Annotated in this window: 88 protein-coding genes and 1 pseudogene; 48 read left to right on the top strand and 41 right to left on the bottom strand. The window is 64.4% G+C overall.

Features of this window, described 5'->3' with window-relative positions:
* Positions 1–464 precede the first annotated feature (464 nt).
* Positions 465–737 (top strand): hypothetical protein, encoded by a 273-nt coding sequence (locus I6F21_RS32010; protein ID WP_036013665.1) that lies wholly within the window; start codon positions 465–467, stop codon positions 735–737.
* A gap of 154 nt (positions 738–891) precedes the next feature.
* Here I6F21_RS32010 and I6F21_RS32005 read toward each other — a convergent pair whose 3' ends face one another.
* Entirely contained in the window at positions 892–1,683 is a 792-nt protein-coding gene (locus tag I6F21_RS32005) for a Crp/Fnr family transcriptional regulator (protein WP_036025682.1), read from the bottom strand.
* Between the two features lie 588 nt (positions 1,684–2,271).
* Between I6F21_RS32005 and I6F21_RS32000 the strand changes: the two genes are divergently transcribed.
* Both I6F21_RS32000 and I6F21_RS31995 read left to right on the top strand, forming a co-directional pair.
* A complete protein-coding gene (locus I6F21_RS32000) occupies positions 2,272–6,447 on the top strand; it encodes a LuxR C-terminal-related transcriptional regulator (protein ID WP_346656738.1) in 4,176 nt (1,391 codons plus the stop codon).
* 236 nt (positions 6,448–6,683) lie between these two features.
* The gene (locus I6F21_RS31995) at positions 6,684–7,292 is read left to right on the top strand and encodes a cysteine hydrolase (protein ID WP_036013669.1); all 609 of its coding nucleotides are present in this window, start codon (positions 6,684–6,686) and stop codon (positions 7,290–7,292) included.
* Between the two features lie 48 nt (positions 7,293–7,340).
* Here the strand turns inward: I6F21_RS31995 and I6F21_RS31990 are convergent, their stop codons facing one another.
* The 6 genes from I6F21_RS31990 to I6F21_RS31965 all read right to left on the bottom strand — a co-directional run bounded on the left by I6F21_RS31990 (position 7,341) and on the right by I6F21_RS31965 (position 13,101).
* A complete protein-coding gene (locus I6F21_RS31990) occupies positions 7,341–8,123 on the bottom strand; it encodes a Crp/Fnr family transcriptional regulator (protein WP_036013671.1) in 783 nt (260 codons plus the stop codon).
* A 128-nt stretch (positions 8,124–8,251) separates the two neighbouring features.
* Complete coding sequence (locus I6F21_RS31985; RefSeq protein ID WP_225140149.1) at positions 8,252–9,406, bottom strand: DUF305 domain-containing protein; 1,155 nt, start codon at positions 9,404–9,406, stop codon at positions 8,252–8,254.
* The gene (locus tag I6F21_RS31980) at positions 9,403–9,582 is read right to left on the bottom strand and encodes a hypothetical protein (RefSeq protein ID WP_027575113.1); all 180 of its coding nucleotides are present in this window, start codon (positions 9,580–9,582) and stop codon (positions 9,403–9,405) included. The genes I6F21_RS31985 and I6F21_RS31980 overlap by 4 nt, the downstream gene beginning before the upstream one ends.
* A gap of 162 nt (positions 9,583–9,744) precedes the next feature.
* A complete protein-coding gene (locus I6F21_RS31975) occupies positions 9,745–11,349 on the bottom strand; it encodes an alpha-amylase family glycosyl hydrolase (protein WP_225140148.1) in 1,605 nt (534 codons plus the stop codon).
* Positions 11,330–11,914, bottom strand: a complete 585-nt coding sequence (locus tag I6F21_RS31970; protein ID WP_225140147.1) for a hypothetical protein — start codon at positions 11,912–11,914, stop codon at positions 11,330–11,332. Before I6F21_RS31970 ends, I6F21_RS31975 begins: the two co-directional genes overlap by 20 nt.
* Positions 11,915–11,925: 11 nt before the next feature.
* On the bottom strand, positions 11,926–13,101 hold the full coding sequence (locus I6F21_RS31965) for a zinc-dependent alcohol dehydrogenase (protein ID WP_036045784.1): 1,176 nt from the start codon (positions 13,099–13,101) through the stop codon (positions 11,926–11,928).
* A gap of 164 nt (positions 13,102–13,265) precedes the next feature.
* Between I6F21_RS31965 and I6F21_RS31960 the strand changes: the two genes are divergently transcribed.
* Positions 13,266–14,048 carry an SDR family NAD(P)-dependent oxidoreductase gene (locus I6F21_RS31960; RefSeq protein ID WP_225140146.1) on the top strand — a complete coding sequence of 261 codons (783 nt, stop codon included), beginning with the start codon at positions 13,266–13,268 and terminating at the stop codon, positions 14,046–14,048.
* 365 nt (positions 14,049–14,413) lie between these two features.
* On the opposite strand, the gene I6F21_RS31955 is transcribed toward I6F21_RS31960, so the two are convergent.
* Entirely contained in the window at positions 14,414–14,809 is a 396-nt protein-coding gene (locus tag I6F21_RS31955; protein WP_225140145.1) for a response regulator, read from the bottom strand.
* A gap of 87 nt (positions 14,810–14,896) precedes the next feature.
* Between I6F21_RS31955 and I6F21_RS31950 the strand changes: the two genes are divergently transcribed.
* From I6F21_RS31950 to I6F21_RS31935, 4 genes are all read left to right on the top strand, one after another.
* Positions 14,897–15,904 carry a chemotaxis protein CheB gene (locus tag I6F21_RS31950; protein ID WP_225114951.1) on the top strand — a complete coding sequence of 336 codons (1,008 nt, stop codon included), beginning with the start codon at positions 14,897–14,899 and terminating at the stop codon, positions 15,902–15,904.
* Between the two features lie 10 nt (positions 15,905–15,914).
* Complete coding sequence (locus I6F21_RS31945; protein WP_225114950.1) at positions 15,915–16,184, top strand: hypothetical protein; 270 nt, start codon at positions 15,915–15,917, stop codon at positions 16,182–16,184.
* 209 nt (positions 16,185–16,393) lie between these two features.
* A complete protein-coding gene (locus tag I6F21_RS31940) occupies positions 16,394–19,561 on the top strand; it encodes a CheR family methyltransferase (RefSeq protein ID WP_225183992.1) in 3,168 nt (1,055 codons plus the stop codon).
* The gene (locus I6F21_RS31935) at positions 19,561–20,319 is read left to right on the top strand and encodes a Crp/Fnr family transcriptional regulator (protein WP_074448014.1); all 759 of its coding nucleotides are present in this window, start codon (positions 19,561–19,563) and stop codon (positions 20,317–20,319) included. The genes I6F21_RS31940 and I6F21_RS31935 overlap by 1 nt, the downstream gene beginning before the upstream one ends.
* A gap of 71 nt (positions 20,320–20,390) precedes the next feature.
* Here the strand turns inward: I6F21_RS31935 and I6F21_RS31930 are convergent, their stop codons facing one another.
* Entirely contained in the window at positions 20,391–20,585 is a 195-nt protein-coding gene (locus tag I6F21_RS31930; protein ID WP_074448013.1) for a hypothetical protein, read from the bottom strand.
* A gap of 615 nt (positions 20,586–21,200) precedes the next feature.
* On the opposite strand from I6F21_RS31930, the gene I6F21_RS31925 reads away from it, so the two are divergent.
* Positions 21,201–21,401 (top strand): hypothetical protein, encoded by a 201-nt coding sequence (locus I6F21_RS31925; protein WP_036025636.1) that lies wholly within the window; start codon positions 21,201–21,203, stop codon positions 21,399–21,401.
* A gap of 19 nt (positions 21,402–21,420) precedes the next feature.
* On the opposite strand, the gene I6F21_RS31920 is transcribed toward I6F21_RS31925, so the two are convergent.
* The gene (locus I6F21_RS31920; protein ID WP_036025635.1) at positions 21,421–21,705 is read right to left on the bottom strand and encodes a hypothetical protein; all 285 of its coding nucleotides are present in this window, start codon (positions 21,703–21,705) and stop codon (positions 21,421–21,423) included.
* Positions 21,706–21,991: 286 nt separating this feature from the next.
* Here I6F21_RS31920 and I6F21_RS31915 point away from each other — a divergent pair, with 286 nt between their 5' ends.
* The 6 genes from I6F21_RS31915 to I6F21_RS31890 all read left to right on the top strand — a co-directional run bounded on the left by I6F21_RS31915 (position 21,992) and on the right by I6F21_RS31890 (position 25,069).
* Positions 21,992–22,201 (top strand): hypothetical protein, encoded by a 210-nt coding sequence (locus tag I6F21_RS31915; protein ID WP_036025634.1) that lies wholly within the window; start codon positions 21,992–21,994, stop codon positions 22,199–22,201.
* Entirely contained in the window at positions 22,201–22,401 is a 201-nt protein-coding gene (locus tag I6F21_RS31910) for a hypothetical protein (RefSeq protein WP_036013732.1), read from the top strand. The genes I6F21_RS31915 and I6F21_RS31910 overlap by 1 nt, the downstream gene beginning before the upstream one ends.
* A 65-nt stretch (positions 22,402–22,466) precedes the next feature.
* On the top strand, positions 22,467–23,543 hold the full coding sequence (locus tag I6F21_RS31905) for a flavodoxin family protein (RefSeq protein ID WP_036025633.1): 1,077 nt from the start codon (positions 22,467–22,469) through the stop codon (positions 23,541–23,543).
* On the top strand, positions 23,540–24,442 hold the full coding sequence (locus I6F21_RS31900; protein WP_036025632.1) for an NAD(P)/FAD-dependent oxidoreductase: 903 nt from the start codon (positions 23,540–23,542) through the stop codon (positions 24,440–24,442). The genes I6F21_RS31905 and I6F21_RS31900 overlap by 4 nt, the downstream gene beginning before the upstream one ends.
* Before the next feature lie 98 nt (positions 24,443–24,540).
* A complete protein-coding gene (locus I6F21_RS31895; protein ID WP_036013740.1) occupies positions 24,541–24,870 on the top strand; it encodes a four-helix bundle copper-binding protein in 330 nt (109 codons plus the stop codon).
* Between the two features lie 10 nt (positions 24,871–24,880).
* The gene (locus tag I6F21_RS31890; protein ID WP_036013742.1) at positions 24,881–25,069 is read left to right on the top strand and encodes a hypothetical protein; all 189 of its coding nucleotides are present in this window, start codon (positions 24,881–24,883) and stop codon (positions 25,067–25,069) included.
* A gap of 21 nt (positions 25,070–25,090) precedes the next feature.
* On the opposite strand, the gene I6F21_RS31885 is transcribed toward I6F21_RS31890, so the two are convergent.
* A complete protein-coding gene (locus tag I6F21_RS31885) occupies positions 25,091–25,348 on the bottom strand; it encodes a hypothetical protein (RefSeq protein WP_036013744.1) in 258 nt (85 codons plus the stop codon).
* Between the two features lie 283 nt (positions 25,349–25,631).
* Between I6F21_RS31885 and I6F21_RS31880 the strand changes: the two genes are divergently transcribed.
* On the top strand, positions 25,632–26,006 hold the full coding sequence (locus I6F21_RS31880) for a hypothetical protein (RefSeq protein WP_036025631.1): 375 nt from the start codon (positions 25,632–25,634) through the stop codon (positions 26,004–26,006).
* 4 nt (positions 26,007–26,010) lie between these two features.
* On the opposite strand, the gene I6F21_RS31875 is transcribed toward I6F21_RS31880, so the two are convergent.
* Positions 26,011–27,351 (bottom strand): polysaccharide deacetylase family protein, encoded by a 1,341-nt coding sequence (locus tag I6F21_RS31875; protein WP_036025629.1) that lies wholly within the window; start codon positions 27,349–27,351, stop codon positions 26,011–26,013.
* 157 nt (positions 27,352–27,508) lie between these two features.
* Entirely contained in the window at positions 27,509–28,336 is an 828-nt protein-coding gene (locus tag I6F21_RS31870; RefSeq protein WP_081492949.1) for a polysaccharide deacetylase family protein, read from the bottom strand.
* Between the two features lie 83 nt (positions 28,337–28,419).
* Between I6F21_RS31870 and mgtE the strand changes: the two genes are divergently transcribed.
* The 4 genes from mgtE to I6F21_RS31850 all read left to right on the top strand — a co-directional run bounded on the left by mgtE (position 28,420) and on the right by I6F21_RS31850 (position 32,202).
* Complete coding sequence (gene mgtE / locus I6F21_RS31865) at positions 28,420–29,841, top strand: magnesium transporter (protein ID WP_036025625.1); 1,422 nt, start codon at positions 28,420–28,422, stop codon at positions 29,839–29,841.
* A 176-nt stretch (positions 29,842–30,017) separates the two neighbouring features.
* A complete protein-coding gene (locus I6F21_RS31860) occupies positions 30,018–30,335 on the top strand; it encodes a helix-turn-helix domain-containing protein (protein ID WP_036013755.1) in 318 nt (105 codons plus the stop codon).
* Positions 30,336–30,494: 159 nt separating this feature from the next.
* On the top strand, positions 30,495–31,313 hold the full coding sequence (locus tag I6F21_RS31855; protein WP_036013757.1) for an aldo/keto reductase: 819 nt from the start codon (positions 30,495–30,497) through the stop codon (positions 31,311–31,313).
* A gap of 49 nt (positions 31,314–31,362) precedes the next feature.
* Positions 31,363–32,202, top strand: a complete 840-nt coding sequence (locus I6F21_RS31850) for a hypothetical protein (protein WP_036025624.1) — start codon at positions 31,363–31,365, stop codon at positions 32,200–32,202.
* Positions 32,203–33,147: 945 nt separating this feature from the next.
* Here I6F21_RS31850 and I6F21_RS31845 read toward each other — a convergent pair.
* Positions 33,148–33,558, bottom strand: a pseudogene (locus I6F21_RS31845) (DUF599 domain-containing protein); the annotation flags it as partial.
* A gap of 59 nt (positions 33,559–33,617) precedes the next feature.
* Here I6F21_RS31845 and I6F21_RS31840 point away from each other — a divergent pair.
* From I6F21_RS31840 to I6F21_RS31825, 4 genes are all read left to right on the top strand, one after another.
* Complete coding sequence (locus I6F21_RS31840) at positions 33,618–34,280, top strand: glutathione S-transferase family protein (protein ID WP_036025622.1); 663 nt, start codon at positions 33,618–33,620, stop codon at positions 34,278–34,280.
* Between the two features lie 275 nt (positions 34,281–34,555).
* On the top strand, positions 34,556–34,759 hold the full coding sequence (locus I6F21_RS31835) for a hypothetical protein (RefSeq protein ID WP_085969273.1): 204 nt from the start codon (positions 34,556–34,558) through the stop codon (positions 34,757–34,759).
* A gap of 156 nt (positions 34,760–34,915) precedes the next feature.
* Entirely contained in the window at positions 34,916–35,917 is a 1,002-nt protein-coding gene (locus tag I6F21_RS31830; RefSeq protein WP_036025621.1) for a hypothetical protein, read from the top strand.
* Between the two features lie 42 nt (positions 35,918–35,959).
* The gene (locus I6F21_RS31825; RefSeq protein ID WP_036015220.1) at positions 35,960–36,400 is read left to right on the top strand and encodes a DUF1489 domain-containing protein; all 441 of its coding nucleotides are present in this window, start codon (positions 35,960–35,962) and stop codon (positions 36,398–36,400) included.
* Here the strand turns inward: I6F21_RS31825 and panC are convergent.
* Positions 36,397–37,248 carry a pantoate--beta-alanine ligase gene (panC, locus tag I6F21_RS31820; protein ID WP_225113832.1) on the bottom strand — a complete coding sequence of 284 codons (852 nt, stop codon included), beginning with the start codon at positions 37,246–37,248 and terminating at the stop codon, positions 36,397–36,399. The genes I6F21_RS31825 and panC overlap by 4 nt on opposite strands.
* Before the next feature lie 281 nt (positions 37,249–37,529).
* Between panC and I6F21_RS31815 the strand changes: the two genes are divergently transcribed.
* The 4 genes from I6F21_RS31815 to I6F21_RS31800 all read left to right on the top strand — a co-directional run bounded on the left by I6F21_RS31815 (position 37,530) and on the right by I6F21_RS31800 (position 41,347).
* Positions 37,530–38,453: a division plane positioning ATPase MipZ gene (locus I6F21_RS31815; RefSeq protein ID WP_036015216.1), complete on the top strand. Its 924-nt coding sequence runs from the start codon at positions 37,530–37,532 to the stop codon at positions 38,451–38,453.
* A 343-nt stretch (positions 38,454–38,796) separates the two neighbouring features.
* Positions 38,797–39,657, top strand: a complete 861-nt coding sequence (locus I6F21_RS31810; RefSeq protein ID WP_036015213.1) for an alpha/beta fold hydrolase — start codon at positions 38,797–38,799, stop codon at positions 39,655–39,657.
* A 144-nt stretch (positions 39,658–39,801) separates the two neighbouring features.
* Entirely contained in the window at positions 39,802–40,551 is a 750-nt protein-coding gene (locus I6F21_RS31805; protein ID WP_036015211.1) for a hypothetical protein, read from the top strand.
* Positions 40,552–40,621: 70 nt separating this feature from the next.
* Positions 40,622–41,347 (top strand): DnaJ domain-containing protein, encoded by a 726-nt coding sequence (locus I6F21_RS31800; protein ID WP_036015208.1) that lies wholly within the window; start codon positions 40,622–40,624, stop codon positions 41,345–41,347.
* Between the two features lie 232 nt (positions 41,348–41,579).
* Here I6F21_RS31800 and I6F21_RS31795 read toward each other — a convergent pair whose 3' ends face one another.
* Positions 41,580–43,430, bottom strand: a complete 1,851-nt coding sequence (locus tag I6F21_RS31795; protein WP_225140141.1) for a D-alanyl-D-alanine carboxypeptidase — start codon at positions 43,428–43,430, stop codon at positions 41,580–41,582.
* Between the two features lie 386 nt (positions 43,431–43,816).
* Here I6F21_RS31795 and I6F21_RS31790 point away from each other — a divergent pair, with 386 nt between their 5' ends.
* Positions 43,817–44,155, top strand: coding sequence for a phasin family protein (locus I6F21_RS31790; protein WP_011087913.1), 339 nt, complete (start codon positions 43,817–43,819; stop codon positions 44,153–44,155).
* Positions 44,156–44,229: 74 nt separating this feature from the next.
* Here I6F21_RS31790 and I6F21_RS31785 read toward each other — a convergent pair whose 3' ends face one another.
* Complete coding sequence (locus I6F21_RS31785; protein WP_225140140.1) at positions 44,230–46,020, bottom strand: TadE/TadG family type IV pilus assembly protein; 1,791 nt, start codon at positions 46,018–46,020, stop codon at positions 44,230–44,232.
* A gap of 343 nt (positions 46,021–46,363) precedes the next feature.
* Between I6F21_RS31785 and clpS the strand changes: the two genes are divergently transcribed.
* Positions 46,364–46,696, top strand: coding sequence for an ATP-dependent Clp protease adapter ClpS (gene clpS, locus I6F21_RS31780; RefSeq protein WP_036015195.1), 333 nt, complete (start codon positions 46,364–46,366; stop codon positions 46,694–46,696).
* 286 nt (positions 46,697–46,982) lie between these two features.
* Complete coding sequence (gene clpA / locus I6F21_RS31775) at positions 46,983–49,391, top strand: ATP-dependent Clp protease ATP-binding subunit ClpA (protein ID WP_036015184.1); 2,409 nt, start codon at positions 46,983–46,985, stop codon at positions 49,389–49,391.
* 76 nt (positions 49,392–49,467) lie between these two features.
* On the opposite strand, the gene I6F21_RS31770 is transcribed toward clpA, so the two are convergent.
* The 4 genes from I6F21_RS31770 to I6F21_RS31755 form a co-directional block, all read right to left on the bottom strand.
* Entirely contained in the window at positions 49,468–49,917 is a 450-nt protein-coding gene (locus I6F21_RS31770; protein ID WP_036015182.1) for a PEGA domain-containing protein, read from the bottom strand.
* Between the two features lie 123 nt (positions 49,918–50,040).
* Positions 50,041–51,462 (bottom strand): MFS transporter, encoded by a 1,422-nt coding sequence (locus tag I6F21_RS31765; RefSeq protein WP_051057186.1) that lies wholly within the window; start codon positions 51,460–51,462, stop codon positions 50,041–50,043.
* A gap of 132 nt (positions 51,463–51,594) precedes the next feature.
* Positions 51,595–52,620, bottom strand: a complete 1,026-nt coding sequence (locus tag I6F21_RS31760) for an aldo/keto reductase (RefSeq protein ID WP_036039342.1) — start codon at positions 52,618–52,620, stop codon at positions 51,595–51,597.
* Positions 52,621–52,769: 149 nt separating this feature from the next.
* Positions 52,770–53,726, bottom strand: coding sequence for a helix-turn-helix domain-containing protein (locus tag I6F21_RS31755; RefSeq protein ID WP_225140139.1), 957 nt, complete (start codon positions 53,724–53,726; stop codon positions 52,770–52,772).
* A gap of 194 nt (positions 53,727–53,920) precedes the next feature.
* Between I6F21_RS31755 and I6F21_RS31750 the strand changes: the two genes are divergently transcribed.
* Both I6F21_RS31750 and I6F21_RS31745 read left to right on the top strand, forming a co-directional pair.
* Positions 53,921–54,937: a carbon-nitrogen hydrolase family protein gene (locus tag I6F21_RS31750; RefSeq protein WP_225140138.1), complete on the top strand. Its 1,017-nt coding sequence runs from the start codon at positions 53,921–53,923 to the stop codon at positions 54,935–54,937.
* 28 nt (positions 54,938–54,965) lie between these two features.
* Complete coding sequence (locus I6F21_RS31745) at positions 54,966–56,003, top strand: phenylacetaldoxime dehydratase family protein (protein ID WP_225140137.1); 1,038 nt, start codon at positions 54,966–54,968, stop codon at positions 56,001–56,003.
* Here the strand turns inward: I6F21_RS31745 and I6F21_RS31740 are convergent.
* The gene (locus tag I6F21_RS31740) at positions 56,000–56,638 is read right to left on the bottom strand and encodes an HAD family hydrolase (RefSeq protein WP_036015178.1); all 639 of its coding nucleotides are present in this window, start codon (positions 56,636–56,638) and stop codon (positions 56,000–56,002) included. The two genes, I6F21_RS31745 and I6F21_RS31740, sit on opposite strands and share 4 nt — an antisense overlap.
* A gap of 88 nt (positions 56,639–56,726) precedes the next feature.
* Here I6F21_RS31740 and I6F21_RS31735 point away from each other — a divergent pair, with 88 nt between their 5' ends.
* From I6F21_RS31735 to tsaA, 4 genes are all read left to right on the top strand, one after another.
* The gene (locus I6F21_RS31735) at positions 56,727–57,680 is read left to right on the top strand and encodes a lytic transglycosylase domain-containing protein (RefSeq protein WP_225140136.1); all 954 of its coding nucleotides are present in this window, start codon (positions 56,727–56,729) and stop codon (positions 57,678–57,680) included.
* 157 nt (positions 57,681–57,837) lie between these two features.
* A complete protein-coding gene (locus I6F21_RS31730; RefSeq protein ID WP_036039333.1) occupies positions 57,838–58,578 on the top strand; it encodes an AzlC family ABC transporter permease in 741 nt (246 codons plus the stop codon).
* Positions 58,575–58,925, top strand: coding sequence for an AzlD domain-containing protein (locus I6F21_RS31725; protein WP_036015173.1), 351 nt, complete (start codon positions 58,575–58,577; stop codon positions 58,923–58,925). The genes I6F21_RS31730 and I6F21_RS31725 overlap by 4 nt, the downstream gene beginning before the upstream one ends.
* Before the next feature lie 32 nt (positions 58,926–58,957).
* Complete coding sequence (gene tsaA, locus I6F21_RS31720; protein ID WP_036015171.1) at positions 58,958–59,449, top strand: tRNA (N6-threonylcarbamoyladenosine(37)-N6)-methyltransferase TrmO; 492 nt, start codon at positions 58,958–58,960, stop codon at positions 59,447–59,449.
* Between the two features lie 142 nt (positions 59,450–59,591).
* On the opposite strand, the gene I6F21_RS31715 is transcribed toward tsaA, so the two are convergent.
* The 4 genes from I6F21_RS31715 to I6F21_RS31700 form a co-directional block, all read right to left on the bottom strand.
* Complete coding sequence (locus I6F21_RS31715; RefSeq protein WP_225140135.1) at positions 59,592–60,017, bottom strand: HIT family protein; 426 nt, start codon at positions 60,015–60,017, stop codon at positions 59,592–59,594.
* Between the two features lie 53 nt (positions 60,018–60,070).
* Positions 60,071–61,312 carry a GNAT family N-acetyltransferase gene (locus tag I6F21_RS31710; protein ID WP_225140134.1) on the bottom strand — a complete coding sequence of 414 codons (1,242 nt, stop codon included), beginning with the start codon at positions 61,310–61,312 and terminating at the stop codon, positions 60,071–60,073.
* A 198-nt stretch (positions 61,313–61,510) separates the two neighbouring features.
* Positions 61,511–62,257 (bottom strand): glycerophosphodiester phosphodiesterase, encoded by a 747-nt coding sequence (locus tag I6F21_RS31705; RefSeq protein ID WP_225140133.1) that lies wholly within the window; start codon positions 62,255–62,257, stop codon positions 61,511–61,513.
* Positions 62,258–62,263: 6 nt separating this feature from the next.
* On the bottom strand, positions 62,264–62,731 hold the full coding sequence (locus I6F21_RS31700) for a RidA family protein (RefSeq protein WP_225140132.1): 468 nt from the start codon (positions 62,729–62,731) through the stop codon (positions 62,264–62,266).
* Positions 62,732–62,962: 231 nt separating this feature from the next.
* On the opposite strand from I6F21_RS31700, the gene I6F21_RS31695 reads away from it, so the two are divergent.
* Complete coding sequence (locus tag I6F21_RS31695; RefSeq protein ID WP_225140131.1) at positions 62,963–63,808, top strand: cell envelope integrity EipB family protein; 846 nt, start codon at positions 62,963–62,965, stop codon at positions 63,806–63,808.
* A gap of 224 nt (positions 63,809–64,032) precedes the next feature.
* A complete protein-coding gene (locus I6F21_RS31690) occupies positions 64,033–64,434 on the top strand; it encodes a RidA family protein (RefSeq protein ID WP_018646938.1) in 402 nt (133 codons plus the stop codon).
* A 101-nt stretch (positions 64,435–64,535) separates the two neighbouring features.
* On the opposite strand, the gene I6F21_RS31685 is transcribed toward I6F21_RS31690, so the two are convergent.
* From I6F21_RS31685 to I6F21_RS31675, 3 genes are read right to left on the bottom strand one after another with little or no spacing between them, the layout of a single operon-like run.
* Positions 64,536–64,943, bottom strand: a complete 408-nt coding sequence (locus I6F21_RS31685) for an ACT domain-containing protein (protein WP_225140130.1) — start codon at positions 64,941–64,943, stop codon at positions 64,536–64,538.
* Entirely contained in the window at positions 64,943–66,247 is a 1,305-nt protein-coding gene (locus I6F21_RS31680) for a DNA polymerase IV (RefSeq protein ID WP_225140129.1), read from the bottom strand. The genes I6F21_RS31685 and I6F21_RS31680 overlap by 1 nt, the downstream gene beginning before the upstream one ends.
* Positions 66,244–66,555, bottom strand: a complete 312-nt coding sequence (locus I6F21_RS31675; protein ID WP_036015155.1) for a DUF3572 domain-containing protein — start codon at positions 66,553–66,555, stop codon at positions 66,244–66,246. Before I6F21_RS31675 ends, I6F21_RS31680 begins: the two co-directional genes overlap by 4 nt.
* Positions 66,556–66,797: 242 nt before the next feature.
* Between I6F21_RS31675 and I6F21_RS31670 the strand changes: the two genes are divergently transcribed.
* Together I6F21_RS31670 and I6F21_RS31665 are read left to right on the top strand one after the other, a co-directional pair.
* Entirely contained in the window at positions 66,798–67,163 is a 366-nt protein-coding gene (locus tag I6F21_RS31670) for a response regulator (protein WP_008566616.1), read from the top strand.
* Between the two features lie 14 nt (positions 67,164–67,177).
* The gene (locus I6F21_RS31665) at positions 67,178–68,551 is read left to right on the top strand and encodes a PleD family two-component system response regulator (protein WP_036025582.1); all 1,374 of its coding nucleotides are present in this window, start codon (positions 67,178–67,180) and stop codon (positions 68,549–68,551) included.
* A gap of 346 nt (positions 68,552–68,897) precedes the next feature.
* Here I6F21_RS31665 and I6F21_RS31660 read toward each other — a convergent pair whose 3' ends face one another.
* On the bottom strand, positions 68,898–69,506 hold the full coding sequence (locus I6F21_RS31660; RefSeq protein ID WP_346656737.1) for a TetR/AcrR family transcriptional regulator: 609 nt from the start codon (positions 69,504–69,506) through the stop codon (positions 68,898–68,900).
* Positions 69,507–69,636: 130 nt separating this feature from the next.
* Between I6F21_RS31660 and I6F21_RS31655 the strand changes: the two genes are divergently transcribed.
* On the top strand, positions 69,637–70,875 hold the full coding sequence (locus I6F21_RS31655) for an MFS transporter (RefSeq protein ID WP_057029789.1): 1,239 nt from the start codon (positions 69,637–69,639) through the stop codon (positions 70,873–70,875).
* A 435-nt stretch (positions 70,876–71,310) separates the two neighbouring features.
* Positions 71,311–74,703 carry an adenylate/guanylate cyclase domain-containing protein gene (locus I6F21_RS31650; RefSeq protein ID WP_225140127.1) on the top strand — a complete coding sequence of 1,131 codons (3,393 nt, stop codon included), beginning with the start codon at positions 71,311–71,313 and terminating at the stop codon, positions 74,701–74,703.
* 245 nt (positions 74,704–74,948) lie between these two features.
* Here the strand turns inward: I6F21_RS31650 and I6F21_RS31645 are convergent, their stop codons facing one another.
* A complete protein-coding gene (locus I6F21_RS31645) occupies positions 74,949–75,857 on the bottom strand; it encodes a LysR substrate-binding domain-containing protein (RefSeq protein ID WP_057029787.1) in 909 nt (302 codons plus the stop codon).
* 107 nt (positions 75,858–75,964) lie between these two features.
* Between I6F21_RS31645 and I6F21_RS31640 the strand changes: the two genes are divergently transcribed.
* On the top strand, positions 75,965–77,338 hold the full coding sequence (locus tag I6F21_RS31640; protein WP_225140126.1) for an FAD-binding oxidoreductase: 1,374 nt from the start codon (positions 75,965–75,967) through the stop codon (positions 77,336–77,338).
* A 105-nt stretch (positions 77,339–77,443) separates the two neighbouring features.
* A complete protein-coding gene (locus I6F21_RS31635) occupies positions 77,444–78,343 on the top strand; it encodes a GNAT family N-acetyltransferase (protein ID WP_225140125.1) in 900 nt (299 codons plus the stop codon).
* A 96-nt stretch (positions 78,344–78,439) separates the two neighbouring features.
* On the opposite strand, the gene I6F21_RS31630 is transcribed toward I6F21_RS31635, so the two are convergent.
* The 8 genes from I6F21_RS31630 to topA form a co-directional block, all read right to left on the bottom strand.
* The gene (locus I6F21_RS31630) at positions 78,440–78,694 is read right to left on the bottom strand and encodes a DUF3551 domain-containing protein (RefSeq protein WP_081493750.1); all 255 of its coding nucleotides are present in this window, start codon (positions 78,692–78,694) and stop codon (positions 78,440–78,442) included.
* Positions 78,695–78,699: 5 nt separating this feature from the next.
* Entirely contained in the window at positions 78,700–78,930 is a 231-nt protein-coding gene (locus I6F21_RS31625; RefSeq protein WP_074448008.1) for a DUF3551 domain-containing protein, read from the bottom strand.
* A gap of 280 nt (positions 78,931–79,210) precedes the next feature.
* On the bottom strand, positions 79,211–79,378 hold the full coding sequence (gene rpmG, locus I6F21_RS31620; RefSeq protein ID WP_007603295.1) for a 50S ribosomal protein L33: 168 nt from the start codon (positions 79,376–79,378) through the stop codon (positions 79,211–79,213).
* 125 nt (positions 79,379–79,503) lie between these two features.
* On the bottom strand, positions 79,504–80,829 hold the full coding sequence (locus tag I6F21_RS31615) for an LLM class flavin-dependent oxidoreductase (RefSeq protein WP_225140124.1): 1,326 nt from the start codon (positions 80,827–80,829) through the stop codon (positions 79,504–79,506).
* A 247-nt stretch (positions 80,830–81,076) separates the two neighbouring features.
* The gene (locus I6F21_RS31610) at positions 81,077–81,829 is read right to left on the bottom strand and encodes an NUDIX domain-containing protein (RefSeq protein ID WP_036015119.1); all 753 of its coding nucleotides are present in this window, start codon (positions 81,827–81,829) and stop codon (positions 81,077–81,079) included.
* 29 nt (positions 81,830–81,858) lie between these two features.
* Positions 81,859–82,299 (bottom strand): DUF983 domain-containing protein, encoded by a 441-nt coding sequence (locus I6F21_RS31605; protein ID WP_036015117.1) that lies wholly within the window; start codon positions 82,297–82,299, stop codon positions 81,859–81,861.
* Positions 82,293–84,641 (bottom strand): ribonuclease R, encoded by a 2,349-nt coding sequence (gene rnr, locus I6F21_RS31600; protein ID WP_225140123.1) that lies wholly within the window; start codon positions 84,639–84,641, stop codon positions 82,293–82,295. The genes I6F21_RS31605 and rnr overlap by 7 nt, the downstream gene beginning before the upstream one ends.
* A 20-nt stretch (positions 84,642–84,661) precedes the next feature.
* The gene (gene topA / locus I6F21_RS31595) at positions 84,662–87,406 is read right to left on the bottom strand and encodes a type I DNA topoisomerase (protein ID WP_036025557.1); all 2,745 of its coding nucleotides are present in this window, start codon (positions 87,404–87,406) and stop codon (positions 84,662–84,664) included.
* A gap of 228 nt (positions 87,407–87,634) precedes the next feature.
* Between topA and I6F21_RS31590 the strand changes: the two genes are divergently transcribed.
* The gene (locus tag I6F21_RS31590; RefSeq protein ID WP_036039304.1) at positions 87,635–87,874 is read left to right on the top strand and encodes a hypothetical protein; all 240 of its coding nucleotides are present in this window, start codon (positions 87,635–87,637) and stop codon (positions 87,872–87,874) included.
* Between the two features lie 156 nt (positions 87,875–88,030).
* On the opposite strand, the gene I6F21_RS31585 is transcribed toward I6F21_RS31590, so the two are convergent.
* Complete coding sequence (locus I6F21_RS31585) at positions 88,031–88,498, bottom strand: helix-turn-helix domain-containing protein (RefSeq protein ID WP_109143504.1); 468 nt, start codon at positions 88,496–88,498, stop codon at positions 88,031–88,033.
* Positions 88,499–88,617: 119 nt separating this feature from the next.
* On the opposite strand from I6F21_RS31585, the gene I6F21_RS31580 reads away from it, so the two are divergent.
* Entirely contained in the window at positions 88,618–89,391 is a 774-nt protein-coding gene (locus tag I6F21_RS31580; RefSeq protein ID WP_225140122.1) for an SDR family oxidoreductase, read from the top strand.
* 61 nt (positions 89,392–89,452) lie between these two features.
* Here I6F21_RS31580 and I6F21_RS31575 read toward each other — a convergent pair whose 3' ends face one another.
* The gene (locus I6F21_RS31575; RefSeq protein ID WP_225140121.1) at positions 89,453–90,061 is read right to left on the bottom strand and encodes an NAD(P)H-dependent oxidoreductase; all 609 of its coding nucleotides are present in this window, start codon (positions 90,059–90,061) and stop codon (positions 89,453–89,455) included.
* Between the two features lie 83 nt (positions 90,062–90,144).
* Here I6F21_RS31575 and I6F21_RS31570 point away from each other — a divergent pair, with 83 nt between their 5' ends.
* A complete protein-coding gene (locus I6F21_RS31570) occupies positions 90,145–90,585 on the top strand; it encodes a helix-turn-helix domain-containing protein (RefSeq protein ID WP_225140120.1) in 441 nt (146 codons plus the stop codon).
* Positions 90,586–90,656 lie beyond the last annotated feature (71 nt).

Here is a 90,656-nt window from a genome sequence, read left to right as displayed (position 1 = left end):
GGGGAGCCCCTGGCGGGGGCTCTGCTAAATCATCTCGCGCCGGAGGAGGGGCAGCCGGTGGCGGATCCGGCGGTAGCGGCGGGTCTGGCGGTGGCGGAGGCAGTGCGAAAGGGCCTTTCGCAACCGGCGGCAGCTCTGGAATTCCAAACGCAAGTGGTGGGCTCGATTGCGCAGAAGAAGACGAGGAAAAGCGCAAGGCCGAGTGTCCGGGAGCTAACACCAGGATTTCGAGTGCAGCCGAATCCAGCCGATAGCAGTCTTCTCAGCCCATGCGTGAGCCTGCGGCGCCGTACGGTTTGGCAGGGCTGGACCTTTCTTAAACTCCGGCCGAGTCGTCCCTTGTTGCACCGCCGCAGCGCGATTTGCGGTGTAAACACTGCCAAATGTTCATGCGATTGTGGTGAATTACATACTTTTCCTGACCTTATGCGACTTCTTCTCAAGACCTCGATCAGGAGCGTGTCATGAATATCCGCGTTCGAGCGGAGAGTCCTGCGGCGCTGCTTCGAGAACGTCTCGAGGCGCTGGTGGCAGAGCTTGCGGAACTTGAAAAGCTCAGAGAGCGGGTAGGTCGAGAGGAGAATCTTCAGCGCAAGCTGCGCAAGGCAGGCAGCGCCAACAACCCCGCTCGGACCGCGGGTGGGCCTTCCGGCTTCGCACAGGCAAAGCTCATGGCCATACCGCTCATTCGCAAGAAGTCGGGCTGTTGTGACGAGCGTCCCAAGGCGAGTGGATGACAGGAATTTTCGTCCATTGTTCGCTTCGGCCGGGAGCCGGCCGCAAAGTCGAAAGAAATGCCGCGCAGGATCGGACGTTTGCAGCGACCGAGCCTCGCGCGGTTTGCCGAATGGCGCGGGCAAATGCGGGGTGGTTCGCGAAAACGAACTGGTTCTAAGAGCCTGTCCCGGCTATTCGGCCGCCAGGCGAGCGGGAGGCGCTCCGCGCTGGAGGCCTATGAACGAGCCCGACCGTGCTCTGCGAGACGATCCGATCGATTCTGCGGCTCATGACCTTGTAGCATTCGCATGCCATGGCTTCGAGCCGCGGCCGATCGATTTCAAGCTGGCCACGTCGATTGGATCTTAGTGCTCTTGATGTCCGCATTGTGCTCACGACATGTGTGACGGTGGTGCGGCGGACGCCCAGCAATTCCGACAACGTTTCTTGGGTCAGCGGGAGGAGATCGCTGCCATTTGCCCGATCGTGAATGTGAAGCAGCCAGCGCGCCAAGCGGGCTTCGACAGAATGTAATGCGTTGCAGGCAGCCACGTGCTGGAGTTGCGTCAGCAACGATCTCGTGAACACTTGCACCATCGCTGCGACGGCGGGGCTGCAATGTTGCGCTGTCAGGAATTGCGCGGGCGAGATCTGCAGCGCGGTCCCGGCGATGCGAGCAACGGCCGTCACGGGCGAGTGGGAGGCGCCAAGCGCTGACGTCAGACCCACAGCCCCTTCATGGCCCACTATCGTCGTGGCGACCGTCTGCCCGTTCGGCAACTCCATGATAGTGGCTATCGCGCCGCTCAGGGGGAAGAGAAGATGTTCGATCCGATCGCCTGATCGGACGAGCACCGTATCGCGCTCGATCCCGATCTTCCGCAGATGAGGTGCAAGCAAAGCAAAATCCGCCGGCGGCAACGCTGCTAACAACCGATTACCAACCCTGGTCGCGTGGTCCATCATGGGATCAACCCCCCGACGGATGTTCGGCGCGAGAACTCATGCCGGCTCGTCAAGCTGCTGTCCGGCGTGCAGCTCAACAGCAGTCAACTGGCAACCACAGATATGGTTCCTGCGATGAAGGCCAGCACGCGCTGGTCCGCCATTCAAGGGACGGCCTGCGCCCGCGACTCCAGCTTGCGCTTATACGGACCTGTCGCGGACCTGCAATTGATGTCGTCGACTCGCCGACGGCAGCCTGCGCTGCGGCTGAACAGCATCCCAGCCAACGATCAGTCTCCGAACAGCTGATCGGCCTTGAGTTGTGAAGCGCGCCAGGCGCGGATCGCGAGCGCGCTCTGAAAGTCTCGTCTCAGGGGCGGACAATTTCCAAGATGGCGTTCTGGCCGCCGGGACCAATAGCGTTGGAATGACGGCCGTGAGCCGTTCGTGTGCCCCACTCGAAGCCCACCCAACGGCCTGGCGTCGCCGTACTGTTCGGCAAAAGGCTAGGACCTACGGCAAATGGGCACATTTGCACGTCAAATTCGCGATTTTAGATATGGTTAAACCGGATTAAATCTCTTTCTTTATTCTATTCGTTGTATTTTAATGACTTCACTCGGTCTCGGCTATATGCCGAAGGACATAGACGGCCGGGTCGAGGCAGAGTCCATGTTAGACACGTCTGCGAAAGAGCGGATACTCAAGCCCGTCCGGCTTGTGATCGTAGATCGACAGCCGATCGTTCTACGGGGGCTAGAGTCGATACTCGGGGCACAGCCGGACTTCGACGTCATCGCGTCGTGCAGCGACGGGACAAGCTGCATCCAAGCGATGCGGAATTTGACACCCGACGTTGCACTTCTTGCTGACACCCTGCCAGATCTAACGGCATCCGAGATCCTCGTCATTGCGAAAGCTGATCGGCTGCCCACGCGCCTGGTGTTCTTTACAGATTCCGACACGGACCACGATCTAACCTTGGCCATCGCTGCTGGCGCGTGTGATGCAATCGCGAAGCATGTTGCACCGGACGCTGTGCTGCGATCGCTGCGACTGATGACGAAGCGTAGCTTTTTGGAGCAGTCCGATCTCTCGCCAACCGTCGAGAAAACCGACAGCAGCAAAATCGACAACCTACTGGAGCTATTGACGCCGCGCGAACGTCAAATTGTACGACTGGTGTCAGAAGGAATGTCGAACAAGGAGATCGCGCACCAGCTAAACGTTTCAGATGGAACCGTTAAAGTACACCTGCACAACATATTTCAGAAGCTTGAAATAACCAACAGGACGGTGCTCGCCACCCTCGCATTGCTACAACGCCCGTCCGGGTTCGGAATGCTCTCGCTGGCTCTCCTGGCGGTCGCCATTGCGGACGAACTCAAGGCGTCGGAGGCAAACGACATGCTTCCGCATGACGACAGCACCGGCCCCGCGGTGGAGTATGCCGAATATGAGCTCTGGAAGCGAGCTATCCTCCGTCACGCCATCGTCGCGGATTCCGACGAAAAGCCGTCGCTCACTCAGAGAGGCGTTTTTGTCGGGGCGAGCCAAATCTCGACCGCGGCCTCGGCAATGGAAGCGCCTCGCACCGCTGAGCAATCCGCAGGCTCGAAATCGTGGAAGGACTACGGTTCTGTTGGATCAAGCACGCCCGGTTTGGCCACACCTTCCCTGCGAGGAATGAACGACGCGAAGATTGGAGGTGACTCCACCGAGGAACATCTATTCTCGCGGCTGACATCCAATCCGACTTTGATTCACGGAGGGTATGGTACTTTCGCCACCCTCACCGGTGCGTTGATCTACACACTCAGCGATCCCCATTTGGCATTGCCGTCGCATGACCCGGCCAAAGCGCCGCTCGACAGCTTCGTGGACGTTACCGGATACAATGCGGCCACCAAACTGGCTGCGATCACCAATGCCGACGATCATCATGTAGATGATTCAGTCCCGGGTTTCCTTGCGCAGGCTTCTCGCCTGCCTTCCGCGTTTGTGGCCGCTGAAAATGAAAGCGCCGCCGGAGAAGGCACTCGGGGCCACTCGAGTGATGGTACCGTAGGGGAGACTCTCCAGAAACTTGCCGGCCTCGTGCACTTCAGTCACGATGCCGGTAGTAGCGGATATAGCCACGATCAGCTGATGGGCGGCAACGTCACTGAAAACGTTGTTCATCGCGACCCGACCGATTCCAGTTCTACCTCTTCCGACTCTGTCTTCAACTTCGCGTCTGGGCCGAGCAGGATCAATCTTGCGGCTTTCGGAGCCCTTGCCAGGCTTCATATGACAGCAGCAAGCAAGTCCATACCGCCACACACCGTCGCTTGGATCTTCAACTCCACAACCAATGAAACGATCGTCTATGTGAATGCGACCGATCATGTTCTGGAGATCGGAGACCGCGACCTGTTGGAAATCCATCTGCCGGGAATTGTATCCATCGCAGAATCGGATTTTGTCGGCCAGCCGACAGCCGCGGCGGCCGCTCTCACGTTGGAGCAGCTCGAAGAAGCGCTGACATCCGTGATTGCAATCGAAGCTATTCTGAGTACCGACAGTGCCCATGCAAGTATCGGGACGAGAGAGAGCACATTCGGGACCGCTGGAGTTTGGGACAGTCTGGCTGATGCCGGCTTGAGGACTGAATTCGCGCCGGTCCGCACAACGGAAGAGAGCGTGGATGGGACCGAGGGGTCGGCTCGCATATCACCGATCGTGCTTGCTCATGCTGCAGCGGTAACGGAAGTTGAAAGTCTTACATTGAAGAGTCAGGGGAACGATGCAGGCACCGGCCCCAGCATCGCAGCGGCCGGTAGCGCGGGCGGCAGTAACTCACAGCATGTTCTGGAGCCATGGCCTGCAAAGGAAACAGGTGCGGAGCAGACGGACGGTGGCTTCATACCTGGGAGTGATGTCGGTGATGAGAACGAGCATCAATCCCCGGCTTCGGACCCTTCGAGAAGGTCAGGGAAGACGGCAGAAACAGGCAGCGCGGAACATGGCAAGCCGGTGCATTCAACCTCTAAAAGCGCATCGGAAGCAGCCGATTTTGGTGAATCGAGCCTCGCGACAGCGCACAGGGACGACTGCGAAGGGCCGCAGCACGCTCCCGAGCAAATGTCTGCAATGGCCGGCGCCAGAGATACGGCCGACGTGAAGTCCATACCGGGCAATCGCGCTGGCAAGGACAACGCGCATGATTCACCGGCTTCGGACGATTGGTCAGGGCCAGCAAAAGCGGCCGAACCAGGCGGCCGGGACCACAGCAACTCGCACGCGTCGGAGCGAGGGTCGGCAAAGGCAGCCACGGAGACGGCCGAAGCGAAGTCCATGCCGGACAATCGCGCCGGGAAGGACAACGCGCATGATCCACCGGCTTCGGACCGTTCGTCAGGGTCAGCGAGAACGGCCGAACCAGGCGGCCTGGACCACAGCAACTCGCACGCGTCGGAGCAAGGGTCGGCAAAGGCACCCACGGAGACGGCCGAAGCGAAGTCCATGCCGGACAATCGCGCCGGCAAGGACAACGCGCATGATTCACTCGCTTCGGACGATTCGTCCGGGCTAGCGAAAACGGTCGAACCAGGCGGCCTGGGCGCCAGCAACTCGCACGCGTCGGAGCGAGGGTCGGCAAAGGCGGCCACGGAGACGGCCGACGCGAAGTCCGTATCGGGCAATCGCGCCGGCAAGGACAACGCTCATGATTCACTGGCATCGGACGATTGGTCAGGGCCAGCAGCAGCGGCCGAACCAGGCGGTCTGGACGACAGCAACTCGCACGCGTCGGAGCGAGGGTCGGCAAAGGTGGCCACAGAGACGGCCGAAGTGAAGTCCATGCCGGGCAATCGCGCCGGCCAGGACAACGCGCATGATCCACTGGCTTCGGACGATTGGTCAGGGCCATCAAAAGCGGCCGAACCAGGCGGTCTGGACCACAGCAACTCGCGCGCGTCGGAGCGAGGGTCGGCAACGGCGGCCACCGAGACGGCCGAAGCAAAGGCGACACCGGGCAATGGCCTCGGCAATGACAATGAGCATCATTCCTGGACTCCAGCCTATACGCGCGAGTCAGCGAAAATGGCAGAGCCCAGCGGCGTGGAGCAGAGTAACAAATGGGGGCACTCGACCTCTGCTCACGGCCCGAAGGCTGACGAAAGTGTTGCAACGGCCGGTAGCGCGGATCGCGGTAGCACGCAAAACGTCGCGGAGCCGGAGCATGTAAAGGCGACAACCACCGAGTTGGCTGAAACTGTCTTCATGTCCGAGAAGAGTGTCGGTGAGGGCGACAATCATCGTGCACCGAACGCAAGCGCGTCGGCAGCAGTGGCCACGACAAAACTGGCTGACCTGCAGCATAGCAATTCAGGATACAATTCACACTCGGCCTCCGCAAAGGCATCAGCAGCAGCTGAAATTGCCGAATCGAGCGCCACAAAAGGCGATAGTGCAGGGAACGGAAACTCGCAGCACGCTACGCAACCTGCCGCAATCGCATCGGAGGCCGCACAGCCGGCTAAAGCTGCGTTCGAGACCGGCGGCGCCGATCAAGAGCGGGTGTTCCGCTTCGACAGCGACGCAACTCCTTTCACTCCCATCGTCACGATTGAACCTAGAGAGGTCCACATTCCGCTCGATCCACGCGCCAAGCCCGATCAGGCGGCCACCCTCGATATCCTCGTCAAAATCCTACCCAACGCACTGGACGATCCCGCGGCCAACCATGGCAATAACGGACCCCATCACGCCCCTGTAGCTGCGCATCATGACCTGCTGATTTGAAATGTTGCATTGTCTCGCGAGCAGGACGCAGGGCCGATGTTGAACAGCCTGCTCCGTATACTGGTCGGTTGATATGCGCCCCTTATGCATTGATAGTCCTCGATAACTCATTGAAATCGCAGTAAATGCGACCGCCCTCCGAGCGCACCACCTCGCGCTGCACGCCGCGTTTCGGAACCAAAGCCCTCGCCCCGCATTCGCAACTGGTCGCCGAATGCGCTTGAAGGTGGAGGACGATGAGGGACGCTATGTCCGATGTTGCCGAGATCCGCGGCGCCGTTCACCTGTGCATCGACATGCAGAACATTTTCGCCCCCGATGGCCTTTGGGCGACGCCCTGGATGGAGCGGGTGCTGCCGACGGTCGTCTCGGTCGTTGCGCGCCACGCGGAGAGAACGATCTTCACACGCTTCATCACCCCGCAGGATCCGGAGGACCGCCCGGGGCAATGGCAGAGTTATTTCCGCCGCTGGCGCCAGGCGACGCGCAGGCATCTGCCGTCATCGGCTCTGGAGCTCGTGCCGGCCTTGGCACGTTTCGTTCCGCCGGCGGCGATGATCGACAAGCCGGCCTATTCCGCGTTCAGCAATCCCGGTCTTGCGAGCCTGCTGGTCGAGAAGAACGTCGGCACCGTCGTGATATCGGGCGCGGAGACGGACGTCTGCGTGCTCTCGACGGTCCTGAGCGCCGTCGATCTCGGCTTCAGGATCGTCCTTGTCGAGGACGCGCTGTGCAGCTCGTCCGACGTCGGCCACGACGCGCTCATGACGATGTACCGCACCCGCTTCCACGGCCAGGTCGACCTGGTGACAGCGGAAGAGCTGGCCGAGGTCTGGCGGGAGTAGGGTCCGACGTCATTGAGCCGCGCAAGGTCCTCGCGCCCACGAGGCGGATCAAGCGACCGCGACGTCGGCCGCCACCGGTCTCGCATGCGGCGGCCGAGCATCGTCCGCGCCGGACCGCATGCTCAGGTAGGTTGGGTCGAAGCCGGCGAGCCGGACCAGGCCCGGCCAGTCCGTGATGGTCAAGGTCTTGCCCTGCCATTGCAGCAAATGGCAGCGGCGCAGCTCCTGGATGGTGCGGTTGGCATGGACCGGGGAGATGCTGCAGGCTGCGGCGAGGTCGGACTGGGTGAAGGGCGAGGACAACCTGAAATCCCGGGCAAGCCCGACGGTTTGCAGCCGCACCGTGATCTCGCAGAGCAGGTGCGCCACGCGTGTCAACGCGTCCCGGCTGCCGAGGTTCACCGTCCAGTTGCGCTGGATGGCGTGATCGGCAAGCAGCATCAACAGCAAGGCGTGCGACATTGCCGGAGATCGCACCGCGAGCTCGCGAAAGAAGCGGTGCGGCACGAGCGCGACGATTGCGGAACCGAGCGCGGTCAGGTTGCCCTCGATGCGCGGGCGATACAGGCTTTGCAGGTTGGCGATGTCGCCGGGCACGCAGATCGCGGTGATCTGGCCATCTGCGCTTTCGTCATTCTGCCAGGACAGATATCCCTGGAGCACCAGGCAGCATTGCGTTGCCTCATCACCGTGCCGCAGGATGGTCTGATGCGCGCCGAAATGCGCGATGCTGCTCGGCATGTCCGCAAGCAGATCGAGATGTTCCGGGGTCAGTTCGACGAGGCTCGTCAGGCGGTCGGCCAGCCTCGAGAAAGCAAATCCTGCCTGCATTTGATCTCCGACGGCCCCCGTCGGCCCAAGTGTGGCCGATAATGACGGCGGAAAGCATTAACGTTTGATAGGTTCGTCTGGAGTATCGGCGAGGCAGCAGGCCGCTTGCCGATACAAGATCCTCACGTTCAATTGACGTTGTCGCCGAGCATGTTGCGGACGCCTGTGGTCACGGCGGCGAGGCCGCGCGTGCCGTGCATCAGCGCGATCTCGCCCTGCTGCTCGTGGCGGATGGCATGTGCCATGATGCGCAGACGAGGGTCGCCGCGGCTGTGCCACATCTGGTCGGCCATCCTGACCGCACCGCGGTGATGCCGGCTCATCGCCTCGATGAACAGCATGTCGAACTGGTCCGGCGGCGCGGTCTTGACCTGGCGCATCTCGGCTGGCGTCAGGAAGCCCGGCATCGCCGCCCGCTCCTCGGTGCTGCAATCGGGCATCTCCGTGTCGAACCAGCTCAGCCACCAATTCTCGAATATGCGGTTCTCTCCGGTCTGGCTCGCGACCATCAGCATCGCGAGCTTGCGCAGATGCGGATCCTGCGCGCGCTCGGCAGCCGTGCGTGCGAGCTCGATGCCCTGGGCATGATGGGTGGTCATGTGACGGATGTAGGCTTGGTCTTGATCCCTGTCGCGGCCCATCCACGGCGGCTCGTAACCATGACCGCCGAACAATGCGACCGCCCCAAGTAGCGCAATCACGGCCAGCGCGCCGGTGATCCACATATTCGTGAACCGCACGTCGCTGTCAGGCGCAGCCCCGCGCCTCCAGCGCAGGCGCGCGAACAGGGGATACATCACAGCGGAGGAGCCATGCACCAGCAGCCCGATCCAGTAGGGTTGTTGCAGCGTGAACAGCGGCTGCCAGAATGGAAACAGCGGCACCAGCACGAACCATTCCATGCCTGAAGAGAACGCGGCCCAGGGCAGCGCCAGCAGCAGGATCGTCATCGGCCGCAAGTCGGCCGTCCAGCGTCCGAGCACGCCGAAGAAAACCAACGCCCAGGAAAAATCGGCCCATTGGTGAAAGGCGATCCCGGCCAGGATCGCGCTCCAGGATGGCTCGGAGCTGATCGCCCAGTCGCGCGCAGGAATCGCGGCAACCGTCATCCAATCGACCGCCGCATCGCGGCCGATTCGGGCAGCGAAGAGCTGGCTGACGATTGTCGAAAACGTGCTGCTGATCAGGCCGAGTGCGGCCGCGGCAATCCAGCGCGAACGCCGCCGCTCGCCGGTGGTGCGCCGCGCCCCACTCGTGAGTGCTGGTCGCGGCTCGGCGTTCACGTCAGCTGCTTGAGCTTCTTCAGCGGATTGAGTTCGCTCGGCTTGTCCTGTTCGTCGCGCCCGCGCTCGGCCTGCGCCTTGCCGTCATCGTGCAGATCCTGGTCGCCGATGATCTCGCCGACGGCCTGCTTGGTCTTGCCGGCGATCCGCTGCTGCAGACCTTTGGTCTTGCCCATGAGCTGCCTCCGATATGTCCTGCCGTGGCTCACGCCGCTACCCCGGCGCCTGAAGGGGGCGTGGGCGCCGGGGCTGCGGTCTTGCAAATTGCCTCCGGCGGCGGGGGGAGACGCCGGAAGCCTTGATCAGACTCTTCGCGACGCGGATGGTTCCTCCTGACGTCACCGAGGTTCGAGCGCGATGATCACGCCTTCGTTGCCCCGGAGCAGGGTGGACGCATCCGGCACCGGCTCGGGCGGCCGATCCAGATGCGTCGACATCAAGAGACGGCCGCGACCTTGCCAATGGAATTTCCGCGGTTCGGCCGCGAGATTGAGCGCGACCAGAATTTCGTTACGGCCTGCCGTCCGTTTAAAGGCCAGGACATCGTTCTGCGAGCGCAGCGGCTCGTAGCCGCCCCGTTCCAGGCCGGCATGCTCGCGCCGCAGCGCCATCAGCGCGCGAAACAGAGCGAGGATCGAGCGCTCGTCGCGCTGCTGTGCGGCGACATTGGCCGCACCATCGGGCGGCTCGAGCGGCAGCCATGGGCGGCCCGTGGTGAAGCCGCCATCGGGGCTGTCATCCCATCGCATCGGTGCGCGTTCGGGATCGCGGCACAGGCCATAGCCGGGCACGAGCTTCTCGAAGGGATCGCGGACGCGGCCCTGCGGAATCGGCACGCGCTTGCGGCCGATCTCGTCGCCCATGAAGAAGAACGGCGTTCCCCGCAGCGTCATCAGCAGCATCGCAAGCACGCGCATCTGCGCCTCGCCGATCTTGCTCGCGATCCGCTGCTTGTCGTGGCCGCCGATGACCCAGACCGGCCAGCCATCGTCAGGGATGGCGTTGAGATAGGCGTCGACCGTGGCCTGCAGCGAGAGGGCGTCCCATTTGGAATCGAGCAGGGCGAAATTGAGCGGCAGATGCAGGCGCGGCCGGTCGTTGCCGTAGAAGTGGCCGATGCGGTCGGTCTTGCCCTGGACCTCGCCGCACAACATCCGTCCGGGATAGGCGTCGATCACCTCGCGGATGAACTCGATGCAATCCATCGTCTCGGGCCGATCGTCGGTGAACACCGTCGTGTGCCGCTGCGGTGGCGGCTTGCCCTCGGCGTTGGGGTTCGGCGGGTTGTCGCGCAAGAGCTGGTCCTTGATCAGGACCGCGCTGGCGTCGACGCGAAAGCCGTCGACGCCGCGGTCGAGCCAGAACCGCATGGCATCGGCGATCGCGGCGCGCACTTGCGGGTTGCGCCAGTTGAGGTCGGGCTGCTCCACCAGGAAGGAATGATAGTAATATTGCCGGCGCGCCTCGCACCATTCCCAGCCGCTGCCGCCGAACCGGCTCAGCCAGTTGTTGGGCGGCCCGCCGTTCTCGGCCGGATCGGCCCAGACGTACCAATCGGCTTTTGCGCTGTTGCGCGAGCTTGCGCTCTCGACGAACCAAGCGTGATCGTTCGCGGTGTGATTGGGGACGAGGTCGAGGATAAGCCGGATGCCCGCAGCGTGCAGCGCTTCGAGCAGGCGATTGAACTCCTCGAGGCTGCCGAAGGCGGGATCGATCGAACAATAGTCGGAGATATCATAGCCGAGGTCGCGGAAGGGGCTCTTGTAGATCGGCGTCAGCCAGACCGCGCCGACGCCGAGCCACTTCAGATAGTCGATGCGCGACAACAGCCCGGCGAGGTCGCCCTTGCCGTCGCCGTTCGAGTCCTGAAAGGAGATCGGCGCGATCTCGTAGATGACGGCGGATTCCCACCACGCGGCTTCATCACGGGACGCGTCGCTCATCACGTTGCTTCACCTCGTTTGTATTGACATGGTTTGTTTTGGCATGCGCCGCGATCTGCCTTGCCGCAGTTCGGGCGCTCTCGATGCCCTTGGGAAAGCCGCTGCGGTTCGGATAGAGCTTGCGCCGTGCATCGCGCGGCGGACGGCGCGGCTTGGTGTCCTGCGCGGCACGGTAGTCGAGCACGGCGATGCCGCCGACCATCAAGAGCGCCAGCGCGATATTGCCCTTCTTGGGATTGTCCGACGTCAGTCCGGACAGCAGCGCGGCGGCATCGAGGCCGTCGCCGCCGACGCGGGCCCACAGGCCGGCGTTCTTGTCGACCGAGAGCGACATGATTCCGGCGAGGATCTCGCGCACGCCGAAGGCGCGGACCAGCGTCTCATGGCCTTCCATGCCCAGCGTGTGCGTAACGCGCCGCGGCGCGAACAATTCGACCACGCCGAGGCCGATGCTGAACCAGCCGAGTGCGCGCGCGAGCTGGTCCGCCGGCTGCTTCAGGCTCGGTCCGCCCTCGACGATCTTGGGGTCGCCCTTGGTGCGCACGATGTTGGAGAAATGAAACATGGCTGGCTCCTTCAGGGCTTCAGCACGACCTTGACGCAGGAATCGCGCTTGTCGCGAAACACCTGGTACATCTCCGGTCCCTGGGCGAGCGGGACCGTGTGGGTGATGACGAAGGACGGGTCGATCTCGCCCTCTTCGATGCGGCGGAGCAGGTCGTCGGTCCAGCGGTTGACGTGGGTCTGGCCGGTCCGCATCGTCAGGCCCTTGTTCATGAAGGCGCCCATCGGAAGCATGTCGGACAGGCCGCTGTACACGCCTGCGACCGAGATGATGCCGCCGGGACGGCAGACATAGATCATCTCGCGCAGCACGTGGGGCCGGTCGCTCTCGGCCATCACCATCTGCTTGGCGCGGTCGAGCAGGGTGTCGGGCAGCGATGGCATCACATGCGCCTCCATGCCGACGCAATCGATGCACTTTTCCGGGCCCTTGCCGTCGGTCAGCTCCTGGAGCCGCTCCACCACGCTCTCGGTCTCGAAGTTGATCGTGGTGGCGCCGCCGGCTTCCGCCATGCTGAGCCGCTCCGGCAGGCAGTCGATCGCGATCACCTGGTTGGCGCCGAGCAGGATGGCGCTGCGGATCGCCATCTGCCCGACCGGGCCACAGCCCCAGATCGCGACCGTGTCGGTCGGCTCGATGTCGCATTGCACGGCGGCCTGCCAGCCGGTCGGGAAGATGTCGCTAAGGAACAGCAATTGCTCGTCGGGAATGCCCGGGGGCACCTTGATGTGGGTGGCGTCGGCAAAGGGCACGCGAAGGTACTCAGCCTGGCCGCCGGGATAGCCCCCGGTCAGATGCGTGTAGCCGAACAGGCCTGCCGTCGTGTGCCCGAACACCTTGTCGGCCAGGTGACGCTTGCGGTTGGTGGTCTCGCACACCGAGAAATTGCCGCGCTTGCACTGGTCGCATTCGCCGCAAATGATCGTGAACGGCACGACGATGCGGTCGCCCTTCTTCAGCTTGCCGTCGACGCCCGAGCCGACCTCGACCACTTCACCCATGGTCTCGTGACCCATGATGTCGCCGGGCAGCATGCCCGGGATGAAATTGTGAAAGAGGTGCAGGTCGGAGCCGCAGATGGCGCAGCTCGTCACCTTGATGATGGCATCACGCGGATCCTGGATCTCCGGGTCGGTGACGGTGTCGCACCGGATGTCTTCCTTGCCGTGCCAGACCAGCGCCTTCATCGTCCGTCCTCCCGGTTGCACCACGTGCCATCTAAGTCCAGGCACGAACGATGGTTGCTATCGCCGCGCGCAAATTCTTCGCACTGCGCAAATAGGAACGAGAGAGCAGGGCAGCGATTGAGCGTGATCACCTCATTCCAAGGCTCAATCACAAGGATTTGCGCATGTCCGCCAATCAGCTCGCCGTCGTCACAGGCGCCTCAACCGGTATCGGTCTGGAACTCGCAAGGTGCTGCGCGCAGGCCGGATTCAACCTCGTCGTCGCGGCCGACGAGTCCCAGATCGAGCAGGTGGCCGTCGATCTCCGGCGGCTCGGCGGCAGCGTGGAGCCGGTCGAGACCGATCTTGCGACCACCGAGGGCGTCGACAAGCTGTGCGCGGCGGTCGGCGACCGGCCGATTGACGCGTTGCTCGCCAACGCCGGCATCGGCCTCGGCAAGGCGTTCCTCGACCAGGACTTTGCCAGGGTGAAACACCTCATCGACACCAACATCACCGGCACGCTGTATCTGATCCACCGCGTCGGCAATGAGATGCTCCGCCGCAATGCCGGCCGCATCCTGATCACCGGCTCGATCGCCGGCTTCATGCCGGGCAGCTTCCAGGCCGCCTACAACGCCAGCAAGGCGTTCCTGGATTCATTCTCGTTCGCGCTGCGTGAGGAGCTGCGCGACAGCGGTGTCACCGTGACCTGCCTGATGCCGGGCGCGACCGAGACCGAGTTCTTCCGCCGCGCCGACATGATGGACACCAAGGTCGGCACCGACAAGAAGGACGGGGCCTACGATGTTGCGAAGGCCGGCTTCGATGCGATGATGCGCGGGGACGCCGATATCGTCACCGGGCTTAAGAACAAGATCCAGACCACGGTCGCGAACGTCACGCCCAACGAGATGCTGGCCAAGCAGCACCGCAAGATGGCCGAGCCGGGCACGGCAAGGTCGTAGAGCGACGCGCGCGCAATGTTGCGGAGCGCGCGAACCCTTTTGCGAAGAGAAAGCAGACCCCCGATTCACATAGCCTAATGCGCTGCGGCCCTCAAACCGTCAAATTGTACGGGCTGAAACAAGAGGGGGGCCGCTGTGGCGATGGATCGCATCGAACAAGCCTTTATCGCGACTGCCGTTACGGGTTTTCTCGTGATGATGGTCGCAATCGTCTGGATGATGTTGAGCTGAAGGTGGGGAGCTTGCCGTCTTGCGCATCGCGCTACCTTACGCCGCAGTTATCCTGTGCCTGGCGGTGACCGCGTGGCTTGCGTTCGCGCATCTATTTTGATCGTCGCCCGGCTGCGAGCTTTCAACCGCTTTGACTAGACCGGCTGCTCGGCGATGAGTCCGGTGAGCTTCCGTGCCATCGCCGCAAGATCGATCGGCTTTTCCAGGAGCGGTACGTCCTGAAATTCCGGACTGAGCGTGATCTTGTCGTACCCGGTGGTGAAAAGGAAGGGCACGTTGCGCGCTCTCAGCTCGCGGGCGATCGGAAAGATCATTTCGCTGCGGATGTTCACGTCGAGCACGGCAGCGTCCAGGACGCTGCCGTCGTGCAGGATCTTGAGCGCGTCTTCGAGATCGCCGACGGGACCGGCGATCTCGGCGCCCAGCGCGCGGAATGTCTTGCCGATGTCATCGGCGAGAAAATACTCGTCCTCGACCACGAAGATGCGGCGCCCCTTGAGCTCTGCGCGCTGATGCGACGATGTCGCCATGCTGTCTCGGCCTCCAAACGCACAGGAACATAAGCCGACGATCCGCCTTGGTGCAAAGTGCAAACGATGCAATTGGAGGCGGGTTCCATGGGCAACCGCGACATCATTGTCATCGGGGGCTCGGCCGGAGCGACCGCTCCATTGAAGCAGATTCTGGGCCGTCTGCCGGCGGATCTGCCGGCCGCCGTCTTCATCGTGCTGCACATTCCGGCGCAGGGCATCGGCATCCTCTCTACCGTGGCCGGCAGTGCCGGTCCGCTCCCGGTGCGGCAGGCCGAGAACGGCATGAAGATCGAGCCCGGCCAGATCTACCTGGGTGCGCCGGACCATCATCTTCTCGTCACGGAGGACCGCATCTTCCTCGGCCGCGGCCCGCGCGAGAACATGGTGCGGCCGGCGATCGATGCGTTGTTCCGCTCGGCCGCGCTCTATCACGGGCCGCGCGTCATCGGCGTGCTCCTGAGCGGCCTGTTGTCGGACGGCGCTTCCGGCCTCAACGCCATCAAACGCTGCGGCGGGATGGCCGTGGTGCAAGACCCCGCGGACGCGATCTCGGACGAGATGCCGCGGCGCGCCATGGAGGCGACCACGGTCGATCTCTGCGTTCCCGGCGCCACCATGGGCGACGTGCTCTCCGAGCTCGTCAGGGAGCAGGCCGGCGCCGCGCTGCCAATTCCGCCCGAGATCAGGCTCGAGGTCGAGATCGCGGCCGGTGAGCGGATCGGCAGTGACAATCTCGTCGCCATGGCTCACCCTGTCGCCCTGACCTGTCCATCCTGCGGCGGGGTGCTCTCGGAGGTCAAGAATGCCCGCCCGATGCGTTTCCGCTGCCAGGTCGGTCACGGCTTCACTGCCGATGCGCTCGCCAAGGAGCAGGAGGGGCGCGTCGATGAAGCCTTGCGGGTGGCGCTGCGGATCATCGAGGAGCGGGCGGAGCTGGTGCAACGCATGGCCGCCGATGGCCGGCGCTCCGGCCGGGCTGCCGTCGCCGAGATGTACGAGGCTCGGGCGCTCGAATACCGCGAATATGCCGACATGATCCGGCGCGTCGTGCTAAAGTCGCTCCAGCCTTCCGTAGGCAAACGGGAGGCGTGAAGGCGCGGCCATGGCCATCTCCCTTGCCGAACGCACCGCCCAGCTCGATGCCGAGCAACGCCTGCTGGTGAAGGCGGAACAGGATATCGAGAGCGGCTGGCAACGGGTTCGCAATCAGGAGGACCGGGTGCGCGAGCTCATGGCCGGCGGTCATGACACCTGCCAGGCGGAGCGGCTGGTCGACCTGCTCAAGCAGACGCTGGTCGAATGGGAACGCCACCGCACCTTGATCGAGCAGCGCGTGGCCTTTCTCCAGCGCGAGGTCAATCCGGAAGCGTAGGGCGCCCGACGTCGATCTCCCGAACTGCACCGCTCGACGCTGCACAGCAGCAGGCGGCTCTCTCGCGCTTGTCCCCTCAATCGGGCTAGCTGGGGCAAAGAGATGCCCGGGACATTTTTGCCTTTGATGTGTTGGGATAATATTGAATTCTGCTATGTGCAGGGCGGGGCGCCCATCGGGTTCCCGCCAGCCAGTGAGCCACCAGAGCCATGAGCGAAAACGGCGACCAGCCGGTCGATGCAAACCGCCAGAGCAAGACCCCGCTGATCATAGGGGTCGGCGCCTCGCCGGGCGCGCTGGATAGCATCGAGCGCTTCTTCGCCAAGATGTCGGTCGGGGCCGATCAGGCCATCGTGCTGGCGCTCCAGCACCACGAGGCGTTCGACGAGCCGCGGCTGCGCAACCTCGTGCAGAATTCCAACGGCAACAAGATCGCCGAGATCGCCGACGGCCACCCCATCGAAGGCGGCACGATCTATCTGTGTCCGCCCGCCATGATCACCACTATCCAGGGTGATCGCTTCGCAATCCGCAAGGCCGAGCAGGCGCCCGGCGAACGCGCCACGATCGACAGCTTCCTGGTCTCGCTGGCCGAGGAGCGCGCCGAGCAGTCGATCGGTGTCACCCTCGCGGGCACCGGGGGCGACGGCACGCTGGGCACCGCGACGCTGAAGGATCACGGCGGCCTCGCCATCGCAGAGAAGACCGGACATGCGGAGGAGGCCGGGCATCTCGACGGCAACACGCCCGCTGCGATTGCCGACTATGTGCTGCCGCCCGAGGATATCCCCGAGCACATCCAGGTCTATGCCCGTCACCTCAGGCGTCTGGAGGAGAAGCAGGGCTTCGACGAGGTTCTGGCGGCGGCCGCGACTTCGCTGGCGCGCATCGCCGACATCCTGCGCAACAAGACCGGCAACGATTTTCACGGCTACAAGCAGAACACCTTCCTGCGCCGGGTGCAGCGGCGCATGCAGGTAGTCCGGATCGACGACATTGCCGCCTATGTGGATTTCCTTCGCAACGACAAGGACGAAGCCCAGAATCTCTTCAACGACCTCTTGATCGGCGTCACCGAATTCTTCCGCGACAAGCGCGAGTTCGAGGTGCTGGAGACGCAGATCATTCCGAAGATCTTCGATGGCAAGGGAGGGGGCCAGCAGGTCCGCGTCTGGGTGCTCGGCTGCGCCACCGGCGAGGAGGCCTATTCGATCGGAATCCTCCTGCGCGAGCACATGGCGCGGATGGATTCCGTGCCGCAGGTCCAGATCTTCGCCACCGACATCGATGGACGGGCGCTCACGACCGCCCGCGTCGGCCGCTATCGCACCAATATCGAGGCGGATATGACCAGCGAGCGGCTGGCGCGCTGGTTCGTGCGCGAGGGCGATACCTATTGCGTGGTGAAGGAGCTGCGCGAGATGTGCATCTTCTCGCAGCACAACGTCATCAAGGATGCGCCGTTCTCCAAGCTCGATCTCGTCTCCTGCCGCAATCTGCTGATCTATCTCAATGCCGAGCTGCAGAACCGGGTGATTCCGCTGTTTCATTTCGCGCTGTTGCCGGAGCGCTATCTGTTCCTCGGCAATTCCGAGAACGTGACCCGGCATCCGAAGCTGTTCGCCCCGGTCGACCGCCGCGCCCGGATATTCAAGAAGCTCGAGACCGGAACGCGGCTGCCGCCGGAATTTCCGATCACGACCGCGGCGGGCAGGACGCCGGTCGAGGTGCCGCCGGTTCGCTCGTTCGGGCCCGACGTCGGCCTCGAGCGACGCGCGCAGCGCATCGCGGAGCGCTATGCGCCGGCCTATGTCATCACCGACGAGAATTTTCAGGTCCTGCATTTCTCCGGGCGCACCGGCCGCTACATCGAGCCGAACGCAGGCGCCGCCACGCTCGATCTGCTGCAGCTCGTGCACCGCGATCTCCGGCTGGAATTGCGTACCGCACTCAGCCGCGCGGCCGAGACCAACGAGTCCGTCCATGCCGAGCAGGTGCAACTCGGGGTGAACGGTCACCGCGTCCTGGTGGACATTACAGTCGAGCCGATCCAGGAGGGCGCCGGCGGCCACCGCAATTTCGTCGTCCTGTTCAAGGACGGCCCGGCGCGGACCATCGAGGCCGACCTCGCCAATCCCAGCGCCCTGGTGCGCACCGAGCATGTCGAGCGTCTCGAGAACGATCTGCGTGCGACCCGCGAGCGCCTTCAGGCGACCATCGAGGAGCTCGAGAGCACCAACGAGGAGCTGAAATCGTCGAACGAGGAATACCAATCGCTGAACGAGGAGTTGCAGTCGGCCAACGAGGAGCTGGAGACCTCGCGCGAGGAGCTGCAATCGGTCAACGAGGAGCTGACCACCGTCAACGGCGAGCTGGCGCACCGCGTTCAGGAGCTGACGCGCGCCACCAGCGACCTCAAGAATTTCCTCGAGAGCACGCAGATCGCCACGGTGTTCCTCGACAACGATTTGCGCGTGATGAACTTCACGCCCGCCATCACCCAGCTCCTGCATCTGGTCGAGACCGACACGGGCCGCCCGATCAGCCATATCAAGGCGCGCATCCCGATCGAGGAGCTTTACGATGACGTCCGCCGGGTGCTGCGCACGCTCGCCAGCGTCGAGCGCGAGCTGAGCGCGCCGGACAGCGGCACGCGTTATATCGTGCGCATCCTGCCATATCGCAGCATCGACAATTTCATCGCGGGTGTCGTCATGACCTTCATCGACGTCACCGCAATCACCCGCGCCGAGGAGCGGCAGCGCCTGCTGCTGGCCGAGCTCCAGCACCGGGTCCGCAACACGCTCGGCGTGGTGCGCTCGATTGCCCGCCGCTCGGCGGAAACGAGCTCGACCGTGGAGGAATACGCTTCCCATCTCGACGGGCGTCTCAATGCCTTCGCCCGCACCCAGGCGCTGGTGACGCGCGATCCCGAAGGCGGCGTCGATCTGGAATATCTCGTCGTCGAGGAGCTGGTCGCCTACAATGCCAGGGAAGGCGAGCAGATGCGGGTTTCGGGCCCCAAAATCCGTTTCCAGCCCAAGGCCGCCGAAACCTTCGCGCTCTCGATCCACGAACTCGCCACCAATGCGCTCAAGTACGGGGCACTCAGTCAGCCAAGCGGGCGCATCGAGGTCACCTGGCGCGTCGATGAGAGCACCGAGCCGGCGGAGCTGGTGTTCGAGTGGCGGGAGCGCGGCGGGCCTGCTGTCACGACAAGGCCGCGAAAAGGATTCGGAACCGAGCTTCTGGAGCGCACACTGGCGTTCGAGCTGAAGGGGCAGACCACGATGGCATTCAATTCTGCCGGGCTGCAATGCACCATCACCATCCCCTTGACAAAGCGCGCCTTCCACACACCGGTGGTGGCTGCCTGATGCCGCTGTCGACAGCCGATCGCAGCGTTTTGGAGCCGGCCATTCGTCGGCTGAGCGCGCTACGGCCGTTGTCGGCCGAGGCTCGCGCATCGCTGGAATACGCCATGCTCGAGGGCCTCCAGCGCGCCGGATCCGGCGAGGATCTGATCAGCGAGGGTGATTCCGTCGATGCCGTCCGCGTCCTGTTGTCGGGCTGGCTCGGCCGTTACAAGACGCTCGATGACGGCCGGCGCCAGATCGTCAATTTCATCTTCCCGGGCGAAAGCTGCGATGCGCATGCTTACCTGCTGTCGGAGATGGATCATTCGATCGTGGCGCTGACGCCCGTGGTCTATGCCGAGATCAAGCGCATTCGCTTCGAGAGCCTCCTGGCCAACAATCCCACGCTGTCGGAAGCGTTCTGGTGCGAGACGCTGCTCAACAATGCGATCCAGCGGGAATGGGCGATCAATCTCGGCCGTCGCGTCGCGCTGGAGCGCGTGGCGCACCTGTTCTGCGAAATCTTCGAGCGGCTTCGCCCGGTGGGAATGGTCGACGGCAATTCCTGCCTCATGCCCGTCACGCAGACGGATCTCGCCGATGCGACGGGGCTTTCGGTCGTTCACCTCAATCGGACGCTCCAGGAGCTGCGCGCGGCGAAGCTGATCGTGCTGCGCGAGCGGACGCTGACCATCCCGGACCTCGATGCGCTCAAGAACGCGGCGCTGTATTCGCCTAGCTATCTCGGGATCTACCGGGCGACTGAAGCGGTCCGTTGACGCCGTTCCGTCGCGGCCAGACGAGTCATTTCGCTGAGATGGGCCGGAACAGGATGTCGTCCTGCTCGCAATCACGCCGGTTTGGGACGCTGTCCGTCCTGCACACCAACATCGTCTTCACTCGGAAAAGGCTCGTGAGTTTTCCGGCCCAGGAACGTATCCGGTCGAGGAAGCGTCAATACCTCCAGCGATTCACGGATCGCCTTGCGAATCTGCTGCACGTGCTTCTCATCGGACTGCAACGGATAACGAGTTGGCTTCGCCATCAGGCGCTCCCCCGGTCATGCAGGCGGGAGCACCATTGGTCTCTCAGCCACCGGCGCCTACGGCAGAGCCACAGCCGGTGATGACGTGACCGTACACTGGCTGCGGCGCTTCAGCTAAGGAAATCGGGGATCTCCGGGTCAATTTCTTGTTCCAGGCCGCCGCCCGGAGTTGAGGGCGGTCCCCCCGGGGGTTGTAACAGCTTGATCCAGGTTAATCGCCGGCGCTTTTTGAGCCGTTGGCGCGATTTGAGTAACTTATGCAAGGGCGCTCGCGCCAGCTCTGTTGCATGATGCCTGATGCCAGACGCCCTGTTTGCCCGCGCAACACGCGCTATCGAAGAGAGTCGCGCCCTCCGGGAGCAGCATAGACAAGTTGCGGGCCGCTACGGCGACACCGTGAACGATTTACGTTTGGCCATTATGGACAGCGCCATGCTTCGCTCCGAGATCAGGGCGCGCCGGGACAACGAGGAATCGTAACTCCGGTCTTTTTCCCCAAACAGGCAACCGTTCCCTTTCTGGAACGTTAGATCCTTGGCCAGGCTGTGCAGCCTGGCATCAATACCCGTCGGAACGCAACGGCGCGATCGACCTCATGCACCAGGAGGACGCCTGATGAGGACGCGACATCGATTCAAGCAAGTCGACACTCTGGAAGCGCGGCTCGCCGCCGAGGCGGAGCGGCTACGCGAACAGGCCAGCTTGCTTCCGCCCGGCGCGGCGCGCGACGAAGTCCTGCGCAAGGCGCGTCAGGCGGAAACGGGGTCTCAGATGAGCGAGTGGCTGAGGTCGCCGGGCCTGCAGCCGCCAAGCTAGCCCGGCGCGATGCGCGTCGTCAGCGCCGCTTCGCGGCCTTGCTTCGCCGATTGTACGGGGAGCGGTTGACCGGCCGCAGCGATATTCCTTCGCGTTGCGCCTTGCTGCGAATGGCCGTGACGGGGCGCTGCAGCTTGATGCTCATCACGCCGGTCGGCGTGTTGCCTTTCGCAAGCTGCTTCAGCTTGCTTACATCCGCCGCTGTCCACGGCTCGCGCGCGCGGCGCTTGTAGGCGGGATTTGCCTTGCGCGGTCCTTTGCGGCCGATCGGTGAGCCCGGTCGTTTCCATGCTGCTCTTGCCATGATGATCCTCCTTCAAGTCGTCCTTGAACATACGAATCAGCATTTCGGTTCCGGCGCGGTCCAAACCGATCGGTCCTGCGGTTGTGCTTTGCGCAAAATCGCGCAGCGTTAACTTATTGAAATGCCGGAACCGGCTGTTGCGACGGAAGCTACAATCGTTGCCGGGCCGAGCCGCCTCGACCGGCAAGCGACTTGAGTGACAAGAGAACCTGGGCCCCGGCGCCCGATCCCCCGCCGGGGCCGATTTCCTTCCAACCGAATTGTCCACGAAAGTTCAAAAGTACAAATGACCGCCAAACGTAACCGCAGGAAACAGACCCAAACGCTTCAGGAGCGGCTGGCCGCTTTCGCCGAAAGCGCCCGCGAGCGCGCCCGCAACCTGCCGCCCGGCAGGGAACGCGAGATGCTGCTGCGTCGCGCCAAGCAGAACGAAGTGACCTCGAACCTCACGGATTGGCTCAGCGCACCCGTCGCTCCAAGGCGAGGACACCTGTAGTGGCAAGTATCAAGCACTACCGTGCGTTCCAGATCGATCCGGACGGGCACGTGTTCGGATGCATCAACCTCGTCTGCGACGACGACGAGCAGGCCAAGCGCGAAGCCGCCTCGCTCGTCCTGGTGCATCGCATCGAGCTGTGGCGGCTCGATCAACGGATCGCCAAATTCGATGCGCCGCAGGAGCTTGTTCGCCAGTAAGGCTTGGGAACCGCGCGCTGGGCGCCGGGTTGGGTCGGAGGGATTCGACTTCGCCAGGAGCCAGCATGACGGACGCCGACATTCGCAAGGGGATGCCGCCCGTCAAGCTGTCGCGTGAGGAGTTCGAGCGGCGCTACAAGCGTCAGTTCGTCGATCCCGCCTATGCTCCGCTTGGGCGCGAGCTCGATGCCATCATCGCTGCGGCCTGGGACGCCTACAGCCATTCGCGCAAGGCACCGTTGACGCGGAAGGCCGGCGCAGGCTTTTCCGACCCGGACTACGATCTTGCCGTCGACTGGCTCGATGCGCGCTCAAAAATCCTGGAGGCGCAGCGTCGCCACGACGATGCCGACGAGACGCCGCGCATCCTGATCATCAACGGCTCGGCCCGCAGCGAGCACACCTGTCCCGGCGAGATGTCCAAGACCTGGCGGATGGTCAAGCTGGCCGAGCCCGTCTTCATCGAGATGGGATTTGCCGTCGACATCCTCGATCTGTCGCGCCTCGCTTCGGAATTCGGCAAAACCATTCATCCCTGCAAGTCCTGCGTCGGCACCGCCATGCCGCTGTGCCACTGGCCGTGCAGCTGCTATCCGAACTACTCGCTGGGCCAGACCCACGACTGGATGAACGAGATCTATCCGCTCTGGGTTGCCGCCCACGGCATCCTGATCGTGGCGCCCGTGAACTGGTATCACGTGCCCGCCGGTCTCAAGGCGATGATGGACCGCATGGTCTGCGCCGATGGCGGCAATCCCGATCCGACCTCGACCCACGGCAAGAACGCCGCGGAAGCCAAGGCGATCGAGCTGAAGGGCTGGCCCTATCCGCGTCATCTCGCCGGCCGCCATTTCGGCCTCGTCGTTCACGGCGATGCGGTCGGCGCCGAGGGCGTGCGACGGGCCTTGTCCGACTGGCTGACCGACATGCAGCTGATCTCGGCAGGGCGCTACGCCGAGCTCGACGGTTATGTCGGCTACGACGAGCCATACGCCACATCCCATCGTGAGCTCGACGAGGACCGCGAATTCCAGCAGGAAGTGCAGAATGCGGCGCGCGCGCTCGGCAATGCCGTCCGGCTCGCGCGAAGCGGGCGCCTCGATGAGCCCGGCGCCGGTCTTGCGGACCCGAACCCCAAATGACTGGCGCGCCACCCCTTGAATGCCTGATCGTCGGAGGCGGGCCGGCGGGACTGATGGCCGCGATCTATCTAGCGCGCTTCCGCCGCCGCGTCTGCGTCGTGGACGCCGGCGCGAGCCGGGCGGCCCTGATCCCGCGCAGCCACAATGTCCCCGGCTTCGTCCACGGCCTGTCCGGCGCGGAACTGATCGAGCGGATGTCGGCCCAGCTGAACGAGCTCGCCGTCACACGCGTGGAGGCCGAGGTCACGGCGTTGCAGCGTCACGAACACGGTTTTGAAGCGAGCTGGAATGGCCGCGGGCATGCGGCCGCCACAGTCATTCTCGCCTGCGGGATCGTCGATACCCATCCGCCGTTCGCGGAGTGGCGCGCGGCGGTCGCGGACGGACTCCTGCGCTACTGCCCGATCTGCGACGCCTTCGAGGCCACCGGCCGCCGCATTGGCGTCGTCGGGCCGCTGGATCGTGCCGCCGCAAAGGCGCTCTTTCTGCGTGGCTATGCGCGCGACGTGACGCTGCTTGCGACCGGCGCGGACGACGCGAAGGCCGCAACGTCGGAGCTGTCCGAGGCGGGCGTCGGAATCGTGTTCGCGCCCGAGCTGCGCCTGGCGCGGCGAGGCGGCGGCGTTGAAGCGGATTTCGCCGACGGACGTACCGCGCAATTCGACATCGTCTATCCTGCGATGGGCGCGGAGGTCCGCTCCCAGCTCGCGATGGCGCTGGGCGCCGACCACACTGCGGACGGTCATTTGAAGGTCGACGATCACCAGCGCACGTCGATCGCCGGGCTCTACGGAATCGGCGACGTCGTCACCGACCTGCACCAGATCTCGGTCGCGTTCGGCCACGCGGCCATCGCGGCCTGCACGATCCACAACAGCCTGCCGCCGCGATTTGCGTGATGGGGCGGCGGTGAGCCTCACAATCGACTGGAACCGGGAACGAAGCGCGTTGCCCCGCTTTGGTCGAGCGGAGCGGGGCGCGCAACTGGAGACAACCGATGGCTCAATCCGAAGACATGACCCGCTGCATCGCGCTTTGCATGAGCTGCTACCAGACATGTCTCGGCACGGCGATGAACCATTGCCTCGAGACCGGCGGCAAGCATGTTGAGCCGAAACATTTCCGCCTGATGATGGCCTGCGCCGAGATCTGCCGGACCGCCGCGCACTTCATGCTGATCAACACGCCGCATCATAAGCACACCTGCGGTGAGTGCGCCGAAATCTGCACCGAATGTGCCGAGGATTGCGCCCGGATCGGCGGCATGGACGAATGCGTCGCGACGTGCCGCTCCTGCGCCCAATCCTGCCGCGCGATGGCGGCTTGAGGAGGTGCCCATGCTGGAAGAGAAACTCAAGGAAGCGATCGTCGGCGAATTGCAGCGTCAGGCCGCCGACCGGCCGCAATCGCTGAAGGTGCAGGGCGCGGGAGACGCAGCGGCCTCCGAGGAGCTGACCGTCAACGGCAAGATCGACCTCGGCGCGCTTGTCATGGTGATCGCAGGATCGGTCGCCGGCGGGCCTTGAGCTCGATCGTCGACCGCGGCCTCAGCCATACTCCTCGCCGATGCCGTATTCCCGGTAGATCTGCAGCGGGTCGAGCTCGGGAAACAGACGGCATTTGGCCTGCGCAAGATGCAGGCTCACCGCTGCCGGCTCCTTGCCGTTCGCGAGCAGCTTGCGGATGTCCTCCATATGCGCGTTCGGCTGGTGCTTCGGTTCGAGCTGCTCCAGCGCGACCAGGGCGGTCGCGAGTGCCTCGGTCAGAACCCAGTCGTCGTGGCCCGTGATTCCCTTCTTCGACATCGGAAGAACCCCACATCTGGTGGCGGTCACAGTTTACCGCGCCTTCGGCCAAATCGCCATTGAGCCGTTGCGGGCCGTTCGCGCGCGCGAGGCCATGGGCCATGCTCCGGCTTGCCTTATGGCCGCCTCAGGCTAAAAGGCGGCTAGTTGCGGGGGCGGCAGTATCTTTGTTGAAACAAACTTGGCGTAGACGGGCCGTATCCAGGCTCGCCGTTCCGGTCTGGGTCCCGATCCCGCACGTCGCAACACCATAGGGTTGCGACCCCTCAAGGTTCGAGCCAGCATGGTTTTTCTCAGTTTCGTCTACCGCTTCCTCACCAATTTCGCCTTCATGGCGGTGGTCTATTTCAGCTTGAACTTCATGGAAAAGTATCCGAACCGGGCGATCCTGGCGATCCTGGTGCTGGTCTATGCCGCCATGCGCGCGGCCTCGACGCTGCGGGCGTTCTACTTCTTCCAGAAGATCGAGAAGCTGGAGGCCGAGACCAAGCGCCTTCAGGCTCCGATCAACGACGGTTCGGGCAGCACCACCGCGCGCAAGCAGGTGATCACCGACGTCGCGCGGCTGCGGCGGGACGGCGAGCTCAAGTCCTACATGGACCTGTTCTTCCTGGCGCTGATCGTGCTGCTCTGCGTCGCCGCCATCATTCGGCAATAGCAGATCAGGCGCGTTTTTTCAGGCTGGCGACGCGGGTCGGACGGGGCGGCACGCCCTTGGAGGCCGCGCCATTGGCCGCGGCGCTCTTCGCTGCGGTACTCTTGGGTACGATGTCGACGGGCTGCGCGGCGTGATCCGCTGCAGCCGGCGCCGCCTGGGCGGTACGCCGCCCATGCAGCTTGGCCGTCTTGCCCTTCGCGCCTCTGCCCTGTGCTGCCTTGTCCTTGGCCGGATGTGGCCTCTCGGCCGCCATGGCGAGCCGGGTCGCGGCGCGCCGCGATGAGGTCGTCGACATCAGCACCTCGACCGAGCCTTCCGGAATCGCGAACAGATCGCGACCCGGGACGGGCAGGGTGGATGCGAGGTCGATCTGGCCCTTGCTCCGGCGCGGCAGCAGCGACTGATGCTCGCCCTGCACATTGAGGTTCGCGAGCGCAGGCGCCGGCAGCGTCCTGGTCTGCGTGAACACGAAATGCGGCACGCGCGGCCAGCGCGCGATCGGCGTCGTCTCGGATGGCGGATGCATCAGCCATTCGACCGGCGTGGTCGGCGTCGCCGGCCGCTCGGGACTGGCGGGCACCACATGCACGATGCGATAGCCGCGCGCCTTGAGGTCGCGGATGATCTTGGGCAGTGCCGCCACCGTGCGGGCCTGAATGTCGTGCAGCAGCAGGATGCCCTTGCCCTTGGCCTCCAGCCGCTGGATCGCAAGCTGGTAGACGCGGTCGGACGAGACGTGCCGCCAATCGTCGGCCGGGAAGTCGGCGCTCCAGACCTGGAGGCCGCGCGAGATCAGATGGTTCTCGAGGCCCTCGGCGCGCATCAGCCCGGGAATGCGGAAGAAGGGGGCGAGCTGCGACGGATCGGTCATCGCGGCTGCGGTCCATTCGATGCCGCCATTGATCTCCGCCTCGGCCTTCTCGATCGGCATCCGGTCGAAGGTCAGCGGATGGTCCATGCTGTGCGTGCCGACGGTATGGCCCGCCGCGACCAGCTTGCGCACGCCTTCCGGATTGGCCTTGGCCTGGTTGCCGACGATGAAGAAGGTCGCCTTGATGCATTCGTCGGCGAGGATCTTGAGCACCTGGTTCGAATATTTCGGGATCGGACCATCGTCGAAGGTCAGGACGACCTCATGGTCCTTCAGCGGCAGCGTCTCGCGGTACTGCATGGTGCCGATCAGCGGATGTTCGCGCGGATCGACAACGAGGGTGCGGGAGGTGCCGAGGGCGTCGGGGTGGCCGGGACAGTCGGCTGCGAGCGCGGCCGGCGAACCGGCGGTGAGCATTCCCAGACAGAGGACGATCCACGATCGCGTCCGCAAAACAACGCTACTTCCGATCATGAACCTCGTCTGCCCCCATGCAATTTGGCGCCCTAGATAGGTCGGAGATGGCTCAAAACGGTTCAGCCGCAGCCGCTCTCATCTTCACGGGGTAGCATGAACAGAGTGTTAATTGGCCCCAAATCACCCCATTTTGCCCGGGCGTGACATTCCGGCATCAGCGCGTATCGGCGCTCTTCTGTGATGTGCCCGCCGGGACGATGTGGACCACCCGATAGTCGTTCTCCCTCAGATACCGTAGAAACGCCGGCATCATTGCGGCCGTGCGCGCCTTGTTGTCGTGGAAGAGGATGATGCCCTTTCCGCTCGCGGCGAGACGCTCGGTGACGAGCTTCAATTGCTGCTCCGGCGTCATCTCCTCCCAGTCGCTGGCCCATAAATCGGCCCCGAACACAATGATGCCGCGCGTCTGGAGCAGGTCGAGCTGCGCTTGGGTCGACTCGAAATAGGGAAAGCGGAAGAACGGCGTCGAGGGTGTCGTCGTCGAGACTCCGTGTAGCGCCATTTCGTCTGCGGCAATGCCCCGATCGATGTCGGCCATGGCCTTCTCGAACGGAATACGCCCCATGAACGGATGCGAGTAGGAGTGATGCCCGACGGTGTGGCCCTCGCGGGCGATGCGCTTGACCATGTCCGGGTGCTCGGAGGCGTGCTGGCCGATCAGGAAAAAGGTCGCGCGCACGCATTCCTGTGCCAGCGCCGCCAGCACTTTCGACGTCGTCGGCGGGTTCGGCCCGTCGTCGAAGGTCAGCACGACCTCGCGATCGGCCAGCGGCAGCGTCTGCGGAAAGCTCTTCAGGCCCACGCGCGGATAGGTCTTGGGATCGACGCTGAGGACGCGCGAGGTGCCGAGCGCGTCCTTGCGCGGGCACTCGGCGGCCTCCGTCTCGGCGGCGCCGATGACGGTCGCGGCATTGCCGATGACGGTTGCGACAAGCGCGCCCGCCATGGTCGAGGTCCACCTTAGTCGCAGCATCTTTGCCATTGCGCTCGGCTTTGCCTTGTGGGTATTGCCTGAAGCCTCAGCTCACACCACCGGTTCCAACCTGTCAAACGGCGAGGCGCGCCATGGATGAACATCTGGACGTTGCCCCATCGGCTGCGGATTCGGTACTCGACCACGTGCCGATGCGCAATGAAGACGGCGATATCAGGCACGAATTCGTCGAGGAGGTCGCCCGTGCGATCGAGGCCGGGGACAGCGCGGCGCTGCGTGCCTGCGTCGCGGAGCTGCACGAGGCCGATCTCGGCGATCTGATCGGCGCCCTCGAGCCCGACGACCGCGTCCGCCTGGTCGAGCTCACCGGCCGCGATTTCGATTTCTCGGCGCTGAACGAGGTCGATGAGACCGTCCGCGAGGAGATCCTCGAGGAGCTGCCGCCGGAGACGGTCGCCGAGGGCGTCCGCGAGCTCGAATCCGACGATGCGGTCGAGCTCTTGGAAACCCTCGGTGCCGAGGAGCAGGAAGAGATTCTGGAGAAGCTGCCGCTCAAGGAGCGCGTCGCGCTCGAGCGCAGCCTGCTGTACCCGGAGAACTCCGCCGGCCGCCGCATGCAGACCGAGTTCATCGCCGTGCCCCAGGATTTCACGGTCGGCCAGGCGATCGACTACATGCGCGAGACGCCGGATCTGCCCGACCGCTTCTACGAGATCTACGTCGTCGACAAGGAACAGCACTGGCAGGGCGCGGTGCCGCTCGACGTGCTCCTGCGCACGCGCCGGCCGGTGGCGCTGACCGAGCTCACCGACGAGGACCGCCGCCGCGTCTCCGTCCTGGAGGACCAGGAAGAGGTGGCGCGCATGTTCGGCAAATACAATCTCGTCGCCGCGCCCGTGCTCGACACCCAGGATCGCCTCGTCGGCGTCATCACCGTCGACGACGTCGTCGACGTCATCGAGGAGGAGGCGGACGAGGACCTCAAGGCGCTCGGCGGTGTCACCAGCGACGAAGAGCTGTCGGACACGTTCCTCACCATCGCCCGCGGCCGCTTCAACTGGCTGCTGGTGAACCTCGCCACCGCGTTCCTGGCGTCCTCCGTGCTCGGCCTGTTCGAGGGCCAGCTGGAGAAGATGGTCGCGCTCGCGGTGCTGGCGCCGATCGTGGCGAGCCAGGGCGGCAATGCCGCGACCCAGACCATGACGGTGGCGGTGCGGGCGCTGGCGACGCGCGAGCTCGGTTCCTCCAACGCCTGGCGCGTGGTGATGCGCGAGGCCCTGGTGGGCCTCGTCAACGGCCTCGCCTTCGCCGTGATCACCGGCATCGCCGCGGTGGCCTGGTTCAAGATCCCGGGCCTCGGCATCGTCATCGGGCTCGCCATCGTCTGCAACCTCGTGGCCGGCGCGCTCGGCGGCATCCTGATCCCGATGGCGCTGGATCGCGTGCGGGCCGACCCGGCGGTGGCGTCGGGCACGTTCGTGACCACCGTGACCGACGTCGTCGGCTTCTTCTCCTTCCTCGGGATTGCGACGCTCTGGTTTGGGTTGAAGTAGGTCTCACCCCATCGTCATTCCGGGGCGCGCCACTTGGCGCGAACCCGGAATCCATTTGTCCGCGTCGACGCTGCACAATGGATTCCGGGCTCGCGCTTCGCGCGCCCCGGAATGACGACAACCGTCTTTAATCCGACTTTAAGCGACCTGCCGCATCATCGCCTTTGCTTGGGGGAATGGGCATGCGGTTGCGGCTGAAGGCGGACGGACGGATCGTCGAATTGCGGAATGGGCAGGAATTTCCGGTCCAGCCGCTTTCGGTTCAGCCGACGGCCAATGCGGCGCCGTCTGACACCGGCCCGCTCGCGGTGCGCGATCTGCGCCGGCGCGCCTGCCTGACCCAGATGGAGTTCGCCGCCAGGCTCGGCGTACCCGTCGAGACCATCCGCAACTGGGAGCAGGGCAAACGCGCCCCGCGCGGCCCGGCCCGCGCACTGCTCACGGTGATCGCGCATGCCCCCGACACGGTGTTCCAGGCGCTCGCCAAGACCTGACGCCAAGCCTGACGCCAAGCCTGACGCCAAGGCCTGACGCACAACCTCCCGTTAGGCCTGCATCGAATATCCCGCCTGGCTGCCGCGGCTTCCGTTGGCAGTATCATCGACCGGGTCCATAATGACGTCTGGGGCTGTCGCAACGGAAGAGGATTCCTCATGCTGTTCGTCGAGGCCAATGGCGCAAGGATTCCGGCGATCGGTCTCGGGACCTGGGAGCTGAGCGGAAGGCCGGCCGCGCGCGTGGTCGAGCAGGCGCTACGGCTCGGCTATCGCCATATCGACACCGCGCAGGTCTACGACAATGAGCGCGAGGTCGGCGACGGTTTGCGCGCCTCCGGCGTGCGCCGCGACGACGTATTCCTCACCACCAAGGTCTGGACCAACCATTTCGCACCCCATGATCTCGAACGCTCGGTGAAGGAGAGCCTCGCTCGCCTGCGGCTTCCCTCGGTCGATCTGTTGTTGCTGCACTGGCCCAATCCTCATGTGCCGCTCGCGGAGACGCTGGGCGCGCTGTCGCATGCGAAGACGATGGGCCTGACCCGCCACATCGGCGTCTCCAATTTCACCGTGGCACTGATCGAGCAGGCGGTCGCGCTGTCGGCGGAGCCGCTGGTCTGCAACCAGGTCGAGTATCACCCCTATCTCGATCAGGCGAAGGTACGGGCGGCCTGCGACCAGCATGGCCTTGCCCTCGTCGCCTACAGCCCGATCGCCAAGGGCCGCATCAAGTCCGACCAGACGCTGGCCGAGATCGGTCGCGTCCACCGCAAGACGGCGGCGCAGGTCTGCCTGCGCTGGCTGGTGCAGCAGAATGTCGCTGCGATCCCGCGCACCTCGCGCATCGAGCGCCTGTCGGAGAACATCGAGATCTTCGATTTCGAGCTGTCGGAAGACGAGATGGACCGGATCGCCGCGCTCGCCAATCCGAAGGGACGCCTGACCGACTTTGGCTTCGCCCCGAAATGGGATTAAGAGGGACCCGGGGTATGCTAGGACCGCGGCGGCAACCCAAGATCGGTCGATGGAACTGGGGAAGATCATACGGACGGACATTGCCGCCTCGGCAATCGCCCATCTGACGCTGGTGGCGCTGATCATCGTGATCAGCGAGGTCCGTCCGTTTCATAGCCAGCCGCCCGAAACCGTCGCGGTCGACATCGTCACGCCGGAGCAGGTGAAGCAGGAGGAAACCAAGGCCGAGGAGAAGAAGGAAGAGGCGAAGCCGCCAGAGCCGCTCCCCGATCTGAAGCTGCCGAAGCCGGATATCACGGACAAGGCGGAGGCATCGAAGCCTGCGGCCAGGCCGCAGGCGGCAGCACCATCGCCATCACAGCAGGCCTCGCCTGAGCAGCAGCAGAAGCAGCCGCAGGCCTCGAAGCAGCGTGAGGCCAACGCGCAGCCGCCGCCGCCGGCCGCGCCGCCGCCGGCCTATCAGACGCCGCAACCGGACGTCACCATCAAGTACGGGGTCATGCTGGGCTTGCCGCCCGAATTGCCGGTCGAGCCGAAAGGCGCCAAGGACGACGGCGGGGATGCCAACGATTCAATCGCTGCGAAGCTTCCGCCCGAGGTCATCGCGGAGCTTCGCCGTCACTTGCGCGGCTGCGCCAAGCTGCCGCCCGGCGTCGCACCGACCGACAACGTTCATGTCAAGCTGCGCACCGTGTTCGCCACCGACGGCACGCTGGCGCGCGAGCCCATCCTGATCGAGGCGCCGCCGTCCGCCAAGGGCGTGGCCATCGTCAAGTCCGCAACGAGCGCGCTGCAGAACTGCCAACCCTACAAGATGTTGCCGGCCAATCTGTACGGGGAATGGAAGGTGCTGGATCTGCCGTTCAGCCCGAAGGATTTCGGCGGATAGCGCGTCGTCGTGTAGTCGTGTAGCCCGGATGAGCAAAGCGTAATCCGGGGCTGCTCGCCCGGCAGCTCGAATTGTCCCGGATTACGCTCGCGCTCCATCCGGGCTACGAGAGCAGGGTGTTTCGCTTCTCTGTCAACCTGCCCGCTCTAAAATATTCCGCTTTACCGAAATTCGGAAATGACGTATGTGTCGCCCATCCCGGCTCAATCTCGAGGGGCGATCATGAGGTCGTCATTGTCGCGAGCCGGGCTTGCGGTGGACGCGGCAGCGTCGTGTACGAGAGCTGAGGGCAGGGCGGATTGCTCTCCGTGAGCCCGAGGCTTTGTACGGACGAGCGGCGCCGTCAGGTTCGTCGCGCCGGCATTTCGATGGCAACGTGCACAACGCCGTCGAACCCTGCGGCGCCAACGAACCGCGCGTACGGCAAAACCGTGTGGTCCTGGCCGTCGTTGCTACGGTCAAGCTCTGGCGAATGCGGCCCTCGCGTCAACCGGCGCGGTGCCGGTGACTTTCGCGGGAGTGAGGGAGGCCAGAGGGAACTCGGCTCCCGGGAGAGCGCGGCATAAGCCGTCCGACCATCGCGCAGGGAAGGCCGTGTGTTGGGCTTCACCTGTATGCTGCTGTGCGGTTCTTCCTGCGTGTGCTTTTCGCGCAGCGGACCGCGGGTGCCGCCGGCACCCGGCCTTCCCTGCGCCCTCTTGGCTATGAGGGCGGCGAGACGAAGCAAAGCTCGGGCGAAGCAGCCGCGAGATCGCGAAGGCATGTCTGTGATCCGATCTCGTGCCCCGGACGCAGCGCAGCGTCCCCCCGGCGATGCGAAGCATCGTCCGGTTCGACGATGCGCTGCAGAGCAGGGGCCCATGCCTCCGAGCAATCCGTGTGGCGCTGGGTCCCGGCTCTGCGCCGCAACGCTTCACGCGTTGCAGCTTGTCCGGGACACGTGGCTCAATGCCCCCGCTTCATCCCCTCGCCACCATTCACCACCTCCGGCGCCATCGCGGCCCAGGCGCTGGACGCGAACTGCCGCCGCTAGGTCACGACCACGACCGCTGCCGTGGTCACGAACAGCACCCAGGGGCTGACGAACCAGCCGAGATAGCCGAGCGCGAAGAAGAAGGCACGCTGGCCGCGGTTGAAGTGGCGGCCGGCGGATTCGAACAGGCGCGAGGTGCGGATGACGTGGGCTTCGGCCTCGGGGGTGTCGCGCTGTGAGGCCGGCGGCATACCGCCGAACAGGATTGCGACATAGTTGAACAGGCGATAGGCCCAGGCGAATTTGAAGAAGGCGTAGACGCAAATCAGCACGAGGCCGACGCATTTCAGCTCCCACAAAGCGGGCGAGCAAAGATTGATTGGCGGCAGGCGATGGCGCTAAAAGCGGCTGCAACTGCAGGACTAAACGAAGGACCAGTGACATGGCTGCGCTGAAACTCGCGATCGGCAACAAGAACTACTCGTCATGGTCGATGCGGCCCTGGCTCGCGCTCCGCGCCAACGACATCCCGTTCGTGGAGACGCTGATCCCGCTCTACACCGACGATCCCGCCGACAAGGCGCAGATCCTGTCCTTCAGCCGCGCCGGCAAGGTGCCCGTGCTGGTCGACGGCGACGTCACCGTGTGGGATTCGCTTGCCATCATCGAGTACGTCGCCGAGCGCTATCCGGAAGCGAAGCTCTGGCCTGACGACGTCGCCGCGCGCGCGCATGCCAGGTCGGTATGCGCCGAAATGCATTCCGGCTTTGTGGCGCTGCGCAACGAATGCGGCATGAACCTGCATCGGCCGATCCGCGCCGTGGCGCTGTCGGCGGATGCCAAGGCGAACATCGCGCGCATCGAGGAGATCTGGCGCGAGTGCCGCACCCGCTATGGCGCACAGGGACCGTTCCTGTTCGGCCGCTTCGGTGCGGCGGACGCCATGTATGCCCCCGTCGTGCACCGCTTCCGCACCTACGCGATCGAGGTGGCGCCGGACACCAGGGCCTACATGGAGACCATGATGGCGCTGCCGGCGTTCCAGGAATGGACCCGGGATGGACTGGCCGAAACGCTCGTCATCGCCAAGTTCGAGGACGCCTGAGCGGCAGTCCGACCGGCGCCGGCCGGAGGCGGGGACGCCAGCCGATCGGGAGGAGGGTGCGACAGGCCTGCGACATGTCGGCGGAATAAGCAGCTCCGCCGGTATCATCGCCCCACCGGCTGTCCCGTTATCATCCTGAAATAACTGCAAAAATTGTGCGCGGGCCATGCCGGCATGGCGCTGGCCAAAAGCATCGGACGCGTGCTATACAGCCGCCCGGGTTTCCGGCCGGCCCTCGCAGTGGGACACTGGGCGAGGCGGGCGCTGTTTGAGTAATGGAGAGGGTGTTGAAGCACAAATTCCCCGTGGGAACGCGCGTCCTATTCACGGCCAGCAATGTCGCGCGTCCGGCTGCGAGCGGCGCGTATGAGGTCATCCGTCTGCTCCCGACCGAAGGCGACGACTGCCAGTATCGGATCAAAAGCTCGACCGAAGCCTTCGAGCGCGTCGCCAAGGAAAGCCAGCTCGCGCTCTCCTGAAGGCCGACGCCGTCAGTGCATAGGCGCCTCCCGGGAATTGTACTCTGCCGCCGTCAAAAGGCCCGCTTCACCTTCACAAGGGTGGGCGGGGGCAGTTGCCGACTCGCGGTGCTCGCTTGACCATCCGCTCTTTGCTCGCGTGAGGGGACGTCGCGCATGAACTGGGCATGGGCCACTTCGCTCGACCAAATCTGGCTCTCGCCGGCCTTCCCGATTTGGATGACGCTGGCGGCTGCCGGATTCTTCGGATTGATTCTGCTGATCACGCTGTTGCGCGCCGACAGATCGGTCGCGAACGGCGCGCTGACCGTCATTACCCTGCTATCCATCGCGATCGCCGGCGCAGCCACGGTGCGTCTCTATGGACCGGACGCGCCGTCCGCTCCGGCCGAGGCGCGCGCGCAAGCTGTGGTGAGCGCGAGTCTGCCTGCGCTGTCCTGTCTCGACGATCTCGCCGGCGATGCCGTTGGCGCCGGCTGCGAGAAGGCGCTGTTCGGCGCGCCTGACGCTGCGGCCGCGGCGGTCTCCTACACCGCCGCCAGGATCGACCGCCTGACCGCGCTCGGCGATGTCGCCACGGCGGAGAAGAGCCTGACCCTCGACATGAAGGTGCTGCGCAAGTCGCTCGAGCGAGATCGTTACGGTCTCGTTGCACATGTGCTGGTGGCGCGTGACGGCTGCACGCAGTTCGATTGCGCCGCGTTCCGCTCGCTGACCGACCAGCAGCAGGTTGCCGCCAACATGGACTCCCATCTCTACGAGACCCTGGTCGCGCGCTATGCGCCGACCTGGAACGCGCCCGCAGCAGCCGCAGCGGCGATGCCCGCCAACGCCGCGCTCGCCGGGCTGCCGCCGTCAATGCCGACGGGCAGGCCGACCAATGCCGAGTTCCCGAGCGCGTCCTCGACGCCGCCGGTGAGCATCATGAATCCGGAGCCCACGGCGGCGACGCGCCAGGCCGCGCCGGCCGCAAATGCGGCGGCAGCACCGCGTGCGCCGGCCGCGGCCTCCGCACAGGCCGCAGCGCCTCCGGCATCGAGCCCGCCGGCTGCGAAGAAGCCGCCGCCCCAAAAGGCTGCGCGTGCGCCTGCGGCGCCGGTTCCGCTCGCGCCGCCGCCGGCCTCGACCGCCGCTCCCGCGCCTGCGGATAACGAGTAGATCGGCATTCCAAATGCTGGGTTGCCCGGCTAATGCTTGGGCATGCCACTCCATCTGATCAAGCTCGCCGTCGGCTGCGACTCCGTCAAGGAATTGAAGGAGTGGGTGGCCGAACGGATGCAGACCGCCAAGAAGAAGGGTCTGCCGCAACATCACATCCACATCACCCGCATGGTGCCCAAGCGCGACGCCGAGATCCTCGCCGGCGGCTCGCTCTACTGGGTGATCAAGGGCGAGATCGCCGCGCGCGAAAAGATCATCGGCATCGAGCCGTTCCGCGACAAGGACGGCATCGGGCGCTGCCGGATCGTGATGCAGCCGAAAGTGATCTCGGTCTCGCCGCGGCCGATGCGCCCGTTCCAGGGCTGGCGCTATCTGACCGACGATTCCGTGCCGGCCGATCTCGGCAAGTCAGCGGCCGGCTCGATTGCGGCGATGCCGGAGCCGATGCGGCGCGAGCTGCGTGACCTCGGACTGCTCTAAACAGCCATATTGTCGATCAGCCGGGTGGTGCCGAGCTTGGCTGCGACCAGGATCCGCAAGGGGCCGTCCTTGCGCGAGGTGACCGGTGCCAGCGTCTCGGCATGGCGGACCTCGTAATAGTCGAGCACCAAGCCGGCCGCCTTGACCATGTCTGCACCGCCGGCCATCGCCGGCGCGATCGAATCGCCGGCCCGGATGCGCCCGGCGCTCTCTCTCATGGCGCGGTAGAGGACAATGGCGGTCTGGCGCTCCTCGGGCGAGAGGTAGACGTTGCGCGAGGACATCGCGAGTCCGTCGCGCTCGCGCACGGTGCGGGAGCCGATCACCTTGACACCGAGGTCGAGGTCGCGCGCCATCTGCGTCACCACGCGCAATTGCTGGAAATCCTTTTCGCCGAAGATCGCGACATCCGGCCGGACTTGCGTGAACAGCTTGCCGACGACCGTGGCGACACCGCCGAAGAAGTGCGGGCGGAAGCGGTCCTCGAGGCCGGCGAGCGCCGGCCCCTCCGGCGCGATGCGGGTGGCAAACCCCTCCGGATACATGGCCGCGACGCCCGGGTGCCAGACGATATCGACGTCCTCGGCCGCGAGCTTGGCGATGTCGGCCTTCCAGGTGCGCGGATAGGCGCCGAAATCCTCGGTCGGAGCGAACTGGGTCGGGTTGACGAAGATCGACACCACGACGCGGCTGGCGCGCCGCTTGGCGAGGCGAACCAGCGACACATGCCCGTCATGGAGGGCCCCCATGGTCGGGACCAGTGCGATCGTGGCCTTTCGCTTGCGGAGATTGTCGACGGCGCGTCGCAGGGCGGGGACCGTGCGGGCGATCAATGGGCTTGCTGACATTGGGACTCGACGATTGGGAAGCGGCGCAGGTGCGGGCGTCGCGCCCGGCGGCTAACCTTAACAAGCGGAGATCGTGGACGCCATGCATCCGGATGCGGCACAGCATCCCGCGCAAGGCGGCGTAGAACGTCGCGACATTGTGGGCTGGATCACAGACGAAAGACGGCGCCGCGACACATCGTGAGAACGGCGCGTTGCAATTTGCATTTCCTGTCACGCATTTCACTTGACCGCTGACGCGGTCAACTCGAAGATATTCGCAAGGGGTGTTGAGGATCGCCATGCTTGTGCAGGCTAGCCAAGGCCAATCCGGCTCGGCGCACGTGGTCGTGCTCGGCAACGAGAAGGGCGGCTCCGGCAAATCGACCACGGCCTTGCACATCGCCGTTGCACTTCTGAAGGCCGGCCAGCGCGTCGCCACCATCGACCTCGATTGTCGCCAGCAGAGCTTCACGCGCTACATCGGCAACCGGTCCGCCTGGGCGCAACGTACCAAGCTCGACCTCGAGCTGCCGGTGCATCGCTGCATCAAGCTCGGCGAGACCATGCAGATTGCCGAGAACGAGAATTCCGAGTTCCAGCAGTTCATGGAAGCCGTCTCCGCGGTCGAGAGCAGCTTCGACTTCATCGTCATCGATACGCCCGGCACCGACAGCTATCTGATGCGGCTCGCGCATTCGATGGCCGACACCCTGGTCACGCCGATCAACGACAGCTTCCTCGATTTCGACGTGCTCGGCACCGTCGATCCCGCGACTTACGCAGTGACGGGCGAGAGCCACTACGCCGAGATGGTGCGTGACGTCAGGCGCAAGCGACGCCAGCTCGACGGCGCAACCACAGACTGGATCGTCGTGCGCAACCGCCTTTCCATGCTCGGCTCGCGCAACAAGCAGCTCGTCGCCGAGGGCCTGAAGGATCTGTCGCTGCGGCTCGGCTTCCGCTACGTCGACGGCTTCGCCGAGCGGGTCGTGTACCGCGAATTCTTCCCACGCGGCCTGACCGCCCTGGACGATATCGACGAGGCCACGCTCGGCATGCGGCCCAATCTCGGCCATCTCACCGCGCGGGAGGAGGTGACGAGCCTGCTCCGCCAGCTCAAGCTCCCGCTCGACGAGCGCGGCCGCCGCCGCGCGGCCAACCGGGCCGAGTGGTTCAGCCAGGTCGACAAGCCGCTCGAGGTCCACGATATCCTCGGCGCCTGACCTCGCGGTATAGCGCTACTCCCGGCCGATCCGGGCCTTCGGCTGGCGCGGGAACCGGGACTGCGCCGCGCGCGTTTTCACCCTGCATTTACCGCGAGTCGAACCCGATCAAGACCGGTTGCGTCGAATAGGCACCTGCACCCTCACGTAGCGGTATGAGAATGGGGTGCTCACCGAACGAGTGCAACGCACAATGAAAGGGCTGCCGATTCACAACATTTAGCCTTCCTGTCACGCTGCTGTGACATATATTAGGGAATAGGCGACAAGGGGACGAAGAGCCCCGGAGAACACGATTTTCAACAGGGATTCAGGCCGCTTAGGCCTGAGGCTGAGGACGAAAATGAAGCGTGGAATTGCCGTTCTGGTTTCGGTCAGTGCCCTCTGCGGCATCGCCTATTTCACGGCGAGCAAGTGGGCGATCAAGCACGAGACCATCACATTCTACGATGCCTCGCGCGATAACCGTCCGGTGCCTGTTTCCATCGCGGTGCGCCGCGACAAGGAAATGCAGGCCAATGCCGGCATGATCAAGCTGCCCGTCGCGGTGATCAATCACGGCAACACCGTCAAGAACACCGAATACGGCTTCCTCGCCAACATCTTCGCTGCGCGCGGCTACATGGTCATGAGCCCGCAGCACGATCTGCCGACTGATCCTCCGATGGTCACCAAGCCCGGCGAGCTCTATGTCGGCCGGCTGCCGCAGATCCTGCGCGGCGTCGCCAACATCCATCTCGCCGTGCACGAGATGAAGAAGGTTCAGCCCAACGCCGATTACGACAAGGTTACGATGGTCGGCCATTCCATGGGCGGCGACATCACCATGTACTTCGCCAAGCAGTATCCGGATGAGGTCAAGAAGGTCGTCACCCTCGACAATCTGCGCGTGCCCTTCGTTACCGCGGGCAAGTTCAAGATCCTGTCGTTCCGCTCCCAGGATCCGCAGTTCAAGGCCGACGCCGGCGTGATTCCAACCGACGAGGAATGCGAGCAGGCAGGCATTCAGGTCGTGAAGACCGAGTTCCAGCACAACGACATGCGCGATACCGGTCCGGATGTGGCGAAAAGCTCGATCCAGAGCATGCTCGACAAGTTCCTGAGCGCGACCGACAGCGAGATCGCACCGGTCGACACGCAGTCCGCCCCGCCCAAGATCCTGGAGCCGGGCCCGGTCGCCCTGATGGCTCCTGCCAAGAGCTGACGTCCAAGAGCTTACCGAGCTGACGTCGTCGCAAGGCTGCACCAATCGTCGAAGCCTCCGCCGGCGCCCGCCCGCGGAGGCTTTGCGCATTGACCGTGCCGCATGCGCTGACCACATTAGCTTCTGACGCAAGGTGTAGCTGCGATGTCGGGCGAACCCATCAAACCGCGCGGCCGCGATGCCGTCTCGGCGCGAGCAGACGGCGTGCTGCCGCAAGCGCAAACCTCGACCTCGGAAGACATCGCCGCGTTCGTTGCCAAGGCGCGGACCCTCTCGCCGCATGCCCCGGGCGCAAGGGGGCGGCTGATCTTCGCGCTGGATGCGACCATGAGCCGGCAGCCGACCTGGGACTTGGCCTGCGCGCTCCAGGCCGACATGTTTCGCGAGACCGCAGCGCTCGGCAGTCTCGACATCCGGCTGGTCTATTATCGCGGCCTCAACGAGTGCCGAGCCACGGCTTGGATTTCCGACAGCGCCAGGCTGGCGACGCTGATGAGCAAGATCGATTGCCGCGGCGGCGATACCCAGATCGGCAAGGTCCTGAGCGAGGCCAGGCGCGAGGCAGTAGCATCCGGCGTGCGGGCCGTGGTCTTCGTCGGCGATGCCATGGAGGAAGACATCGACGAGCTCTGCGCCAAGGCCGGCGAGCTCGGCATGCTCAAGGTGCCCGTATTCGTCTTTCAGGAGGGCCATGACGCGGTCGCCGAACAGGCCTTCCGCGAGATGGCGCGGCTGACTGGCGGTGCCTGGTGCCGGTTCGATCCCGGTGCGGCAGCGCAGCTGCGCGAGCTGTTGCGGGCAGCTGCGGCCTATGCCGCGGGTGGACGTGAGGCGCTGTTGAAGCTGGCTGGAAGCGTGAGTGGCGCGGCGAAGCTGATCAGCCAGATGAAATAGCAGCCCGGCCCGTGCGGCTTGCGGCGCTGGGCGCCATGCTTTTTGACAACAGCACGACTATATTCCGGCCATGACCCTGATCGCCGGCGCTGTCGCCGTTATCACGCTGTACCTGCTGCTCCAGATGTTCCGGTCCGCCAATCCAGCGGTGCTGGCGCGCACCCTCAAGTTCGGCGGCGGCGTGCTGGCGCTGGTGGTTGCGGCCTTCACCGGCTTGCGCGGCGAGCTGGCGGTTGCGATCCCGCTCGGAATTTTCGGCGCGGGCCTGCTCGGCTGGACACCACTCGCGAATGCCGGCTTCGGCAATGTCGGCGGGCTGTTCGGCGGCGGTGCGACGCGCCCGTCCGGGCAGGCCTCGCGGGTGCGCTCGCAATTCCTGGACATGCGGCTCGACCACGATTCCGGCCAGCTTTCTGGCCAGATCGTTGCGGGGCCTCATGCCGGGCGCAATCTCGACGAATTCGATCTCGCCGGCTTGCTCGCGATGGTCTCGACGTTCGACGCCGAGAGCGTGGCCCTACTTGAAAGCTATCTGGACCGCCGGTTTCCCGCTTGGCGTCAGAACGCGCAGGGCGATACGGCAGGGCGGCAGCGCCGCACGGCGGCGAGCAGCAAAATGACGGCGGAGGAAGCCTATCAGATCCTTGGCTTGCAGCCGGGAGCGGGGCGCGACGACATCAGCCGGGCCCACAAGTCCCTGATGAAGAAACTCCATCCCGACCAGGGGGGCTCGACGTATCTCGCTGCCCGGGTAAACGAGGCCAAGGATACTCTGCTTCGCACGCATAACGGCTAACTCCGGCACCAACGCTACAAACGCCCGTACCGCGTGAGCTCCGTTTGCTCTGTCTGCCGTCGCCCGCCCTTGTCGGCGTGGTCGATCCCCTTGAGCAAAGTTTTAACCGTAAATCCTTGACGAGAGGTTGTCGTGGAACAGCCTTGTCCGGAACAGCCTGCGCATCACTGCCGCATCAAAACGAAAATGCCCGCGCAAGGCGCGGGCATTTGGTCTGGAGCGGAGAAGGAAATCAGTTGCGAACGGTGATGCAGGAGATCTCGGCACGCTTCAAGGTGCGGCAGACGGCTTCGGCCTGATCGCGCTCGAGCCCGGCGAAGCGGGCGCGGTAAAGCTTGCGATTGTCCTTGGCGACGACCGCCTCGGTGAACGGGTCCGCCTTGCTGAGCAGGCCGCGGGCCGAGTTGCGGGCCGCATCGATGCGCTGCTGAGCTTCGTTCTCGCTCTCGAGCGCACCGACCTGGACGATCCAGCCGCTGTGGGTGACGGCGGGCTTGGTGGTGGCGCTCATCTGGATCGGGTGCGGCGCCGGGTCGGCCGAGGCGAGCTTCGGAGCGGCGGGAGCCGGTGCGGCGGCGGTTGCCGCCGGCAGCACGCCGAGAATGCCGTTGCCGGTGCCGAAGCCCGCCGGCTGCCGCGGCAGTTCGGTGCGGGCCATCTCGGCCTTCGGCGCGTCCGGCTGGCTCACCGCCTCCGGCTTGTTGATGAGATCTGCCCTGGCGACGACGGCACCTGAGGTTTCCGCGACCTCGGAACGGGGCGGGACGGTGCTGGTGACCGGCGGCGCAACGACCTGGACACCACCCTGGGCCGGAGCCGCGGAGGCTACCTTCACGGCGCCGGCCTTGACCTGAACGGTCTTGACCCGAACCGGCTTCATCGGCTCGGAAGAGCCGGGGATGATGGAGAGCGGCTGGCTCGAGATCACGCCGTTGGTGAGCGGCGCCGGCTCCACCTTGGACTCCGTCGGCCGAGCTTCGGGTTTGGAGTGAGCGGGCGGCATCGCCGCAGTCGCTGCGGCCAGCGTCGACAGACGCGAGGCAAGGCGCGAAGGGGCGGCTTCGGGAGCAGGGGCCGCCGCGGCCTGGACCGGCAGGGCCGGCCGTGCCGGCGTATCCGAGGCATCGGCGACATCGACGTTGGCTTCAGTGCCGTTGCGCTCCGTGACTGCGGCGACGGTGCGGACGGTCGCGCCCTTTTCGATGTTCTCCGCGAGCAGGTTGCGCATGATGGCGTCGCGCGAGCCACCGCTGCGGCCGCCGAGCACCACGCCGATCAGGTGGCGGTTGCCGCGGCGGATCGAGCTGACGAGGTTGAAGCCGGAAGCGCGGGTGTAGCCCGTCTTGATGCCGTCCACGCCTTCGACACTGCCGAGCAGGCGATTGTGGTTGCGGATCGACTGTCCGCGCCAATTGAACGTCGAGGTTGCGAAATAGCGATAGTAGCGGGGGAAGCGCTCCTGAATGGCGCGACCCAGCGTGGCCTGGTCGCGCGCGGTCGTGACCTGCTCGTCGTTGGGCAGGCCGTTGGCATTGCGGTAGACCGTCCTGGACATGCCGAGCGAACGCGCCTTGCGCGTCATCATCCGGGCGAAGTCGTCCTCGTCACCGGCGATCGCTTCCGCGATCACCACGGCTGCGTCGTTGGCCGAACGGGTGACGAGGCCCTTGATCGCGTCCTCGACGCGAATGGTCTGGCCGGCACGCAGATTCAGCTTGGTCGGATCCTGGTCGGCGGCGTGCTTGGACACCGGCATCTCGGTGTCGAGCTTCATCTTGCCGGATTCGAGGCGCTCGAACAGCAGATAGAGCGTCATGATCTTGGTCAGCGAGGCCGGGTGGCGGATCGCGTCAGGGCTCGTCGCCTGGAGCACTGCGCCGGAATTGCCGTCGATGATGATGGACGCGAATTTCGAGCTGGAGCTCTCGGACACGTCGTGCTGCACCCGGTGGTGCGCGTAATGTCGACGATGGCGCCGTGCCTCGGCTGCATCGACGGTGAAGATGACTGCGGTGGTGACCGTAAGAAGCCCGAAAACGCCAACCCGCGCCCAGCGCGAGGCAGACAAGTTTTTACGAAGCATGGAACCCCGTCCCCGTTTCTGACTTGATCACCGGCTCGTGAGGCGAAATTGTGCCCGACGGACCCGGGATCATTACCTGCTCAGGCTGTCCCTCCGCTGGTGTTGGCCGCGGGGGACGTTGGACCCGAGCCGCTGTTCTGGCTAGGGTGATGTTCTCAAACGGCTTTTGGCCGCTCGCGGAAGTGACCACGTCCAGGGAATCAAGGTAGGGTGGCCCGGTTTCCAAAAGCTTAAGGAACCCTTGCGGGAAACCCCGGGAATCTCTGCGATTTGCGCCGGATTTGTGCGACGCACAAGATTCTTGACTTTTTTGTGCGTTGCACTAATTTTGGGCGGAGTCAGGGAGCCGGGGCTTCCCGACGCGAGCCAGGGAAAAGGATTCCGAAATGTTCAAGGTTGAAGACTTCCAGAGCTACGGGAAAGAGCAGTTCGAGCAGTGCGTTGCCTCCGCGACCTCGGTGCAGCACGGCCTCCAGGCGATCGCCAGCGCCTATGGCGACTACACGAAGAAGTCGTTCGAAGACACCAAGTCCTTCGTCGAGAAGCTTTCCGGCGTGAAGTCGCTGGACAAGGCGATGGAAGCGCAGACCGATTTTGCCCGTTCCGCCTACGAAACCTTTGTCGCGGAATCGCAGAAGATCGCCGGCCTCTACAGCGACCTCGCCAAGCAGGCGTTCAAGCCGGTCGAGACCATCGTGTCGAAGTTCACCCCGGCCGCGAACTGACCCGCTGATACGAGCCTGAAAGCAAAAGCCCGGCCGAGTTGGCCGGGCTTTTCATTTGCGGATGTTTGATCGGACTACTTCGCGACGCGCAGCTTGGAAATCTGCGTCAGGATGTTCTTGAACGCGTCCGAAGTTTGAGAGGAACTCGTGATCATTTGGAAGTTCCCGTCGGTTGCGCATTTCTCCAGTACCTGAGATTTCGCGTCGGCATTGTTGATGTTGACCTGAATTGTAAAGATCGTGATCGGGTTTGCCTTGTCCGCCTTGATATTGTCGCAGAGGATCGCCTGGCGGGCGTCGATCGCGGACTGCGAGGTGCTCCAGCGGTTCTGGGTATTCAAGCCGTCAGACAGCAGCACGATATAATCCTTGTAAACGTAGTTGCTGGCCTTGGCCGGTGCCGCAATCGGCGGGTTGGTCGTGCTGAGGGATTGCCAACCCCAGGCAAGACCAATGGCCTGGTTGGTGTTGCCGCTCGGCGACATCGACGTGATCTGATCCTTGAGCGTCTGCCACTGATTGCTCATCGGGAACACGGTGGCCGGAAGGCAACCCGACCACTGCTCGGCATAGAACTGCGAGGAGGGGCTCCCGCTGCCCGAACCGGGTGCGGAGTTCTTCGTGTCGTAATCCTGATCGCGGTCGTTCACGCAGCCGGTCCAGGTGTTGTGACCCGGTGCTGCCGCAGCCGTTGCTGTGGTCCCGTCGCCGCGCCAGAGATGGCAGATCTTGCCCGAGCCGCTCCCTGTGCAGGTGCAACTCGTGCTCGATCCGCAGCTTGCGCTCGCCCCTGTGGCGGTAGTGTAGCAGCCGTTGTAGTAGATGCCGGACTTGCCTGAGATCTTGCTGCCATTGTCTCTGCTCGGGCAGATGTAACCGGCATAGGTGCCGGTCGACGGTATCTTGCTGGTGGTGTTGGCGCCGCTCAACGTGGCCGGCCGGTCCATACAGACAAAGCCGTGGGTGGAGTACGAAAAGGGGCAGTTCGATCCGCCGATGGCCGAATTGAAGGCGCTGGACTTGTTGTTGACGAGGATCGGAGGCTCGGCCTCCCATTCAGTCCAGTTGATCCATGAGGCATTGACATTGGTCGTGCCGACGTTGACGTCTTTCGAGAATGGAATGATCGAGATGTAAACGTCGCCCGTCTGCTTGTTGTAGTTGGACAAGGTGGTGATCATGTCCTTGGCCGCGGCTTGCATGGCCGTCATTTTGCCGTTCTGGGCCATCGATCCCGTGTTATCCAGGACCATTGCCACCCGCATGCGCGTATTTCCCCACGCCGCAGTCGAACTGCCATTGTATCCAAGCGTCGGAAAGCCCGCGATCTTCATGAAATCGGTCGGCATGGCGCCCGATCCGGTGACCACGACGTTCGAAATTCCATTGGAATCCTTCGGGGTGTAGGTGGCATGGATGTCTGCGGTCGAGACCAAACCGGGGCGACCCGTATAGAGACCGCTAAAATAGGATTTTGCCTTGGCCTCAACTTCGGACTCCGAGATGATGCCGTTGGTGAGGTCTTTGGAGACCATCAATGCTGCGGAATCGAGCGCAGACTGCAGCGAGGTGCGTGCGTGGACGGCCCGGCTGTAGTCCAGCGCGGCGCCGACAAAACCCAGCACTGGAACGAGCGCAATGGCGAAGATCACTGCGATATTGCCTTGCTCGGCCGCTACGAAACGGGCGAGTTGTCGACCAAGGCGGCTGACGAGGGGCAGACCAGACATGACGATCCCGAAATCTGTGTTTTGCCCGATTTCGCGCCATGCCATTGAATGGCAGGTAAATTGGACCGTAGAAAAACGGAGCGTTTTGCGGAAAACCGTCGCGGCCGGGTTAACGGCCGGGTTCCTGGTCAACACGTTCTAAACGTGCCGGGCGGAAATTTTTGTCAAATCGCTCCGGATTGATTAACCTGATCAGGATCGCCCGGACCGGGAATCGGGACTGCTGCGACCGCATGGGCTGAACCCCCGCGTGCTTGCGGCGGGCCGGGGGCAGGGCCATATTGCTGGCGAGCGATCCGGCCTCGACCACATTTGCCGGGAGCGGCGATCCAAGGCGGCGCGCCTGCGCCAGGCTCCGAAGGGCGGGGTCGCGCGGTGACCGCCATTCGCTTCCGTGGGGAATTTGAACGCCTGTGCCATGCTGCAATTGACTTCCAGCCTCGATCTGTCCGCGCCAGCCGCTGCCAACGCGCCTCGCATGAGCAATGACGACAACCGTTCGGGTACTCCCTCGGGTCCGAGCACGTCGGTCATCACCAAGGTCAAGCCCAAGACCAAGCGGCCGAACCTGTATCGCGTGCTGATCCTGAACGACGACTACACGCCGATGGAGTTCGTCGTTCACGTGCTGGAGAAGTTCTTCAACAAGGACATCGAAGCCGCGACCAAGATCATGCTGCACGTCCATCATCACGGGATCGGGGAGTGCGGCGTGTTCACCTATGAGATCGCCGAGACCAAGGTGACGCAGGTGATGGACTTCGCCCGCAAGCACCAGCACCCGCTGCAATGCGTGATGGAAAAGAAGTAAGACGGCTTGCGGCGCGTTTGAAGCCGGCTCTTGTACAAGCCGCAGTGTGATTGTCGCGTAGCGGCTGCGCGCGGTGGGCTGCAGCCGGCAAAACTACGGAATTCTGCGCCGGCGCCGATCCCGCCCAAATCGGAACGGGTTTTGCATCGAAAATGCCGCAAGTGTGTCGCCGCCGAGTCGCGGAACCGGTCTTTCGCCGCGGTCTTGTATAACTATATGTGACAAAGGTTGTTGTTGCCTGACCGGGCGATGACGATCATGATGGTGGGGGCCATAGAGGACGCGAATGCCGACTTTTTCCCAAAGCCTTGAACAATCCCTGCATCGTGCGCTGGCGATCGCAAATGAGCGTCATCACCAATACGCGACGCTCGAGCATCTCTTGCTCTCCTTGATCGACGACTCCGATGCAGCCGCCGTCATGCGCGCCTGTAGCGTCGATCTCGACAAGCTCCGTACGAGCCTCGTCAACTACCTTGAGACCGAATTCGAGAACCTGGTGACGGATGGCGCCGACGACGCCAAGCCGACCGCCGGTTTCCAGCGCGTGATCCAGCGCGCGGTGATCCATGTGCAGTCGTCCGGTCGCGAAGAGGTGACCGGCGCCAACGTGTTGATCGCGATCTTCGCCGAACGCGAGAGCCATGCCGCGTATTTCCTGCAGGAGCAGGACATGACGCGTTACGACGCTGTCAACTACATCAGCCACGGCATTGCCAAGCGGCCGGGCGTCTCCGAGGCGCGGCCGGTGCGCGGCGTCGACGAGGAGACCGAGACCAAGGGCAACGAGGACGCCAAGAAGAAGGGCGAGGCGCTCGAGACCTATTGCGTCAACCTCAACAAGAAGGCGCGCGACGGCAAGATCGATCCGGTGATTGGACGCAATTCCGAAATCAACCGCGCGATCCAGGTGCTGTGCCGCCGGCAGAAGAACAACCCGCTGTTCGTCGGTGAAGCCGGCGTCGGCAAGACCGCGATCGCAGAAGGGCTCGCCAAGCGCATCGTCGACAGCGAAGTGCCGGAGGTGCTGGCGGCGGCCACCGTGTTCTCGCTGGACATGGGCACGCTGCTTGCCGGCACGCGCTATCGGGGCGACTTCGAGGAGCGCCTGAAGCAGGTGCTCAAGGAGCTCGAGGCGCATCCCAACGCCATCCTGTTCATCGACGAGATCCACACCGTGATCGGTGCGGGCGCGACGTCGGGCGGGGCGATGGACGCCTCGAACCTGCTCAAGCCGGCGCTGGCCTCGGGCACGATCCGTTGCATGGGCTCGACCACCTACAAGGAATATCGCCAGCACTTCGAGAAGGACCGCGCGCTGGTGCGGCGCTTCCAGAAGATCGACATCAACGAGCCGACGGTCGAGGATGCCATCGCGATCCTCAAGGGCCTCAAGCCGTACTTCGAGGACTATCACCGGCTGAAGTACACCAATGAGGCGATCGAGGCGGCGGTGCAGCTCTCATCGCGCTACATCCACGACCGCAAGCTGCCCGACAAGGCGATCGACGTGATCGACGAGTCCGGCGCGGCGCAGATGCTGGTCGCCGAGAACAAGCGCAAGAAGACCATCGGCATCAAGGAGATCGAGACCACGATCGCCTCGATGGCTCGGATCCCGCCGAAGAGCGTGTCGAAGGACGACGCCGAGGTGCTCAAGCATCTCGAGCAGACCTTGAAGCGCACCGTGTTCGGGCAGGACAAGGCGATCGAATCGCTCGCCGCCTCGATCAAGCTGGCGCGTGCCGGCCTGCGCGAGCCGGAGAAGCCGATCGGCTGTTATCTGTTCTCTGGCCCCACCGGCGTCGGCAAGACCGAGGTCGCCAAGCAACTCGCGGCGACGCTCGGCGTCGAGCTGCTGCGGTTCGACATGTCCGAGTACATGGAGCGGCACACCGTGTCGCGCCTGATCGGCGCGCCTCCCGGCTATGTCGGCTTCGACCAGGGCGGCCTGCTCACCGACGGCGTCGACCAGCATCCGCATTGCGTGGTGCTGCTCGACGAAATCGAGAAGGCGCATCCCGACCTCTACAACGTGCTCCTCCAGATCATGGACCACGGCCGGCTCACCGACCACAACGGCAAGCAGGTCAACTTCCGCAACGTGATCCTGATCATGACCACGAATGCCGGCGCGGCGGATCTCGCCAAGCAGGCGTTCGGCTTCACCCGGTCGAAGCGGGAAGGCGACGATCACGAGGCGATCAACCGGCAGTTCGCGCCGGAATTCCGCAACCGTCTCGATGCCATCGTCTCGTTCGGCCATCTCAGCGTCGAGGTGATCGGCACCGTGGTCGAGAAGTTCGTGCTTCAGCTCGAGGCGCAGCTCGGCGACCGCGATGTGACCATCGAGCTGTCCGAGCCGGCGAAGGCCTGGCTGGTCCAGCACGGCTACGACGAGCAGATGGGCGCACGTCCCATGGCGCGCGTGATCCAGGAGCACATCAAGAAGCCGCTGGCCGACGAGGTGCTGTTCGGCAAGCTCAAGGGTGGCGGCCACGTTCGCGTCGTCCTTGTCAAGGACGAGGCCGACGAGACCAAGGAGAAGATCGGCTTCGAATTCGTCGAGGGCCCGGTCACGCCGAAGCAGGAGAAGCTGCCCGGCACCCGCAAGCGCCCGCCGGGCAAATCCAAGCCGGGTGGCCCCGGCGGCTCAAAGGGGCCGACCTCCAAGGGGCCGCTGGTCAAGGTTTGATCGGCAGTGATGAAATCGAAAAGGCCGGCTGCAAAGCCGGCCTTTTTGTTTGCACCGATGTCTGCGCGAGGAGGCCTTACGTTCCGGCCTGCGGTTCGCGCGGTGGCCGCGGCTTTCTCGGTGCGCGCGGTGCTGCGTGCGGGACCGACGGCTGCATCGTCACGATGACCGGATTCGGCTTGTGATCGGTCGCGGCTCCGGTCGCTGCGTCGACGCCCATGCCGATGATACCGCCCAACAGGAGATTGCCCGCAAAACCCGCGGCTCCGCCCGTCTGGACGTCCCGGCTGAGCGGAACGATTTGCGGCTGATAGCCTTCCTTCTGGAAGGTGATCGAGATGTCGGCGTTCCGCTTGACGACCACGGAGCAAGGGGTCGTGCAGGTGGTCGGAACGTCCATTCCGCTGACGACGGCTTCCACGCCTGATGGTGTCGATGAAATGCTGATATTCTCCGTCGTACCGCGCGTGACCGACGCGCAGCCGCCCAGCATGACGCTGAGCGCCACAATTCCAAATGAACGCATGAAATGCCCCTTGTCCCACCGCCACTATGCGCAACCGGGGCGGGAGGGCAATAGGCCATTGCTCCGAATAGTTAAGCCACGCAGAGGTTGTGCACGACTACGCGCGAACCGGGTCGGGTCCGGCTATTCACCCCGCAGGCGCTGATCGTCCTGCACGCGGACGTGCTCGGCACCGCGCGCGCCGGCTGTGGAAAGCCGCAGCATGCTCAGCATCGCGCCGCACAGCGCAAATCCAACGCCGACAAGGAGCGCCAGCCTGGTCCCCTCAAGCGGATACCGTCCGAGCAACAGCGCCACCAGCGCCGCTCCGGTGGTCTGGCCGAGCAGGCGCGCCGTCCCCAGCATGCCGCTGGCGCCGCCGGCGCGCTCGCGCGGGGCGGCTGCGATCATGGTGCGGTTATTGGGGGTCTGGAACAGACCGAAGCCGGCGCCGGCGAGCGCCATCCGCCAGATCACGTCGAGCGGCGTTGGCGTCGCCGGCAGGAAGGCGAGCGCGCCAAGGCCGCAGGCGAATAGCGTGAGCCCAATACCGCCGAGCAGGCCGGCCGGATAATGCTCGACCAGGCGGCCGGCGAGAGGGGCCGCAAACGCCAATGCGATCGGCCATGGCGTGATCAACAGGCCCATATGCACGGCCGAATAGCCGAAGCGGCTCTGGAGATAGAAGGGGATCGCGACGAAGGCCAGCATCTGCCCGCAGAACGATGCGATCGAGGTCGCAATCGACAGCGCGAACACGGGGATGCGCAGCAGGTCGATCGGCAAGAGTGGCGAGGTCATGTGAGTCTCGCGATAGATCAGCAGCGCACCCGCGGCGATCGCGATGGCAAACTGCACGAGACAGGTGATCGCGGCCTCGCCATGACCGACGTTGTCGACCGCCGCGATGCCGACGCCGAACGTGATCGCCGACAGCCCCGCACTCTGCCAGTCGAACGAGCGGCTCGCGGGCTTGGTGTGCGGCAGGCTGCGCAGGCCCAGCACCAGCGTCACCACGCCGAGCGGCACGTTGATCGCGAACAACCAGGGCCAGCTTCCGACCGCGAGGATGCCGGCGGCGAGTGTCGGGCCGATCGCGGCCGAGAAGGCGACGACGAGCGCGTTGAGCCCGATGCCGCGGCCGAGCAGGCTGCGCGGATAGGTGAAACGCACCAGCGCGGCGTTGACGCTCATGATGCCGGCCGCGCCAAAGCCCTGGAGGATGCGCGCGATCGTCAGCAGCGGCAGCGTGTGGGCCAGCGCACAGAAGGCCGAGGCCAGCGTGAACAGCGCCAACCCGACCAGATAGACGCGGCGATAGCCGACGATCTCGCCGAGCGAAGCCAGCGGCAGCAGCGAGATCGTGATCGCGAGCTGGTAGCCGCTGACGATCCAGATCGACAAGGCCGGGGTCGCATCGAGATCGGCCGCGATCGTCGGCAGCGCCACATTGACGATGGTGCTGTCGACCACCGCCATGACGATGCCGAGCGCAATGGTCAGCACCGCCTGATTGCGTTGCGGCTGCGGCAGGCCGTCGGCATGCTCAATGGTGACTGTCGACATCGTGAGCGGCGTATCGTTGGCGAATCGGACTCGGCCACATGCCGAGTATTGCGCCAACAGGGCAGGGCCGCGATAGTTCCGGAACCGGCCGCCAGCGCGCCGGCTTACCCAAGCGCGCTTGATGCAGCTGTCCTACACCGCCGGTGGATTGCGGTCGCTGAAGGTCACGCGCTGGTGCCAGTAGGGATAGGGCAGCGTCACCGTGCTCGCGGCATCGAGCTTTGCGACCTGGTCCTTGGTCAAGGACCAGCCAACCGCGCCGAGATTTTCGCGCAGCTGGGTCTCGTTGCGTGCGCCGATGATCAGCGTCGAGACCGTCGGACGCTGCAGCAGCCAGTTCAGCGCGATCTGCGAGACGCTCTTGCCGGTCTCCTTCGCGATCTCGTCGATCGCATCGACGACACGGTAGACGTGCTCGTCCGAGACGGGCGGTCCGAATTCGGCCGTCTTGGGCAGGCGGCTGACTTCCGGTTTCGGCTGACCGCGGCGGATCTTTCCGGTGAGGCGCCCCCAGCCGAGCGGCGACCAGACCACGGCGCCCAACCCCTGGTCGAGGCCGAGCGGCATCAACTCCCATTCGTAGTCGCGCCCGATCAGGGAATAGTAGGTCTGGTTGGCGACGTAACGCGGAAAACCGTGCTTGTCGGCGACGCCGAGCGACTTCATCAGGTGCCAGCCCGAGAAATTCGAGACGCCGACATAACGGATCTTGCCGGCGCGCACGAGCACGTCGAGAGTCGAGAGCACCTCTTCGGGCGGCGTGAAGGCGTCGAAGCCGTGGAGCTGGAAAAGATCGATATAATCGGTGCCGAGCCGGCTCAACGAACCGTCGATGGCTTTGAGCAGGTGCTCACGCGACGAGCCGATATCGTTGGGACCGTCGCCAAAGCGGAAGGTCGCCTTGGTCGAGATCAGGACCTTGTCCCGGCGACCCTTGATGGCCTCACCGAGCACCCGCTCGGACTCGCCGAGCGAATAGACATTCGCGGTGTCGAACATCGACACGCCGGCCTCGAGGCAGATGTCCAGAAGACGCCGCGCCTCGGTCGCGTCCGTCGTGCCCCATGCCGCAAGGCGGCCGACGCCGCCGAACGTGCCCGTTCCCAGGCTCAAGGCAGGCACCATGAGGCCGGACCGGCCCAAGCGTCGGTATTCCATCGATCTGCTCCTCGGCTGGCCGCTGATGATCGTGGCGGCCTTGGCGGCGGAAGATACTGCAAGCAGGCGCCGTGTCCTATCACCTGCTCACATACCGGCCCTGCTCGGCATGACCTGATCGTGCAGATGACAGCCGACTGGAATGCACCTCAATGCCGCAACTGGCTCTGCCGGAAGTCGCGCGGCGACATCCCGAAATGCTCGCGGAAGACGCGGCCGAAATGCGAGAGGTCGTTGAAGCCCCAGGCGAAGGCGATCTCGCTGATGTGGCGATGGGCGAGCAGAGGCGAGGCGAGATCCCTCCGACATCGGGCGAGGCGTTCGGCAAGGACATGACGCTGGAAGGAGGTGTCCTTGTCTGCGAGAAGATCGTTGACATAGCGCGGCGAGATGCCGAGCGCGGCTGCGGTTTCAGCGACCGAGAGATCGGGATCGGCGAGGTGCGCGCGGATGTGCGCCTTCACTCGGTAGAGCAGGGCCGAGCGGTGGGTCGAGGACGGCAGCGATGACTTGCCGAGCCGCTCGCTCAATGCCATCGCAAGCAGATCAACTGCCTGCTCCGACAGCGCCGTAGCCGTATCCAGAGCCAAGCTATCCGCATTTTGGCAGAGCCGGACAATGAAATCATAGGCGAGCCGCTCGAGCGGTGCGTCGGCGCCAAATGACATTGCTGTCAGCGTCTCGGTGCCGCCGAGCCGCCGCTGCAGCATCTCGCGTGGGACCTTGAAGATGGTCTGCGTAAATCTGTCGTTGAACTTCAGCTCGTACGGGCGCGTCGTGTCGTAGAGCGCGAACTCGCCGGGGTGGATCACGGTCTCGCGGCCGTCCTGTACAACGCCACCGTTGCCGCGATTGCCGAGTGCGACTAGGACGAAACCCTGATCCGAGCGCGCGATGCGCGACGGTGTGCGGAAGACGTGCTGGCGGTCCGAGCAGACCTCGGAGCACACGGCCTTGCCGAGCGAGGCCTGCGTGACCGAGCCATGAAAGGCGCTGCCGAGGTCGGACTTGCAGTCGAGCCCGACGAAGACGTCGCAGACGATGTCCTGCCAGAGCGCGAGCCGCCGGTAGCCGGGACTGCCGTCTGTCGTGAACTGGATTGGCATCAGGACAGCCTCCCTTTCACATCCTGCAAAACCGCATGTTGGCGCAGATCGAGCCTGACCGGAGGCAAATTCCGTACCGGGCGATCCCTTCCAGTCGAGTTTTTGTTCCGCCGTGGTCGAGCGCCTGGCCGCCCAGCTTGGCCAAATAGACTGCATCGGACGTGGCTTGCGATCAACCGGCAATGGAGGCGGCAATGGGCATCGAACATCCGAAATACAAGGTTGCGGTGGTGCAGGCGGCACCGGCCTGGCTCGATCTCGACGCCTCGATCGACAAGTCGATCGCGCTGATCGGGGAGGCCGCGGAAAAGGGCGCCAAGCTGATCGCCTTTCCTGAAGCTTTCATCCCCGGCTACCCCTGGCACATCTGGCTGGACTCCCCGGCCTGGGCGATCGGGCGGGGCTTCGTGCAGCGCTATTTCGACAACTCGCTGTCCTATGACAGCCCGCAGGCCGAGCGCCTGCGCGAGGCCGTGCGCAAGGCAAGGCTCACCGCCGTGATCGGCTTGTCCGAGCGCGACGGCGGCAGCCTTTACCTCGCGCAATGGCTGATCGGCCCTGATGGCGAGACCATTGCAAAGCGCCGCAAGCTGCGGCCGACCCATGCCGAGCGCACGGTCTATGGCGAAGGCGACGGCAGCGACCTCGCCGTGCATGCGCGGCCCGACATCGGCCGGCTCGGCGCATTGTGCTGCTGGGAGCATCTGCAGCCGCTGTCGAAATACGCGATGTACGCTCAGAACGAGCAGGTCCATGTCGCGGCCTGGCCGAGCTTCTCGCTCTACGATCCCTTCGCGCCGGCATTAGGGGCCGAGGTCAACAACGCGGCTTCGCGCGTCTATGCGGTGGAAGGCTCCTGCTTCGTGCTCGCGCCTTGCGCCACCGTCTCGCAGGTCATGATCGACGAGCTCTGCGACCGGCCGGACAAGAATGCGCTGTTGCATGCGGGCGGCGGCTTTGCGGCCATCTACGGCCCCGACGGCAGTCAGATCGGGGACAAGCTGGCACCCGATCAGGAAGGCCTGCTGATCGCCGAGATCGATCTCGGCGCCATCGGCGTTGCCAAGAATGCTGCCGATCCCGCCGGACATTATTCGCGGCCCGACGTCACACGGCTGCTGCTCAACAAGAAGCGATACCAGCGGGTCGAGCAGTTCGCGCTGCCGGTCGACACCGTCGAGCCCATGGACATTGCGGCGGCGGCAAGCTGATCGCGGCGATCACGGGGAGGGCATGGCTATGGAATCCGCTATTCCTGCGCATCTCGAAACTCCACGCGCGCGCCACAAGCGCGTGCCGGACGATTACCAGCCGCCATATCCGTCCTTCGTGGCGCGCTACAAACCTTCGGTCGGCCGCGTCGTAATGGCCTATTTCGGTGTCCAGCATGGCGGTGCGGCACCGGCGGCAATGGAGGCGTTGAAAGAACTCGCAGGACTGTTCGCAATGGATGGCGGTCCGTCGCATTGGGACCGGGCAAGTTATACAGATCAGTTTGGCTCTGAGAATGTTGTCATGGTCGCTTATTGGGACGATCTCGCGCGCTTTGATGCCTGGTTCGCGGGGGCTCGCGAGATGTGGACCGGGCGGCAACGCGACGGCATCGGTACCTTCATCGAGGTGCTGCGTCCCGTTGTGGCCCGTCACGAGACGCTGTTCTCCTCGCCCGATCGGCCAGAAGGTATCGCCGTCGTTGCGGAAGGCATGAGCGGCGAGGTGCAGGAGCACGCCTATTGGGGCGGGATGCGCGACCGTATCCCGCTGTCGCAGACTGATGCGATGGCGCCTGGTGGCGCGCCTGAGCTGATTTGCGACGGCCCGCGGCTGAGAGTCGTGGCGCACGATAATCTCTGCCTGATCCGGTCCGGGCAGGACTGGAGCGATACGGAAGCATCCGAGCGAAAGCTCTATCTCGACGACGTCGAACCGGTGCTACGCGAAGGCATGGACTTTCTGCGCGATGATGGCCTCGCGATTGGCTGCTATGCCAACCGCTACATGCAGGTGCTGGCGGCCGACGGAAGCGCGAGCGAAAAATCCTACGGGCAGAGCTGGTGGAAGAGCCTCGCCGCGCTCGAACGCTGGGCGGAGTCGCATCCGACCCATGTCAGGATCTTCGGCGCGGCCATGAAATATCTGTCGACGCTCGGGCCGTCAGCCAAGCTGCGGCTCTATCACGAAGTGACGGTGGCGGCCGCCGACGAACAGTTCTTCGAATATCTGAACTGTCACCCGAAGACAGGCATGCTAGCGGCGGTCGAAACTGTCAGCACCTAAGCGACACAATGGCCGAGCAGCTCGGGATGTGCCGCGCAGATGTGATGCGCGCCGGCCTCCCGCAGCTCGGCCTCGCTGCCGTAGCCGTAGAGCACGCCGATGGCGGTCATCCCGTTGGTCCTGGCGCCGACCACGTCGTGGCTGCGGTCGCCGATCATGATCGCGCTGTTCGCATCGACGCTGGTCTCGTCGAGCGCGTAGCGAAGCAAGTCGCGCTTGTCGACACGCGTGCCGTCGAGCTCGGAGCCGAACACGCGTTCGAAATACGGCTTCAAGCCGAAATGATCGACGATGCGGCTGGCGTAGACGGCGGGCTTGCTGGTCGCCACGAACATGCGCTGACGTGTCGCTGCGAGCGAAGATAACGTGTCCGTAATTCCGCTGTAAGCCTCGTTCTCGAACAGGCCGATATCGCTAAAGCGCTCGCGATAGAGCAGCAGTGCTCGGTCGGCGAGCTCATCGGCTCCGGTGAGCTTGCGAAGGCTGGCAAGCAGCGGAGGGCCGATGCACCAGGTCAGTTCGTCCTCGCTCGGCACGGGAACGCCGAGCCGTTCCAGCGCATATTGGATCGAGCGGGTGATCCCGGGCTTCGGGTTCGTCAGCGTGCCGTCGAGATCAAAAAAGATTGTCACCATCGGGCATGACCGGTGTTGATACTGCCGTCTGTTGCTAGTTGGCTCTGGTTCCAAGTCAAGGTCCGATTTGTCCGATAGCGTCAATGCCATGCGAATAGCTCGGGTCGTTACTGTGTTGTGCCAGGCTTTGCTGCTGGCACCGGCGCTCGCGGAGGAGGCACCCTCCACCGATGCGCGTCCGAAGGCCGAGGAACCCGAGAAGCCAGCGGAGAAACCGAAAGATGCCCGCGAGAGCGACACGCGGGAGTCGATCTGCCTGATCGTGGAGGCGGCCGCGCGCGACAATAACCTGCCGCTGGAATTCTTCGCGCGCGTGATCTGGCAGGAAAGCCGCTTCCAGGCCGATGCGGTCGGGCCCATGACGCGCAGCGGCCAGCATGCGCAGGGGATCGCGCAGTTCATGCCGGGCACTGCCAGCGAGCGCGGGCTGCTCGATCCGTTCAATCCGGTGCAGGCTTTGCCGAAGTCGGCCGAATTCCTGAATGAGCTGCGCAACCAGTTCGGCAATCTCGGCCTTGCCGCGGCCGCCTACAATGCCGGCCCCCGGCGCGTGCAGGAATGGCTCGCCGGCACCGGGCCGATGCCGGAGCAGACCCGCAATTACGTCTATGCCATCACCGGCACCAGCGTCGATGCCTGGGCCAAGGCGGGGAGCACCGGCAAGGGACCACCGAGCTCGCCGACGACGAGCTGCCGTGATCTGATCGCGCTGCTCAAGCGTGCTCCCAATCCATTCGTCGCCGAGCTCGAGCAGCATGTCGAGCTTGCAGCCGCAAAGATCTGGGGCGTGCAGCTCGCGGCCGGCTTCGACCGCAACAGGGCGCTCGCGATGTATTCCCGGGCCGTGACGAAACTGAGCACCGTGATCGGCGAGCGTGATCCGAGCCTGCTCTCCTCGGTGATGCGCAGCCGTGGCACGCGCGCGTTCTATCAGGTCCGCATCGGCGCGGATACGCGCGCCGAGGCTGATGATCTGTGCAACCGCATCCGCAAGGCGGGCGGGGCGTGTTTCGTGCTGAGGAACAGGGGTGTGGCGGGGTAGGATGAGCCGTCATTCCGGGTTCGCGCCAAGTGCAGCGCCCCCGAATGACGGCGGTGAGCCTGGCTGTCATGCATGCCAGCCCCGCCGCGCCTTTCCTTGACGCGCGCACCCGTCTCGCTCGTTATGCGGGCACGATTCCTCACCGGCCAAAGCTCCCGTGGCGCTTCCTCCGCTCGATTCACCGCAATGGAATAGTCCCTGGCGCGCCTTCGCGTGGGGACTGCGCTCGATCACGCAGACGATCCTCACCATCGTGCTGTTCGTGACCTATCTCGGCATCGGTGCGCTCGCTCACGACACCCATTTCAGCCTGCTCTGGGCATTGTGCTCGACGCTGTTCGTCTGGGCAGGTCCGGCGCAGATCATCCTGATCACCACGCTCGGCTCGGGCGCCACCATCATCCAGTCGGCGATCGCGGTGACCGTCAGCGCCATCCGCCTGTTTCCAATGGTGGTCTCGGTGCTGCCGCTGATGCGCACACCCACGACCAAGCGGCGCGAGCTGATTTTCGCCGCGCATCTCACCGCAGTGACGCTGTGGGTCGAATGCCACCGCTTCCTGCCGCAGGTGCCGCGCGAACGGCGGATCGCCTTCGTCCACGGGCTCGGCTGCGGGCTCGTCTCCGTGTGCCTTGTCGCCAATATCGTCGGCTATTTCCTCGCCGCCAACCTGACGCAGACGCTTGGTGCGGCGATCCTGTTGCTGACGCCGCTGTCGTTCCTGTTCTCGACGGCGCGCAACAGCCGCGAGGTCGCCGACGTCGTCGCGCTCGTGCTGGGCATCGTGCTCTATCCGCTGGCGGCGAAGATGAACTCCGGCCTCGATATCCTCGTCAGCGGCGTGGTCGCCGGGACGATCGCTTATGGCGTGCACTGGTGGCGGGAGGTACGCGCATGAGCTTTGCGCAAGCGATCGGCGACTGGCACGCGCTGGCCGTCCTGTTCGTCGCCGGCGTCGTTCCCAACCAGATCTGGCGCATGCTGGGCCTGTGGTTCGGCGGCGGCATCGACGAGGGCTCGGAGCTGCTGGTCTGGGTCAGGGCGGTCGCCACCGCGATCCTGGCCGGCGTCATCGCCCAGATCGTGGTCCAGCCGCCGGGGGCGCTGGCCAGCGTGCCTGATGTCCTGCGCTATGGCGCGGTCGGTGCCGGGCTCGTCGTTTTCCTGCTGACCCGCCGTTCGATCTTCGCGGGCGTGGTCACGGGCGAAGTCTTCATGCTGGCCGGCAAGTGGTGGTTGGGCTAAAACCGCCAGCGAACAGCCAGGGAACAGGACATATGGTTCGCGAACAGGAGCTCCGCGAGGGCGAGGTCGCCATCGAGCTGCCGCCGACGCAAGATGCCGGCCTCGTCTTCATCGGCCGGATCCGCACGCCCTGGTCGTCGCGGCTGGAGACGCCGCGGCAGGGACGTCAGGACGGTCCGATCTGCCGCCTCGAGATCTTCGAGCCGTTCGTGCCGGCCATCAAGGGCGTCGACTTCTACAGCAACCTCGAAGTGCTCTATTGGCTCGACCGCTCGCGCCGCGACATCGTCCTGCAGAGCCCGAAGAACAACGAGAAGACCCGCGGCACCTTTTCGCTGCGCTCGCCGGTGCGGCCCAATCCGATCGGCACCTCGATCGTCAAGCTGGTCGGCATCGAGGGCAATGCCATCCTGGTGCGCGGCCTCGATTGCATCGACAACACGCCGCTGATCGACATCAAGCCCGACCGCTGCGAGTTCACGCCGCTGGCCGCGCCGCAAAAGGGTGATTTCGAGACGGGGTAATCCGTCATTCCGGGGCGACGCGAAGCGTCGAGCTACGGTGCGCAATTGCGCACCTGAGAATCCATCGGGCAGCAATGACGATGGTGAGATGGATTCCGGGTTCGCGCCAAGAGGCGCGCCCCGGAATGACGAGTTGATAGAGCTACCCCTTCAACGCCGCCATCAGCTTCGCCGCGTGCGCCTGCAGCACCTTATCGTCTTCCTTGCGGCTCGCGGGCGGCAGCATGGCGACGCCATCGTGGCGGGGCATCACGTGCATGTGCAGGTGAAACACCACCTGTCCGCCGGCAGGCTCGTTGAACTGCTGCACTGTGATGCCGTCGGCATTGAACGCCTTCATTGCGGCGGCCGCGATCTTGTGCGCGCCTCGGGCGACATGGGCGTAATCGTCGGGCTTGATGTCGAGGATGTTGCGGGCAGGAGCCTTCGGGATCACCAGCGTGTGACCGGGCACGCGCGGCATGATGTCGAGGAAGGCGAAGACGTGCTCATCCTCGTAGACCTTGTAGCAGGGCAGCTCGCCGCGCAGGATTTTCGCGAAGATGTTGTTAGTGTCGTAGGCGGTCATGGCGGCGGCTCCTCGAACGATTTGCGCTTACTGTCACCAGCCGTGGCGACGCGTCAAGGCGCCTCGTCGGCCGCTTTGCGGAACGGGCCGAGCTCGGCGAGCTCTCGTCCGGCTTCCGCGACATAGGCGCGCTCGCGCTTGAGGTAATCGTCGATGGCGCGGCGCAGGCCGGGATCGGCGATGAAGTGGGCGGAATGAGTGGTGCGCGGCAGGTAGCCGCGCGCGATCTTGTGCTCGCCCTGTGCGCCGGCCTCGACGTGTTTGAGGCCGCGCTTGATCGCGAAATCGATCGCCTGGTAGTAGCAGACCTCGAAATGCAGGAACGGGTGATGCTCGACCGCGCCCCAGTTGCGGCCGAACAGCGTGTCCGAGCCGATGAAGTTGATCGCGCCCGCAATCCAGCGATTGTTACGGCGGGCCATCACCAGCAGCACGTCCTCGCTCATGGACTCGCCGATCAGCGAGAAGAACTCGCGCGTCAGATACGGCCGACCCCATTTGCGCGAGCCGGTCTCCATGTAGAATGCGAAGAAGGCATCCCAGGCATCCTCGGTGATGTCCTTGCCGGTGAGCCAGTGAATGGTGACGCCGGCGGCCAGTGCATCGCGCCGCTCGCGCTTGATCGACTTGCGGTGGCGCGAGTTCAGCGTCGCCAGGAAGTCGTCGAAGCTCGCAAAGCCCTCATTGTGCCAGTGGAACTGCTGGTCGGTGCGCTGGAGGAAGCCGTGCTCGGCGAGCAGCTTCCATTCTGACTCCCGCGCGAAGGTGACGTGGACGGAGGAGGCCTTGCTGACGCCGCACAGCGCTATGAGTCCACTCGCCAGCGCCTCGGTGATACGCTCGCGATCGACGCCATCACGCACCAGCAGCCGCGGCCCCGTGGCCGGCGTGAAGGGAACCGAGACCTGGAGCTTCGGGTAGTAGCGCCCGCCGGCGCGCTCATAGGCATCCGCCCAGCCGCGATCGAAGACGTACTCGCCCTGGCTGTGCGATTTCAGATAGCAGGGCACGACGCCAGCCACGCGGCCGCCGAGCCGAGCGACCAGATGCCGGGGTCCCCAGCCAGTCCGGATCGTGGCCGAACCCGATTTCTCGGCCGCAGAGAGAAAGGCGTGGGAGACGAACGGGTTATAGGCGGGTTTTAAGATGTTGGCGGAATCGCCTGGAAGAGCGGATGAGGTTCCCGCGCCATGGCCATTACAAGCTTTGCCCGGATTCGCGCAGGCGTCCCAATCCTCGGGCGAGACTTCGCCGATGGACGGGACGGCCTCGAGCGTGATTTCGGATGATGGCATCGTGCCCAAGATCGTGCATTGCAGCAGCGACTTCAAGGGGTGGAGAAAGCTCGCTCTCGTGCCCCGGACGCAGCGCAGCGCTCCTTCAGCGGGCGCTGCAGAGCCGGGGCCCATGTGGCAGCGCGCTCGTCGAGAGATGGGTCCCGGCTCTCCGCCGCAACGCTGAAGCGTTGCAGCTTGTCCGGGACACGCGAGGTGCTACGGCACGAACCCCTCGAAGATCATCTGGTCCGCATACCGCCCGACCCGGCTCCGCTGCTCCGGGGTGCGGACGGTCCAGCCGAGCAGGGCGCAGCCGAACAGGTTGCGGGCGATCCAGGGGGCGGGGGCCGGCAGGTGGTCGATCTTGAAGGCGACGAAATGCGGCCGGGTTTGCAAGCCGTGGCGCAAGTACAGCATGCTGTCACGCTGCTCTTGGGTGAGGTTGGCCCAGTACTCGTCCTCATAGCTGCGCTGGGCGACGATGCCGCGCGGACGATTGGGCAACAGGTCACGTAGCGCCAGCACCTGGTCGGGATCGAAGGACATGCCGACAGCGGGGCCGTCATACGAGGCCAACACCTCGGCCATCCGCTTCACCAGCTTGCGATCGCCGCCGAAATGGCTCTTCACCTCGATTACCAGGGGCACACGTCCGGCGACCATGGCGCAGAGGTCGGCGAGCGACATCATCCGCTCGTCGGTGTCCTTGAACCTGACGGCCTTCAGCTCGGTCGCGGTCTTTGCGATCACCTCGCCGGTGGCCTCGGTGAGTCGGCCCAGGGCATGGTCGTGATGGACCATGGCCTCGCCGTCGGCCGAGAGCTGGATATCGACCTCGATCGCAAAATTACCAGCAATCGCAGCCTGCACCGCGCCCGGCATGTTCTCGACGATGCCGCGCGAAATGTCATGCAAGCCGCGATGGGCGACCGGCCGCGCTGTCAGCCAATCCGGAGCGCGCATTTGGCGTCAGGCGACCTCGAACACGCCTTCGACCTCGACCGCCGCATCCGCGGGCAGCGAGGCGACGCCGACGGTGGTGCGGGCGTGGCGGCCCTTGTCCCCGAAGGCGGCAATCATCAGGTCGGAGGCGCCGTTGAGCACCTTCGGCCCATCCAGGAAATCCGGGGCCGAGTTGATGAAGCCGCCGAGGCGCACCACGCGTACGACCTTGTCGAGATCGCCGAGCGCCGCCTTGACCTGGGACAACAGGTTGACGGCGCAGCCGCGCGCGGCTGCGGCGCCGTCCTCGATCGAGACGCCGGCGCCCAGCTTGCCCTTGGCGATCAGCTTGCCGGCGGGGTCGAAGCAGACCTGGCCGGAGACGAAGAGGAGGTTGCCCGTGCGCACAAAGGGCACATAGTTGGCGACGGGGGAGGGGGCCTCGTGCAGCTTGATGCCTTGCTCCGCCAGTTTCTGCTCGACCGTGCCCGCCATGTCCGACCTCGTTGTCCAAAAATCCTTCGCTCCGGCGCGTCCCCTGGATGGCCGGGCGCGCCCTGTTTCGCCCATCGTGCCGCCACATGCAAGCAACCGGAGGGGCTGCATTTTGTTGAGGCTGGCCGGCAGGTTCAACGTGGAGGGGCAATTTTACGTGGACGGCCTCAGTTGCGGCGCAATGGAACGGTCATTAAAATGTCGAATCTGCGCTTTCCTCAGGGAACAGACATGGTGCATCTTTTCCGGACTTCGCTCGGTGTGATGGCGCTTGCCGCGGCGAGTGTCGGCCTTGGCGGCGTAGCCGAGGCCGCCAACGGTCCGTTTCTCGCGCACCAGGCGCTGTATGATCTCCGCCTCGTCAAATCGCGCACCAATTCGGTCAATAGCGCCCGCGGCCGGATCCTCTACAATTTCACGGGGAACGCCTGCGAGGGCTATACCTCGGAATTCCGCCAGGTCTCCGAGCTCGACAGCGGCGAGGGCAAGGTCACGCTCAGCGACCTCCGCTCCAACTCCTGGGAGGACGCCGCCGGCAAGAGCTACCGTTTCAAGATCGAGACGCGCATGAACGAGGCGGATGCCGGCCGCGTCGACGGCTCGGCCGAGCGCGACGGCGACCACATCAACGTCAAGCTGAAGCTTCCGGCGCCGAAGACGTTCACGCTCGACGGCAAGATCGTGTTCCCGACCGAGCAGATCCAGCGCATCATCGCCGCCGCGAAGGAAGGCAAATCGCTGCTGGAGCTCTCCGTCTATGACGGCTCCGATGACGGCCAGAAGGTCTACAACACGCTGACCGTGATCGGTCAGCCGATCCCCGCCGACCGCGCCACCTCGTCCGATCCGTCGACTGCGGACGAGCACATGAAGTCGCTCAAGCGCTGGCCAGTCACCGTCAGCTATTTCGACCGCGAGGCCCAGCAGAAGGAGGGCGAGCAGACGCCGGTCTATGCGATGGCGTTCGAGCTCTACGAGAACGGCGTCTCGCGCCAGCTCATGCTCGACTACAACGATTTCGTCATCTCCGGCGCCATGGGCAAGTTCGACGTGAAGGACAGCAAGCCCTGTAATTGAGGGCTAGGTCTCTCGTCGCGAGCAGCGTCGTAGGGTGGGCAAAGCGGATCGTGCCCACGCTTTCTCTCGATAATCGTTGATAGATGGTGGGCACGGCGCAAGTGCGCCTTTGCCCACCCTACGAGATCTCTCTTGGTCGCTTCGCTCCTCGCAATGACGGGGCTAGCTCTCGTCACACTCTCCCGCTACGCTCCCTCCCAACCACAAATTCGGGGAGCCAGCCCATGCCGAAGCTCGACCATCTCCGCCCCAGCGGCCTGCATCACAATCCAGCCTATTCCCACGTCGTCACCGCGACGGGGGCGCGCACGATCTACATTTCCGGCCAGGTCTCGACCGACGAGGAGGGCCGGATCGTCGGCGAGGGCGATATCGCTGCGCAGACCACCCAGGTGATGCAGAATCTCGGCCTCGCGCTGAAGGCCGCGGGGGCGAGCTATTCCAACATCGTCAAGATCACGACCTTCGTGGTGAACTACAAGCCGGAGCTGCGGCCCATCATCGGCAAGGCCCGCTCGGCCTTCTTCGAAGGCATGGAGCCGCCAGCCTCGACGCTCGTCGGCGTCTCCGCGCTCGCTGCGCCGGAATGGCTGATCGAGATCGAGGCGGTCGCGGTTGCGGATTGAGGTTTTCCTGTAGCCCGGATGAAGCGCAAGCGTAATCCGGGAAGCCTGTCGCCACGGAGCACTGTCCCGGATTGCGCTCCGCTCCATCCGGGCTACAGCTGCTATGAGTGCTTCGCCTCTGACACCTCTTGTAGAGCCGCCATCGCTTCGTCGGCTCTGTCGGACGGTACGAAGAGATAGTCGTGGTGGAACGCCGACACGGCATTCACGCTGATGCCGGCGTCGGCGAGGCGCGCCGTGATTGCCGCCAGGAAGCCGACCGCATCGAGCGCGGAGTGAACCGTGAGCGTGATCAGGCGTGAGGCGAATTCGTAGCGCAGTCCTGCGCGTTCGGCATCCTCCAGCGGTGCTACGACGGTTGTGCCCTCCGGCTCGCGGAAGATCAGGAGCGGATCGACTGCTGCGGGAATAGTCTCGTCTGCCGCGATCGTGCAAAATACGAAGGTGCCCGGTCGCAGCTCCGGCTTCATCAGTCTCAGCAGCGCATTGAGATCGCGTTCACCCGTCATCACTCCTGCGCCTTCTCCGGGCCCTCATAGGCAATGCCGCGGATCACCGCGGCGCTGCCGAACTTCTTGCGCAGGCTGTCGACCGCGCGTTCGGCGTGGGCGGCGCGGCGGTCGAGCATGTCGGTGTCATCGATCGCCGAGCCCTCGCGCAGCGCGCTGACGCCGGCGCCCATCAGGCGGAAGGCGGTGCCGTCGATTTCCTTGGCCAGCATCTCGCGGCAGATCGAGAAGATCTTCGCGGCCAGCTGCGTCGGGGCGGCGATCGATTGCGAGCGCGTGCGCTGGCGGAAATCGGCGGTCTTCAACTTCAGCGTCACGGTGGAGCCGGCGAGTTCGCTGCTCTTCAGGCGCGACGACGTCTTCTCGCAGAGTCGCCACAGGATCTTCTCCAGCGTCGCGAAATCGCGGATGTCGGTCTCGAACGTCGTCTCGCTTGAAATGGTCTTGGCGCCGCGGTCAGGCTCGACGCGGCGGTCGTCGATGCCGCGTGCGAGCCGCCACAGCCTGCGGCCCTCGCTCGGAAACTGCCGCATCATCTCGATCTCGTCGGCCTTCTGCAGATCGGCGATGATGCGGAAGCCGCGCTGCACCAGGCGTTCCTGCGTCGCGGGACCGACGCCGAAGATGAAGCCGACCGGCTTTTCCGCCAGCATCAACCGCGCTTCCTCCTGGTCGAGCGCGGCAAAGCCTCTGGGCTTGTCGAGGTCGGAGGCGATCTTGGCCAGGAACTTGTTGCAGGACAGGCCGACCGAGACGGTGATGCCGATGTCGCGCTCGACGTCGCGGGCAAAGCGCGCCAGCACCTTGGCGGGGATCATGCCGTGCACCCGCTCGGTGCCGGAGAGATCGAGGAAGGCCTCGTCGATCGAGAGCGGCTCGACCAGCGGCGTCAGCGCCTGCATGGCCTGGCGGACCTCGCGGCCGACCCGGACGTACTTTGCCATGTCCGGGCGGATCACGGTCGCATGCGGGCAGGCTTCCAATGCCTTGAACATCGGCATCGCCGAGCGAACGCCATAGGTGCGCGCGATGTAGCAGGCCGCCGACACCACGCCGCGCTTGCCCCCGCCGATGATGACGGGCTTGTCGGCGATGTCAGGGTTGTCGCGCTTCTCGACCGTCGCGTAGAAGGCGTCGCAGTCGATATGGGCAATCGTCAGGCCGGCGAGCGAGCGGTGGCGGAAGAGGCGTGGGGAACCGCAGGCCGAGCAGCGCCGCACGCCCAGGTTCTGTACGCCCATGTCGAGGTCGGCCAGACAATCCCGGCAGAAGCAGCGGGGCCCGGCCGGCTCTGGGACGCTCACGGCACGTCGCGCTCCCAGGAGGGGTCACCGAGCGCATCGCCGAGGACCTGCCGCGCCGCGGCAACGTTGGTCGGGTGCAGTTCCGCCACCTTGGCAAAGGCCTTCACCGTGGCATCGTCCCGCATCACGAAATCGAGCACGCTGAGGAGGAAATTCGGGTCCGCGGCGGCGTTGCGCAGGGTCTCCGGACCGACCCCCGTCTCGGCCAGGAACAGGCCCAGCCGCTCAGGCTCGCCCGCGACGAAGGACAGGGCCTGAATCGCAACGATTTCAGCGACTTCGCGGGGGTTGTGAACAGGCTTTTTCACGGGGACGGTTTGCCTTTCCGTTAACTTTCAGTCTCTAATTTGGAATCATCATGCCCGAGTCTCGTGCTCAAGTCTTCCGGCCCCGGACAAGCAACTGGAAACCACATCGCAGAAAGTGGACCCTCGGGTTTAACGAAACTCAAGCGAATCTGAGGCTAGTTTGAATCCAGTTTTCGAAACGCCGGGAAGCGGCGTCTGAGGCGTCACATGTACCGGTCCTTCGGACCAATCAGGAGGGCGGGATGGCTAAGACCGTCCTGATCGTGGAAGACAACGAGCTCAACATGAAGCTCTTCCGCGACCTGTTGGAGGCGCACGGGTACCAGACCTCCGGCACCAGCAACGGCTACGAGGCGCTCGACCTCGTGCGCAAGATGCGGCCCGACCTCGTGCTGATGGACATCCAGCTGCCGCAGGTCTCCGGCCTCGAGGTGACGCGCTGGATCAAGGACGATCCGGAGCTGCGCGCCATTCCAGTCGTCGCGGTCACGGCGTTCGCGATGAAGGGCGACGAAGAGCGCATCCGCGAGGGCGGCTGCGAAGCCTATTTGTCCAAGCCGATCTCGGTCGGCAAATTCATTGAGACGGTCCGGCGTTTTATCGGATAGGAAGTGAGTTCACAGTGTCCGCGCGTATCCTGGTCGTCGACGACGTCCCCGCCAACGTCAAGCTGTTAGAGGCCCGCCTTTCCGCCGAATATTTCGACGTGATGACCGCCGCGAACGGCACCGAGGCGCTCGCGATCTCAAGGCGTGCCGAATGCGACATCATCCTGCTCGACGTGATGATGCCCGACATGGACGGCTTCGAGGTCTGCCGCCGCCTCAAGACCGATCCGGCGACGCACCACATTCCCGTCGTGATGGTCACCGCGCTCGACAGCCCCGCCGACCGCAACCGCGGGCTCGAGGCCGGTGCCGACGACTTCCTGACCAAACCCGTCTCCGACGTCGTGCTGATCGCGCGGGTGCGCTCGCTGACGCGGCTGAAGATGATGACGGATGAGCTGCGCATGCGCGCCATCACCTCGCTCGAGATCGGCATGCAGGCGCCCGAGCGCAGTGCGATCGCCGACACCGGCAAGGGCGGCCGCATCCTCCTGGTCGACGACCGCCAGTCCTCCTACGAGCGGCTGGCGACGATCCTCGCCGCCGAGCACACCATCGACGTCGAGCCGAACCCGACGGAGGCGCTGTTCCACGCCGCCGAAGGCAATTACGACCTCCTGATCGTCTCGCTCGACCTCAACAATTTCGACGGCCTGCGCCTATGCAGCCAGGCGCGATCGCTGGAGCGCACGCGGCACGTGCCGATCCTGGCCATCGCCGACCCCGAGAACTCGACACGGCTGCTGCGCGGCCTCGAGATCGGCGTCAACGACTACCTGCTGCGCCCGATCGACAAGACCGAGCTCTTGGCGCGCGCCCGCACCCAGATCCGCCGCCGCCGCTACACCGATCATTTGCGCGACAATGTGCAGAACTCGATCGAGATGGCGATCACCGACGCGCTCACCGGCCTGCACAATCGCCGCTACATGGAGAGCCATCTGGCGACGCTCGCCGAGCAGGCCGCGACCCGTGGCAAGCCGCTGGCGCTGATGATCCTGGACATCGACTATTTTAAGTCGATCAACGACAATTACGGCCACGATGCCGGCGACGACGTGCTGCGCGAGTTCGCGGTGCGGGTGCGCAAATCGATCCGCGGCATTGATCTCGCCTGCCGTTACGGCGGCGAGGAATTCGTCATCGTGATGCCCGAGACCGATCTCCATGTTGCCGGCATGGTCGCCGAGCGCCTGCGCCGCTCGATAGCGGGTGAGCCCTTCGCGATCCACAAGGGGGCGAAGCGCATCGAGGTCACGATCTCGATCGGCCTCACCACGCTCGAGCGAAAGGGCGAGGCGGTGGCCGACGTCCTCAAGCGCGCCGACACGGCGCTCTACCGGGCCAAGCACGACGGGCGTAACCGCGTGGTGTCGCAGGCGGCGTGAGGGCCGCCCGCACAAAGTTGCGAAAACAACCCCATGCACAGTAGCCGCCGCGAGCGGGATCAATGGGTTACCCGGGTGGCGAGATAATTTGCGCCGGCAGCGGCGTCGTTTGACCCGTCGGGCAAAACAGGAGCATATTGGTAGGGTCGCGAAATGGTCCTGACGGGTAGTCAGGCGCCCGCGCTTTCTCCACAAATCCCGGTGTCATTCCCCGCCTTGTGCGCAGTCGCGCACTGGAGCGGGGAATCCAGTACGCCGCAGCGTCTCGGGTCTAGCTTCACTGTCTCTGGAATACTGGATCACCCGCTTTCGCGGGTGATGACAGCGAGCGATCAGGCGACAGCGGTTAGTCTGGAGCGCGCTTGCTCCGTTTCTCCGCCGGCTTCGCATCCTCGCCAACATCCACCCCCGCATTCCGCAGCAACACCTTCGCCGCTTCCTTCGCGGCTCTGGCCATCGCCGGATCATCGCGCACGAGGTCCTGCGCGATGGAGCCGTCGACCAGCAGCACGAGCTGCGTCGCGAGCGCGTCCGCTTCGGCAACGCCGAGCTCGGTCAGGCGGTCGCGAAACCAGAGGCGGCGGCTTTCCTTGAAGGCGATCGCGATCTTCTTCACGGCGCGGTCGCCGGGGCCGAGCTCGGCGACCGCATTGACGAACGGGCAGCCGCGAAAGTCTTTCGCCGCGAAGCGTTGCTCCAGCGAATCGAACGTTCCGAGGATCTGCTCGGCGGGCGGCTTGTCGGAGGGGCGTGCGCTGACAAAGCGGCGCTCGAGATAGGCCGCGATCAGCGCGTCCTTGGACGGGAAGTGATTGTAGAGCGTGCGCTTACTGATGCCGACCTCGGCCGCGATGGTATCGACGCCGATGGCGCGAATGCCTTGCAGATAGAACAGCTTGTCGGCGGTCTGAAGGATCCGCTCTTTCATCGTCTGTGGGGCAGGCGGGGGAGCCATGCGGAGCTAAGCGTCCTGTTCGCTTGACAGCCGCTTCCATCTATAGCCTAAGTGCACAGGTCTGTGTACCCAAAAACATCGGCAAAAGCAGACGACGGCACGCGTGCCGCGCCCAAAAGGGAGAAGAAAAATGCCCCTGCTGCAGGTTCTGCGTCCCACCTTGCCGATCCTGATCGGCGCCTCGATCATGCTGACCTTGAGCATGGGGCTGCGGCAGTCGCTCGGTATCTTCATGCAGCCGCTGACGCACGACATCCACATTTCGATCTCGGATTTCACGCTTGCACTGGCCGTGCAAAACCTCGCCTGGGGCTTCCTGCAGCCGCCCGCCGGTGCACTCACCGTGCGCTACGGCTTCCGCCCGATCATGGTCGCCGGCGCGCTGATGTACATCGCGGGCCTCGCGCTGATGGCAACGGCGAATGGGCTTCTCAGCATCATGATCGGCGCCGGCGTGCTGATCGGGACCTCGCTCGCCTGCACCGCGGCGGCGATCGCGATGTCGGTGGCGGCACGTGCGGTGCCGGAGACGGTGCGCTCGACCGTGCTCGGCATCGTCTCCGGCGCGGGCTCGCTCGGCGCGCTACTTTCGGCGCCGATCGGACAGATGCTCAACGAGGGCTTTGGCTGGCGCGTCGGGCTCGCGGGCTTCGTCATCATGTCGGTGCTGATGATCCCTGCGGCCTGGTATGCCGGGCGCGTCGACAAGATTCCGTTGCCGAAGCCGGCGGCCGACGAGATCGATGATGCCACGGCTGCAGCCGCGGCGAGGACCGCGTTCGGCAATGCCTCCTTCGTGGTGATGACCTGCGCCTATCTCGTCTGCGGCATGCAGCTCGTGTTCCTCACCACGCACCTGCCGTCATATCTCGCGATCTGCGGCCTCGATCCGATGTTGAGCGCACAGACGCTCGGCATGATCGGCGGCTTCAACGTGCTGGGCTCGCTGTTCTTCGGCTGGGCCGGCCAACGCTGGAACAAGCTGGCGCTCTTGGGCGGGATCTACATCCTGCGCTCGCTCGCACTCGCCTGGTACTTCATGCTGCCGGCAAGCCCGTTCTCGACGCTGCTGTTCGGCGCGATCATGGGCTTTCTGTGGATGGGCGTCGGCCCGCTGGTCGCGGGCGCGGTCGCCGAGATGTTCGGCCTGCGCTGGCAGGCGATGATCCAGGGCCTCGCCTTCATGAGCCACCAGATCGGCAGCTTCCTCGGCGCTTACGGAGGCGGGCTGCTCTACGACGCGCTCGGCTCCTACACCATGGCCTGGCGCATCGGTGTCGCGCTCGGCCTTGCCGGCGGCATCGTGCAGGTCGCGTTCGCGCTTGTCAGGCCGTCGCAGCCGCCCACGCCAGTGCTGCGGACAGCGTAGGGCGGGGCGGGTGGTCGTTTTCCTTGGCCTTGCACCGCTGCCGTTCTCACAAATTTGCATTTGCCTCAAAGCGCTCGGTTGCTGACGTGCGAGAGAACTTTTCGTCGACTCGGCAGGCGGTCGTTCATGGGCTTGCCAATTTCGCGTTTGGGTCGTGTCAGGCTGTGGTCAGCCTTCTCAGATTGAAAATGGGCTTGAGTTGCAGAGTGTTAGCCAGTTCATAATCCTAATCGCGCCGGCCAGCTTAAGCTTTCGAGACAACCGCTCGGGAGGCAACGATGACGCCCGGCTGGCTCATTTTCCCTGCGACTATCGCCTGTGTCTACTTCCTGGTCATTGTGAGTTTGATCATGCTTGGCGCTTGGTAGGCGGCTGAGGGAAGAGAATCTTGAAAGAGCGCGCTTTCAAGATTCGCCCATAGACCGACGCGAACTCATGTCGGTCGGAATTCGATCGGGTGCGGCCATGGATTGCGCGAATTGCGGCAGAGTCAACCCGGAGGGAACGAAGGTCTGCGGCGATTGCGGCGCGCCGCTGTTCTTTCGCTGCCCTGCGTGCGGGGGCGACAATCCGACAGGCAAGAACTTCTGTGGCGACTGCGGTGCCGCGCTCACGCCGACCGTACCGCCGCAAATGACGAGAGGGGCCGGCGCAGCGACGTCCATCGTGCCACCGGTCACGGAGCGCGCAGGCTTGTTGGCCGCACCAAGTTCTTCCGCCGAGCGTCGTCAGCTCACAGTGATGTTCTGCGATCTCGTCGGCTCGACGGCACTTGCGACAAAGCTCGATCCGGAAGATCTACGGGACATAATTGCTGAGTACCGCGATAGCGTAGCGGCGGTCGTCCGCAAATACGGTGGCACCGTCAGCCGTTACATCGGCGATGGCATGCTCATACTATTCGGTCATCCTTCAGCGCATGAGGACGATGCCGAACGCGCAGTGCGCGCTGCGCTTGAGATCGCCGCGACCAGGCACGCGCCGGGAGCCCCAGCCGAGTTCGAGCTGCGGGTTCGTCTTGGGCTCGCGACTGGCCTCGTCGTCGTAGGTGACCTTATCGGCAGCGAAGCGGCGGAGGCGCAGGCCGTGCTTGGCGAGACGCCGAACCTTGCCGCTCGACTGCAAGCGCTCGCCGAACCGGATGGGGTAGTCATCCCTGAGGACACGCGGCGGCTCATCGGCGGGCTCTTTGACTACGAGAATCTCGGCGCCGTGACGCTGAAGGGCTTCGCCGCACCGGTGCAAGCCTGGCGGGTGCTTCGTGAGGGAACAGCGGAGAGCCGGTTCGAGGCGTTGCACCCTTCGGTCCTCGCCCCGCTGGTTGGGCGTGAGGAAGACCTCGCGCGGTTGGAGCGGAGCTGGCGCCATGCGCGGGCGGGTACCGGTCAAGTCATGCTGCTTGTCGGCGAGGCGGGGATCGGCAAGTCGCGCCTCGTTGCGGCTCTTCAGGAGCGTATCGAGCGAGAGCCGCACACCTGCTTGCGCTACTTCTGCTCGCCTCATCATCAGGAAAGCGCGCTTTACCCCTTCATCGCACAACTCCAGCGAGCGGCTGGCTTCGATCGTGAGGACACGCCGACGACCAAGCTCGACAAACTTCGAGCGCTCCTGTCGCCTGCATTGTCGCCCAACGAGGACGCGGCGATCCTGGCGGAGTTTCTGTCGATCCCCAACGATAATCTATACTTACCGGTTACGAGTACGCCGCAACAAAAGAAGGAGAGAAGCTTCGCCGCTCTGGTTCGCCAGCTTGAAGCTCTCGCGCAAAGACGTCCAACCATGATCGTGTTCGAGGACATGCAATGGATCGATCCAAGCTCGCGCGAGCTGCTGGACCGAACCGTCGATCGCGTAGCAAGCCTGCCGGTTTTGGTCTTGATCACCTACCGCCCCGAGTTCCAGTTAGTATGGACCGGAAAGCCGCATGTCAGCTTGCTCGTGCTGAACCGGCTCGACCAGAATGCGGGCGCTGCGCTGATCCGGAGCGTGGCAGGTGGCCAGACGCTGCCGACCGAAATCGTCAATGAAATTGCTGAACGTACGGATGGTGTGCCGTTGTTCGTTGAGGAGTTGACCAAAGCGGTGCTCGAAACAAGCCCCCAGAGTATCGCGCGAGCGATCTCCTTCGCGCCGCTGCCCGGACTTGCCGTACCGGCCACGCTACATGCTTCGTTGATGGCGCGGCTCGACCGGATTGGGCCGATCGCCAAGGAGGTGGCACAAATCGGCGCAGCTATTGGCCGCGAGTTCTCCTATGATCTGCTGGCCTCGGTCGCACAGCGGTGCGACAACGAGTTGCGGGCGGCGCTTGACCGGCTGATCAATACCGGCCTCGTGTTTGGGAGTGTCGAGCCGCCCGACGCCAATTTCTTGTTCAAACATGCACTGGTCCAGGATGCGGCATACGGCACAATGTTGCGCGGCCAACGCCGCGAGCTGCACGCTCGGATCGCTGGCGCACTCGAGGAGAGGCTCGCTAGAGGCATCCAAGAGCAGCCGGAAATCCTCGCCCACCACTGCGGACATGCGGGTTTGGCCGAAAAGGCGGTTTCCTATTGGCAGGAGGCTGGTGAGCGTTCAAAGGCTCGATCGGCAATGACAGAAGCAATCGCGCAGATGCGAAAGGCGCTTGATTTGCTATCTCAACTGCCGGATGCTCCCGGGCGCCAGCGCACCGAAACTGAACTTCAACTCGCGCTCGGCGGTGCACTGATCGCCGCGAAGGGCCACGCGGCCGAAGAGACCGGCAGGGCCTACGCCCGGGCGCGTTGCCTCTGCGAGGCACTAAACGACACGCCGAATCTGCTCAAGGCACTCTGGGGCGAGTTCGTGCATTATCACGTCCGTGGTGAAACGGACCGATCGCATCGCATCGCCGAGAATTTGCTCGATTTGGCCGGGCGACAGAACGATGCGGCCATTCTTGTCGCCGGTCATCGGGCAGTCGGCGATAGCTGGCTTCATCGCGGACAATTGGCCTTGGCGCGCACCCATCTCGAGCGGGGGCTCGCCCTTTACGATCCGGCGCAGCAGCGCTCTCTGACGGCCCTGTTCGCAGAAAACGCCCGCGTGGCGATGCTTTCGTTCCTTTCGCTTACGTGTGGCCTTCTTGGCTTCGCCGATCAGGCGCGCGTGCAGAGCAGTGACGCCCTGGCAGAGGCCCGCGATTCGTCGCACCCGATCAGCCTCGCATTCGCGCTGAGCGTTGCCTGCCGGTTGCATTTCGTGCTCGAAGACGCGGGCATGGTTGGGCAACGGGCGGACGAGCTGGTTGCGCTCACCACCGAGCAGCGCTTTGCCTTCTTTCTCGCGATGGGGACGGCATATCGCGGCTGGACGCTGGCCGAAGCCGGCGACCCCGAGGCCGGGGTGGACTTACTGCGGCGCGGCATCGAGGGATTCCAGGCGTCCGGCGCAGCATGGACTCTTCCGTTCTACCTTGCGCAGCTCGCAGCAGCCGAGGCAAAGAGAGCACGATATGAAACGGGGCTCGGCCAACTCTCCGACGCCTTGGCACTAACCCAGAAATCGGGGGTGCGGTGGTTCGAGGCCGAGCTGCATCGGCGCCGAGGCGAGTTGATGCTAAGGGCTCGGCCAGGCGCGGAGGCCGATGCGGAGACCGAGTTTCGCCACGCCATTGCGATCGCTCATCAGCAGGAGGCGAAACTCTGGGAACTTCGCTCCGCCGTCAGTCTCGCCCGGCTCTGGCGTGATCAGGACAGGGGTGATGAAGCACGCGGTCTTCTCGCGCCGGTCTACGGTTGGTTCAACGAGGGCTTCGACGTTCGCGACTTGAAGGAAAGCAAGGCGCTGCTGGAAGAACTCTGAGTGTAACGTGGAGCTTGTCGTAAGCGCGCTCCATTGGAGCTCCGTAACGTTCTCGGGTTTCGCGACTCCGCTGCACCCTAAAGACACGTAAGGGCAACGGTGACCTGCTCGGCGCCGTCAATTCTCGGGTTGGCCCCGTCGCTCCGGTTCGCAGCTGGAGTTGGTCCGCGCTGCTGGTCGCGCTTCGGGTTATTCGCATGACCTCTCCCGGCTTCGCACTTTGTGCTGACCCTTTCCGGTCCGGATCAGGTACTCGACCGCAACCACTGCGAAAAGACCCGAATGGTCCGCGCGCGCGGGTGGCTTGGCCTGCTGACCACATAAAAGCTGTAGCCGGGTAGGTTCAACGAGAATGCCTTCACGAGCGTGCCCGCGGCGAGGTCGTGTGCCACGAGCACATCACTGAAGATCCCGACGCCCTGCCCACTGATCACCGCCTCGATGGCGTGCAGTTCTTCCCGGAAACTCAAGTGCTGCAGGTCCTTGTATTGGGGCACCTCGCGCCACCGGCGCTGGGCCAAACCGAGCCATCTCTGCCACGTCGGTGGCTCACGATCGGCCGGCGACCAATAGGAGTGGATCAGAACGTGCTTTGCGAGGTCGACTGGTCTCTTCAGCCGTCCGGTTGAAAGCAAATCCGGATTGCAGATCGGCCAGAACGTATCGCTGAAGAGTTCATCGACGATTCCGTCTGTCGGCGGTACGCGGCTGGTCGCATAACGGATGGCAACGTCACTGTCTCCGGCCTGCAGATCGAGCACCGTGTCAGTGCCGATCACTTCCAATGGCACGTCAGGATGCAACTTCCGCCACAGGGGCAGGCGGGGCACGAGCCAGCGGCTAGCGAAGGCGTTGGTCGTCGTAACCCGGAGCGGCTGCTCGTCACCTTCCTGCTTGAGGGACGCAATGGCAGCGGCAAACGCCTCGAGTCCGCCGCGAATGGCGGGAAACAGCCGCGCGCCGGCATCGGTCAACGAAAGAGGGCGTGGTCTGCGCCGGAATAGGGCGCGGCCGCAATACTGCTCGAGCAATCCGATCTGGTGGCTGATCGCGGTCGGCGTGACGCCGAGTTCTGCCGCGGCTTTCTTGAAGCTCAGATGACGCGCGGCAGCCTCAAAAGCGCGGAGCTCGATCAGGGGCGGCAGCTTGTGCATGCGGCGAGTGTAGGTGAAATCAGTTCATCGTCACCTGAATTCTTCGGATTTGCTCTGAGACAGCCCGCGATCGAGGATGTGGCGGGCCAAGCTAGGGAGCTCGTGTCATGTCCATCGCATCTGTTGCCAGCGCTGCCGCCGAACTTAGCGCCTCCTTTGGAGGAGAACTGCTCAAGCCAGCGGACGAGGGCTACGACGAGGCGCGCAAGGTTCACAATGGGCTGGTCGACAAACGGCCAGCATTGATTGCCAGATGTCGCAGTGCGGCTGATGTCGTGGATGCCGTGGCACTTGCGACCAAGCTCGGCCTCGAGGTCGCGGTTCGCGGCGGCGGCCACAATGTGGCCGGGCGCGCAACCATCGACGGCGGGATCATGATCGACCTCTCACCCATGAAGGGGGTCCGGGTCGACGCGATCGGCAAGACCGTATGGGCGCAGGGCGGGGTCACCTGGGGCGAGCTCAATCGAGAAACGCAGCTTCACGGACTTGCGGTGACCGGCGGCGTGGTCTCGACCACCGGCATCGCGGGCCTGACGCTCGGCGGAGGACTGGGCTGGCTGATGGGCAAGTACGGCCTCGCGTTGGATAATCTGCGGGCTGTCGAACTCGTCACCGCCGATGGCAAGGTTGTGCGGGCCAGCAAGCAAGAGCAGCCGGATCTATTTTGGGCCGTGCGCGGCGGCGGCGGAAACTTCGGGATTGCCACCAGTCTTGAATACGACCTCCATACGGTAGGGCCGATCATCACCGGCGGCCCGATCGTTCACCCTATCGAGCGTTCCCGCGACGTGCTGGAATTTTTCCGGACCAGCACGCGATCGCTCACGGACGAGCACATGCTGTTCGCATCCCTGACCCATGCGCCCGACGGGTCCGGCAGGGAGGTCGCGGCGCTGGTTACCAGCCACTGCGGTCCAGTCGCCGAGGCCGAACGAGCGATGCAGCCGCTGAAACAGTTCGGGCCTCCCATTCTGGATGCGGTCGGACCGATGACCTATTGCGAGCTCAACCGCATGCTCGACGCCAACTATCCGAAAGGCGCGTTCAACTATTGGAAGTCGAACCTCCTCACGGAGCTGAGCGATGGTGCGATCGCGACGATGATCGAATGCTTCGCCCGCTGCCCGACTCCGATGGGGCAGCTGCTGCTCGAGCACATCCACGGTGCCGCGGCCCGCGTGGGTGCCGGGGATACGGCATTTGTGCATCGGCAGGAGGGCTACAATTTCCTGATCCTCGCGCAATGGACGCAGACCAGCGATACCAGCCGCAGCATCTCGTGGGCACGCGCAACCTATGAAAGGATGCGGCCCTTCTTTGCCTCAGGACGCTATGTCAATTATCTCGACGACGATGAGACAGGCGATCCGGTTGCCGCTGCTTATGGGCGGAACTACAGGCGCCTGCAGCAGATCAAAGCGAAATACGACCCTACGAACTTCTTCCGGATGAACCAGAACATCCGGCCGCTCGCCTGATTGCCGGCTGACGATTTCTCGCTCTCATCAAGATGTGAGTAGAAACTAAGCCGCGACCCGATGCATCGTGGGCGGGGCGAGCTGACGCCCGGGAGGGACTAGAGAATGGCGGTCGTGTGCAGGCCCGCTCGCATCGACGACTTGAAGCAGGCCGATGACATCGTGGTCGCCAGCATCAATGAGCTAACCGAACGGCGGGGGTTCGGGAAGATGGCATCCTCTCGTCCGCCGAATTTTCAGGCCTTCTCGCTCGCGGATGATCCCGAGGGCTTATGGGTGGCCGATGACGACGGAGAAATAGTCGGCTTCGCGTGGAGTTGGGTCTGTGGCGAGCTTTGGTTCCTGGCCCAATTGTTCGTCGCGCCTGATCGTCAGAGCGACGGCATCGGCAATCAACTCATCAACAAGGCATTCGCGCATGCAGAAATGCGCGGAGCACCCATCAAGGCACTGATCACCTTCACGTTCAACAACGTATCTCAAGGCCTCTACATCCGCCACGGACTGTTCCCGCGCTTTCCGATCTACATGGTCAGCGTCCCTCGTGACCGCCTGGCGCCACGGTTGGCTGCGCCGCGGCTCCGTCTTGAATCTCTCACGGCCGACGCGATCCCATACGACAGGCTGGCGCAGATCGATGTCAGCGCAGTCGGCGTTTCCAGGGAGAAGCATCATCGATTTCTCCTTGGCGACAGCACGACGCGCGGATTCACCATCCACGCCGGCAATGAGTGCGTCGGGTATGTCTACATTTCGGGTGGACACATTGGTCCGCTTGCAGTCCACAGGCCAGATCTGGTTGAGTCCGCTTTCGCCGCTGCGTTGTCGTTCGCGGCACAGAGCGATTGTCCGGCCATTTCGGCTTTTGTGCCGGGCGTGAGCGAGCCGGCGCTCAAGGCGGCAATCGACCACGGGATGCGGCTGACGTTCCCGATGCTGCTGATGTCAAATCGACCATTCGGAGATTGGGGTAGCTATTTCCCGCGCAATCCGGGTTTCATGTAGGGGATTCAACCGAGAAGGTCGACGTTGCGGGGCAGGCCGGAAGGCACGGAATGATGGCTGGATCGGCGCTCGTCACGGGCCGATCATGCTCTAGCCCTACCGGGGACGCGGGCTGCGGCCTGGAGGGGACGGCCGCTGCACATATGGGTTTTCCAGGCACATCGCCGAACGGCCCGCCGCGCTGGCTCTGCATTCGTCAAATGAACGATACTGGCAAGAGATGTAGGTGCCGCCGCCCCATTCCCACTCCTGCAGACATACCGGAAAATTGCCGCCGAACCGCTGCGCTGCCGCTGGACCGGGCGCGGACATGGTGATCAGGACGAAGAGCAGACAGGCAAGCGCGCGCATCATGATCAGCGCGGCCGCTGCGGAGCGTGCTGCTTGAACCTCACGCGCGGGTTCACATCGCAATAGGTGTTCGACCGCCCGGATGCCGACGCCAGGCACTGTTCCCGCGTCGAATACATGCAGTCTCCGGAAGCGCCGAGCCCTCCGCCAAAAACGCACCAGGGATAGTCATACTGAGCGTTTGCTGCGGAAGAAAATCCGATGACCATAACGACAATGAGCAGAGCGATGCGCATGCGATTCTCCCATCAAGTCAGTTGAGCGGCAACGCAAGAGGTTCGCTCCGAAAGATAGCCGCTTGACGATGCTGGCTCAACAACCACGACTCAAGCGAGTTCCTCTCGTCACGCCGGAGTGTCCCTGGTGTGATCTCGCAGAGCCGGTCCGGATTTGCTTCGCTGCGCTAAGCAGCGCAGCGCTGGGTAGCAGGGTACATGAGCAGGGACATGCGAGCCGAAACGACAACGGGGCCCGCAAGGGCCCCGCAAAAAAACCTTAGCGCGCTACGCCGCGATCTTACTTGATCTTGGCTTCGCGGAATTCGACGTGCTTGCGCGCGACCGGGTCGTACTTCTTCTTGACTAGCTTGTCGGTCATGGTGCGCGAATTCTTCTTGGCAACGTAGTAGAAGCCGGTGTCGGCCGAGGACACGAGCTTGACCTTGATGGTGACCGCTTTGGCCATGTTCTGAACCTCAGAATATCAGGGGAATCTGGAGCCGGCCAAACGGCCCGCGTTGGCCGGCAACCTAGTCAGAAACGGCGGGAAGTCAAGGTTTCAGGCGGCGGAAACCGCTCAAATCGGGCCCATTAGGCCTCAAAGAACCGGTTTTTCGGCCGCGGCAGGCCCAGATTCTCCCTCAAAGTGGGCCCTTCGTACTCTTTGCGGAAAATCCCGCGCTTCTGCAGCTCCGGGACCACCTTGTCGACGAAATCGTCGAGACCGGCAGGCAGGAACGGGAACATGATGTTGAAGCCGTCGGAGCCGCGTCCGACCAGCCATTCCTCCATCTGGTCGGCGATGGTCTTGGCGGTGCCGACGAAGGACAGGCCGCCATAGCCGCCGACGCGCTGGGCGAGCTGGCGCACGGTGAGCTTCTCACGGGCGGCGAGATCGACCAGGCGCTGCCGGCCGCTCTTGCTGGCATTGGTCTCGGGGATTTCGGGAAGCGGCCCATCGGGATCAAAGCCGGAGGCATCGGTGCCGAGGATGACGGAGAGCGAGGCAATGGCGCTGTCGTAATGCACGCGGCTGTCGAGCAAAGCGCGCTTCTCCTTGGCCTCATCCACGCTGTCGCCCACGACGACGAAGGCGCCGGGGAGGATCTTCAGGTGCTCGGGGTCGCGGCCGATCTTCTCCATGCGGCCCTTGATGTCGGCATAGAGTTTCTGGCCGTCGGCGAGGCTGCCGCCGCCGGTGAACACTGCTTCCGCGGTCTCGGCGGCGAGCTGCTTGCCGTCGTCGGAGGCGCCGGCCTGCACGATCAGGGGCCAGCCTTGCACGGGGCGGGCGATGTTGAGGGGGCCGCGCACTTTGAAGTATTTGCCCTTGTGGTCGAGGGTGTGCATCCTGGCGGGATCGAAGAACAGGCCGCTCTCGACGTCGCGCATGAAGGCATCGTCGGCGAAGGAGTCCCAGAGGCCGGTGACGACGTCGTAGAACTCGCGGGCGCGCTTGTAGCGCTCGGCGTGCTCCATGTGATCGTCGAGGCCGAAATTCAGCGCCGCGTCCGGGTTCGAGGTGGTGACGATGTTCCAGCCGGCGCGGCCGCCGCTGAGATGGTCGAGCGAGGCGAAGCGGCGCGCGACGTGATAGGGCTCGTCGAACGTGGTCGAGCCGGTCGCGATCAGGCCGATGCGCTCGGTCACGGCTGACAAAGCCGACAGCAGCGTGAACGGCTCGAACGAGGTTACGGTGTGGCTGCGCTTCAGCGCGTTGATCGGCATGTTCAGGACGGCGAGGTGATCGGCCATGAAGAAGGCGTCGAACTTGCCGGCCTCGAGCTTTCGGATCAGCGTCTTGATGTGCGAGAAGTTGAAATTGGCGTCGGGCCAGGCCCCGGGATAGCGCCAGGCGCCGGTGTGGATGCTGATCGGGCGCATGAACGCGCCAAGCTTGAGTTGCCTTTGTGCCATCGCCCGGTGTCCGTTCTTGGTGACGCTCGCAAAGACATAGGCATGAGTGGAAACTCCGCCATTGGGGGAGGCGGGAAGAATTTTTTGTTTTTCGTAGCTCTCTCAGCACGTCATTCCGCGGCGACGCGGAGCGGCGAGCCCGGAATCCATAACCACCATCCGGAGTATGGATTCCGGGCTCGCGCCAAGAGGCGCACCCCGGAATGACGGAGGATAGACTTGATCGAACTACGCCCCAGCGCGCCAACTAGCTCAAAACGTCCTTCTGCATCTTGCCGGCGTAGAAGTGGAAGAACGGCACCGGCGCGTCGTGACGGAGCGGGCCGGTGGCGAGGCGGGTGTCGAGCTCGTTGAGCACGTTGCGCGTCATCGGATGCAGATCGGCGAGCGGTTTTGAGCCGAGCTCGACCCAGACCAATTCGACCAGCTCCGCATCGGCATGGATCACGCCTTCGACGCGGTGGGTGATCGCAGAGGCATCGGCGGTGAAGAAACGCGTGTCGAAGCGCTTGACGCGGCCGGGCGGGGTGATCGCGCGCGCGATCAGGAACAGGCTGGAGGGATCAGGCAGCAGGCCCGCATCCGCGAACGGCTGCCAGGGACCTTCGAGCTTCGGCACTTTGCCTTCGGCCTTGCGGCCGAGGCAGAGGCCGGTCTCCTCGCAGGCTTCGCGGATGGCGGCAATGGCGAGCGATTTCGCGCGCGAGGCCGGCGTCTTCGGGCTGCCCTTGGCGAGATTGGCTTCCAGTTCGGCGGTGATGGGCGCAGCGCAGGGCACGCGATAATCGGCCTTGTCGACGCGCCCACCCGGGAAGACGAATTTTCCCGGCATGAACACCACCTTGTCGTGGCGCTTGCCGACCAGCACTTTCGGAATGGCGCCGCTGCGGTCGACCAGGATCAGCGTCGCCGCATCCTTCGGGCGGAAGTAAGGATGATGATCGGCTTCCTTCTCCTCGTGAACCCTGGTCTTCTCCTCGGCCTGCGAAATATCGGTCATGTCCTCACCCGAACTGTTCTTTTACGTGTTTACACAGGCGGAATACCATCGGGAGGGTTGTCGTCAAACCCGTGCATGCGCAGAGCCCATTGCAAGCCGACCACAGCTCCCTTCACGGGCTGCAGCAGCGCGAGCGAGGCGACGAAGGTGAAGGGCAGATAGGCTGCGAAGCTGAGCCAGACCGGCGTCGAATAATTGGTCTCGATCCAGAGGATGGCCGGCACCACGATGTGGCCGACGATGACGATGACGAGATAGGCAGGCAGATCGTCGGCGCGATGCGGGGTGAAGTCGAGGCCGCATTTGGCGCAATGGTCGGCGGTCTTCAGGAAGGCGCGGAACAGCTTGCCTTCGCCGCAGCGCGGGCAGCGGCCGCGGAAGCCGCGCTTCATTGCTGACCAGACGTCGCGCTTCTCGACGAGACCGTTCTCGCGCGTCCAGATCTTTGGTGCCGTGCTCATCGTCACCATGCCTTGCCCTTCTTGCCCTTACCCTTGTTCTTTCCTTTGGCCTTCCTTCCCTTGCCGGACTTTTTCTTCTCCGGCTTGCGTTTTCGCTCCGGGCTGCGTCCGGGCTGCGGCTTGGACGATTTGCGCTGCGGACGGAGCGGCCTGCGCTGGCGCGGGCCGCTGTCGGTCTCGAACGACAGCAGCTCGAAACGCAGCGCGCCCGCGATGGGAGCGGCCTCGATCAGACGGACGTCGACGACGTCGCCGAGCTGGTACATGGTGCCGCTGCGCGTGCCGACGAGGGCATGGCGGCTTTCGTCATAGTTGAAATATTCCGTGCCGAGGGATCGGATCGGGATCAGCCCGTCAGCGCCGGTCTCGCTGAGCTTCACGAACAGGCCGGCGCGGGTGACGCCGGAGACGCGGCCCTGGAAGCTGGCGCCGATGCGGTCGGCGAGGTGATGGGCGATCAGGCGGTCGACGGTCTCGCGCTCCGCCTTCATGGCGCGCCGCTCGGTCAGCGAGATATGCGCGGCGACTTCGCTCAAGCTTTCCGGCGTCTCGCTGTCGGGCAGGGCGCCTTCGCCAAGGCCAAGCGCACGCACCAGCGCGCGGTGCACGACGAGGTCGGCATAGCGGCGGATCGGCGAGGTGAAATGCGCATAGCGGCGCAGGTTCAGGCCGAAGTGACCGTAATTCTCTGAGGAATATTCGGCCTGCGCCTGCGCGCGCAGCACGACCTCGCTCACCAGCGGGTAATAGTCGTGGCCTTCGAGCTGGGCCAGCACGCGGTTGAACGTGGTGGGGCGCAGCGCGCCGGACTTGGCGAAGGGAACGTCCAGTGTCTCCAGGAATTCCGCGAGCGCGTGAACCTTCTCCAAGGTCGGCTCGTCGTGCACGCGGTAGATCAGCGGCAGCGATTTCTTCTCCAATGTCTCCGCTGCGGCGACGTTGGCGAGGATCATGAACTCCTCGATCAGCTTGTGCGCATCGAGACGCTCGGGGACCACGACGCGATCCACGGTGCCGTCGCTCTTCAGGAGGATCTTGCGCTCGGGCAGATCGAGATTGAGCGGATCACGCTCGTCACGCGCGCGCTTGGCGCAGGCATAGGCGGCATGGAGCGGCCTCAGGATCGGATCGAGCAGGGGGCCGGTGGTGTCATCAGGCCGGCCGTCGATCGCGGCCTGCGCCTGCGCGTAAGCGAGCTTGGCGGCCGACCGCATCAGGATGCGATGAAAACTGTGCGAGCGCTTGCGGCCGTCGGGGCCGAGCACCATGCGCACCGCCAGCGCGCCGCGCGGCTCGCCGGGCACCAGCGAGCAGAGATTGTTGGAGATGCGCTCGGGCAGCATCGGCACGACGCGGTCCGGGAAATAGACCGAGTTGCCGCGGTCGAGCGCGTCGCGGTCGAGCGCCGTGCCCGGCCGCACGTAGAAGCTGACATCGGCGATGGCGACGTTGACGATGAAGCCGCCCTTGTTGTTGGGATCCGGATCGGGCTCGGCATGCACCGCGTCGTCGTGATCCTTGGCGTCGGGCGGATCGATGGTGACGAGCGGGACGTCGCGCCAGTCCTCGCGGCCTTTCAGATTGGCGGGCTCTGCCGCTTCCGCCTCGCGCTCGGCGGCGGAGGAGAATTGCAAGGGGATGTCGTGGGCGTAGATCGCGATCAGGCTGATCGCCTTTTCCGACTTGACCGAGCCGAGCTTCTCTTTCACCCGGCCGGAGGCGAGGCCAAAGCCGCGGGTGCGGACGATGTCGACGCTGACGAGGTCGCCATCCTCAGCGCCGCCCGTATCGGTCCTCGCGATGTTCAGCTCGCGGTCGGCGAACTTCTTGTCGACGGGGACGAGCCGTCCGGCGCCCTCCGGCAGGCTGCGGAAGACGCCGAGGATGCGGCTCTTGGCCTTGTCGATGACCTTGATGATGCGGCCGCGATAGGCGGGACCTTCATCGTCATCGCTGCGTTCGACGCGCAGCAGCGCGCGGTCGCCGACGCCGGCGGCGGTGCCGGGCCTCGGCCGGCGCGGCATCTCGATGAGGATCTTTGGCGGCTCGCCGTTCTCGACCTCGTCCCATTCGGCGGGGGAGGCGATCAATTCGCCATCGGAGTCGCGGCCGGTGATGTCGGCGAGCAGCGTCGGCGGCAGCGCGTCCGGCTCGGAGACCTTGTGGCGCTTTTTCTTGATGATGCCGTCGTCGGCGAGCTCGCGCAGCATGCGCCTGAGCTCGGCGCGATCGGCGTTCTTCAGGCCGAACTCGCGTGCGATGTCGCGAGTCCCGACCTTTCCTGGATTTGCCTTGATGAAGGCGACGATGGCTTGCCTGTCGGGAAAGCCACGGTCTTTCTTTGGTTTCACTTAACCTCTAATTCTTGATCTCAGGTCTTGCCGGCACTCTTCTTGGCCGGAGCCTTGGTGGCGGCTGCCTTGGTCGGCGACGTCTTTGCGGTCGACGGCACGGCGGCGCGCGCCTTGCTGGTGGATTCGGATTTGGATTTGGCCGCGGCTTTCTTCGCAGCCGGCTTCTTCGGCTTCGGTGCGGCGTCCTCGCCGTCCGCAGCCTTCTCTGACGCTTTCTTGGCCTTGGCCGGCTTCGCCGCCTTCTTGGCCTTGCCGCCGCCCTTGCCGGCGCGCTCGTCGATCAGCGCGATCGCCTGCGGCAGCGTGATGGTGTCCTTCTCGAACTCGGCCGGGATCGTCGCGTTGACGCCGCCCGCGGTGACATAGGCGCCGTAACGGCCGCTCTTCACGGTGACGGTGCCAAGCGTCGGATGATCGCCGAGCGCCTTCCCGGGATCGGCGCCGAAGCGGCGGCTCGGACCCTTGGCAACCTTCTCCGCGATCAGCGTCACCGCACGATTGAGGCCGATGTCGAACACCTCGTCGCCGGCCTCTAAGCTCGCATAGGTCTTCTCGTGCTTCACGAACGGTCCGAAGCGGCCGAGGCCCGCGGTGATCGGCTGGCCGGTCTCCGGATGCTTGCCGATCTCGCGCGGCAGCGACAGCAGCTTCAGCGCAAGCTCGAGATCGACGTCGCTGGGCGAGGTGCCCTTCGGAATGCCGGCGCGCTTGGGCTTCTCGCCTTCCTCATAATCCTTCTGCTCGCCGAGCTGGATATAGGGGCCAAAGCGGCCGGCCTTGACCCAGACATCGCGACCCGTGTCGGGATCCTGGCCGAGCGAACGGTCAGCAGTCGCCTCGCCATCGGCGGCGAGCTGACGGGTGTAGCGGCATTCCGGATAGTTCGAGCAGCCGACGAAGGCGCCGAACTTGCCGGCCTTGAGGTTCAGCCGGCCGGTGCCGCAGTTCGGGCACTGCCTGATATCGCCGCCATCGGCGCGGGGCGGATAGATGTGCTGGCCCAGCATGTCATCGAGCACGTCGAGCACCTGGGCGACGCGCAGCTCCTTGATGTCGTCGACGGCGCCGATGAAGCCGGTCCAAAAGTCCTTCAGAACCTGCTGCCAGGAGATCTCGTTGTTGGAGATACGGTCGAGCTGCTCTTCGAGGCTCGCCGTAAAGTCGTACTCGACATAGCGGGCAAAGAAGCTTTCGAGGAAGGCGACCACGACGCGGCCCTTGTCCTCGCCGTGCAGACGCTTCTTCTCCAGCTTGACGTAGCCGCGGTCCTTCAGGACCTGGAGGATCGAGGCATAGGTCGAGGGCCGGCCGATGCCGAGCTCCTCCATGCGCTTGACGAGCGATGCTTCCGAGAATCGCGGCGGCGGCTCGGTGAAATGCTGGGTGACGGACAGGCTCTGCCGTTTCACGGCCTCGCCCTGGCTCATCGCGGGCAGGCGGCGGGAATCCTCGTCCTCCTCGTCGTCGCGGCCTTCCTGGTAGAGCGCGAGGAAGCCGTCGAACTTGACGACCTGGCCGGTGGCGCGCAGCTCCAGCGTACGAGAGCCCGCCTTCGCCGTGATGTCGACGGTGGTCCGCTCGAGCTCGGCGGATTCCATCTGGCTCGCGATGGTGCGCTTCCAGATCAGCTCATACAGCTTGGCCTGATCGGCATCGAGCTTGCGGCTCATGCTGTCGGGGCGGCGCGAGAGGTCGGTCGGGCGGATCGCTTCGTGGGCTTCCTGGGCGTTCTTGGCCTTGGCCTGGTACTGGCGCGGGCTATCCGGCACGTAGGCGTTGCCGTAATCCTCGCCGATCACCTTGCGCGCCTGGGTGATCGCCTCGGGGGCGATCTGTACGCCGTCGGTACGCATATAAGTAATGAGTCCGGTGGTCTCGCCACCGATGTCGATGCCCTCATAAAGACGCTGGGCGATGCGCATCGTATGCGCCGGCGCAAAGCCGTATTTGCGGCTGGCTTCCTGCTGCAGCGTCGAGGTGGTGAAGGGCGCCTGCGGATTGCGACGGGCCGGCTTGGCATCGACCGCGGTGACGGCGTAAGTCGCCAGTTCCAGCGCCTTCTTAAAGTCTTCGGCTTCCGCGCCGGTGCCGATGTCGAGGCGCTGGATCTTCTTGCCGTCGGCGCCGACGAGGCGGGCCTCGAAGGCATCGCCCCGCGGGGTGAGCAGGGTCGCGATCAGCGACCAATATTCGCGGGCTACGAACTTCTCGATCTCGAGCTCGCGGTCGCAGACGAGGCGCAGCGCCACCGACTGCACGCGGCCGGCCGAGCGGGCGCCCGGCAGCTTGCGCCACAGCACGGGGGAGAGGGTGAAGCCGACCAGATAGTCGAGTGCGCGGCGCGCCATGTAGGCGTCGACCAGGGCGCCGTCGATCTCGCGCGGATGCTTCATCGCTTCCGAGACGGCCTGCTTGGTGATGGCGTTGAACACCACGCGCTCGATCTTCTGATCCTTCAGCGCGCGCTTCTCCTTCATCACCTCGAGCACGTGCCAGGAGATGGCCTCGCCCTCGCGATCGGGGTCGGTGGCGAGAATCAGGCGGTCGGCGCCCTTCAGCGACTTCGCGATATCGTTGAGCCGGCCGGCCGCCTTGGGGTCGACCTCCCAGATCATCTTGAAATTGGCGTCGGGATCGACGGAACCGTTCTTCGCCGGGAGATCGCGGACATGGCCGAACGAGGCCAGAACCTCATAGGACGAGCCCAGATATTTGTTGATCGTCTTGGCTTTCGCCGGCGACTCCACAATGACGATATTCATTTAGTTCCAGTGGCTTACGGGAAAATCTTGGGCCGAAAACGAAAGGACTCGGGTCGGCCGTTTCGACCCGAACATGGGTGGTGAGCGGCCCCCTGTCAAATCGTGGGGTGTTGAAAGGCGCCGCAATGGGAAAAGTTTCATATCGAAAAAGTTGCAGAATACCACCTTGGAGTTGCGGTTGATGTGGGCGTAATGTCCTGTCGGGGCATGGATTCGGGTGGGGTTCTGGTGACCAGGCCAGGAAAGAAACGGGCGCGCGCCGGATCCGGCGCGCCGGGGGGCACGCGTCACGAGGAACCGGGGGAGGGCGGTGCGGACGAGGCCGTGGCCTTCATCGCCGAGCAGACGGGGGCCTTACGCAAGCTGGCCGAGCGCCACAAGCTGGACGTGCTGCATTATCTCTTGGGCATGACCAAGCTCGAGGCCGACGAGCACCTGCGGCTACGGACCAAGCGCAAGCTGTCGTGAGAGTGGGCTCCCCGGTGATCGTGAGAGACTTGAGCGCCGCTCTCTCCCCCGTCATTGCGAGCGAAGCGAAGCAATCCAGAGTCTTGCCGCGGTGGGATTCTGGATTGCTTCGTCGCAAGGGCTCCTCGCAATGACGTCGTGGGGGCGGTGCCACAATCACGCCGACCGACGTCGCGACGACGGTCGTGGCTTCAGCGTGGTCTCCGCCGGCGTGAGCAGCCGCCCATCATCGGCGCGCATTTCCAGCTTCTTCACCGGACGGCCCTTCTCGCGATCGACCAGCATCGTCGCAATCTCCTCAGGGCGGTCGTCGAACTCCTCGCTCCACTGCCGCAGCGCGACCAGGATCGGGAAGGTGCCGCGGCCCTTCGGCGTCAGCACATATTCCTGATAGGCACTGCCGTCGGAGGCGGGGGCGGTTTCGAGAATGCCGTGGTCGACCAGCGATCGCAGCCGCGCCGCCAGGATGTTCTTGGCCATGCCGAGCTTGTTCTGAAACTCGCCGAAGCGGCGGACGCCGAACAGCGCCTCGCGGATGATCAAGAGCGACCACCAGTCGCCGAGCGCCTCCAGCGACCGCGCGATCGGGCAGGCATCACCCTCGAAGCTCGTCCGTTTCACCATCGTTCGTCCTTTCGCATTCACACGCCGCCAGCGCCGATCACGCGCTTGTGTGGTTGCATCATAAAACCAAATGGCCTAGATGGCAACTTAGTTTCATCATGCAACTACTGGAGGCGAGCGTGAGACTGAAGGACAAGACGGCGCTGATCACCGGCGGCAATAGCGGCATCGGGCTGGCAACGGCAAAACTGTTCGTGGCCGAAGGCGCCAAGGTGGTGATCACCGGGCGCAACAAGGAGACGCTGGCGGCGGCCGCGAAGGAGCTCGGGCCGAACGCGCTCGCGCTGCCAGCCGACGCGACGGACATCGCGGCGACGGAAGCTGCAATCAACCAGGGCGCGGAGAAATTCGGCAAGTTCGATATCGTGTTCGCCAATGCCGGCATCGCCGGCGGCACGCCGCTCGGCTCGGCCGCGCTCGAAGTGTTCGAAAAGGTGATCAGCACCAATTTGACCGGCGTGTTCTTCACCGTTCAATCCGCGCTGCCCCATCTCAACGACAACGCCTCGATCATCCTCAACGGCTCGGTAATCTCGGTGCTCGGCATTCCCGGCTACTCGGCCTATGGCGCGGCGAAGGCCGGCGTGCGGGCGATGGCGCGGATCATGGCTTCAGAACTGTCGCCGCACGGCATCCGCGTCAACGTGGTCGCGCCGGGTGCGATCCGCACCCCGATCTGGGGACCCGCGACCGCGACGCCCGAAGCCGAGAAGGCGTTCGAGAAGCGGATCGCGCTATCGACGCCGCTCGGCCGCATCGGCGAGACCGATCACGTTGCAAAGACGGTGCTGTTCCTCGCTTCCGATGATTCCGCACATGTGCAGGGCCAAGAAATCTTCGTCGATGGCGGCGCGGTGGCCTCGCCGAGCGGCGCGCCGATCTATCGCGGCTGATCAAATCAAGCGAATTTGCTCGGGCGCAACATTCGCGTTGCGCCCGAAGTGTTAGCCACGGCTAGGCTGCGCTCAGGCTTGTTGCCGATTGGAGCGCACCAGCGATCGCCTTCTCGCGGTGCTCCGGCCCGAGTTGGATACCGTCGGCCGGGATGAATTCGACGCTGGTGATACCCATGAAGCCGAACACCCAGCGCAGGTAGGTTTCGAGATGCTCGCCGGCTGCGTAAGGCGTCTCTGCGCCGTAGTGGCCGCCGCGCGAGATGGCCACGATCACGCGTTTGCTGCCGGCGAGTCCCTCCGGCCCGGCCGCGCCGTACCTAAAAGTCTTCCCCGCCACCAGGATGCGGTCGATCCAGGCCTTGAGCTGGCTCGGAATGGTGAAATTGTACATGGGCGCACCGATCACGACGATGTCGGCGGCCAGGAACTCCTCCAGCGCCGCGGCGCTTGCGGCAAGGTCCGGTCCGAGCTCCGCCGGCGCGGCGGCGCCTTGCGCGGCGGCGAGGTGCGAGCCGGAGAGGTGGGCGAGCGGCGTCTCGGTCAGGTCGCGGTAGACGACTTGAAGCGAGGGCGCCGCCTGCCGGAGCCGGTCGACGATGGCGGCGGAAACCTGCCGGCTGACGGAGTGGGGGCCGAGCACGCTGGAGTCGACATGGAGGAGTTTCATGTGGGGTCACCCTGGTATAAGTTTGTAACCAGCGCTACATGTGTGACTATCGAAATCCCCGCAAGAACGCACTTTTTTGAGCCATGGGCACATCATTGAAACCTGCGCACACCGAATTGCCCGCAACGCCGCGGCCAAATCCGAGACTGGATACCAGGCCCATGCCGGATCCCAACCATGCGGATTGCCGTGGGGTCGCCTCCGTGCTGTCCCGCGTCGGCGACAAATGGAGCGTGTTCGTCATCATGATGCTGAGCGACGGGCCAAAGCGCTTCAACGAGCTCAAGCGCATGATCAACGGCATCTCGCAGCGGATGTTGACCCTGACGCTGCGCGGCCTCGAGCGCGACGGCCTCGTTACGCGCACGATCTTTCCGACCATCCCGCCGCGGGTGGACTATGAGCTGACCGATCTCGGCCGCGGCCTGTCGCGCCCCGTCGAGGCGCTCGGCAAATGGGCGAAGGACCATCTGGATCAGATCGAGGCCGCGCGCACGAAGTTCGACCAGCGTAACGAGGGCTGAAGCGGAGAATGTTGCGAGGTCGATTTTACCCTCCCCTGGAGGGGGAGGGTCGATCGCGCGAAGCGCGAGCG

The sequence above is a fragment of the Bradyrhizobium sp. NBAIM03 genome (genome assembly GCF_020194055.1).
In the GTDB taxonomy this organism is placed as follows: domain Bacteria; phylum Pseudomonadota; class Alphaproteobacteria; order Rhizobiales; family Xanthobacteraceae; genus Bradyrhizobium; species Bradyrhizobium yuanmingense.
The sequence above is the reverse complement of the archived record's forward strand: the minus strand, read 5'-3'. Positions and strand labels throughout refer to the sequence as shown.

Bases quoted from the DNA above. Each gene is read 5' to 3' on its own strand.
- I6F21_RS31765 (WP_051057186.1), bottom strand. From the start codon at position 51,462: ATGTCGACAGTCACCATTGAGCATGCCGACGGCCTGCCGCAGCCGCAA.
- I6F21_RS31965 (WP_036045784.1), bottom strand. From the start codon at position 13,101: ATGAAGGCGCTGGTCTGGCACGGCAAGGAAGACATCCGGTGCGACACC.
- I6F21_RS31935 (WP_074448014.1), top strand. From the start codon at position 19,561: ATGCCGCTGTCGACAGCCGATCGCAGCGTTTTGGAGCCGGCCATTCGT.
- I6F21_RS31770 (WP_036015182.1), bottom strand. From the start codon at position 49,917: ATGCGTTCATTTGGAATTGTGGCGCTCAGCGTCATGCTGGGCGGCTGC.
- I6F21_RS31745 (WP_225140137.1), top strand. From the start codon at position 54,966: ATGGAATCCGCTATTCCTGCGCATCTCGAAACTCCACGCGCGCGCCAC.
- I6F21_RS31990 (WP_036013671.1), bottom strand. From the start codon at position 8,123: ATGCAGGCAGGATTTGCTTTCTCGAGGCTGGCCGACCGCCTGACGAGC.
- I6F21_RS31955 (WP_225140145.1), bottom strand. From the start codon at position 14,809: ATGGCGACATCGTCGCATCAGCGCGCAGAGCTCAAGGGGCGCCGCATC.
- I6F21_RS31915 (WP_036025634.1), top strand. From the start codon at position 21,992: ATGACCGCCAAACGTAACCGCAGGAAACAGACCCAAACGCTTCAGGAG.
- I6F21_RS31725 (WP_036015173.1), top strand. From the start codon at position 58,575: ATGAGCTTTGCGCAAGCGATCGGCGACTGGCACGCGCTGGCCGTCCTG.
- I6F21_RS31605 (WP_036015117.1), bottom strand. From the start codon at position 82,299: ATGGTGACGATGAGCACGGCACCAAAGATCTGGACGCGCGAGAACGGT.
- I6F21_RS31795 (WP_225140141.1), bottom strand. From the start codon at position 43,430: ATGCTTCGTAAAAACTTGTCTGCCTCGCGCTGGGCGCGGGTTGGCGTT.
- I6F21_RS31635 (WP_225140125.1), top strand. From the start codon at position 77,444: ATGGCGGTCGTGTGCAGGCCCGCTCGCATCGACGACTTGAAGCAGGCC.
- I6F21_RS31815 (WP_036015216.1), top strand. From the start codon at position 37,530: ATGCTTGTGCAGGCTAGCCAAGGCCAATCCGGCTCGGCGCACGTGGTC.
- I6F21_RS31790 (WP_011087913.1), top strand. From the start codon at position 43,817: ATGTTCAAGGTTGAAGACTTCCAGAGCTACGGGAAAGAGCAGTTCGAG.
- I6F21_RS31805 (WP_036015211.1), top strand. From the start codon at position 39,802: ATGTCGGGCGAACCCATCAAACCGCGCGGCCGCGATGCCGTCTCGGCG.
- I6F21_RS31870 (WP_081492949.1), bottom strand. From the start codon at position 28,336: ATGGCAAAGATGCTGCGACTAAGGTGGACCTCGACCATGGCGGGCGCG.
- I6F21_RS32000 (WP_346656738.1), top strand. From the start codon at position 2,272: ATGACTTCACTCGGTCTCGGCTATATGCCGAAGGACATAGACGGCCGG.
- I6F21_RS32005 (WP_036025682.1), bottom strand. From the start codon at position 1,683: ATGATGGACCACGCGACCAGGGTTGGTAATCGGTTGTTAGCAGCGTTG.
- I6F21_RS31760 (WP_036039342.1), bottom strand. From the start codon at position 52,620: ATGGAATACCGACGCTTGGGCCGGTCCGGCCTCATGGTGCCTGCCTTG.
- I6F21_RS31850 (WP_036025624.1), top strand. From the start codon at position 31,363: ATGGAACTGGGGAAGATCATACGGACGGACATTGCCGCCTCGGCAATC.
- I6F21_RS31700 (WP_225140132.1), bottom strand. From the start codon at position 62,731: ATGGCGGGCACGGTCGAGCAGAAACTGGCGGAGCAAGGCATCAAGCTG.
- I6F21_RS31895 (WP_036013740.1), top strand. From the start codon at position 24,541: ATGGCTCAATCCGAAGACATGACCCGCTGCATCGCGCTTTGCATGAGC.
- I6F21_RS31705 (WP_225140133.1), bottom strand. From the start codon at position 62,257: ATGCGCGCTCCGGATTGGCTGACAGCGCGGCCGGTCGCCCATCGCGGC.
- I6F21_RS31825 (WP_036015220.1), top strand. From the start codon at position 35,960: ATGCCACTCCATCTGATCAAGCTCGCCGTCGGCTGCGACTCCGTCAAG.
- I6F21_RS31945 (WP_225114950.1), top strand. From the start codon at position 15,915: ATGGCCATCTCCCTTGCCGAACGCACCGCCCAGCTCGATGCCGAGCAA.
- mgtE (WP_036025625.1), top strand. From the start codon at position 28,420: ATGGATGAACATCTGGACGTTGCCCCATCGGCTGCGGATTCGGTACTC.
- I6F21_RS31960 (WP_225140146.1), top strand. From the start codon at position 13,266: ATGTCCGCCAATCAGCTCGCCGTCGTCACAGGCGCCTCAACCGGTATC.
- I6F21_RS31835 (WP_085969273.1), top strand. From the start codon at position 34,556: ATGGAGAGGGTGTTGAAGCACAAATTCCCCGTGGGAACGCGCGTCCTA.
- I6F21_RS31940 (WP_225183992.1), top strand. From the start codon at position 16,394: ATGAGCGAAAACGGCGACCAGCCGGTCGATGCAAACCGCCAGAGCAAG.
- I6F21_RS31695 (WP_225140131.1), top strand. From the start codon at position 62,963: ATGGTGCATCTTTTCCGGACTTCGCTCGGTGTGATGGCGCTTGCCGCG.
- I6F21_RS31660 (WP_346656737.1), bottom strand. From the start codon at position 69,506: ATGGCTCCCCCGCCTGCCCCACAGACGATGAAAGAGCGGATCCTTCAG.
- I6F21_RS31625 (WP_074448008.1), bottom strand. From the start codon at position 78,930: ATGCGCATCGCTCTGCTCATTGTCGTTATGGTCATCGGATTTTCTTCC.
- I6F21_RS31615 (WP_225140124.1), bottom strand. From the start codon at position 80,829: ATGGCACAAAGGCAACTCAAGCTTGGCGCGTTCATGCGCCCGATCAGC.
- I6F21_RS31855 (WP_036013757.1), top strand. From the start codon at position 30,495: ATGCTGTTCGTCGAGGCCAATGGCGCAAGGATTCCGGCGATCGGTCTC.
- I6F21_RS31755 (WP_225140139.1), bottom strand. From the start codon at position 53,726: ATGCCAATCCAGTTCACGACAGACGGCAGTCCCGGCTACCGGCGGCTC.
- I6F21_RS31925 (WP_036025636.1), top strand. From the start codon at position 21,201: ATGAGGACGCGACATCGATTCAAGCAAGTCGACACTCTGGAAGCGCGG.
- I6F21_RS31980 (WP_027575113.1), bottom strand. From the start codon at position 9,582: ATGGGCAAGACCAAAGGTCTGCAGCAGCGGATCGCCGGCAAGACCAAG.
- I6F21_RS31585 (WP_109143504.1), bottom strand. From the start codon at position 88,498: ATGGTGAAACGGACGAGCTTCGAGGGTGATGCCTGCCCGATCGCGCGG.
- I6F21_RS31640 (WP_225140126.1), top strand. From the start codon at position 75,965: ATGTCCATCGCATCTGTTGCCAGCGCTGCCGCCGAACTTAGCGCCTCC.
- I6F21_RS31830 (WP_036025621.1), top strand. From the start codon at position 34,916: ATGAACTGGGCATGGGCCACTTCGCTCGACCAAATCTGGCTCTCGCCG.
- I6F21_RS31735 (WP_225140136.1), top strand. From the start codon at position 56,727: ATGCGAATAGCTCGGGTCGTTACTGTGTTGTGCCAGGCTTTGCTGCTG.
- panC (WP_225113832.1), bottom strand. From the start codon at position 37,248: ATGTCAGCAAGCCCATTGATCGCCCGCACGGTCCCCGCCCTGCGACGC.
- I6F21_RS31630 (WP_081493750.1), bottom strand. From the start codon at position 78,694: ATGCGCGCGCTTGCCTGTCTGCTCTTCGTCCTGATCACCATGTCCGCG.
- I6F21_RS31655 (WP_057029789.1), top strand. From the start codon at position 69,637: ATGCCCCTGCTGCAGGTTCTGCGTCCCACCTTGCCGATCCTGATCGGC.
- I6F21_RS31860 (WP_036013755.1), top strand. From the start codon at position 30,018: ATGGGCATGCGGTTGCGGCTGAAGGCGGACGGACGGATCGTCGAATTG.
- I6F21_RS31900 (WP_036025632.1), top strand. From the start codon at position 23,540: ATGACTGGCGCGCCACCCCTTGAATGCCTGATCGTCGGAGGCGGGCCG.
- I6F21_RS31740 (WP_036015178.1), bottom strand. From the start codon at position 56,638: ATGGTGACAATCTTTTTTGATCTCGACGGCACGCTGACGAACCCGAAG.
- clpA (WP_036015184.1), top strand. From the start codon at position 46,983: ATGCCGACTTTTTCCCAAAGCCTTGAACAATCCCTGCATCGTGCGCTG.
- I6F21_RS31995 (WP_036013669.1), top strand. From the start codon at position 6,684: ATGAGGGACGCTATGTCCGATGTTGCCGAGATCCGCGGCGCCGTTCAC.
- I6F21_RS31930 (WP_074448013.1), bottom strand. From the start codon at position 20,585: ATGGCGAAGCCAACTCGTTATCCGTTGCAGTCCGATGAGAAGCACGTG.
- I6F21_RS31975 (WP_225140148.1), bottom strand. From the start codon at position 11,349: ATGAGCGACGCGTCCCGTGATGAAGCCGCGTGGTGGGAATCCGCCGTC.
- I6F21_RS31690 (WP_018646938.1), top strand. From the start codon at position 64,033: ATGCCGAAGCTCGACCATCTCCGCCCCAGCGGCCTGCATCACAATCCA.
- I6F21_RS31950 (WP_225114951.1), top strand. From the start codon at position 14,897: ATGGGCAACCGCGACATCATTGTCATCGGGGGCTCGGCCGGAGCGACC.
- tsaA (WP_036015171.1), top strand. From the start codon at position 58,958: ATGGTTCGCGAACAGGAGCTCCGCGAGGGCGAGGTCGCCATCGAGCTG.
- I6F21_RS31750 (WP_225140138.1), top strand. From the start codon at position 53,921: ATGGGCATCGAACATCCGAAATACAAGGTTGCGGTGGTGCAGGCGGCA.
- I6F21_RS31710 (WP_225140134.1), bottom strand. From the start codon at position 61,312: ATGCCATCATCCGAAATCACGCTCGAGGCCGTCCCGTCCATCGGCGAA.
- rpmG (WP_007603295.1), bottom strand. From the start codon at position 79,378: ATGGCCAAAGCGGTCACCATCAAGGTCAAGCTCGTGTCCTCGGCCGAC.
- I6F21_RS31880 (WP_036025631.1), top strand. From the start codon at position 25,632: ATGGTTTTTCTCAGTTTCGTCTACCGCTTCCTCACCAATTTCGCCTTC.
- I6F21_RS31875 (WP_036025629.1), bottom strand. From the start codon at position 27,351: ATGATCGGAAGTAGCGTTGTTTTGCGGACGCGATCGTGGATCGTCCTC.
- clpS (WP_036015195.1), top strand. From the start codon at position 46,364: ATGAGCAATGACGACAACCGTTCGGGTACTCCCTCGGGTCCGAGCACG.
- I6F21_RS31920 (WP_036025635.1), bottom strand. From the start codon at position 21,705: ATGGCAAGAGCAGCATGGAAACGACCGGGCTCACCGATCGGCCGCAAA.
- I6F21_RS32010 (WP_036013665.1), top strand. From the start codon at position 465: ATGAATATCCGCGTTCGAGCGGAGAGTCCTGCGGCGCTGCTTCGAGAA.
- I6F21_RS31570 (WP_225140120.1), top strand. From the start codon at position 90,145: ATGGGCACATCATTGAAACCTGCGCACACCGAATTGCCCGCAACGCCG.
- I6F21_RS31905 (WP_036025633.1), top strand. From the start codon at position 22,467: ATGACGGACGCCGACATTCGCAAGGGGATGCCGCCCGTCAAGCTGTCG.
- I6F21_RS31685 (WP_225140130.1), bottom strand. From the start codon at position 64,943: ATGACGGGTGAACGCGATCTCAATGCGCTGCTGAGACTGATGAAGCCG.
- I6F21_RS31650 (WP_225140127.1), top strand. From the start codon at position 71,311: ATGTCGGTCGGAATTCGATCGGGTGCGGCCATGGATTGCGCGAATTGC.
- I6F21_RS31715 (WP_225140135.1), bottom strand. From the start codon at position 60,017: ATGACCGCCTACGACACTAACAACATCTTCGCGAAAATCCTGCGCGGC.
- I6F21_RS31810 (WP_036015213.1), top strand. From the start codon at position 38,797: ATGAAGCGTGGAATTGCCGTTCTGGTTTCGGTCAGTGCCCTCTGCGGC.
- topA (WP_036025557.1), bottom strand. From the start codon at position 87,406: ATGAATATCGTCATTGTGGAGTCGCCGGCGAAAGCCAAGACGATCAAC.
- I6F21_RS31645 (WP_057029787.1), bottom strand. From the start codon at position 75,857: ATGCACAAGCTGCCGCCCCTGATCGAGCTCCGCGCTTTTGAGGCTGCC.
- I6F21_RS31575 (WP_225140121.1), bottom strand. From the start codon at position 90,061: ATGAAACTCCTCCATGTCGACTCCAGCGTGCTCGGCCCCCACTCCGTC.
- I6F21_RS31885 (WP_036013744.1), bottom strand. From the start codon at position 25,348: ATGTCGAAGAAGGGAATCACGGGCCACGACGACTGGGTTCTGACCGAG.
- I6F21_RS31670 (WP_008566616.1), top strand. From the start codon at position 66,798: ATGGCTAAGACCGTCCTGATCGTGGAAGACAACGAGCTCAACATGAAG.
- I6F21_RS31800 (WP_036015208.1), top strand. From the start codon at position 40,622: ATGACCCTGATCGCCGGCGCTGTCGCCGTTATCACGCTGTACCTGCTG.
- I6F21_RS31970 (WP_225140147.1), bottom strand. From the start codon at position 11,914: ATGTTTCATTTCTCCAACATCGTGCGCACCAAGGGCGACCCCAAGATC.
- I6F21_RS31840 (WP_036025622.1), top strand. From the start codon at position 33,618: ATGGCTGCGCTGAAACTCGCGATCGGCAACAAGAACTACTCGTCATGG.
- I6F21_RS31890 (WP_036013742.1), top strand. From the start codon at position 24,881: ATGCTGGAAGAGAAACTCAAGGAAGCGATCGTCGGCGAATTGCAGCGT.
- I6F21_RS31610 (WP_036015119.1), bottom strand. From the start codon at position 81,829: ATGACCGATATTTCGCAGGCCGAGGAGAAGACCAGGGTTCACGAGGAG.